Genomic DNA, 109,903 nt, shown 5'->3' with positions numbered 1-109,903 from the left:
GGTCAATTTCGTATGCCGTTGCAGTCAGGCCAACAAACACATGCAACCATGCCGGACGTCCATCGACACGCCAGCCTGTTTCATCACCAACAACTTGGGGCGAGCCACGTACGGCGTGGCGAACCTCCTCATGGGCCGATTTCAAACGTTTTGCGGTGCGAAGCATGCTTCGGCAGCTCGTACTGCGTCCGACGGTGATTTCGAAAAGCATTTCCAGCAAACGCTTTACCTTGCCGTGACTGAGCCCCAGTTCTTTGTTAAGCAATGCCATGGCGGCGTGAACGTTCGGTCCGAGCTGCACAGCTGCAGCTCCGGTCGCATCGGATGTTTGCAGTTCGTGCCGACCTTGCACCGCCGCGCCGCAACCGGTGCAGGTTCCAGCGTCGATATTGAACTGTCGATGAATGACGGTCCGAGGAATTTCAGTTTGATACTGGATTCGAGTTTCGGTCTTCGTCAGTTGATCGCATCCGCAACCAGGGCAACAGCTTGGCAGCGGCACATCGTATGCCTCGTCGATTTGCTCCGGAGCAGCACGACGATGGTGCTTGCCGTGGTCCTCTCCGCTCTTTCGGCCAGCCTTCTTTGGATCCGCCTTGCGCCCTTTACGAAATGGGGCAGCTTGGCGTTTGCCCTCGCGTTCGACCTTCTCGAGCCGTTTGGTTAGCTTTTCAACTTGTTCGACCAAGGCATCGATCACAGCTTGCTGCTGCTCAATGATTCGTTGCTGCTGCTTGCAACCTAGGCAATCGGTCGTGGTCTTGGGAACATCCATGATCTCCGAATTGTTGTCGAATCATGCAGAATTCACCAACACCAATTTTTAGCTCGGTAAACAAGTACCGTCGGATTTCATTCCACCGTATTGTTTTTTCCAGCGTCCCCAGGTCGCCACGCTAATCTCAAGTGCCTGAAAAACTTCAGCCTCGGTCTTGCCCGCCGCCATCATCGCTTCGCCTTCTTGGAGGGCCTTCACGATCTGCTCGGGTTTCCGCCGTTTTCGTTTCTTCGTCATCGAAAGTCTCCTTTGGCCGTCGTGGCCGGTAAACTTTCATAACCGATGAATCAGTTTCTTGGGAGCACGCCAATGGTGCTGGTTAACGGTTACTTTGCACATGCATGTCGAAATGTGGTCGCTTGATCGGATCAAGCCTTACGAGAAGAATCCTCGAATCAATGGCGACGCGGTTGATCCGGTCGTCTAATCCATCAACGACTTCGGTTTCCGGCAGCCGCCCCTCGTCGATCCCGACGGTGTCATTATCGTCGGCCATACCCGTTGAAAAGCCGCCAAGCAACTGAACCTCGCCGAGGTGCCAGTTCACGTTGCGACAGATTTTGAGCCGGAGGCGGTGAAGGCCTACCCCATCGCCGACAACCGCACCGGCGAGAACACCAACTCAAAGAGTTTCCGAAAACAGCTCGGTTCATTTACTTGCCTTATGTATGCGTCTCAGTTTTGAATCCGCAATCGCTAAAGCCAGCAAAATCAATCTAAAAGTAAACTTCAACCCGAGCGGACTGATCTTCATCACGAATGCCTGAATTCGGTGGTTCTAGTAAACATCTCTTGACTACAGCCCCTTCAGAGACGAACCTGAAACTAGCGGTCTATCATTCTCCGCCACTTAGCTATCAGCATGCAAAGATTACGGTTCGAAAGCGAAGTTGATCCAGAAGTCGTAATTCGATTTCTCCTGCATGACAGCGAGCCCAGTCGCATTGTAGAGTACTTGAACCTAGAGATTAGACGCGATTCATCAATTACGAATCGAGTCGAATGTGTGCTCAAGGCGAAAAAGGAGGAGACTTTGCAAGTATTCGACCGAATGCGAATATTTCCTGATCGCATCCGGCGATGCGCAGACCATCTACGATATCTCGCGGTGACGAGTGAAGACTCTAATAGATCAGCAGAACTTTTCTTGTAGCGTCTGTGAGATGTCGCCGGCGAGATATCGTCAATTGTTGTATCCTGAAAAATGATCAGGCGGCGATTTCTTCCTGCATAACTCGGTCTTTGAAGGTACGTCCTTCGATGACGTGGGCAATCTTTTCTTGGCAGTTCAGTCGCCTCCATTTCTTTGAAGCCGACTCTTCGAGCTTGAACATCATCGCCAAGCTTGCATGTCTTGAGCCGCTCCCTTTCACCTTACGGTGCCGCAGGCGAATGATGGCGAACGTCGATTCAATCGAGCTGGTTGTTTTTAGGTGACTCCAGTGTTCGGCAGGGAAGTCGTAGAAGGTGAGCAGCACTGACCGATCTTTCTTTAGGCAGTTGCACGCGTTTGGATACTGGGCTTCGTACATTTCGCAGTATACGTCAAAGGCCTTCTCTGCCACTTCTTTCGTTTCATCTTGCCAAATTTCGCGCAGATCCCCCTTCGCTTTGGGCTGAACACTTTTCGGCATTTTGTCGAGGACGCTGGCCGTCTTGTGAACCCAGCATCGCTGCTCACGAGTTGCCGTGAAGACCTTGCGAATCGCCGCCCAAAAGCCGAGAGCAACGTCGCCGATTGCAATTTTAGGATCGATCGTCAAGCCACGTTGCTTGAGACCCAGCAACAGCTCCGTCCAGCTTTGCTCGCTTTCCGGGTAGCCATCCAGCACTGCGATAAGCTCTTTTTGGCCATCAGCGGTTGCCCCCCAGCAACACCAACAAACACTGCTTTTTATTGGCATCGTCCTCGAGGCGAACCCTGGCGTGGATCCCATCGGCCCAGACGCAAACGTACTGCTTGCCCGACAAGTCACGCTTGCACCACGCATCGTATTCTTGACACCACTGCTCCTTGAACCGCACGACAACGCTCGCGCCAAATCCGGTAGCTCGTTCACCAAACAACGACTGGAGGGCTTCGACAAAGTCCCCGGTAGAAATTTCTTTGAGGTAAAGCCAGGGAATCAATTCTTCGACGGCTTTGCTCTTTCGTAGATAGGCAGGCAGAACGCTCGGAGTGAACGTGACTCGCATCTCTGGATCAGGGTGGTTGTCTCGGACACGCCCCTGAGACACCGCAATCGCACCGGCACCTGCCATGATCTCCCGTTCAGGTAGTGTGCCGTCTTGACCACCGAGCGTCGCCCCTGCTGGTCTCGACGGTTCTCGTTTTCGTCGATGAATGCCTGCACTTCGATATTGATCGCCGACCGCAGCATCCGCCCGGCTCCCTCACGAACGATTTCGTCGAGCAGGCTTTTCTGATCAAACTGAGCCCGATATCCAATCACTTCAGGATCGAGTGACTCGTCTACTGGTGCCGCAGTTCGCTGTGATTTAGTCTGGTTCATGGCGTGTCCCTCTGCCCACGCTGGGCCGTTGAAGGGTGATAACTTCAACAGGATACGCCGCCTTTTTTCTTTCTTTCAAGAACACAACTTTTGATCATATCTCGTCGCCGGCTTTAGAAATGCTTCATCGAATCAGGCGTAAACAAATTCACAGCGTCAATAATTAGCGTATTAAATTGAAGACTGCTATTTGACAGACTGGCCCAGTCAAGTTCTTGCGAGCGATTGCAGAATCTGACGGAGCTCTTCCTCGTACCTGTTTGTTCGATCACCCCAAAGAATCGCCGCTGCCAGAGAAGCTGAAGGACGTCGTCAGCCGTCGCCTCATTTTCCGTTAGTTCGCGTAGGATCGCTGCTCGCAACTCATGAATCTTTGCCTGCTCCGACTGGAATCCGTTGAGCAAGCGTTTCAGTGCATGTCCGTTCCCAACGATATCTTCATTGCTACCGTCGTACACATTCAGCGAAGATCGCTTGAACTGCCTAGCAATACCTTGCAAAACAAGTTCACACGAACAGTCCAGTATCATTTCCCTCGCGAAATCTCGGACCGATTTGTGTACGATACCGTGGATGGTTTCTCGCCCAATTCTAATTCCCCCGGCTCTTTTCGCATGCTGAACTGATCGGCACAATTCATTCCCAATGCAAATAATCTGACGAGGCATCAAACGAGTATGACGCACTACGTAGTCGGCAACCTTTTCTCTTCTATTCCGAGAACGGTTCATTATGCTTCCAACGCCGAGCCAATCGCGAAGTTCATCGCTCGATGAATGAGTGAACTTAAACCGCGTTGGGAGTGAACTAACTTTACGTGACAGGAATCTCTTAGCATCTCGAGCTTCCCAGGCTAGCGTCATAATGTCGGCACGCGAACTATAGTTAAAGTATCTCGGCTGCCGTGTAGCTGCGCGATGCACTCTTGCAGAAGATGTAGCAACTAAGTCGACGGAGTGAAACAGTGAGTCCGACTTTGATGATAGCACAAAAAACATCAACCCCTGAAGACACTCAGACCATGCCACAGGTGCATTGTCAAGAACTTCATCACTCACGTCCAATAGGATCGGGAATCGACTGCCTGATCTGAGTGCTTGCTCAACCGCCACAGTCGCGCGAGCAAACTCATCAGAATGATAGTATTCACGGAACTCATTTCTGGTCATCAAGCCCTGGCAAATATGAGTTAAAGAATCCGTTACGCAAACTGGGACACTCGTGGCTCGCGCCCGCGTAACAAACGTTCGCAATGCTTCGATATCAGATGAGCCATTGCCATTCTTTTCCCTGCCGAACAAAATGTGTGTGGCGATCGCGCGGATTGTCGCCATTCTCCAATACTTCTCCCAGTATTCAACAGTATTGGCTTGAACAGGTCGAAGAGCTCTATGGACCCCCATGACCCCTTCTGTGTCGGGGTGCAGCCCCACATCAACTATCCCGATGTTGACTGCATCTTCCGCGAACGGGTGCTGTAGCAAGGTTCGCGTTTTACCAGCACCTGGTTCACCGACTATCAGCCTCGTGATAGACGGAGGCGTGCGAATCACCGACTCATTCGATTCATCATCTAAATCTATGAACTCAGAGGTGCCGATATCACCAACACGCCGCAAGCAGGGCAATCCGAAAGGAACTTCATCATTAAAGCTCATTGACAAATCCGCTTCTGAGCTTAGTTTCTTGCTGGGGTTATTTTGGCCAGCGTTGGTGCGAGCTGAATTCTTGCTGCACGCACACATCCCTCGTAGCCTGGAAATAGCTGGGCGTGATGAATATCCATCGTGTGCAAATCTTCGATAGCGACCGCAGCCTCTTCCTGAGGTACGAGAAACTTAGTGAGCGCCGGTGAAGCAGGATCCATCGAGCGGTGGTGATCTTCCAAAGAAGCCAGCGGAATCACCGACAAAGAAAAGAGTCCGCCCTGATTTCTTATTCTTTCATCGATATGCCGGGGAACTTTTACCAGGCGAACGCCACAGTGCTCGCTCCATATTTCACTCGTCGTGTCCATTGCCCAAATGGCAACATGGGTACTTTCACAACTCATTCCCGAAATCAACAAGTCCGTGAACGCGAAATAGGAAGCGATATACGGACTACGGGACCAGTCCAGCAATCTCGTTGGAAGACCGTGGTGCTGAGCAAGTGCCATCAACCACATTTCGTCCTCGTCCGGACCAATACGACGTGAGCGAATCGATTTCGGATCGTATTCACCAACGTATCTCGTGAAGTTCTCCATCAACTCCTTCGCTAACTTAGGCCTACGCTCAAGCGGTATTGAAGAGTATGTGCGATCAAAACTCGGAGTCAAGCACCAGTCAGCCGATTGATGCCCGCGAAAGACAAACCGATCTCGTTCCATAATTGATTGGCCTGCCAAGTCCTGAACAAAGTCAGACTTGAAGTGAGGCCAACTTTCATACTGGACGATCCTTATACCGTCACTATTCTCCATATTGTGCTCCCCGCCCAGGCAATAGAGGTCGTTTCAAAACAGAAGTTAGCCCCACAGAGTCAATCAAGCATGGATGAAGCAAATAGCGAGGCTTGTCACGTGGAAGCCGGAACTCACTAAGGTTGTGTTCGGAGTAGAAGACTTCAGAAAACTGCTCTTGGGATATCGGAGCGTCGCTGTAACCTAGCAAGCGATTTTGCCACAGTACGGACATAGCATCCGAACTTTCGCCAAACTTCTCCATTGCCGCTTCCTCAGCTTCCTTCAAGTCGTTCTGAGAAAACGAGTCCTTCCCCAGCAAGCGGAGCACTCGTCGTAACTGCTCATACATATCTTCTCTGTACTCAACATTTCCTGTGTACAAATCTGAAAATTCATATTTGGTCGATTCGTTGCTCAAATTGCTGGAAAGGATTTGGTTTGTGCATATCTTCAGTTGTTCTTCACCAAATGACTTTGCCTGCTTTGAAACGACATCACGGATCTGCTGACTTGCTATATTTTTGCGCCCAGACATCTTTGCTGCAACTACTATCGCTGCAAGTGCATTGCCGAGTTGCACGATATCCCTAGGGAGCTGACGTGTATGGCGAATGAGATATGCCTCTAGACTCTCCGTGACACCTAGCGACTTGTTTTCGATCTGGTCTTTCCCTAGCCATCGTAGTAATTCGCCGCCCGACGCCATGTCCGGATTCATGCAGAGCAACTCACTAAGTCGCCCGATCTTCGTTCGCAAGAGATGACTTATTGAGTCCCACCCCCAATCGAGGACTTTGATGTGAGGCTCACCGCGATACCGATTTTGATGTTCACTGCGCAGCACCGACGAAAAGACGTGATCTCTAATGGCAATGATGACATGCAACCGTCCGCCCAATCGATCGTGACGGAGCAATCGCATGACCGCGTAGAACAGCCCTTTCTGCGCTCTCAGCCAATGCATTGGTGCATGCCCGAACTCTTCGTCAACGGAGTCAAGCAAAAAACAGCAAGGAGGTAGATGGTGGATACTCTCGGCAAGATAGTAAGTGATTGAATCCCATGCAGGTTGGTTCGCAAACCTTGTGAACTCTTCTGAATGCCGACATGAAAATAGAATGTTCTTTGCTGAAGAGTAGATCGGTTCCGGCGTACCGATTGACAAGCCAACCAGCTTGCGAAGCTCATCGAAGGCCTCTAACACCGTCCTATCCACCTGTTTTCTGAGACGCGGTGAAAACAGCACGTGCGAGAGGACGGAACGAAGAATCGCGCAACGCCAGAGAGTCATCCACTTCTCAGTAAGTATTCGTTCATCGAAAAGCGAACAAAAGCGAAGAACTGGGTCTGTTTCTGGTGGGCTTCGCCCAATGTCTGGATCAACATATATCGACTGATTTTCTTGTCGGCTTATGCCGTCATGAAGCCTTCTTAGGTAGGCGGTTTTACCGGATCCCTTCGCACCGACCAGAACTCGAACAGTCAAATCGGTGGATTCAGCGCTTATACCGGAACTGTACTTCGATTGATCGAAGTGAACGAAATCTTGGTTCAGCAGATCACTGAGGTTCGCGTGAGAACCATCGGGATTACCAAATGGAAATTCGTCGATCATAACACTATCACCCGTTGGGAACATGCCGTTGGATTGTAGCAGACTTTTGATGATGGGTGGGATGGTCATTAATCAGCAGGCCCCGGGCTGACCGTTTGAGACCACGATTTGTTGAGTGGTCCCTGGAATTTGGGAGCTGCTTGGCGAGTTTCTGCTTTGCATTACGGCCAACCCGCGCCTTGGCTACTTCGCCTTAGGGTTGCAGATGGCATTTCTTAGTTGGCAGAAAGACTTGCCGGATATTTTAACGCGTAGCCTCTCTGTCGCTCTCTTTCGAAAACGTCATTTTGACTCGTGCGGATCATGGTTCGGACGCGGAGCACTACGGAGGCAGCGTGCGATAACGGCAGCGATCGGTCAGGATGGCTTCCAAGATCGCTTGGTAACTTTGGAACACGAACGATTCGATCGCACTGCAAGTCGATGCCAGGGACTGCGGCAACTCTTCAGTTTGGCCAACACGGCCTGAAACAGAGGGCAGCAGGCTTGCTGGACTTGATCGACCACAAACGCGAACATCATCAAGATCAGAAGGACCGTACTTAAGCTCTTCTTGCGATGACCGCAGTTGTGCTCGAAGTGGTAGCCTTGGTTTTTAAGTGTGTTGAACGTCTCGTTCTCGATCCTCCATCTACAGCGGCAATCACGAGCTATTTCGAGAACCGTTTCTGCGGTCAACCGATGATCTGCTACCCAACTAAATATCGACTTGATATCGCCGTCGGCAGTCAAATCGCTCCGCCCGACATAGTTAACCAAAAGATCAGGATTGCTTTTGTTGAGCGGGACTCGCTTGGCCAATTGCGTCTCGCTCCGAGAGCCTTTCTTGTCGACCTTCGCGGTGCGAATGACGTGCAAGCGTGATTGATCGCCAGCATCAACGACTTGCTCAAACAAGTGTGCGTGGTCACCGGGCTTCGCATCAAGAATGAAGTGGTAGCCGTGTTCTTTGCAGTCTGCGATGTGCGGCGTGTTGCTTGAGAGGCCATCTTCGGTAATCGTCAACTTCAGCATCGGATGCTGCTTCTTGATCCGCTTGAGCAAGCATTTCGTGGCATTTCGCTCGCAGTCGTTCTTCGCTTCCCCATCCTGCTTGACGATCGGTTCGACTGCCATCGGGATCACCACACTGAGCTTGGGATGAATCATCGCCGCCACAACTGCTTGGTGAGCGTAGCGAGTGGTGCCGTCCTTAGACTTCTTCTCAAGGCAGTTCTCGCAACGCACATTGGACGAACCGAAGTAATCCGTTCCATCGATTGCGACGAGATAGCCATCGCCGATAAAGCGAAACTGCTCCAAGACGCCGCCACGCTGAAGTTTAGCAAACACGTCCGCGAACGCTTCATTGAGTGCGTCGACCTCGATCGGATCGAGGATGTCTCTGAATTGCGTGTCACTGGGGATCGATTTGATTCCGAAAACGTTTTTCAGCGACGGATCATCTTGCCGTTCGCCGTAGGCAAGTAACGACGGATCTTTGAGTGAAAACATTGCCAGGCCACTGGCCAGCACGTCAGGCAAAGTGAACGTAAGGTGCGATTGTTTGCGAGGGTCCTGGACCGTTTCGAAACGCTGTCGCAGCAACGCAAAAAGGGTGTCGGCAGAAAGATAGCGTCTGGTACGTGGGGAAACGGCAGGGCCGGACGTGGTGCTTTCCACATGGCTTGCGAAAACTGTCAGACACTATCATAAAATATTTCGGCGTAACCGTTCACCAGCACCATCTATTTCTGACGGATTGACTGGCTTAGCAGACGACGGCGGGCTCGGCGAGTTTTCTTGCGGTCGACGGCTTGGCGACGTTCGTCTTGGCGGTAGCTGCGCACTGACTCTGGGTGCTCGGCTTTCCATGCGTGAGGTGCCATCGCGGCCCAGCCCGTCTCGTCAGCCAGCGATCTGCGGATCACGTCGTCCAAGTACGCATGCACGTCCAGCTCATAACAAGAATGGATGGTGCCATCCATCATCCAGAAAAGCGAGTTATATTGGAACCACAGCTCTCGCGGTACAAAAGGCGGTCGCTGGGCCTCTGCCGCGATTAGCCAACTCGCGCAGCATCAAGCAACTGAGCTTTGTTCCAGTGTCGGCGCAGCGTGGTACCGACGGATTTCACTTTCATTCAGTGGCTGGTGCGTTAGCGATGGCTAATTTGATCAGCGACACGCTACTCGAAGCAGGCCGCCGCGATTGCTTGGCCGCGATGATGATGCCGGCCTGTTTGCCTTGCGTGCTCTCGCATGGATTCTGGGCTGCCGATGCACGAGGCCTTGCCGAAGAACTTGGGCCAGTGCCAAACCAAGTCACGCCACAGCGAAGCATTGATCCGGAGTTGCCCCAGAATCTTGGCAAGCGATTTCGGGACCTTCGCCGACACCCCGTCGACACTCTGCTTCGCCGTCCAACGAAGCAATTCCCAGTACGTCTCCGGGTCCACATTCAAGAATCCCCGGTCACTGCTGCGCACGCCTTCGGTATGGACTTCGGCGTCTTCAGAAAGCCTATCGGGTTTCAGTCTCAGGGGCTGAGCCAAGCGTCGCGCCGGATGCGTTTCCCTGGTGGATTTTTACGGCATTGCTTTCGCCTTTCGCGCAGTTCGTCGACTGGTGTTTCGCGGATCTCACGCCCCGCCTTTTCGGTGCTCACTGGCTTGAGATCAAACGCGGCGGATGGGATCTGCTCGCCGCGTTTTGATTTCGCCCGATCGTAAGCACTTGTGTGGGGACATTGGTCGGGACTCTCTGCAATCGCCGCACGGACCGGATTGAGATCAACGTACTGGGATCAACGTACATAGCGCAGGCCAACAAGCCTGCACCATCCACAATCCGCTGCGCTTTAAAGCGTCCTTCCCAGAACCGCCTCGTGCAGTCGTCTTGCTTGTTCGCCATCCGTGCGATCGGTTCGGACAAGGAACGCATGAACCACGACAGATCCGATAGGTGATCGCGAATCAGCTCGATCCGCTTGCCGTCACGCACCAGCCTTTTGACATCGTTTTCGTTCGGTTCGGCGAGGTGCTCTTCCAGTCGTTTGCCAGGGAAGACACGCAGCCAGCGGATCGCGACTTCTTCGTCGGTCCACTGAGCACAGACATCCGGCCTGTTGCGGAGGATCTGATGCATATGGTTGCTCATGACCGCATCGCTGAGCACATCAACGGCAAATACCGAGGCGAGCGATTCGAGACGGCGGCGGATCCATTCTTTGCGAGAGGAATAGTCCTTCCCGGAAACGGGATCGACGCCGGCGAGCACAACGCTGCTGGACATGGAATGTACAAACATCACCTGAGGTGAACTGTTCACATCGCTGAGGCGGATGCTTCACACTCTCCTAACTGGGGGTGTGAGCAGTTCACCGGGCGAGCGGATCGAGTCAAGCGTTTGATGGATGGCACCATCTATTAGATGATTAGATCGATGACGATATTTCGTTTTCTTGCAACGGTTTTTCGTTATCCACGAAATATCGTTCTCGCAGCCGAGATCGCAGAAATTCCGTAACCCCTTTGCATTTAACGCCTTGCGAAAGTTTTTGGTCGGTTGGCATCCGGCGTGCTAAGAGAAAGGCCAACGAATTAGCGAGCGACGCTAACCAATCGAACGGCTTCCTGAAGTCGATTTTCCACCAGCGGAGCAACTCGAACTGCCCGTCCTCAGCAAAAGCAACAACGAGTAGCACGCCCTCGAGAGTTTTCGTCGCATTCGAAGGAACTCAGTTTCAACGCCGAACCATCACCACCGGTATTTTTTTTTTCAATGGAGCCCATCGTGCCAACGCCAACCGACATTAAGCCGCCGTTCACTCGCCAAACAGCCATCCAAAAAGTGCAAGCAGCCGAGGATGGCTGGAACTCCCGCGACCCTGCGAAAGTTTCACTGGCCTACTCGATCGATAGCCAATGGCGAAACCGAGCCACGTTTGTCACAGGTCGCAAACAGATTATCGAGTTTCTGACCGGAAAGTGGCAGAAGGAGCGGGAGTATCGTCTGGCGAAGCAGTTGTGGGCCTACACCGACAACCGCATTGCCGTGCGTTTCCAGTATGAGTACCACGATGCCGACGGCAATTGGTTCCGGGCCTATGGGAACGAGAACTGGGAATTCGATGACGACGGACTCATGCGTCGCCGTGAAGCCAGCATCAACGACTATGCGATCGAAGAGTCCGAACGCAAATTCAATTGGCCGTTGGGACCTCGTCCGGCAGGTGATCCCGGTTTGGAGGAACTCGTCAGGTAAACACGACAAATTAGCGGACGCACTTTGCTGATTAAAAACCGAAATTGATTAGGAGTTCAACATGTCGAGTATACCACGGCCAATTCTTTCCCCTGTCGAACTGTTCGGGCACAGGCTATGCAACCGTCTGGCAGTCGCCCCGATGACCCGCGTGAGTGCCAGCGTCGACGGACTCGCGACGGATCGCATGAAACGTTACTACTGCGAGTTTGCTCGCGGTGGCTTTGCAATCGTCATCACAGAGGGGACCTATACGGACAATGATGGCAGCCAGGGCTACGACCGCCAGCCTGGTATCGCCAATCGGCGGCAAGCCAACTCCTGGGTGCCGATCGCCACTGCGATCTCCGATCACGGGAGTTTGGCCATCATGCAACTGATGCACGCGGGCGCGTTGTCGCAAAAGCGGGAACCCGGTCGCATCATCGCATCATCGCACCGTCCGCCGTTCCGCCGCTCGGCGAAATGATGCGAGAATACGAGGGCAGCGGTCCGTATCGGTTGCCTTCGGCCATGACGACGACTGACCTAGCGGAAGTTCGCAAGGGCTTTGTATCAGCGGCAAGACGCGCACGGCACGCCGGATTCCACGGAGTGGAGATTCACGCTGCAAACGGTTATCTGCTTGACCAGTTCATCACCGAATACACCAATCGCCGGAATGATGAGTACGGCGGATCAGCATCGGGACGGATTCGGTACCCGGCAGAGATAGTTGCCGCTGTTCGCGATTCATCACCCGCTGACTTCGTGGTTGGAGTGCGCGTTTCGGAGGCAAAAGTCAACGACTTCAACTATCGCTGGGGTGGAAAGTCCGTCGCCGAGACGTTTTTCGTAGCACTTGCTGAGGCTGGAGCAAGCTATATCCATGTGGCTGGCGAAGGCCGCGGTTTCCGCGAGTCGAGTTCAGACAAGCGAGAGCCGCTTTCTACGATGGCTCTCAGGATTACCGGACTGCCAGTGATCGCCAACGGTGGGCTAGCTGATCCGGATCTCGCTGATGACGTGATCCTTGACAAACACGCTGACTTGATTGCGCTCGGACGCGCCGCGCTGGCAACACCCGATTGGCCTCGAAGGATTGCCAATAGTGAACGGGTCATCGCATTCGAGAATGAGATGATTTCGCCAAGTGCATCGATCGAAAACACCGACGCGTGGTTCACTCGGAAACTTGCTGATGACGTGTATGGCTGACTCGTTGAAAAGCATCCGTATGTGAGTCCCGCATTTTTCCTTCGCATGAGACAATCGAAAGGGCCACATCGCTTTTCGCGTTGGCCCCGATGTAGGGAGACGTTGACGACAGATTCGATTTAAGCAACAGCCTGCTAAAAACAAAGTGACTACCGTGCAGGATGAGAACGGGGTGCGGTCGCGGCACCACTCAGTTCGGCGTCGAGGGAAATGAGCGATTCTTGCCAAGGTGATCCCCAGGCTGTCTTCGTCGGTGATAGCGACGTGCAGCCCGGGTATCGATAATTAATGGATGGTGCCATCCATCATCCAGAAAAGCAAGGTGTATTGGAACCACGACTCTCGAAGTGCAACAAACGGTCGCTGGCCTTCTGCCGGAAAGTCACAAAAGGTACGCGGACTCGTTTTGGTCGATTGATCGTCTTTCCGGGGCGTTGGTACAGTTTTGAGGATAACGATTACTCATTCCTTCAATCCCTTTTCCGGCTGGATTCCAAGGGCGACGCCCGAAAACCACCGGGTGAAATTGACCTTCGGCCAATCGTTGGCTTTGCATTGATGTTCCTGCGGCGTTGCCGCAGGCTACGATGATTGAGGCCTTCGGCCAAAGTTGAGCGGACCGACGATGGCCCCGAAATCGCTTGCCATGATTTTGGGGCAACTTGGAATCGATGATTCGGTGTAGCGTGACGTAGTTTGGGCCTGGCCCAAGTACTTCGACATGGCCTCGTGCATTGGTCGTTCGAACTCGATGCTAGAGCACACAAGGCAACAGGTCGCCAGTTTTCATCGCCGCCAATCGACCGCAACGGCATGCGTCGACAAGCAGGCTACGATGATTGAGCCTTCGGCCAAAGGTGAGTGGACCAACGATGGTCCCGAAATCGTTTGCCAGGATTCTGGGGTAACTTGGAATCGATGATTCGGTGTGGCGTGACGTAGTTTGGGCCTGGCCCAAGTTCTTCGACAAGACCTCGTGCTCCGGTCGTTCGAACTCGATGCTAGAGCACACAAGGCAACAGGTCGCCAGTTTTCATCACCGCCAAACGATCGCAACGGCATACTTCGACAAGTGCGGCTCTGAATTGGCTTGCCATTGGCAGCGCATCCCAAGGCACCAAACCCGGGTGGATCGCTGGGCAATCGGGATCGTGGTACACCAACCGACTTTCGGGGCATCTTTTGCAAAGGACTTTGAAATAAATATCGAGATAACCGGCGAAACCGAGACGCTGATCCAAGCAGTTCTCGCGGAACGTGCCAGCTGCGGTGATGCCAACGACTCTATCCGGATGCTCATTCGAGAAGACCAACTCACCAGAGCCTCTTTGCCGGCAGCACTGCAAGACCAAGCCGCTGCCCTGGAGAGCCTCGCAGTCGAAGGCCTCGAAAGCGGAGATTCGATCGCCATGGATTCAAAGTTCTGGGAAGAACGGCGCCGGCTGGTAAACGATGGTGGCCCCGCTGAATGAAGCGACAACTGCGCATTCAGCCTGCTCACCGAAATGCCGTTCATCGGTGTCGCCTGCGACGGATTCTTCAACTCGCCAAAAACGCAATGGCTTCGAATATGGCGACTCAAACGATTACCCAATCATCAGATTCTCTCTCGCGTCTCCGATGAAACCGTCCTCGTAGTACGAATCATCCACGCCGCACAAGACAAGAGCAATCTGACCGAGTCGAATGAGACGCACCGTTGTAAACACCGAAGAAGGATGCTTGAAACTCGTGTCGGTCTTGATGAGCAGTCCTTGCCGCGATCGGCAGTTCATTCGACGTCGTAGAGTATCCGAATCAGCGATTCTAGTTTCGCAACTTGAATCGGGAACGCGGTCCGGCATTCGTCAATCTTGCGACGCGCATGCGCCCCACAGGCTGCGAACGTGATTCGCGAGTCATTACGGAGATCGATGATAAGTTCACTTCGCCGATCACGCCAACTCGGGAAGACCGAAACGGTTTGCCGAAAAACAGCTGCCCCTCGGCGCCCCGCGCGACGATCGACTCGACGCCGATACGATCGCTGAGCTGTGGAGCGAATGCCCCGAAACGAAAAAAGCCCCGATCGAAATCGGAGCTTTGAGCGACGCGGACGGGACTCGAACCCGCAACCTCCGGATCGACAGTCCGGGGCTCTAACCAATTGAGCTACCGCGCCTTCGGTTCAAGAACAATGACGTTCTCAACCTGGGGTTTGATTTGTGGTGCAAGCGAAAAACGCGAGCGTCTTTTCAGCTTTCCCTGCACTGGACGATGCCGTGCGCAAGAAAAAAGCCCCTGAGTGTTTTGGGGGCTTTAACAGCCAGCGACGCGGACGGGACTCGAACCCGCAACCTCCGGATCGACAGTCCGGGGCTCTAACCAATTGAGCTACCGCGCCGAAGTTTGAGAGGTGAACAACTGCCACTCTCAACTTCGTAGGTGCGGGATTATATCGCTGAGGAATACCGCTGCAAGACCAAGCTTCGGCGTATTGTAAATGTTTCTTGAATGTTCCCTGTCCGTTTTTTTTCGCTGTACACCATTCACTGAAAACGCAGTTGGCGACGAAGTCGGGAAACCCCGAGAAAGACCGCCTTTTCAGAGCAGCGCCGCTAAGCACAACCTAAAGTTGCTCGCTTAGAAATCTTTTTGGGGCAACCAATTTGAACCCTCTAACTTCGCCATCCACACATGTCTGGTCTCCCTCTGCTGGTTGCATCGGTTAGCTCACTCTTCCGTGACTTCAGCAACGAATTAAGCTCGTACATCAGTCAAATGAACACGACGCACTGGGGGATTGTCGCGGGTTGTGCCGTCGCCTTCGGTTTTTTGTGCTTGAAAGGCACGAATGTGAACCGATAAGACGTTAGAGAACGTAGTACAACTAATCCCCGACAAAGCTCGGTTTGTAACTTCCCGATGGCCGCACCATGACAAGGTGAGACGATGCCCCTGTTCGAAATCGAAACGAGTTCACACATCATCATCACCTGGGCGGAACACGAACAGGCCGCCCGCGATGTCGTTTTCGATGCCTACCCCAACGACGAAGTCATTCGATTGACGAAGCGTCCACGTGATACCTGGGTGATCAGCAAAGGCGCTTTGGGATTGACGAACACGACACTGGATCCGTGCTTGGTCGCTCGCGAATGCCTCAATCGCTCCGCAGGCGACAAAGTCAACGCGATCCGGTTGTACCGAATGGAAACGGGTAGCGACTTGGAACAGGCCCGAAAGGTGATCGAGTCCAACATGGTGATGGGCTGGTAGTTCATTCTGTTTTGCCGGAAGGCTGGTAAGACAGGCCACCGACACCAGCCGCGTTTTTTCCGGACACCTCCGCCGCTAGCTGCGCACAACTGGCCCAATCCTGACCCTGGCACATCCCGGCTAGAAATGCGCCGTGAAAGGTGTCGCCACAGCCAGTCGTATCCAAAGCCTCGTCGCTCCCGATTGCGGGTTGATCGAAGCTTTTTCCCGCACTCGATACAAAGTGGCTTCCGCGTGCACCGTCCGTCACGCCTACGACTTCGCAGCGTAGATCTTCGGCCATGAAAGCTGTCAGTGCCGCCAAATTTTGCCTGACCGCGGCGCGCTTGGTGACGGCCTCGAAATGTGATTCGGCAAACTGCCGCGCAACAATCACGACGTCCGACGCTCGCATCAGCGGCACGACTTCATCGCGATAGCGATAGGCACCACCATCGAACGAGACAAGCGTGCGGTTCGCTTTTGCGACCTCAACCGCGGCATGGCAGATCTCTGGATGTCGTCCATTGAGATGAAGCACTCGGGCCTTTGCGACCGCTTCAAAAATTGCTTCCTGCCATTTGATTTTGTCACAAGCGGTACCGGGCACAAACACAATCGTGCGTTCGGCGGTTCTCGAGTCGGACCAGATTGACGCAACCGAAGTGGTTCCACCGGGCAAAACTTGCATCAAATCCGTGTTCACTGCTTCGACATTGAGGCGGCTCATGATCGCTTTTCCTGAGGAATCGTCGCCAACGCAATCGACCATTCCGGCCCGACAGCCCAGACGCGATGCCATCGCGATCGCCACCGTCACGCCACCCCCAATCCCTTCGACCAACCGCTCTGCACGGACGACTTCACCCGGCGCAGGCAGGCTTGGCACCAGACAAATACTGTCCCATACGGACACTCCAATTCCAATCAGATCCAAAGTTTCGCACTCCAACATCAGCGGCGATTTTTCTATCAGCGTACACTGAACCGCCCTTTCGATGGCACAACATGACGTTGCTGCCATCATGTTCGCTAGCCGCCCTGCCGCATGCCTGATTCGATCAACCCATTCGCACCACCGCCTGAGATCGAAACGCCGCTTGAAAAGCGCTTTCAAGACGAAAGCGATCCGCTGCAAAGCGGCAGCTGGTTCAACAGCGATTGGTCACGCGATGGGCTGAAATCCCGGATGGTGGACGATCGAAAACAGGTCTACTTCGTCTGGCTGATGGTGACCGCCTGTTTGTCGGCGGGACTTGCGGCACTCTTTCAGCCTTCGTTGTTTGTTCTGATCTTGCCAGCGGCATTTGCGCTCGCAGTCACTTGGATTGCGAACATCGGCCTTTGGGACGATCGGCGATTCTGGCGGCGATACCCTGCGTTTGCACAACCCGTCGAAGGTCGCATCACCAAACGTTCAATCTTCGTCCGCAGCCGGCACTGCGTTCTCGCCGCCCTTTTGAATCAGTCCCAGGCCAAATTTGACGATCGAAGTAACACGCTACGGTTGTTGCTACCTTTCGCAACCGAGTCGGTTCGGTTGGTTGCCAGTGACTTTACCAGGGTGCTATCCGATTCCGAATCGCTGGACTCAGAAGTGCCTTTGGAGCTTATCCGTCAAGGGCTTCGATCCAGCGAGACAATCGACGTCACCTTTCGATTGCGCGACAATGATCTGAATGATCGACCGCGTCAATTCAAGCGTTGGTCGGCCGTCGCGCTGATCCAGCTTGTCTGGACGCTACTGGTGTTTGGACAATTCTTTCCGCTCGCATGGCTCAACACTGGCAACACGGCGTCTTTGATTCGCTTCCCGGCAACCTGGATCGTGGTTTATGGCATCGGCGTCTTGCTAATCTTTGCCTGCTTCTACTCGATCATGCGGGCTGACCTAGGCGAGTTTCGATGTTCCGTTGCGTCGGATTGCGTGATTCTTTCCAGGGCTGCCTACCAAAGTTGTTACGGTTATACGAACGAAGCGCTCCGACACTTTCGCTGGACAACGGCAGGTTTAGAAGTCCGGCTGCGCCAGGGTCGTCTACTGATGCTGGTTCCTCGAAACTCGTTCAAGCGATCCGATCACGACCGACTCGCAGTTTGGTTCGATAAAGAACTTGAGCCACCCGACGAAGATTACTTCATCGGACCACTGCTGTAGCGTGGCCCGTGTCGCTGTTGGCTAAGACGCGGTGTCCGTCCCTTGATCCACGTCCTGGTGCTCGGAGGCAGCTACTTGCCGTGGTGAACTTGGCTGTGCTTCGATCAGGTTTGTCACCGAACTCGAATTGGCGACCAAGTCATCTTTACGTGTCATCGGATGAGATTGCCGCTGGTCCGTTGCACGCCGCGATTGATCGGACTGATCGCCGACCCGACGATTCTGTGTTTGCACGTGGTCACTCCACCGTCGACGACCGTGTGACTGTGCTGGCCCCGGGGCAATCAAAAACACCGTGCCGAGCCCAAAGATCAGCCCCGCCATCATGGCACCCATCGTTGTCGTCACTGTCCCCGGTCCGAGTGGATTCTCGGAGACCTGTGGGGGCCCAAGCTCCGCAACCAAACTGGTCGCCAAAGCAGCAGATCGATTGGCGCGAGCATCAGCAAGACGCTGGTCTGCGGCCGCAAGCTGTTCGGTACGCTGCGTCAACTCCGCATCGATTTCGGCATACGATGTTCGTGCGGTGGCAAGCATCTCAAGCTTTCGCGACAGATCGTTGACCCTGTTGTTCAGCTTGTCCAGTTCGACCTGCTGAAGTTTCAGCGACGGTTCCATCGCAGCAATCACAGAAACAGTCTCCTGCATGATCCGCTCACGGATTTCATGTTCCGTTGCGATCGCGGCCTTCCGTTTTGGATTCAACATCGTGTAGACGCCTGACAGTTGGCTGGATTTCAACTGGGCGTCAATCAATCCGTCTTTTAATCGCAGCAGGGACGGCTGACTGGTCAGCAAATCACCGCCACTGATCAACAATCGTTGTGGGTCTTTCGAACTGGCGACCAACAGGTCATACAGCGCTTGCATTTTTTTCAAATCCAATTCGGCAACCCGCTGTTGTTCCTTGGTTGTCTCCAGAATTCGACGCAGGTTACTGTCACCGCCGTAGGTGTCGTTCAACTTTCGAAGCTCGCCGAGATCCGCACCGAACTGAACTTCGATTTCGTGTATCTGCGATGCCACGCGATCCAAGTTGGCTTTCGCCAGATCACGGGCATGGCTCAATTCAATGATCACGCTGTCCGCACGAACGCGCCGAACGTCGCGCAAGTGTTTGGTCAGATTGTCGAACATCGCCTGACAGAAACTGATTGCCCGCTCGGGTGACTCTGCCTTGACGGCCAAGTAAACGACCTCTGTGTTGCCAAATTCAGCACCTTGCGGGGCAAGAATGTTGACGGACTTTTTAATCGCGCCGTCAACGTCCGAGATCGTCGGCCAAGTCGCCGAATCTGCACCTTCTGGTGGTCCGATTTGCCGAAGTGCGGCGGCGACAACTTCGCGATTCTGGGCCATTTCCAAAATCGTTTCCTGTGCCGCTTTCAATTCCGTCTGACTCGCGAAACGGCCCAATCGATCGACCGCACGCGTTGCTTCATCACGGACAACCAGTGGCTGACGCGCCGAATAGACGTCTTTCGAAAACAGAGCGTAGACACCGCCCAAAAAGCCGAACACGATCACGGCGCCAATCCAGAGCGGTGCGAACAACACCAGGATATTGCGAATGTGTTTCCAAGGAATAGGCGGTGCAGACATGGTCAGCCGAAGATGGGTATGCGGAACATTCGCAAAACCCTAGGAGCGCAATACCTTGCAACTCGAATCACCAGACTGCACTGTGTGGCGCGATATCAGGGAACCGAAACGAATCTGTCGATTGTTCCGGTTATCCCAACTGGCCCTCTAACCGTTATACCGCTTCGGGTGGGGACGGCTTTCGCAGGAAGAACCCGATCACGAGAGCGATACCATAGACAACCAACATGCCCATCACCGCAGGAAAGGCAACCGGATCATTGATCTTGTTGTAGATCGCTGACGAAGCGGCGACCACAGCGCCAGCGACCGCGAACAACATCAGCACGTTCCAAATCAGCATTCGTGCCCCGGTCGGCTTTTCGTCACCCAGAATACGCTTGTTGTTCATCATCAAGAAGAACGTGATGTAGGCGATCGGCAGCAACATCATGCCAAAGTTACTCGCAAAGATCGCCAACCAGAACTTGGTATCTGGGTCGGCCCAGAACTTCCACCACATCGCGCCGCTCAAACCGGCGACCAAGCAGCCGATCACAAAGGGGGCGGTGCCATCGGGCTTGCCAAGCATCTCGCGGAACGCGAATCCGTTGATCAACATCAGAATGACGATCGTCGAAAATCCCATGCCGAATACACCAAGCCCGAAAACCAAGTTGGCAAGCTTGGCCCCCAACAGTGGCTCTAGCGTCGATGACAATTGAAACGCGTCACGTTTGACTAGCGCCAAGGCCACTCGTTTCTCTTCGATCGAAAGCTCAGCGGCCTGGTTGAGCGCGACCACCTCAGGAAGTGAGCTGACCGCGGGGAACTCGATCACCGGCTGGATTCCGGCGACCGCATTGATTAGGTCCAGCGAAGATGGCGCCGGTTCATCCGAGACCGACTGTAATGCCTTCGTGACCTTTTCGGAATCATCAGGTGACAAGCTCGTGCCGACGGACTCATTCGCAGATTCGATCGCCGACTGCACGTCCGCCAGATCGCTGCCATTGGCGTCCGAATCGAACTCGACACGAGCGAGTAACGATCCTTCGACGCCTTTGAAATAAGGACTCGCGTGCATCGTACTCAGCTGATCGCTCGATAGCTCGGCATCGATTTTGTTGTGCATCGATGCCGCGGCGGCAATGACGACGCAGCTGGTCACCAAAACATAGGGGATCGCCATTCCGGTCGACAAATCGAACCGGGCGAGCCCACGGAACGGCTTGTCCCAGCCGCGAGCTAGCATCGAATATGGCAACAAGAACGTCATATTGATACCGACAGCGGTTGCTGCCGCAGCGATCATCACCGTCCGTTGCTGGTCAACCAATTTGCCGCTCCAGAACTCAGACGCAGCCGGCTCCAGCGAAGCGACGACAGGCCCCATCTCGCCTGCCGGCTGTGACCATTGTGATAGATCGGGAATGAACCCGGCCAAGATCGCTGCGAAATCGAGCTGTCCCTTGGCGGCAAGAATAATCACGACGCCGAAAAAACAGATCACAACCATCCCTACCAACGACTTCAGGACGATGTCGAACGCCTTCGCCGCACGTCCCTGCTTCGTGTTCAACAGGACGACAAAACCGGCCGCGAACAACAGGATGATCGATACAACGATTTGTGTGCTTTTGTCGTTGCCAAGTCCGCCGCCGGCAACAGCGGCTAGGTTTTTGTCGAGCGCGTCGTAGCACAGACTGAATTGCGGCATACACCAAATAATGTTGGCCATTGCCGTTGCAATCACCCAGCCCCAGCCGAGCGCCGGGTTGATTTCGCTGTTGATGGCTTCAAACGGACGACGCCCCGTCGACAGGGTCACATAACTGATCGCCGACAACATGATGACGCCCATGATGATCGCCATCAGCTGCAACCACATCATGCTGGTTCCGCCGAGCACGCCCAGAAACAGTGCCCCTGCGAGTGAGCCTCCGCCGAGGGTGATCGCGGCTTGCAACCAGCCTGGTCCCGATAATTTGATAAAAGCCTTGAGCGGTCGGCCGGATGCCTGGGCATCTAACAGGATCTGGCGATTCGCTTGGACTTTGGCATCACCGGCACTGGTTCCGGCGTCGTGAGTCTCGGGAGATTGCGACGGACGATCGGACATCGAAAAGACAAACCTGGAGGGGAAGGAGAGGCGGGAGTGCAGATTCGCAGGTCGAAATATAATCGATCGCTCTGCAAATGTGTGTCAAGAAGCTGCGTCCAGAGGGGCTAGAGAACGCATGAGCGCACACACGAACCGGCCAAACCGCAAACTTGAGCGACTGTTTTAAGCGACAAGTTGAAATTGTCCCAGCGGGGGATCGAACGCGATTCCATACGAGACCGCTTCGGCATCCGCTCTAGTCTGGCCGCGATTCATCAGAGGGCTCGCGAGTATCGCAGGCTTCACGATCCAGCATCTCAGCGATCACTCTCGCAGGAACCATTTTTGATAACTTGGCGCCACTCTCATCAGCGACCACGCCGATGTACATGCCAATGATCTGGAACGACTCCGTCTCCGCGTCTACGACGAAAGCGGGACCACCGCTGCAACCTTGGGCGACCGTGGGCGTGGAAAAAATCACGGGCTCTTTCCCCCAGCGGTTTTTGCTCGTCAGTTCCTTCGAAGCGATGTTCCCAACGATCACCAACGCTGACATCGGCGGCGCCGCTCCCAACCCTACCGGATAACCCACCGATTCAATTTGTGTCGTCCGCCGAGGAAGTCTGCCGTCGAGTACATCTCGCGGCATCGCAAGCTCAGACAACTGCAACAAATACGGCTGCCCTTTTTCACTCGCAGCCAATTTGGCGATCGCCAAGTCGGATGTCTTGTGCAGCGTCCAGGGATTCGCATCGGACGGAACCAAAAGCATCAGCGACACCCATTGTGACTTTCCTTTCGAATCGCGATACAAAACCCGGCTATTTTGATTCGTTTCTTCGCTCGCGTGCGCCGCCGTGATCAGGTACAGGTCACCCTTGTTTTCAATGAGGAATGCCGAACAAAGTTTGCCAGATTTCTGTTTCTCGGAGTCCGGCGATTGGATCGCAACCACACGGTCCCAACGTTCAATTTCATCGCCACTTTCTTCGTCGCCAGAACACACGCCGAAACAAAGCGATTGAGCAAACAAGAGCGTGACGACGCAGCGTACAGCAGTCATATCCCAGTACTTCTACTTTTTGAACCAACCTATTCCGTATTGCGGGCGTGAATGGTAGCACAAAAAAGCTGACTTCACGCGAATCAGTGCGTCACTGGCAATCCGTTTTGCCTTTGGAACCACCGCGAATACCCGATTCGTCGCAACGCTTCGTCTCCCGCTTCACTCCACAGATCACGTTCCTTTTTGAAATACCAGGGGATTGCGGGGCCTTGGTAACCATGTTCGAGAAGCACACGATACGCCTTGGCGGCGTTGCCCCGGCGACGTTCAAAGCGAACTCTTGTGAGCACAAATCGCCAATCATTGATCGGAACCACTGCCGACAATTGGTGATATGCATCTTCGTACGCTTGATTCTGCAGTTCCAAATCCGCAATCGGATTTTTGGCCAGAACTTCGGGCAGCTCGCGGTATCCGATCGCGCGAACCCGACGGTAGAGCGCATCGGCCAGCCAAGCAGAATAAATCTGCACCGCCTCGACAGCAGCCTCGCCATCATGCAACACACCTTCATCGCGTAGTGCACTCAAGCGGTTTTGACAGTGCTTCACCACCCAGTCGCATTGTTCAACGATCAAGTCAAGTGATTGCTTTCGCAATGACGGCTGATCGAGCGCCAAGAGATAGCGCCGTCGTGCGGCCAAATCGTCAAGACGATCGGCGGGCAATCGCATCGAAGCCAATACTTCATCGGGTGTGATCCCCGCTTCCACCAAACGCTGAATCTCGGCGTCCAACGTGTCGTGGTCGTAGTACCATAACCATGTTCGGGCCACTGTCTCGGCACTTGGCGGAAACTGCAACCGGATGTTTCCGATGACGGACCTACTGTCGGCAGCGTGCACCTGATGCCAAATCTCATCAACACCATCTTCGTGGAATTCGCCCACGTTAGCGCGAAAGTGAACGACCGGCATGTCAGCCTTTGTTTCGCGTTCAGGAAGTCGTTTCCAATCCAATCGGTCGGCAGATTGTGGCATCGCGGTCGTTTGAACAAAACGCGGTGCCTGAAGTTGACTACCGCCGCCAAAGTCAACACGCTGCACTAGAATCCAATCTGCTTTTGGGTATGCGTCCAAGTATTCTCCGATTGCCGAAGGTTCATTGGAACGCCACCCCGACTCGGAAAACGCCCAGATGACAAAGTCCGAGGATGCAGCGTCTGCGATAGCGCGGTCAGGATCGAAGAAAACTTGCAGCCCCGGTCCTCCGGTAGCACGACCTCCGGTAGCCTGTCCGTCGGTAGCACGACTGGGACCGTCAGTTGAAACCTTGTACCACCATGAAGCGACGCTCGATCCGTTTCCAATCAGCGACTTCGCCGCGTTACGAACAACGTCCGGAACAAGCTCTGGATCAGAATCGATCAATCGTGAAATCGCGAACTTCGGCTCACTCTGAAATGTTTGCAATCGGATCACGCCTTCGTTGTGACCTTTCGCACCAGAAAACTCCGCTTCGATCGACTTGGCCTTCTTTGGCACCCGAACCCTTGCCGTGAAACCATCACTCGCTGGCGCTGGATTTCCGAACGCGGCAGATTCATGACCTGCGTCCTCTTTCAAACGCACCTCAGAAACAAGCCGGTATTGATCCCTCGGGAAGACTTTCCGCCAACCTTCGCTTTGAGTCGAATTTGCATTTGTGGTCGCTAGCGCAATCTGCTTTTCAGACCATTGCCCGTTTTCGATTGTGATTGGAATTGGCGACATCGCAGCCAACCGACCGAGCTTCGCCTTTAATGTAGATGTCGCTTCGATCTGCGAAGGCAATGTAATCAAGATCGCTTCGCAATTCGCTTGACTCGCCGCCAGAACTGCGGGGCCAAGTTGCCCCAACAATCCAGCTTCATCCAAGTGCGGCCCCGTCAAATACACCATTTCAAACGCGAGCCCGTCACTGACCTTTTGGCTCAGGTCGACGCACTCTTTTCGAATCGCGGTTCCAATTTCCGCAACCGACAGAGTCAAACGCGTTGCCGATTGCAAATTAGTTCCTGAATCAGATTTAAGCTTGACGAGCAACGTCGTATCGCCAGATTGCCGTACGCAGCCCCCGGTTCCTTCTTCAATAGCCACTTGAAAACATTCCCCGGCGTCCAGTCGCAGATCACAATTCCAGTCAGCAGCAATCGAAACGACGCCTTTCTCACCGATCCCTGCAACGAGATCATTCGGCAACTGTGATTCGCTGATCGTTGGAAGCAGTGTTTTGAGTGACTCCGCTCGCTCAAGCTTGGCCAAAGTGCTTTGGCGTCCGTCCTGATCCGGCCGATTGGTTCCATTGGCAACGCCCAGATAAACGCGACTGGATTGATTCAGCACCCAAGAGTCCGGAAGCTGTAGCGTTCCCCCACAGGCACCGCTACAGGAACGCCTCGCGGCATCAAACGCTTGATCCGTTTTCAAGATCAGCTGGTACGTACAATGCGATTCGATCCCTGGAATCCATTCGACCACCCGCGATTGAAACAGGTCTGGCCCCTCAGGAGATTCCGCCAGATCCAGCCAACCGACCCGCGGCCCGTCCGCGAACGCTGGCACACTGCCCGAAACACCGAACGTGTTAAGAAACAAGAAACCTGCAAAGAAAGCGAGTGAGGTATCGCGAGCGTAGGAACGAGCCGGGGGCCTCGACATAGCACAAATGATGATTCGATGGAGATGCGTAATTGATGGAACCGCACCTACATCTTAACGATCGATCAACGCTTGTCTCAAACCCCAGGTCGGACCGGCGGGTTGGCTAACGATCAGTCGGAAAATGGTGTGTCTTTCGGAGACTGAGCCGGTATTCCATGGCTGTGAACGCGAATTGGATTGACGAACGTCGAGTCCTCGACGACGCGTACACCCTGTCGGCACAGGACACCAGTCCGCATCATCGCCTTCGTTATTTGCAAACCTTGTGCAAAACCGGACTCCAGCGGGAGGCCAACTTGGTTCGAAAAGCTCTCCAAACAATCAGCCACGCACAGAGAACCGTCGAACTTCGCCAGCAGACTTCGGACGTATTGATCAATCCCGATCGATACAGGAATTCCTTCGTCAACATGCAACACCATCGAATTGTTTTCCCAGCGAACCCCGTTGAACGATGACTCGTCCACCATGCGGGTTCCCTTAGCGACCGTCAAACGACTGTTCAAGATCGCCGCATCACCGCTGGGATCAAATAGCAAGTCCCTGGTTTGGAACCCTTGGCGGACAGCGTCGCCAATTTGTTGACGAATGGGCTTGGTCAATTGAGTGACGTCAAACCAATTTGCACCATTGCGTCGCCGCATAAAGATGAAGCCGCCTTGGATCGCTTTCACCTTCTTTTCAGCAAAGTACGCTTCCCATTCGGCTTGCTTTTCGAGCAATTCCTTCCGATCCGTCGTCGACTGTCGAAGCGTCGCGGCGGCATAGGTCGACGGCAATTGGCGATTAGCCGGCAACACCCAAACGTCGCAACCATTTTCTAAGAACCACCCCCTCAAACGTTCCTCAGGATCTTCATCTTCGGTTTCGACCCACTCGCAAATCGTTTGGAAGTACCCACCGTCTTCTAAGTAGTCGGGAATCGCTTGAAACATCGTCCGCACGAACCCGTCGAGCTCCAGCGGATTGAACCGATAGCTTGTAAGTGATTCGGGCGAAATGATAAATGGCGGGTTGCTTAGAATCAGATCAAACTTCTTGCCACGGACCGCACTAAGCATGTCCCCTGTCACCGCAGTCAGGTTGCGGTATCCGTTTAATGACGCGTTGAAGCGGGCATAGAATTCCGCGCGTGGATTGACGTCGGTCGAATACACGTTCTCCGCATACTCACAAGCCATCATGCCGTGCAGCGAATAGCCACCGCACAGATCGAGTACGCGTTTCACCGGTTGGCGAATCGATACCGCACTGAGGTGCAACGCCGCATCACACAGCGTCGGAACGTAGCCTTCTTTGTCTTGGCTTTCCAGCGTTTGCAAGTCTGACGCCATCAAGTAATCGCCGACCGGAATGACCAGTGAGCGTGGCGTTACCTTCAGTGAATGCTCTTCCAGCAGTCCACAGCGGCAACACAGACGTAAAAAGGATGCCGGAAGAGTCTTTCGAGCGACTGCCGAATCAAGGGTGCGCCCCAAGAAGAACAACTGAGCCAAGCAACAAAACAAATCGTCTTGATCCGCAAACGCTTCCAGCACCGAAGGCGGTGTAAGCTCTGCCGGTGGTGGCACGAGTAACCCCGATCGCTCGCGAACCGCCGATTCCGTATAGCCCGCGTTGGCAAAAACTTCGCGGATCGCCTTGGAGTCTTCAAGGTTCAGCGTTCGCGGTGTCGGAGCTTGCAACATGTCGGTTCGTTTCATCAGACTTCAGCGGTTTAAATTGCAGAGGGATTGCGATACAGCTTTCTAGGACGACTTACTTGGTCGCTCGCTTTGTCGCCACAACAAGGTATCCCGTCACCGGAACCTTGCCTTCATTACGCACGTGCTCTTCAAGAATCTGCTCGATCTCAAACCCGGATTCTGACAGCCACTGCGAGAACACGGTTTTGTCGTGTTGATAGCGTCCAGATGTTCCTAACCGGTATCCGTTGGGGGATTGATCTCGGTCGGATTCATCCATTTTTTCCATGCTGAAGATCAGCCCACCATTGGGTCGTAATGCCATCGAAGCGGCTTCGAAAGTCGATCGGAGATCACCGATGTAGATAAACACATCAGCCGCAATCGCTACGTCAAACGGCTGGCCGCAGGTCGACAGATAATCGGTCAACTCCGCCTGGACCAACTCGTCATATCCGCCACGAAGCTGCGCCTTGGCGAGCATCTCTTTGGAAAGGTCGACGCCGACAAGTTGACTTGCGACTTCGGCAAGGTGGGGCTGACAAAGTCCTGTTCCACAGCCAAGGTCAACGATGTCCGCGGTTTGCTTGCCACTTCCTTGGACAAATTCCTGAGCCAATGCGCCCAAGCGTTCTGGCACCGAATACTCGAGATCTTTGAGCACTTCATCAAACGTTGCGGCAAACTCGTCAAACGCTTCCCGCACATACTCTTTCGAAACTCGCTCCGGCATTTCGGTTTGGTCACCGCAAACGGCGAGAAAATGCTTTGCAATGGGGTCTTCCGGTGACAACACCAAGCACTCGCGATAGATCTCCGCCGCTTCATCAAGTCGATCGAGTGATCGAAGAACCATGCCCTGCCGGTGACGAATCTTTACTCGCTCAGGTGCCGCCTCGACCGCCGTGGAGAATGCGACCAACGCTTCCTCGGAACGCCCCAGTTTATGCAACGTGTCGCCAAGTGAATCCCAACCATCAGCATTTTGCGGTTCGAGCTCAGTGACTTTGCGATACGCGTGCTCGGCATACAGCAGATTGTCTGCCTGGCAAAGGACATGCCCAAGATTCAACGAGGCTTGCGAGTAGTCGGGTCGCAGCTGAATCGCGTTTTCGTAGGCACTGATCGCTTCCTCGAATCGATCGAGTTCGACCAGCATGTTGCCAAGATTGTTGTAAGTGACAGGCTGGTCGGGGTACTTCGACAATGCCAGCTCGGTACGCTTGACCGCCAACGGCAAATCGCCAAGCTGCGCCGCGATCACCCCCAAAAGCTGCAGCGAATCGGCATGATCCGGGTCGTCTTTCAAAACCGCTTGATAGAGGGATTCGGCATCGGTGAGCTCGCCTTCCCGATGCAAGTCCATCGCTTTTTGAAAGCGTTCCTCAACGTCGACTTGAATCTCACTGCTGGTCATCAAACGGTTCCTGACGGCTAGTTTTATTCGTTACCCAGAATCGATAAATCGACCTTTACCGTTGCAGGCTTCAATGTCAGAGAATCATTCGAATCAGAAAGGCGAGAAGTTGACGCCCTACCGTCACCATGCGGGTAGGGTGAAAAGAGCAGTCAAACTGCGAAGTCTAGGGCAAGCCTGAAGCGGGGAACAATTGATGGCAATCAACATCGAATCGGTATTTAGCTCCGGCGGAAAACCGATGCTGGAAATGCTGACGCACTGCGTATTTTCCATCAATAGCGACGTGCTTTTCTCGTTTCTCGTCCGCGAGTTTCAGACGCGACCGACCGCACAGGCGGCTGTCGTGTTGCACGACGTTTTCTGTGTGACCCAATCGCCGATGTGTCTGTCCGACAATACGCTGATCGTCCCCAAAGATTGGCGGTTGGCCAACGAAGTGGACCGATTCCGAAAACAAATCGAACGCGCAAACGACGAGGCGAACCTCGAATCGGAACCGTTGGCTGACGAAGCCGATGGCGACGTCGGATCGGAACAGACGGTGGAGCCAGTCACCATTGAGATTCCGCCGCGATATCTGTTTGACGCAGTCGCCAATTTCGTCAAGCGTTTGCCTGCGGGAGGCCACGCGAAGCTGCAGGGCTACTACGACAGTTCCAAGTCGCCCAGCGAGAATCTGCCCAATGGCGAACTGTCAGCCGCCCAACGAATTTTTGTCGACAATGTTTGGGTGCCACGCGTACGACCGGCGCTGATTGCGGCCGGATTTTGGCGAATGTCAACCGTCGGGTAATTCTTGTTACACCGTGATCACTGCTTTGATCACACCCGTTTCTGGTTTGGTGTACGAATCAAAGTCAGTCAAAATCGAATCCATGTCGCTGCGATGTGTGATCCAAGGGTCGGTATTGATAAGTCCCTGTTCGATCAGACCGATAATCCGCGTGAAATCACTGGGCAACGCATTCCGTGAAGACAAGATCGAAGCTTCGGGTTTGTGCATCGCTGGATGCCGGAAGCTGATCTCGTCCGTTGTGATGCCAACGTAAACCAGCGTTCCGGTCGGTGCCAAATACGACAGTGCGTGCCCCATCGAATGGCGGTTCCCCGTCGCATCCACGATCGTTTGGTAAAAATCACTATCGGTCAATTGACGCATCCGGTTCTCTTCGCTGCCATCACCAACAAACTGAATCGTGTTTTCGATACCGTAGTTGCGGCGTACAAAATCCAGTCGCTCTGGATTCATATCCATGACGCTGACCTTGGCTCCGGTAAATTTTGCAAACTCGAGCGTAGCCAACCCGATCGGCCCCATCCCGATGATTAGCGCGTGGTCAGCCGGACGTGGATTCGCCCGATCATTCGCATGGCAACCGATCGCCAGCGTTTCGACAAGTGCAAGCTGGTCATACGAAAGTTGTTTTGCTGGATGCAGTTTGTCTGCACGCACTAGAAACGATTCGCACAGGCCTCCGTCGCACATCACCCCGATAACTTTCAGATTCTGGCAACAGTTCGTCGCGCCACGCCGGCAGGGATAACAGGTTCCACAGTTCATGTAGGGCTCGACACTGCATGCGTCGCCTGCCGCAACATTGCTCACGCCTTCACCGACAGCGAGAACTTCCACACCGAGCTCATGTCCAGGAATTCGGGGGAAATCGAAGAACGGGAACTTGCCGAGATAACAACTGATATCGGTCCCACAAACGCCCATCCGATGGGTTCGTACCAGTGCTTGGCCCGGTCCTGGCTGTTCGGGTGCGTCGATTTCAATCGGTTTCAGCGTTCGGACTTCACTGATTTGGATGGCTCGCACGTTCAGGGTTGCTCCAGTTGATAGGTTTCGATGGCAGTGGAAGAAAACAGTTGTTGTTGTTCGCTGCTCGACAACTTACCGGCCAATGATTGGGCCGTGTGAAGCCATCGCGTGTAATCCGTTCGGAGCAAGCAAACCGGCCAATCACTTCCGAACATCAATCGCGCTGGGGTAAACAGCTCAAGAACGGTTTCCCAGTACGGGCGAATCAGTTCCTCGCTCCATTCGGGATCTCGCACTTCGGTCGCCACGCCACTGAATTTGCACGTGACGTTTGGAAAAGCGGCGAGTGCACTCATGTTTTCCTGCCACGGGGAATCGAACACTTGCCCCGCGATGGTGGGCTTGGCGATATGATCGATCACCATCGGTATGTTGGGATGACAACGGACAAATTCGATTGTCGCGGGAAGCTGCCGGGCATAGACCAACACGTCGTAAACTAACCCGGTGCCTTCGAGCGCATCAATACCACGGTTAAATGCATTGTTCAGGATGAATCGATCATCGGGCTCGTCTTGAACAACGTGACGGAAACCCCTCAGCTTTGAATGGGACGAGAAGCGTTCGATTTGCGATTCAATGTCTGCCGACTGAAAGTCTACCCATCCAACCACGCCGTGAACCAAGTCCAAGTCGTCGGCAAGATCCAATAGGTCTTGAGTTTCATCGAGCGTTTGTCGGGCCTGCACGGCTACAAACCCATCAACGCCATTTGCCGCCGCCAATTCGCGCAGCTCTGTCGACCAAAAATCCTGCTTCAATGCGGGCATTGCCTCACTAATCCACGGGTAATCCGCTGAGGTATAACGCCAAAGATGGTGATGGGAATCGATCAACATTTCGTCTGAACTCGATGCAACGTACTGGCTATTACCGACCCATATTCTTGCGAGTCGATCAGTAAACGTGAAGTTGGCCTCTCCGGCAAGACGCGACTGACACAGCGACTCGGCTTCAGCCGCGTTTTGTGTGTAATCGGAAGCACATGAATAATTGGTAAGGGCAGCAAACCCATACACATTTCACGGATACTTCAGTCGGCTGGCGGTTGCACCCGATGGATTGCGTACGGCGATCAGTGAGATGATGTTTGCGTTCGAAGATCGGTCACCTTCCCTTCCGATCTCTTCCCTCGAACCTTTCGAAACGCTGATGGTTGTGGCACCAAACAACGAACAATTACTGTAAGAATCTCCATGTCCGATTTTGCTGCTCCACAGGTCGATCCTGATTTAGCTGACGTCAAAATGGTCCGCAAATCGACCACTCGCAGGACTGATGCGGCACAGTCTCCGTTGGAAACGTACCTCCGTGAGATCAACGAAACCGCGCTGCTGACCGCTCAGGAAGAACTGGACCTCGCGTCGCGTATCGAACAAGGCGACGTCGAAGCCCGCGATCGGATGGTTCGTGCGAACTTGCGTTTGGTCGTGAATATCTCACGCGGCTACACCGGCAAAGGCCTTAGCCTGCAAGACTTGATTGAGGAAGGCAATCTTGGTTTGCTTCGCGCTGTCGAAGGGTTTGACCCGACCGTCGGAACCCGCTTCAGCACCTACGCCAGTTACTGGATTAAACAGTCCATCAAACGCGCGTTAATCAACAGCGCCAAAACGATCCGTATTCCGGCCTACATGGTCGAACTGCTTAGCAAGTGGCGACGTGCGACGGCGCGGCTGAGCGAAGAACTCGGACGCACACCAACCAACGAAGAAGTCGCGCGCGTTCTGGGGCTGCCCAAAAAGAAACTGCCGATCATTCGCAAAGCGATTCGAATTAGCAACAGCACCCCGCAAAGCGATCAAAGCGAATCCGGTTGGTCGCTCGGCGAAATGGTGATGGACGAGCGTCTGAAAAGCCCCGACGAGATGTTGCTCGACCACGACATCTTGCATCACGCGATGGAACTGCTTGACGACCTCGAAGAACGCGAGGCGATGGTGCTCAAACTTCGTTTCGGACTTGACGGTGCCGAGCCAAAGACGCTGAAAGAAATCGGCGCCGAACTTGGTTTGACCCGTGAACGTGTTCGCCAAATCGAAACCGAAGCCCTCCGCCGTTTGGCCGATGGCTTGACCGACCCTCGCGAACGCTTCCCCGGTTAGTTTCGCTGTCGCTCCTTCCTGCGACCGAATCCTCTCGCCAACAACACTGGCGTCCAACGAACGGATGGCGAACTCACCTCGCCATCTTCAACTCCGCTCGGTACTCAGTAGCACGTTGTATTCGATGCCTACTGAATCTGGACAAACATTGCTGGCAGCTTTCGCGATTCTGGACGTGTCTGCCGCGAAGGCGATCGAGGAGCCTCGTTTGCGATACGGCGATTCTGGTGCGACTTAAGCGTGCTGAGCTGACGTCGCAATTCCGGCCAGCGACTGCCAAGTCGATTCCACTCCGATGCCAAGGAATCGGCAGCCGTTTGAACCGATTGATCAATTGCCCGCTGCAACGAATTCGCTCGGTCGAGCTGACGGCTCAGTTCCTCTAGTCCAGCTGGAGGTTTGATCTCCAGGTTCATCTTCTTCAAGATCGGTTGCAGGGCCTTGTCCGCCAACAATTCGAGCGGTTTCAAGACGACACCAAGGATCTCGCCCGGCTTCTCCAAAATCTCGCGGATGCTGAACCGTAGCGTCTTCTTGGAAAATGGCACCTTGATCGACAACTGCTTGCCCAACGTCCGGTCCAGTTTTCCAACGGTTGTCTCCGCTGGTTTCAGCTTCTTCTCAAATTCATTCAGCGATCGCTCGAATTGGTCGTAAGCCTTCATGATGCTCGCGAATTGATTGACACGGTGGACCATCGCGGTACAGCGTCGGCTCGCTTCGTGCAACTTGCTAGTGACGTTGTGAATGGGACCGCTCACAGAACCGACTGATCGATCGAACAAGTTAGACGCACCTGGGATACGTCGGCTTTCCATCGCCAAGGCGACCAGCTCTGTCCGCCACGATTGGACGTTTGCTCGATAGGTGCGAACTTTTATCCGCGACGATGTGATGCCTTGGTCCAAGTCAGACAACTTGCGTTTCAGCGGCTTGAGCACTTGCTTCTCGCACTCGTCCGACTTCTTCCGCAGCGCATGCAACTGGGTTTGAATTCGTTGCAAGTTTTTCGACAGTGTGCGAGCGAACGTGCGGACTTTCGGAATCGAATGGTACGGCTTGAGTTGATCAACAAGTTTCTTAAGACGATCATCCATCGAACGAATCGCCCGTGCGGCGTTAATCGCATCGCCGACGCTGCTTTTAGCCGATCGGACGGTCGATTGAAGCTCCGCCAACTCGTGATCCAATTTGACGGCGTCCGATTGCAAAGTCCCTAAATCGGTTTCAACCCGCCGGCTCTGCGGCATGTCGCTGGGAATTCGTGACGCCGGCGCATTGCCCGCGGTCATAATCAGCAATGCGACAGCAAGATATTTCGCTAGTCCAGTGTTCAGGAGTTTCATCGTTAGGCTCGTGGTGGTGTGGATTCGATTTCTGATCACACACACCTGCGTGCCCAAGCCCCAGACCCCTTAACAGCTTTTTTCAGGGGTGAGAAAAAAGCGAGCAGCCGGAGCCGCTACGCCGCGGGCCCCAACCCCGACACGCCGCGTCCGCTCCGCGACAGGTGCGGCAAAGAACGATACTTTCGGCAGAGAGCACAGCGACAATGGAGAATCAACCGACCACTAAGCCGCGCCGGCTTGCTCCAGTCGTTCCATGACCTTCTTCCAGCCCAGACTCTTGGCGAGTCGGTACGCCGTCATTCCGTTGGGTGCCTCGTGCTTTGGATCAAACCCTTTTTCCAAACAGACCTCGACGCCATCGAGCGATCCCGCAAGGGCGAGCTGCTCCAAGAAGGTGTAGCCATGGTCGTCTGCCTGTCGCATCATCTCAGGGTTTTCGTCGATCGATTCGGCCAACGACGAACGCATATTGATGGACATCGGGTGTTCCATCGCTGCGACCTTTCCATAGTCCTGCGGCGTCGGTTTGGTTTTCCCAAAGCTGAAAAGACCTTTCTTTGCCGATGCGGCGTCTCCAAGGTAGTCCGGTGGTACCAGGTTGATCGTACCGACTTCTCCAAAGTCGTAGCCCCAAGCGTTGTCATGCTCCTTCCGCTCACCTTTGCTCATTCGCGAACGCAGCACGTCGACGGTGAACCCGCCATACACTTCGCCGCCAACGACGTACATCCAATCGAAAATCTGTTTTCCACGGATCTTCACCCTGTCGCCCTCTTTGACAGACTTCAGTGCCATTGGCGAATTGATCAGCGTGCCTTCGACCTCGCGTCCGTCGAAATCGATATCGATCAGCCACATGTGCTCGACCTCGGGCCCATCCGAAGGCTCCGTTCTCATTTCGGGCGGATCGCTAAACGTCCCTTTCACCGCGGCCAACTCCAATGCCGGAACGATCCGTCGCCGCTCCCACGACATCTCGCGCCAAAAGAACCGGAAACTATGGCGGGCTTTTTGAGCGGCGGCTTCCATTTGTGGATCGTCACTCGGTGAATTGAAAACAGGGCTTTCCGAAGGCGAGTTCTTAGACGTAGACATGGCGACCAACTTCGATTGAGCGATAAATGAATGTAAAACGCCAAAACAACCTGCCAATCGTACAGCAACATCACCCTCCAGTGTTGCAGAATCCCCCTTTCCCGTGCCGATTACGGCGCCACAACCAACAACAAGCACGACAAGCAGCTCAAATTCTGTCGGCACTCCGCCTATCGACGGCTTCAATCAGCTCATCGGAAAGCCACCGTTCGCTCGCTTCGCGACTTTCTAGTTCGCTCAACCGCTAGCAGAACGACTTCTAACTAAGCATCTGCATGGGGCCGCATCAAGCTGCGTCGGATTTAATGCGTACACGCATGTTAAATACGTATTGCGGTATCGATTAGCTGAACGCCTTGCCGTGCCGATCCGCTGCCAAACAGTCCGGGTGGACGCCGCTTGGCGTCGTTCAAAACCCTCAACTCCATCCACCCGATTGGATAGTTTGACACAGCATGGGCAGTACATGAGAACGTTTGCCTAAGAAATAGGCATCTAGATTCTGTTTACGATTTCTGATGCAAAACCGGTGCGCAGGGGGCCTAATCGCCCTACCTCACGCCTTTCAGAACGTCCAGAAAAAACGGACAAATAGACAAATTTAGTGCGGAATCGAAAAGCACTCTTAAAGTTGTTGAAGGGATTCTATTTCCCATTGCCACTTTGTGGCATCTGCCAACAGATAGCGGACCAAGATCGCGGACCAAAAATGGTCTGGGCATTGCGTTAGTGGTCGAGCCAGAACGCGAAGACCAATCGGATTCGGTTGGATCGCTCGCACAGTCTTTTACATTCTTCTAGAAAACTCGAAGTTCAGTAATGCCCATGTACAAAGGAACGTCCGGCAAGCGTAAGTCCGGATTCACGTTGGTCGAATTGCTTGTGGTGATCGCCATCATCGGGATCCTCGTCGGTCTGCTATTGCCCGCCGTCCAAGCGGCACGTGAAGCTGCCCGCCGCATGAGTTGCAGTAACAACATGAAGCAACTCGGTCTCGCGATGCACAACTACCACTCGGCCTTCAAACAGCTTCCCAAGCACGGTACCGGTGCCGCAGACCCCACAGCCGGGATGCAAACTTGGTCGTCCAGCCGAAGCTCTTTGATGATGCTCAGCTGCTTCGTCGCCATGACCCCCTACATCGAACAGCAAGGATTGTGGGACGAGATCAGCAATCCTTCGACTTACCAAATTCCGGACACGAACACCCCACGCAACCCGCCATGGCCAGCGATGGGTCCTGCTCCAGAAGAAACTGCTATCGGTTACCACTACCGTCCTTGGATGACCGAACTTGCAACCCTTCGCTGCCCCAGCGACCCAGGTCAAGGTCTGCCTGCGATGGGACGCAGCAACTATTCAGCCTGTCTTGGCGACTCCGGCAACTGGCTCGCGGTATACGGCGACATGGGTGACGGATTCAAACCCGACAACAACACCTCACGTCAAAGTACCGGTACCGGCCGCGGTTTCTTCAAGATCCGTGTCAAAACTCGCTTCCGCGACGTCCTAGACGGTCTGTCCAACACCATCGCTTTGGGTGAACACATCACCTCGCTGAATGACGGTGACGTTCGTGGCCAAACTGCGTACGACGTCCCAACTGCTTACGACAACCCCAAAGGTTGTGACGCATACCGCAGCCCAGAACGCCCACGTTTCTGGTCGAACGGAGATGACGGCGGGACTGCACCACCAAACTTGATGGGCGTCGGTGGCCCATGGTTCTCGGAACCTTGGGGACGCGGTTGTGCATGGGCTCACATGGGCTCGGTTGACACCGGCATGCTGACCCAAGCACCACCAAACAGCCCGACTTGCAACGGCTGGTGGCTCAAGCTGCAACCAGGCAACATGCCACCAAGTAGCCACCACCCAGGCGGATGCCATGTCGTGATGGGCGATGGTGCGGTCAAGTTCATTACCGATTCGATCGAATCGGGCGACCAAACTTCCAACAGCCCAGGATGGCACAACGACCAGTACATGTTGACTGGCCGGTTGGCTCCTGGATCGCCAAGCCCCTACGGTCTGTGGGGTGCACTCGGAACTCGTGCTTCCAGCGAAGTCATCGATTCGGAATTCTAGTCGGATTCGATGTCAATCGATTGAACTCCAATCCGCCTTCGCAGACATCCTCAATGTGTGCGGAGGCGGCTTTGCTTACTACTCAAGGTATTTCAATGAAAAACGCCACCAAGATTGCCCTACTGCTCGCAGCACTTGTTTCTGTCGTCGGTTGTTCCGATGGCGGCAGCTCGGTCATCACTCCTGACCAAGACTTTTACGAAAGAGCTGCCGAAGCGAAAGCGAACGGCCAGCCACCAGGAGCGCCACCTCAAGCCGGCAAGATCCAACCGGCTCAACCTAAGCCAGCTGCCTAGCGCACTGGCCTGAGTGATCGCCTTTCCAGCGACCACGCCGACACAAAAAATCCTCGCAGCGCGTCAAGGCAAGCTGCGAGGATTTTTTATTGGTATCGCGTCGTTACAAATTTGCTGATCTCAGCATCAATCGAGCGGAAGGATCAGTAGACGATGCTCTGGTAAACTCCAGGTCGCATCCTGATACAGACCATTTCGTCCATTTAGGAAATGGAGATTCCATACTGAAAGCGGCACGCTCGATTCGCTGACCCGTAACGTCGCCGACCGTCCGTCGTCAGCTACCGTGACCGTCTCGATCGTTGACAAGTCAGCAGAGACTTTTCCGAGATGACTCACCTGAGCGAGGCTACCAGCGTTTAAGTTGGAACCAAGCAGCAGGATTTCGTCGCCGGGCCGAACGCGAATCGGTCCGCCGGTAACCACCGGCGCCACGCCGTTGACCAATAAAACGGTCACCGACGGAACTTGAACCACTTCGCTCCGTCCCCCTGAATCGACAATCGAAATACCGCCGGAGAAGTCTTCAGGAGTGATTCCGGCAAGTCGCGAATCCATGTGCGAAAAGACGAACTTACGATTGCGAATTTCGTCAGCCGTTAGCGCTACCGAGAAGTCTCCAAACTGCAAACGAGCACCTTCATCAACTCCGTTCATAAACACGGTGAAGGAATTCCTGTTAGCGTTGCTCGACGGAATACTGACCTCGATTGTGGGGATCACTTGAACCACACGTTCGCTACCAAACAGGCCCCAACGCGTCATCCCGGTCACCGCATCGTAAGGAACGTGATATTGATCGTCTTCGAATTCACTATGGCTAACCACTTGCTTAGCGGCGGCCGACCAATTTGCCCGCTCCGCAGGAGTATCTGATTGCGGGTCGCTGAATTTCGAAAAGAAAACTCCGTCCTGGCTATCAACAATTCCTTGCGGTACGACAAGCTGCTGCCCAACATTGACACTGGGCAAATCAGGGTTTGCAGGTGTGCCGCTGGTCGCCGTTAACCCCGACAGTGCTTGATCGATCTCGCCCTCTGACACACGGAAATAAACCGTCTGCGTCCCCCAGCCATTGCTCACTTCAATCGGACCGGACGGGATTTGGGCGAGGTTGTCTCTTCCCAACCAAATGCTAGGGTCCAACCTCGGATTCCCCTCGGAACCATAAAATGATCTTGCGATCAACGAGTCCTCTGATGAACCAAAGCGAAGCAGACTTTCAAGTGGCGGATCACCCGGGATGCTAATGAAGTACTGCTCCGACGTCGAAGCCGACCAACGGTGACGGCCCCATTGAATCTCAAGACCTTCGGCGTTGAAGCGGCTGTCCGTTTCGATCTCGATCCATCCTTCCGAGTCGTGAGGGCCACCGTCAAGACTCGCGCTGTAGGTACGAACCACAACGTTAGGAACGATGGGTAGCAAATGAAGCGACCGGCCCGACCAATCGCCAAACATCATCACTGGACTACGCTCTGAAAACTCAGCCTGTACCAACACCTCACCGCTCGGTTTCAGCCCGACAGTCCTCTGGCCAAGCGAGCGACTCAATCCATCGGGCGAGAGCTCCCGACCGGGAATCGAGTAGGGCAGATCCTCCGCCGAGACACAGTCGAATAAATCATCGGGCACGCACGCAATGTCGTACTCAATTCGTTGAAGATAGTTTGCCGAGGGCAAGGATTCGTACGTTGGCTGACCGACGTTGGCGACCGGCATCGCCTGCTCGGGCCACCAGGGAACAAGCTGATCCAATGTCGCGGTGACATCGTCCTTGGTGATTTGCAAGACACCTTCGGTGACGTCTTCTGGAACAACCAGCGCCAGAACATCCAGCCCGGGTTCTTCCAATGACGGAGTAGCCTGCGGTACGACAACCGTGCCATCGATCCTGAATACCGCACCGGATAATGCGGTGCCGCTGAGCAGAATGGTTGATCCGGCGGCTGAGGAGTCACCACTTGCGGCGATAACGGTCGGGGCAACTTCAATCCTTCGAAGCTCGTCGATCGCGACGGCCTCGGCACCCAGCGGTGCTTCGACTTCGAGCGTTCCGCCGCGAAAGTCGATCGGAAGTCTTAAAAAGTACAAACCTTTATCGTTGAGTCCTCCCCAAACCCTGACGAAGTCCGACGAGCGATTTGGATTTGAATCGTCGCGCAAAATAAATGGGAGACTGACCGGTAGCGGTGCTGACGACATACCGTCGATCGCGGCAACTTGGACATACAGATTGCTGCCAGCCAAAACAGTGTTGTCCCCGAGCCCGGAGTAATCGTATTCGGCCGCGAAGTTTTCTTCGAAAGCCGCGATCCCACTGACCTGCCATGAACGCTCGCTCTGATCAGCGGTAGGAATTTCTATCCGATCGCGGCCGATACGCGTGACAATTTCAATGGAGTGATGAATGACCGGCGTCATGAGAGAATCAGTCTTGGGCTGACATGCCGCATCCAATGGCAAATCGCAACCAAGGAAAACCTGATTGTCAATCAAAAGAGAAAATGGCTCGTCTACGTCGCTATCGATACCAAGAACATCATAAGAGTCCAGCATCCGTTCGGCGAGCGCAACGTCTCCGACTAGATCCCCTAGAACTTCAATCTTGGGAGCGATCTGCAATTCAACGCCCCGCATTTGTCCGGCAATTCGAACCTCTCCGGATGTGGCAACCGCGGGGACTGTAACCACCGCCCGTGTTCCATCATCGGAGACTTCGCTGACTTGAACGTCCTCAACTCCAACGGCAGGAAAGTCGAATGTGCTATTGATCAGTTTTCTACTGCCGACTTGAAATAAGACCGTGGTGTCCGGCGTAAATTTTTCACCGATCAACTCAATCCTATCACCTGGAATGGCAGACGGAATTGATGGATCGAAAATCTCATCAACGTCAGCGACCGCTATAATTCCGTGAAGGACCGGGGCATCAGGAATCGCAGCCGGCTGAGGAACTCGCGCCGCGCACTCCCGTTGAATCACCTCTGTGGTGTTGTATCTGGACCCGAATGGTGTCGACTGCTGAAACAGCCAGTCACCTTGCAAGGACATACGACTGAGGCTTGGCGAAAATACCCCATAATGCTTCAGCGTGGTTTCGCTGCGCACGAATTCGCCTCCAGATGGATCAAAATCAAACATCGTGGGGGGCGTTCCATACGAATTCGTTTTCTCGACGGAACAACTGTTCGTCAACGCGGCTCGCAAATCGGTCGCCGACTTCGGACGGACGAACAGCCTGACCGTTTCGGCCTCTTGATCCCAGAAGATCCCCCCCTTCATTTGCGGGGAGCCCGGGTTAGAAGTGTCAGCGTCAGGCTTGATAAATTGCTCGGGGATGCTGTCGGCAGGGTCTCCTTGAGCGACCAACTGACCGTCTTTCAGCGAAATCTCTCGCCAGTACGTTCCGTCCCGCCAAAACTGAAACCAAGTGTTATGGACTGGGTGATAGACCGTCTCGGCCAAGAAATCTGCGTCAAGTGAATCGATCACGTCAGACACGCTTCCAATCAGTTCGCCACTGCCAAGATCGAGCAACAACCAAGACTGGGCAGAGTTGCCTGCGATTCGGACCACCAAGACCTCAGTCGCAGGGTCCGGCGATGGCGCGACGTATTGAACCCGATCGTAAAACGCGCCGATTGGGACAATGTGCAAGCCCGCCACGACTCCATTGGATCCCGTCGGCAGCAGATTTTCTAAATCGACCTCAACGATCGCCTCGCCGGACAAATAGTCGACTCGGCTAATCTCATCTCGGGACGCAAGCCAAAAAGAGTTCCCGTCATTTGTCAAAACCAGATGGTCGATCCCTGATTCGAACTCCGGCCGAGCCTCAAGAACTTCGATGGGCCCCGAGACTCCGTAGGGTCCCGCCAATTGTGCGGTAGCAAATCCGTGTATCCCATTGGCACCATCACGAAGGACGTTCCACTCGGCAACGTCTGCGCGAGTCAGCTGTTGGTTGAACGCCGGATCAGAAAAGTCATCGCTATTGAAAACCCGAAACTGGAATTCACCATCATCAACATTCATTCCGCCCAACGATTGAGAGTATGGGTCAAACTCCCATACCCCGGCTTCAGTTACTGGCAACGAGTCGTGACTAGGAATCACATTGACGTGAAAGAGTATTTCTCCCAGCCCGTTTCTCACATCACCTGAAACAGCATCATTGGGAACCCATAACTTCAATCCACCAGTCTGAATGTCGTATTGCACCGGCTGGCGTTGCTCTCGCTGCACCGTGACCGTTCTACCATCAACTTTCTCAACGACGTCAAACGAATAGGGAGCATGAGCCTGACTTGGTGGAATTTGGACGGTGATCAATTGCCCGGCGCGCACCGTTGGGCTTAAATCATCAAAGACTTGCCCCACGTCAGGACGTAAGTCAGCCACCTGTACCGGTGGTTCGCTCGGACCGTCGTCCTCGCCGGACCGTGGCAACGATCGTCTCAGCTGCAATGTCGTTCGATTGCCAGCTCTGTCTTCAAGCACCCCATCAATCTGCACGCTTAACGATTCGTCTTCATTCAATTCAAACTGTGCGAGAGCCAAATCGACGAGCACCAACTCTCCGGATGTTCTTGTTTGAAACGCCCGAATTGGCCCACCATCCGCATGCCCTTCAATAGGCTGCCTAATGATCAACGTCGACAGACTATCAGTCGTCACGCCACTCGGCTCTAGAATCACGAATTGCAAGTCGTCATCGTCGACCGTCAGAGATGCTGGCAGAATCAGTTCGGGACCGCGCATGTCATAGACAAAATTCAATTTTGCCAGGACCAATGCATTTTCAGAAAACGCATTGTCATGGTGTGCGACCAACTCGACGGTGAATAAGTCTGACGCATTGCCCGTCGACGAACGCAGCAACGACAAAACTTGGTTCGATGGCACTTCGAAGTACTTGCCGTCCAGGTAGCCGGCGAGATCAAGTGAGCTTTCGCTACCGAGGTTGTCTACGCCACGAAGTGAGAACGTGGCGCTGGCGAACTGGCTTGGAGCAACGATGTGCCCACGTAAAGTCACATCGTTCGTCAAACGGTCAAAGTTTGTCGCTCCGCCGGGCGCCGTATCGTTCGCAAGACGCAACGACGAAGAAACCGCATCTCGCCCCAGTTGGTTGATAACAATCAACGCATCGCGTGGCGCAACGAAACCACTGCCATCGACATCACGCTTTCGAGATTCCACCGATTCGGCGGGCGATTCCAGCCCGTACCGTCCCAGCCAGTTGATCACTTGGAGCGCGTCGGAGGGACTCACCCGCCCGTCGCCGTTAACGTCCATCGCGTCAAAGGATGCAGAGAAATCGCTTGCCAACAGATTCCTGTCAACTAGCCGCTCGAAGACAGGTCTGCGTTGCATGTCGAAAGATTGCGAGGGTGTAGTAGACAATCACCCCTTGGGCGACTGGCGAGGCCGGGTAGCCTAGTCGAGATACCTCCAACTGGCAATTCTCGCTCTCCAAAAGCATTCTCGGTAACGAGAACCCGAATGCCGCTCCCAGAACCACGAGGAGTCAGCAGATTTCTTCGCCCCGATCTACCAACGAACACTCCTCCGGAGTAAGGACGCAAGGCAAATCGCCGATGACTGGCGTGTCGTTTGCGTCATCCATTTTGCGACTTGGCAACGAGGTAATAAATGTTGCTGCCAGCGTGCACTGCTACTGCACTTCTTCGGCGCGGTTGCGAAATTGATGTCTTCGCCCCGGAGGGGCCGACATGGGTAGCTTGGGGCGGCAGCCCCAAGAAACGGCGTTAACCAAAACAGACGCCCCGGAGGGGCCGACGTTAGACGCGTTTGACTGTGACTGATCGACGGCAGCCGACCCAACGTCCCGCTGCCTGCTTCGTTCGGCCTGAATACTGACGTCGGCCCCTCCGGGGCGAACCAGATCATTCAATCAAGAATTCTCGGGGCACCCGCCCCGAGCTACCAACGGGCACTCCTCCGGAGTGAAAACGCTGGCTTGTACCCTGCGACGCAGACGAACCAATCGGTTCTTCAAGATGATGCTGCGTGTCGCGCCATCCTACCCTCGGACCGCTACGAACGCTTCTTCTTGTCAGTTTGCTTAGTGAAAGAACGGGTAACCGCCGCGGCTGCGGTGATGGTAGTAGTGCGGGCGTGGATAGGAACGCAAAACGTGCTCTTCAATGATCACTGGCGATGGCTGGTGATAGTGACGTTCCACCACAACTGGTTGCGGAGGTGCAACCACAGGAGCGGAAACGGTTGGCGCGGGGGCTGAATTGCCGAGCGACTGCAGTGAAGTGATCACATGCTCGCTGACGCCTTGTTGATGGAGCGCAATGATGTCGCTAACCGCGATGCGACCGACATAGCCGCGTTGACGCACTTGGTTGATGATAACTTGGTCACTCAAACCCGAACGCGACATGCTGACGACGTCTTGCAAGGTCACCGCGGACTGCATGGTGAGCGCCTGCTGCTGCGCAGCGGCCTGTTGCTGCTGGGCGTGGTAATACGCCGCTTGCTGACGCTGCATCTGCGCTTCTTTATCAGCCGCATTGCCAAGAATACCGCCCGCCACCGCACCGACCACACCGCCAATCGCTGCGCCAGCACCAGCTTCATCGTTGTGATCACCGATGATACCGCCAGCAATAGCGCCAGCGATTCCACCCAATGCGACACCACGTTGTTGCTTCGCTTGACCAAACGCGGTCGGCACCGAAGCAAGGCAAAGAGCAGCTGTTATGACAAACCGTTGGCAAGGTTTCATCGGAACGATCTCGAATCAAAATGGGTAACGTGAGCGGGCACGATTGCAGGAGCCTGCGAAGCTTCATTCGCTTTGCGATTTTGCGCAAGTTCGGCGACAGCCTTCAGGTACCAAGTTCGAGGGTCAGACGTCAATCGAAATAGCGATTGCAAGCATTTGCATCGCGAGGATCGATTGCACCGCCAAACGCCCCTCCTATGAGCTGATTATCGGGTCGCTGAAGCCACAGGATGAGCAGACTGTTCCTAGCCGGAAAAAACGATTCGCCACCAGGGATCGGGTTAACAATTCCTGTGATGAGGGGATTCCGCCAGTGTGCCCATCTCGACCACATCGTGAGCTAATAATTGAGTGACATACCCCCTCTCGCTGGTGAAGCAACCATGGATTCAGGATCTGGAGTTCAAGACAACGAACTTTTCGATGAATTGATCATCGAATTCGTTGATTCTTTAGAAGGCTATTTGCAACGCATGGACGATTTTGTCGCCAGCAAAGACCTCGATGCACTCGGCCGAGAAGCACACAAACTAAAAGGCTGCTCCGGTACCCTCGGCTTTCAAAAAATCCGCCTCCGAAGCGAATTACTCGAGCACCAAGTTCGTGCCGCTTTTTGGGAAGAGATCGAACCTTCGGTGGCCGGATTGTGGGAAGAGATTCGTGCGGTCAATATCGACCACATACGCGAGCGTTTCTTGCTTTCCAAAAGTTCCGGATCTGCGTCTTAGCGATCAGCTTGCCGATTAACATGTCGTTGATCCACCTCCAGCCCACGCGTAGGTGAAAATCTCGTATCTTAGCGTCAGTGCGTTCGTTCAGTGGCGTGTTTTGATCTGCCGCTTCGATCGCAGTTGCCAAACGTACTGACGAAAGAGGATGCAGATGTCAAAGCCAGTTCGCGTCGCAATGATTGGGTTGGGATTCGGTGCCGAATTCATTCCGATCTACCAAGCACACCCCAATTCAGAAGTCATCGCCCTTTGCCGACGGAATGAAGCCGAACTGAATCGATCGGCAGATCAATTTCAAATTGAGCGTCGTTACACTGACTATGACGCCGTACTGGCGGATCCCGACGTTGACTATGTGCACATCAACAGCCCGATCCCTGATCACGCCTGGATGTCACTGAAAGCACTTGATGCGGGCAAACACGTCATGTGCACCGTGCCAATGGCGACAACTATCGATGAATGCCGTCAGATTGTCGACAAAGTCAATGCGACGGGCTTGAAATACATGATGGCTGAGACGGTCGTTTACAGCCGCGAATTTCTTTACACCAAAGAACTGTTTGACAAAGGCGAACTGGGTGAGATCCAGCACCTCGCCGCTTCACACCCGCAAGACATGGACGGCTGGCCAAACTATTGGGAAGCAATGATCCCGATGCACTACGCCACACACGTTGTCAGTCCTTGCTTGGGACTAACGGATGCTCTTGCCGAGTACGTCAGTTGTTTCGGTTCAGGCCGCGTCCGTGATTCGATCGCCGAAAAGTCCGGCAACCGGTTCGCCGTTGAGTCTTGCCACATCAAGTTAAAAGACAGCGATGTGGTCGCGCATATCTGGCGTTTCCTTTACGACGTAGCCCGCCAATATCGCGAAAGCTTTGACGTCTATGGGACCAAGAAAAGCTTCGAATGGACGTTAATCGAGAACGAACCGCACGTCATCCACACGGCAAAGAAGCCTGAACCGGAGATCCCGGAAAAGATTGAGGTTCCAGACTTCGCCAGTCGATTGCCGGCCGAAATTCAGAAGTTCACCTTGCCATCTGAAATTCACGATTCCGAGCATCTCTCTTTTGTTCAAGGCGGCGGACACGGTGGTTCACACCCCCACTTGGTCCATGAGATGGTGAGTGCTGTTTTAGAAGACCGCGATCCGTGGCCAAACGCGGTGACAAGTGCCAACTGGACCTGCGTCGGCCTTTGTGCACATGAGTCGGCGCTCAAGGGCGGCGAGAAAGTCATGCTGCCAGAGTTCACGCTCCAGCGCTAACCGGTTGCTGGTATCCTTCCGTCGCCGACGACCTTGGCAAAGTAGCGTTCTTGCCCCAGTGCACTTTGCCGCCGCGGGCGATTCTGTTGACTGCTAAACCAACGTTCGATTCCGAAACGCTCTCCTCTTCTTCCTCACCTGAAAATGAACTGCCACCTCCGTCAGACAAAGTGGTTTTCGAGTTTTCTGCTGGCCGCCGCGTTCATCGTCGCAATGCCTGATGAAGTCCGATCGCAAGACAGCTTGGTACCGCCGGTGGTTGTCGAGTTGGGCTGGGAAATTGAACTGGTGCTCGCAGAGCCTGACATCGCGACGCCGGTAATGTGCGTCTTTGATTCCCAGGGGGCGTTGCTGGTGATTGAATCGCACACTCATTTTCCGCCTGAGAATTACGCGGGTCCTGACCATGACCGAATTTTGCGATTGTCGGACAGCAACCAAGACGGAACGCTTGACCGGCGAGAAGTGTTTTTCGATCAGGGCAAGTTCACGATGGGACTCGCAGTATTGGACGATGGCTGGATCGCGGTTTCCCATCGCGACGACATCATCAAAATTCGCGATACCGATGGAGACGGAAAAGCAGACGAAACCGTTACGCTGGCGACGTTAGATACCCAAGCAAACTATCCACACAATGGACTGAGTGGCTTGGCCGCCAATTCAGATGGCTGGGTGTACTTTGGACAGGGTGAAAACTTTGGCGAGGACTACACACTCGTTGCCGCAGACGGTTCAAAGCAAGTTGGCGGTGGTGAAGGAGGCAACGTCTTTCGCGTACGTACCGATGGTTCACAACTTGAGCGTGTCGCGACAGGCTTCTGGAATCCCTTCGGCATGTGCTTTGATTCAGAAAATCGCTTGTGGAGCGCTGGCAACGATCCAGACGCGATGCCACCCTGCCGCTTGATGCATGTTGTCCCGGGCGGAGACTTTGGATTCGAGTTTCAATTCGGCCGTGGCGGCACGCACCCACTGCAATCGTGGCTTGGGGAGCTGCCTGGGACGCTGCCACCAGCCGCCGGCACCGGCGAAGCACCCTGCGCAGTCGTTCCCATCGGCGATCGCCTTTGGGTAGCAAGCTGGGGCGACAATCGCATCGAAGCCTATCGCTTGACCCCAGACGGGGCGACATTGACTAGCCAAACCGAAACAATCCTGCAAGGCGATACGTTGTTTCGACCTGTTGGGATCGCTGTTGCACCCGACAAGTCCGTCTACATCACCGATTGGGTGCGCCGTGACTATTCGGTGCACCAGACGGGACGGATTTGGAGATTAAAACCGACAGCCGGACAACCTGTGACAGCGGCCCAACCGCCGTTGTCCGATGACGAAAAATCTGCGGTGGCTGCCGACGCGCAAAACAAAATCGACGAACTCCTGGAACTGGCATCCACCACCGATCGGTATCTTGCACAAGCTGCCGTCACCAAGCTTTCCTTGCTCGAAGAATTGCCAGCCGCTGTATCGTTGAATGAATTCAGTTCCCAAGCCAGCTTGGCCGTCTTGATGGCTTGGCGTTGGCGTGAGCTTTGCAATCCAAGCTCCGTTTCCGAAGCACAGCGACAAGCGTTGATCACGTGGGGACTGAGCTCAAACGATCAAGCGTGCACGTTGTTTTCGCTACGCTGGGCAGCAGAACGCAAAGAAACAGCACTGCTCTCGAAAATCGAGAACGTCCTGTCGTTACCCAAACTATCGCCGCAACTTTTCGAAGTCACTGTCGCCACGATTTCGTATGTAAAAAATGGTACGGCACGAAGCGGCGTCCGAGATCCGGCCCGAGAAACGCTACTTTACACTCTCGCAAAAAACTCAGCGCGAGCGGCAGACCTGCGTGCCCTGGCGGTTCAAGGTATCCCGGCAGCAGCGGATCATCCGACGAATCAGGAACTTTCAGAATGGCTCGCCCCCAACGTCGGCGATACCTTGCAACGTGAAATCATTCGCTTGTTAATCGATCGCTGCGTGAGTGCCGACGCGGAGCATCAAGCAGTTCGAACCTCGGCCGTACAGACACTTCAGTCAATCGCCGCCGACATGCAATTTCCCATCTCGGTTCGGGCCGATGCTGTGTCGGGACTTGCTAGTGTCGCACGCGACCATCAAAAGTTCCTTAGCAAGCTGAACGACGACCGCGCCATTCCCAACGAGATTCGCGAAGAAGCACAGCGTGTGCTTTCGAGCATCGCGGGAATCCCCAACCAAAAACGTCCCCCCGTCGAAGATCTCGATTCCTGGCTGCAGTTGGTCGGCAAAGGCGGCGACGCCGAAGCAGGGGCTCGTGTTTTTCAACGTTCGACTTGCATCAAATGCCACCTGCATGAGGGTCGCGGTGCAATGACTGGGCCAGACCTGACCAGCCTGGCGGGGCAAACACGAGAACGAATCTTGAAATCGATTCTCTATCCGAGTAGCGAAATTGGCCCGCTATATGTGCCTTGGAAAATTGTCACGGTCGATGGCGATGTCAAAATCGGCTTAAAAATGCCCACGCCTGGCGTTGGCGGCTCCATCGCGTTTCAGGCTTCCGATGGAACACCCTTTTACGTCAAACTAGAAGACATCGAATTCCACAGCTTCAGTCGTCAATCGATCATGCCGAACGGCTTGGAGCAAACAATGTCGATCGGTGAACTACGGGATCTCCTGGCGTTCCTAGCGCCAGACACAAGCGAATAGACACATCGGAACTTAAAAACGGGAATTGAATTGAAAGGCTCGGTCGCGAACGAATCCAATTCCCCGGCGGGTCCCGATTGGCTGGAACCGTTTCTTTCAGGGCTCGACGAGTTCGGATTCCTGCTCGTCGGGATTTGCCCGGTCGTGGACTCCAGCGGTTTCCATCGCTTAGTCGAATGGATTGATTCCGGCTACAACGCGTCGATGGAGTATTTTCCCGATCGATTGGAAGCGTACAGAAACCCTTGTGGGGTGATGGCTGGCGCGAAAAGTATTCTTGTCGTGGCAAGTCCGTACGCTGCTTCGCCGCGTGCCCCGTGTGAGCCTGGCCATGGACAGGTCGCCCGCTACGCTTGGTCCGGAATTGATTACCACGATACGATTCATCGCCAACTGAAATCACTCAAGCGTCTGGTCGCCGAATATTCCTCGAAAACGAACCTCCGCGGTTGCGTCGACACGGCACCGCTTTTAGAACGCGAACTTGCCGAGCTCGCCGGCCTCGGTTGGCGCGGAAAAAACACATTGCTGCTTCACCGCACCCACGGCAGCTATTTCTTTTTGGCCTGCGTACTTGTTGACGAAGTCTTGCCGTATGACGCTCCCAACGAGAAGTCTTTTTGCGGTTCATGCACCGCTTGTCTGGATGGCTGTCCGACGGATGCGTTTGTCGGTCCAGGGATCATGGACGCGCGAAAATGCATCAGCTATTTGACGATCGAGCATCGTGGACACATCCCCGAGCCGCTTCGCCCCGAGATGGGCGATTGGGTATTCGGATGCGATGTCTGCCAAGAGGTTTGTCCTTGGAACCGCAAGCCATCCCGCGATCGGCCAACCAACCAGGCATCGGATGCATTCCGTCAAGTCGACTTGTTGGAATTGTTGCGAATGGACGAAACGGAGTTTCGCGAGCAGTTCAAAAAGTCTCCGTTCTGGAGAACCAAGCTTCAAGGCATGCAGCGGAACGCCGCCATCGTGCTAGGCAATCAAGGCAATTCAGATGCTTTGGATGAGCTGCGCCGTCATGTCGATTCCGAAGACGAGGTCGTCGCGGAAGCTTGCCGTTGGGCGATCGACAAGATCACCGGCAGCCCCCGGTAGCCCTGGTGGTACGTCGAACAATTGCTGTACAATTCGCCCCGACTTGGCAGCCATTGTTCGAAGCGGTGTCCAGTTAAGTTCTGCCCGGATTGTTTCTCGCATAGGACACGGGCACCAGCAACCGAATTGACAGGGATGGGGGTCGCCTTGGGGCGACGACAGATTCATGAGCGACCTGCAGCAGAACCGCGATTTCAAGATCAAGACCAAACTTGGTGCAGACGAGTTGCTGTTGTACCGGATGGTCGTCCAAGAAGAACTCTCTCGCCCCTTCGAAATCCGGCTCGAACTGCTTTCCGAAAACCACAACGTCGATTTGGAAACGTTGCTGGGATCGGCTGCGACGGTTTCGATCGTGTTGCCCTCCGGTTCCACGCGTTTCTTCAACGGAATGTTCAACCGGATCTCATGGGCGGGAACACAGGGTCACTTGGCCAAGTACGAAGCCACCTTGGTACCTTGGCTGTGGTTTTTGTCACGGACATCGAGTTGCCAAATTTTTCAAGGAAAGACAGCCCCCGACATCATCCAAGAAGTCTTCAAGGCGAACGGCTTCACGGACTTTACCCGTTCGCTATCAAGCACCTACGATAAACGCGATTATTGTGTCCAATACCGCGAGTCGGACTTTGCCTTTGTCAGTCGACTGATGGAAAAAGAAGGCATGTATTACTTCTTCACTCATGAAGATAGCAAACATGTCCTGCAACTTTGCGACAGTGCTTCTTCGCACTCGGCGGACACTGACTACAAAAGTCTCCGCTACCATCCGCCAGACCCACAGCGGATCCGCGAAATCGAGCACATCTATCAATGGGGTGTGTCGCTCGAAGTTCAGTCAGGTAGCTACGTGCATACCGACTTTGATTTTGAACGCCCCAAGGCAGCGATGGAATCAACATCGACCGTCAGTCGTAGCCACAGCTATTCGGACTTTGAAGTTTACGACTACCCGGGCGAATACCAACAGACGGCAACTGGCAAACGATTTGCCCAGTATCGAATCGAAGCCAAGCAAGCGAATTACCAACGTGCCCGGGGCACCACCAATGCACTGGGACTTTGCACCGGAGCGCTTTTCAGCCTCGAAAACCATCAACGGGACGATCAAAACTGCGAATACCTGATCGTTAACAATCGCATCGAATTGACCAATAGCGAGTATGAAACCGGAAACGAAAATGGCGGGCTCGTGTACCAATGTGATTTCGAAACGATCAAGTCTGCGACTCCCTACCGGTCGCCAAACTGGACTCCCGAGCCCTACATCAGTGGTCCGCAAACCGCGATCGTAGTTGGTAAAAGCGGGGAAGAGATTTGGACCGACTCCTATGGCCGCGTCAAAGTTCACTTTCACTGGGATCGACTAGACAAACGCGACGAGAATAGCTCCTGTTGGGTTCGGGTCGCACAATCGTGGGCAGGCAAACGTTGGGGTTCGATTCACATTCCGCGAATCGGCCAAGAAGTCATCGTCGAGTTTTTGGAAGGCGATCCAGACCGCCCAATTATCACCGGACGTGTTTACAACGCCGACGAGATGCCGCCTTATGATTTGCCGGCCAACAGCACACAGAGCGGAATCAAAACCCAGAGTACGTCGAAAGGCAACAACCAGAATTTCAACGAACTGCGGTTCGAAGACAAGCTGGACAAGGAACAGATCTATTTCCACGCCGAGCGTGACTTCGAACGTGTCGTTGAAAACAACGACTCTCTATCGGTTGGCTTTGACAAGAAAGCTGACGGCAACCAGGACGTCAAGATCTACAACAATCAGACGGTCGAAGTCGGCTCATCGGGCTGCAAAGAAGGCAACCAAACGATCACCGTCCTCAATGACTTGACCGAAACCGTTAAAGAAGGCAATGTCAAAGTCAATATCGACAAAGGCAATCGTACAACCACGATCAAGCAAGGCGATGACACGCTCGATATCAAGGCGGGCAAACAGACCATCACGGCCGCGAAAGAGATCGTTTTGAAAGTCGGTCCCAATAGCATCAAGATCGATACGCAAAAGATCACCATCAAAGCGGTCGAAATCTCGATTCAGGCCGATACCAAAGTCGAAATCAAGGGCGCTATGCTGAACGCCGAGGCCCAAGGAGTCGCCACAATCAAGGGCGGCTTATTAAAGCTGAACTAGCTTTGTCCCGTCCGCCAACGTGCGTGCACGCCCATCACCGCTTCACACAATCTTTCCTAAACGTCGTCACATGAAATTGATCGTCCATGTCGTTTCTGGACCGGCACGCGGCCGCAAGATCCCGGTTCAATTGGGTGAGCGTGCCCGATTTGGTGCGAGCGATGCAGCGGATGTTTGTTTGCCTTCCGCTGAGATGGCTGACATCCATTTCGAGATTTGGTACCAGGATTCGTCTGCATCGATCACGTCCTACGATCCGTCCGCTCCAACGCTGGTCAACGACAAACCGATCACCCAATCGGTCTTGTCCAATGGCGATCAAATCCTTGCGGGCCAAAACCGCATGAGTGTTTCCATCGAATCGGCACGTCCGTCGGTGATCCCGGTCGAGCAGGAACCTGAAGAAGCCGTCGAAGTCGAAACACTTCCCACCTTGGCCGAGGTCGTCGCCGGGTTGGAACTTGACGAACAAGCTCCTGCCTTGATAGCGCCGGATGAATCCGCCAAATCGTACGCAAGCCGCCTTGTTGAATCCGGCTTGTTTTTCGACGCCATCAAAGTGTTCGCTCACTGTTTACCGAAACGACAAGCTGTCCAATGGGCACATCAAGCAATTAGTTCGCAGCCATCGGAGACTCGTACCCCCGAGGATCAGCAGGCGTTAGTTGCGACACAACAATGGTTGGATGATCCGAGCGAAGATAACCGCCGTGCCGCGATGGGATTGGCTGAAAAGCTGAACTATGACACGCCCAGCGCCTACGTTGCCGCTTCGGCAGCATGGAGCGAAGGGAGCATGGTTCCAGCCCAATTGGATCCGGTTGCCCCACATCCACAACTGTGCGCGAAAATGGCTGCCGGTGCGATCCAAATCCACCTTTCGCGTTGTGCTCCAGACCAAATGGAATCACAAGCACGATCGTTGCTCGCAATCGGATTTAACATTGCGGATTCAGCCGCCTCGGTAGCTTGATCGTCGCGTTTCCACCGCTAAATCGCCGCCTTGAACGGCCGGTGTTTCCGTGCGGTTTAGATCGATTTCGATTGTTGCTTCGATCGAATCGGGAAACAATTCGTCCCCTAGCTTCTTGTTGTCCTGGCCGTCCAATTGGCCGCGATCGGCGTCTCGGTATTTCAATCCCTCGATTCGGAGTTGAAGTTTGCGGGCACCCGATCCAGCTGACGAAAGGCCATCAGCATTCGTTTCAGAAGCTTCAGGCGATTCGCTTCGTTGAATGTCCGCACGATACGTTAAAGAACGCAGCAGAGCCTGCACCGAGGTGACGTCCGCAGCCTTGTTGAGCCGAACTCGAATTAGCGTTCCCGTGGAATCCGGGATCGACTCATTCTTGCCGAAGACGATCGGTACCAAGTTCTCGTGCGCTTGGTAAAGTAAATCTCCCGTCTCGCGGTTCCATCGAATCACGGACGCATCGCTAGTGCGGAATTCAATGAGTTCCTCCATCGCATTCGCAGCAGGCGATTGATTGGAATCAACAACGAATTCAGTACCTTCGAAATCGACAAGTTGACTTGGATCGCTGACGACAAATCCATCGTCAATCAATACCGCAGGTCCGCCAATTCGACAGAATAACTGTGGCGACGAAGGTGTGATTGCGACAGGTGCGATCTCACGTCCTTTCCAAATGACCGTCCGTCCTTCGGTACCCGCTGACAACAAATCGCGATCATTCGCTGAAAGATTGACAGCGACCACCGCTCGGTGCTCTTCGAGCGTCAAAAGCTCGGAAATTAAATTGTGTTCTGAATGATCGTTGCTCGACTCGTCTGCCGTGCGCGCTACGCGACTGGTATCCCACACAACAATCCGTTTGCCCTGTCCGGTCACCAAACGCCGGCGGTCATCCGAAACATCCATTGAACGCACAGCGAGTGCATCGTCTTCATTCAGTTTGGCAAGTCGCTGCAAATTTGCATCCCAGAACGCGACGTTTCGGTCGCCGTCCGAAGTGACCCACCAAACACCATCCGCACTGACAATCGCCTCCCGAATGGGGCCTGGTTCCCAGACTTGCTCAAAGCGAGCGAAGGCCCCGTCATCCATCCGATGCCAGCATTCGCCGCTGGCACTGCCGCCGAACAACACACGCCGCCCAATCGGTGAATAGGTTGCTGAATAGCAGTCTTCACCTGCGAGTTCACATCGCTCCGATTGAACCGATTCCCAGACGTTCTGTGGCGACAATTGCCAGCGCCGCCACTGGCCACGTTGGTCGAGCGAGATGAATTCGTCTGGATCACGAGGATTGAAGCGTGCCGCGACAATCGCATGACTGTGCTTACCGGACAGACCTTGTGCCGCACCGATGTTTTCCGTCCAGCGGCCATCACTGAATTGCCAGACTCGCAAGTTACCTTCGCTATCGCCTGTCACGAGTCGCTCCGAAAGTCCACTGACCGGATCGATAGAGAAGTCGATCGAGTTGACTGACGCAGACGGCCGAAAACTTCTGGCTAACTGTTGAAAAGAAGTTGCGTGGTCGACATCGGATTCCCAAAGGCGCGCCCCTTTGCCGCCAACAACCAAAAGCCTCGATTGCCCATGCTCGCGTTCGAACGAAGCCATCGCGATTTCCCCCGTTTCAGCCGTCTGGATCCATTCCAGCGACTCGCCCGGATGGTCCATATCCCAAATCGCCATTTGGTATCCCGTTCGTCGTGATCGTGATTCGCTTGTCGCCTGCTGGTCACCCGCAGGAAAAAACAAACTGACCAAAGCACGTGATCCACTGTCGATAAACTGTACCGATTGAACCGACGGACGCTGCTTCGTGTCGCCACTGTTGGCCTCCGACACACGGAGCAACTGCGTGACTTGATCCGAGTTCTCTTGCTCCGATCGCGCGATTGCAAATCGTTCCACGATCGGATCGTCGCGACCAGGAATTGGGGCATGCCCAACCAATAGATACTGGCCATCGTTTGAGACGTCCAAATCGGTGACGGGCCCAGACCAGGGAACTCCGTTACCGATGTTCCGTCTTCAGAGTTCCACTGGCGTATCGTCCCATCCTCGACTGCAGTAATCACAAAGGGCGTACCTGGCACAAATTCGATGTCAGCGATGGCAGAACCTTGGCGAGTCAATTGCCCGATCAATTCTGGCACTTTATCATCCGCGGCAAATCGGAATACAAAACATTGTCCGACCGCATCCCCGATGGCGAATCGCTCTCCCGTCGCGCTCAAAGCAACAACAGTCGCATCGGGTATTTGCCGTATCCGTTGTCGGTAACTCCGGAATTGAGAATCCGACATCAAATCAGACGTCGACGCGCTCGCGAGACTTGTTCGCGATTGACCTTCAATCAATGATTCCGCCTGGTCTTGCAAAAGCGGTACGACGTTGACCGAACGGTCATCAGCGAGCAACCATAGCTTTGCTGGCGTCAACCGATCATCGCTTCCCGTGATGACGACCGTTCGTTTCGCGTCGGGTTGGCGAACCGCGACCGCAACACCACGGTATCCAGTTCCGGGAAGGACGGTCGATTGGGTCCCACGAGCGACGTTCCAAATCCGAGTGGTATTGTCAGCTGCCGCGGTCAAAAGCTGGCTGCCGTGGTCGAAGAACCTGCCGGTTGCGGTCAGCAATGCGTGGCCTTCGCCCAACAGTTGTCCCGCCGTTCGATCGTTGGTCGACAGATCCCAGACGGCAACGGTCCCGCTGTTGAACGCAGTCGCAACCCATCGACCGTCTGCGGAGTACTTGGAATCAGCAACACCAGCCAATCCGATTTCGCTGGGATGCTTTCCAAGTCGCTGTTCGGCGACCGGGTAGAGTTCTCGTGGCAATTCGTACTGTTGCCAATCCCATCGTTTGACTCCGTCGAAGGCCCCGGAAACGACCTGCTTGCCGTTTGCCGAGAACACACAAGACTGAACCCACCGTCCGTGCCCGCGCAAAACTTTTTGCAACGTCCATTGCCTATCGGGCGCGGTCCACACGCGGATGGTATTGTCATTCGCACCGGTCAGAATACATTCGCGGCCATCGACCAATCCAACTGCTAATGTCTGAATGCTCGCGGCATGTTGCTCCGAATCGTCACCGATCTGTTGGACCTGACTCATTGCGTCTCCGTCGCCTTCGAGTCGCTCATCGAGTTTCAATTGCAGCGGTTCGGCTAATTCAGTAGACGACGACGAGACGCCCCATCGCAACAACCGACGATCATAGCCACCGGAGAAAACGGCGTTCCCATCAAGGCTGAATGCGGCGCAATACACTGGGCCGTCGTGTCCCCGAAAATCGTGGATTTTAGTCGCGTCCTGTCGTCCGTTGTCGATCGCCCAAACACGAACGCGTCCATCCTCGCAGGCCGTTACAACGCGTTTTCCATCGGGGGAGAAATTTGCATCGTAAACGTCCTTTTCCAAGTGATCTCGCATCACGGAGGCCGGCTTGCCGTCGCTAAGGTCCCAAACGATGGCTTTTCGGTCTGACGCGCAAGAAACCAATCGTTTGCCATCGCTATCGAACGCCAATCCCATCACGGCGGCCTGGTGACCTTGTAATCGCATCACAACATCGTCTGCATTAAACTTGTCCGCAGAAAAGACAGAGATCGCGAACGCGTTTTCATCGACCGCACCGGCTGCGGCTGACTTGGCAACCCCGGCAACCGCAATGGTGGATCCGTCCTTTGAAACGCAAACCGCGGTGACCGAAGCACCAAAGTCCAGCTCGGATGTTGGCGTCTCAACCGCGAGGTTTCCGTTTCGCCAGAAGTAAACCTGCCCCGTATCCGTTCCGGCGACAATGACAGAACCGTCAAGCGAACTTGCCACGGATTCGACGTGCACGTTCGAAATCAAGGTATGCATCGTTGCCGGTGCAGCGGAGTCGCGTAGTAGCCCCCACTCAAGATGCCGAAGTCGAGACATGACTTCATTGACGGGTTGTCCGCTTGCCGGATCCATCTTTTCCAAAATCCGTTTCGCCTTTTCGAAGTCGTTTCGACGTATCGACTCGGCTGCTAGTCCGATTTCGGATGCATAGGCGGCTTCCTCGGCGCGTTTCTTTTCCTGCCGGGCCGTCATTTCGGCGCCGCGAGCTTCATTCTTTGCAACCAACGCGAGCTGTTCTGCCGATTTCGCTTTTGTTTCGGCATCACGAGCTGCCTTCTCCGCTCGCCGGGCCTCTTCTGCATTCGACTGGGCGATGGTCCGTTGCTCCACCGCAACTTCTTTTTCCGATGCGAGTTTTTCAGCGCTGTCTTTGAGCTCTCCGTACGAATAGAACGTCACGACGACGACCGACAGGATCGCGATGACAGCCGTGACTGCTGCGATCTTGGAGACGGTCAACAATCGTCTACGCTGCGCGCGACGAGACTCCAACAACACCAACAACTCTCGATGGCTCGCATCATTCGCATCAAGAATCGAAATGCCCAACTCAAAGTTTTCTTGATCGAGTGCGTTCTTCGCATGGGCCAGCGTCGCGATTTTCAGCCCCTGCCGGGCCGAGTGGTTTCCGTCCCACAATCGTAGCGCTTCTTCATACGCGAAGCGGCATCGGGCAAACTCATCACTGCTTTGCGCCTCGACAGCGCTGTGATAGTGCTCTTGAGCGCTTTCGGACAGCTTGATGCTCTCTCGGTGTGATTGGTACTCCCGAATCGCATCTTGAAAGTCCTTCACTGTTTGGTAGCGATCGACTTGGTTCGTCGCCATCGCTCGACGCGCAATATCGATCAGTTCCCCCGTTTTGGCCGTTGGCACAATCTCGTTGGCAGCCGCTGCCAACAAAGCCGCACGTGTGTCCCCTGTTTTCGGGTGTGGCGGCGTACCGGAAACGATCTCGTACAACGTGGCGCCGAGCAAATAGATATCACTGACGACTCCCAGCTCCGAGGGATTGTGCGCGGCCATTTCAGGCGCCATGTAGGCGGGCGTCCCCGCAGGCCCCGTTGCAACCGACGCCCAGGGTTTATCTGGATCACGTTCAACCGCGACAGCGATCCCCCAGTCCATCACCGAGACTTCACCGAACTCACCCACCATGACATTGTGTGGTTTGATATCGCGGTGAAGGAAGTTTCGGTCGTGCGCGAACGCAATCGCGTCGCAGACCTTCATCAAGATCTCGATGTTCTCCGAAGTCGTCTTCTCACGAATCGTTTCGTTCCAGGCTCGCCCCTGAACGTGCTTCATCGAATAGAACGGCAACCCATTTGCGTCGCGTCCCAACTCATAAATTGGGACGATGTTGGGGTGTTCCAGCTGTCCGGTCACGACGACTTCAGAAATGAATTGGCTTTCACCAACACTTCCCGAACCGGCGAGCTCAGCCATCGGCACCTTGACCGCAACATTGCGGTCGAGCGACGTTTGCTTCGCAGACCAAACGCGTCCCATGCTGCCTTCGCCAATGACTTCCTTTAATTCGTAGTCACCTTGGATATCTTTGCGATCCGCTTGATCGGCCCGCAAAATCTTTCGGGTCGCAATGCTTAGCGTCGGGCATTCATTCTTGGTGCCCATTGATGGCGATGCCGAGTTCAGCGTGCTTTCCGCCGACATCATCGGCCCGCCAAACGTCGACTGCCAGGTCCGTTCGACCCGTTTACGATACTGTGGCGACAACTTCCTCGGCTGGATCAGTCCCTCACTACTCGATTCACCCACACCTGGTAAATCAGGCTCGACCGTATTGGGATTGAATCCGCCAAGTACCTCATCGGCATCGGGCATCATCGATTCCAGCAACGATGCTAGCTCGGATTTTGGAGCGTTGATCGGAGGTTTCGGCGCAGCTGCTTTCGGAGCTGGCGTAGGACTTGGCGGTGCCGGATCATCGAGAACGACTTCGGTCCCCGTGAAGAAGCACGCACAGCTCCCACAGCGACCGTTTTCTTGTTCGCGCTCACCGCATTCAGAGCCACAATAGGTACAAATGATTGTCATTGTGCTTGCCTCGCGTTCGTCAAAGTACTGCCGATGCGACGAAGTGGATGGGATGCGACGGAACGATTGGTTTGGCGTCGTTTGTGAGACAACATGTGGCTGGACAAGATCATGCCTCCGGCAACCACGAATGGGCTTTTCCCAAGACGCTCAATCGCAGTTGTCGTTTCCTTCTCAGCGTCCGTGTCTTTTTCATCATCAGTCATCTCTGTCTCGCCTGATGTTTCAATGCCAGACGAGCCAAGACCTGGCTGTGATTCCGCCGCGTCTAGCTGTTGTGATTCAATCGGCTGCCCGTCGCGGATCACAAAGTCGAGCACCAACCTCTCTGTCTGGCCTTCAATCATGTAGACACGATACCGGTCGTCCGGCAGCCGTTTGAACAGCTCCGGCAATTGGCTGATCTCGAATCCGGTCTCCGACTCGGGGTTCTCCAAATCGGGCAATCGATATTCCTGATTCTCTTTGATAATCTTGACTTCGCCTTCCGATCCGAACGTGACAAGCCGCAAAACGTAGTATCGATGGTCGGATTGTTGGGCCGTGCCAATCGAGTTGGTCAACACCAAGGCAGTCTGTGTGACAAATGTCCTCTGACGTTCAAGCACACGTGTTACGTTTGCCGCCGGCTGTACGATTGCGCTGGGTCGACTCTCCCCCGGCAACGAAACGAAGAATGGCAAAATCGGCGACGAGACTGCCAAGACAATCGTTTGTGAATCGTAGCGAGCGTCGTCAAAGACAGACGTTCCACCGCTAGTCAGGTTGATCGTTCCGTTTGCAATCTCGACGATCCCAATTTCGACGTTAATGTCAGCTGACGGGTTCGATGGGTCGGGTGCATTTTCGTAGTTATGTGCGAACACCGAACTACCGTACGCTGGCGAGATCGTCGACTGAATAATCTGCGTTCTTGGATCGCCCGGCGGCGAAGATGTCTGCGGCCCTAAGGGATCGCCTTCTTGCCAATTGATTTGGACATCGATGCCAGTCGCGTAAGGGTCAACGATTACAAAATCGATTTGCGCGATGCGATTGGAGTCTGTTAACGCGTCACCGATATCAGTGGATCCCGCAAAAGGATCCGATGCATTCACTAGCTTGCCGCTGAAGCTCCCCTGGTTGGTCGAAAACACTGCACCATCGGTGACCAGCAACCCACCTGCTGTCGTTGCCGTGATGTCGATTGTTCCTGCGGCACTCGAGATATCGCCATCATCAACGATGATCATTGAAAGTGCCTGCAAAACCACATCCCCACTTCCCCCTGCGCTTACCGCCCCAAGCACATTCATCGCATCGGCGGAAAGGACTTCGACCGATCCGCTTGCGGCTGATGCGCCACCCAAGTTGACTGCTCGACCTACACGGACAAAGACTCCTCCCACACCAGAACTGTGCGCTGTCAAGTAGCTGCTCGAAACATCAAGTGCCCCATTCCCGGACAAGTCTGCTCCTGCTGTTGCACCTATCGCACCGACCGCACTTAGAAAGACTGAACCAGCGGTCGTAATGTTTGCCGTTTGATTGTTCGATGTTTCGTTGATGTTCGCCGCCGACGATATCGCGATCGCTCCCAAATCACTCCCGACGGCATGGTCGCCAAGATCAATGTCTCCTGAGGTCGTGGTAAGAACGACAACTCCCTCGTCCCTATTTCGCAAACTTTCGTCTCCAGAAGATCCGCTTGCGATCGTAGCGGACGCGGCAGTGACGGAAACCAATGTGCGTCCACCAATCCCCAGCACTTGGCCGCTACTGGAAGTTGTAAACGAACCTCCAGAAACGAAAACTAAGTTGCCCAACACCGATTCGACAGAGGTGTCGACAGAGATATCTCCGCCCACATTGACACTCAAATCTCGAAATGTTGATGCGGTGGACTGGAAAGCGACATCTGCCGTTCCGCCGTTGTCGGATAGCGAAATCGTACCGCTGAGATTGCTAGACTGGTTGATCCCACTGACGACAAAACCTCCAGTAGAAATCAGCGACAGGTTTCCTGCCTGAATCGCATCCCATTCGGATTGCGAAAGGTTCATCCCGCCTACAACGACCCCAGTTCCGAGCCCGATTCCGGTTCCCTCCGACTCGGTAATCGTCACCGATGCGGTCCCCACATTGATCGTTCCCCCGAACGAAATGTCGTCAGCGGTGATTTGCAATTCGTTTCCGTTCGTATCGATCGCCATTCCGGTAGCGATTGTCAATAATCCATTGCCATCACCAGCATCCGTATCCGCATCGATGATTAGCGCCCCTGCAGTCGTCAGGCTTTGATTGATCGTGATACCGTCAGCAGCCTGAAGGGTAAGGGCACCGCTTCCAACTAAACCGCCTTGATCGGCGGACATCGACAGTGACCCAGCTGACTGAACCGTCACCCCTGCCGCAAAGAGGACAGCATCGACACCATCAACGGTGTTGTTGGTGTCTGCATCAAGCGACAAGTCGCCACCAGTCGTGATTAGATCAGAGTTGATCAAGATTCCATTGGCGGCCTGTACATCCAATGAGTCAAAACTGGAGCCGCTCCCTGAGAAACTGATTTGGCCATCGGAATCAAGTGTCGTAAGCCCAACAATCAAGGCGGTGTCGCTTGCCGCTACACCGCTAACATAAATGCTTCCGGAGGTTGCTAGGTCCAACGCCCCCGCCTGAATCTTTTCTAGTTCCGAACCTGAAAGGTTCAGCCCGTTGGCGACAACGGCATTCCCCAAACCAATTCCGCTCCCGTCCGAATCATTGACGTGCAACGTTCCCGTTCCGATATTGATCGCTCCAAGAAGATTTACATCGTTTGCCGTGATCGTAAGCGACTGATTTGAACTCGTGAGACTGCCTGTCGCAGAAATCGTAAATGTTCCGCTGTTGTCCCCCGAGTCGGTGTCGGCGTTGACGGTCAAGGTTCCGCCAGTTTGGAAATCGCCAACGATTTGTACGCCGTCAGCAGCACGTATTACCAAACCGCCATTGCCTTGAATCAAAGCACCGTCCAGGCGAATTTGATCCGAAGATGTAAGCTGTACCCCAAACGCGATGTTAAGCGTGCCTACACCTGAGTCATCCGCATCGGAATCCAGAACCAACGAACCCCCTGTTGTCGTCAGGTCGACATTGACATTTAAACCGTTGTCTGCCGAAGCGCTAATCGACTCCCAAACCGGCGACGTATTTAGAAACGAAATCGTTTGCCCTGCATTGAGATTTAGGCCACCAGTAATTGAAACAGGCTGAACCGCACCGTTTACTTCGATATCGCCGCTGCTGTTGATGGTGAGTCCGCCCGCGGTAATGCTTCCAAGTTCCGTGTTGGAAACATGCATCCCACCCGCAATCACGGCAGCCCCGACCCCGATTCCATCACCATTGGAATCTTCGATCGTCGTGATTGCCGTTCCCGACGACACGGTACCTTGTAAGTCCAGGTCGTTACCGATGAGGTTCAGCGCGTTGTTGTTCGTCGTTACCGATGCGGCAGAAGTGATCTGAACAGTACCATTGGAATCGGCGTCGCTATCAGCATGTAAAGTCAACGTCCCTTGAGCAGTCACGACTTGTTGAAGAATCAGATCATTGCCGGCGAGAAGCGATGCAGACCCAAACGCCGTTACTTTTCCGGAAGTTGTTGAAAATTCGAGGTCACCAGCTGAAGCGATCTGTATTCCATCAGCGATATTGACCGAATCATTTCCGTCAGCGATGCCATTGGCATCCGAATCCAAATACAAATCACCAACCGTCGTAGTGACATTCGCATCGAAATAGACACCGTCATCGGCATCAACGCGCAACTGGTTGAAGGAACTCTCGGCGGTCAAAAACTGGACGTAGCGCCCCGATACCAATCGAGTCGTGTCCGCAGTGGAAGCATTCTGTATCAGCCCGGCCACTTCAATTCGATTCGACGATTGAACGACCAATTCACTCGTGATCAGTCGATTCACCTCCGCTTGCCCCAGGATCAACATTCCTGGAATGCCGCCTGATCCAAGACGGACACCACTTCCATCAGAATCGACGAATGTGATCGATCCAGTGCCCGCATCGATGGTTCCTTGAACCGTCGCGTTGTTCGCGGTGATCACGATATTGTGATCGTTCGAATCGATGGCCCCTGTCGAGGAGACGGTGAAAGTTCCCTGACCATCGCCGGGATCACTGTCAGCATTGAACGACAAGTCTCCCAGAAGTGAACTCAAATTGCTCGAGATTACCACGCCGTCCGTTGAAGAAACATTCAAACGGTTGAACGTCGAATCGCCACCGCTAAACGTGACTCGCGAGCCGTTACCGGTGACCTGTAAATCAAAGAAGCCACTGATATTGCCGCCTTGCGTAAACGAATCGACGGTCAGATTTCCCGATGTATTAAGGATGAGATCTCCAGCGGTCAAATTGTTTGACTCGGCGGAGCTTAGATTCATGCCGCCGGTAACCGCTGCCAGCCCTAGTCCGATTCCCGTGCCATCAGAATCCGTCAGCGACAAATTGGCGGTGCCCGAATCAATGGTGCCATCAACCACGATATCGTCCGCGACAATCTGGATCAGTTGATTGTTGGACGTGATTGATCCGGTCGAAGCCACCGTCAGCGTACCGCCGTTGGCCTGGTCAGCATCAGCATCAATTGAGAGCACGCCATTTGCGATCACATCCGTATTGATCAGGATAGAATCATCGGAGCTAAATTGCGCTGCACCGGAAACCGTGACGCCGCCCGTTTGTGATGCAAGCGTCAACGACGTCGCAGCAGCCAATGTGACGCCATCAGCAATCAGGATCGAATTCGCTGTGCCGCTCGCACTATCAGCATCCCCATCCAACGACATTGCCCCTTCGGTTGTCGTCAGGTCGACGTTGATCACGATTTGATCGTCAGCTGAAACAGAAAGCGTCCCGAACGACGACGATTGATTGATAAATTGAACGTCTCCTCCAGATTCCAGATATGTCGTGCCTTGAACCGTGGCTGGTTGACTAAACGCTTCGACCTGAATCCGTGAGGGAGCACGAAACGTCAAATCTCCTGAACTGATTCGCGACATTTCGGTCGAGTCAAAAGTCAAGCCATCCGCCAACACCACACTGCCAAGTCCCAGCACATCGTTATCAGATACCTCGATAACTGTTCCAGCCGTTCCACTGTTGACAGTGCCCTGCAAATCGATGTCATCCGCAACCAATGTGACCACTTGGTTGTTGGTCGAGAGCACCACTCCTGCATCGACCGTTAAGGTTCCGATGTCGTCGCTACCGTCGACGTCCGCATCAATGCTGAGTGTTCCGATCGTTGCAGTTAGGCTTGCTTGCACTTGCACGCCGTCACTTGCGTTGACCGCGACTTCGTTAAAACTCGATGCACCGCCTGTAAATTGGATCGTCGACGAGTTTCCAATAGCGTTCAATTCTGTCGTGCCGCCTAATGTTGCCGGCTGCGACATGGAATCCACAACGATGTTGCCGGTGGTCGTCAGCACCAACCCACCGGCGGTCATATTTTGGAAATCAGAAACGGCCAAGTTGAGACCACCGACGACAGTTGCTTGGCCCAATCCAATTCCACCACCGTCACTGTCTTCGATGCTGATGGTTGCAGTTCCACTGTTAACCGCCCCGGCGATCGTCATTTCGCCAACGGTCAGATTGATCGCTTGATTGTTGGAATCAACCGTCACGCCGGCTTCGACCGTCAACGTGCCTAGCCCTGAATTGTCCCGATCGGCATCAATCGTCAACACACCCAGGGTTGAAAGCGAATCTTTGATTGTGACGCCATCATCGCCAATCAACGTCAACGTCCCTTGTCCTACGATCCCGCCACCATCAGCCTGTAGCGTCAGCAATCCACTGCTGGTAACGACAACTCCGTCAGCAAACACGAGATTGTCGTTCGTATCCGTTATCGAGTCAGCGTCGGCAACCAACGCCAAATCGCCATCAGCAGTCGAGAGGTCACTCGAGACTGAGATCTGGTCGTCAGCGTTGACTACTAGGGTACGGAAACTGGATGCCGTACCGAGGAAGCTAACATTTGTCGCTGTAATCGTCGTGGTACCGCCGACGGTACCAGACTGCGTGAAATCCTGGACGATCACATCCCCAGCAGTAATGATATTCAGCCCATTGGTGGTGAAGTCCTGCAGATCACTCGTGCTCAGGTTCATACCACCAACCAGGCTGGTTGATCCCAAACCGATATCGTCACCATCGGAGTTTTGAATCGTCGTCGAAGCTGTCCCGCTATTGAAGCTTCCTTGAATATCCAAATCGGCGGCAATGATTGTCAAAGCAGAATTGTTCGTCACGATCGCTGCACCTGCGGCGACGTGAAGTGTTCCGGCATCCAAATCAACATCGCTGTCAGCGTTCAGAACCAACGCCCCCAGCGTCGTCAGATCATCTTCGATGTTAATCCCGTCGGCAGCAATCAATGTCAACGCGCCCGTCGAATTGATTCCACCAGTTGTTGCCGCAATGGTCAGTGTTCCTGCAGATTGGACAGAAGCTCCCGCGGCAAAGGTCAAACTGTCGCCGCCGGAATTATTTGCATCGCCGTCGATCGTGAGGTCGCCAACATCTGTTGAAAGTAAGCCTGCAATGGAAATGCCATTTCCGCTTGCCTGCAATGAATTGAAAATCGCGCCGTTGTTCGTAAACGTGATTGATCCACCGGCATTCAGAGTGAGCAGTCCAGCAATTCCATTGCTATTCGCGGCAGTGATCCGATCAACCACCATCGCACCTGACGTCCGCAATTCGAGATTATTGGCAACCGTCAGCTGGAGCTCACTTCCGCTCACATCAAACCCGACGCTGGTGTCGCCAAGTCCGATTCCGGATCCATCAGAATCGACCAACAAAACGTCGCCTGCCCCGGCGTCAAGATTGCCTTGGAGCTCGATACTGTCAGCAGTAATCGCAATGTCTTGTCCGGTAGAATTCAATCCACCAAGAACACCAATTGTAAACGTCCCAATCCCATCACCAGCATCCGTATCCGCGTTGATCGCAATTACTTGTGTCGTCGAAACGGAAGCATTCAACACGACACCGTCACTGGCGTTGATCGCCAAACCGACAAAACTTGAGGCACCGTTCTGGAACGTTACGGTCGAGTTCGCACCATCCGCCGTCAGCGTTACTGTCCCGGTGATCGTCGCCGGGACGCTCACTTGGTCGGCAACGATATCCCCACTGGTGCGCAGCGTTAAATCTCCGGCGGTGAATTGTGCAAGTTCTGTATTGCCCAATCCGATCGTGCCGGGCAGCAGATTAGCGCCCACGGAAAAGCCAACTCCTGACGAGTCGCGAAGCGTCAATGCCCCCGAGCCGGCCGACACAGTGCTCTGAAAGTCCAAGTCTGCGGCAGTGATATCAATCGCCGAATTGGATGTCGCAATCGAAGACAAAGCTTGAATCGTGCCTGAACCGTTATCATCGGAATCCGCGTCGATCGTAAGCGTTCCGGCTCCGCTGAACGCGTCTTCAAGCACAATCCCGTTTGTTGCCAACAGATCGACGCCGCCAAGTCCAACGAGGCCTCCGGTTGTCGATAACAAGTGCAGGTTTGTCGCAGATTGGATCTGCACACCATCGGCAATACGAATTTGGTCGACACTATCCGCTGATGTGTTTGCATCACCATCGATTCGAATCTGCCCCAAGTCTGTCGTCAGATCTCCATGAATCAAAACCCCATCATCCGCACGCACATCGATCGCGTTAAACACCGAGTCACCCGAAAAGCTGACCGATCCGCCGCTGTTTAGCGTTAACAGCCCGCCAATAGAATTGGAGTCCGCAGCCGCGACGTTCTCGACCAAGATCGCCCCACCAGTCGTCAACGTGAGGTGATTGACAATCAAGGAAGCCAACTCCGCGCCGCTGAAGTTGATCCCGGAAGAAACGGCATCGCCGAGCCCGATTCCGTCATCATCCGAGTCGGTAATCGTCAACGTCGTGCTGGCATCGCCAAGTGTTCCGGCTAAGTCCAAGTCGTTCGCCGTAATCTGAATCATATGGGATGTCGTTGAAGTCACGACTGCTCCCGAGCCGACTGCAAACGTTCCTAGATCATCATTCGCATCCCGATCAGCATCGATTGTCAACGCTCCAATCGCTGTCAATGAATCGGTCACGGTCACACCATCATCGGCGAGCAAATCCAAGTCACCAGCCGCGAAGATCGCTCCCGTATCAGCCGCCAAAGAGATCGCACCGGCCGAAGTAAGTGTCACACCTGCGGCTATTTGTATGTCATCGTTAACATCAGCGGCGAGGTCCGCGTCTGCAATCAATGTCAGTGAACCGACCGTCGTCGTTAAATCAACGTCAACGGTGATCCGGTCATCTGCACTAGCCAACAACGTTCGAAACGTTGTTGCGGTGTTGATAAATTGAATTTCAGCCCCGGCATCCAAACTCACTGATCCGGAAATACTTGCCGGCTGACTGACATTGTCGACCGTGATTGATCCGTCTGTATTGAGTTGCAATTCGCTCGCCGTGAACCGGGACAGCTCACTATTGCTAATGTCGACACCACCGGATGCGGTATCGCCGAGTCCGATTCCATTTCCCTCTGATTCGTTGATTACCATCGCGGCGCTACCACTGCTCAGGCTGCCGTTGACGAACAACTCGTCAGCCCGAATCGTCATGGTTCCCGAGGACGAAACAATAGCACTCGCATCAACTGTGAGAGCACCTGCTGTTAAAAGCGTGTCGCTATCCGCATCAATTTGCAGCGTCCCAGTCACCGTCAGCGAAGATTCAATGGTGACCCCGGATGCTGCATGAAACGTCAGATCTCCTGAGCCGACCATTCCGCCCGAGGTCGCCGACAGTTGAATCAAACCGGCGGAACTCAGTTGTATTCCATCGGCGAAACTGATTTGGTGGCCGCCAACATCGTCAAAATCGCCGTCGATCAGAAGATCGCCACTACTGGTCGTCACATCAGCTGAAACCGCTACGCCGCCATCGGCTCGAACGTCAAGAGTTTGAAACGACGTTTCCCCTGAAAAGGTTACGGATCCTCCCGCTACCATCTGCGCTGAACTAATCGTCGCGGTATTCGCTGCCGTGACCTGCGAACTTTCAATACCGCCAGTCGAGGTCAAACGCAAGAAAGCGGTGCTGATCGCTTGCAGTTCAGCCCCCGTGAGATTCAGACCGTTAAGAACGGTTGCGGTACCAAGGGCCACTCCAGACCCATCGGAATCAACCAACAGCAAACTCCCCGTACCGGTATTGATCGTCCCCGATAGAACGACATCATTGGCAGTCAAGTTGAGCGTGTTGTTCGAAGTCGTGATTGATGCAGACGCGGCAAGAGTAAACTCACCGACTTGGTCCCCCGCATCGCTATCAGCATTGATCGTGAGATCGCCCGATGTCGTAAGCGAATCGTTGATGGAGATTCCGTCTGCGGCGACTAGCTGAACGCTTCCAGCACCTGTGATTGCATCACCATCGGCATCAAGTGTCAGGATTCCAGTCGAGCTGATTTGTACCCCATCGGCAATCAAAATCGCATCGACACCGGCGCCGTCGTCAATGAGGTCGGTATCGCCATCAATGGTCAGGTCTCCTGTATCCGTCGAAAGATTACCGTCGATTGCGACACCAGCGTTCGCATTGATTGCGAGCGAGTTGAAGACTGCACCAGCCGACTCCACCGTCACGCGACCGTCGCTATTGAGCGTGAGCGTTCCGGAGACACCGTTGCTCTGTGCCGCGGTGATCAATCCGATATCGAGATCACCACCCGTTGACAGCGTCAATGCCGAAGCGGAAATCGCTTGTAGCTCTGCTCCCGAAAGGTTCAGGCCACCAGCAATGCTTGCCGAGCCAATCGCGATTCCACTGGTAATCCCACCAGCGTCATCGATCGAAGTAGCACCTGTACTTGATACAGTTCCTTGTAAGTCAATGTCTTCGGCGGTGATCTGAATCTCGGTTGCTGACGTAACGGCTGCTCCTGCCACAACTGTCACAGTACCGATCTCGTCGCCATCATTGTCGGATCGCAACGTCATGCTACCTATTGTGGTCGTGACATTGCCGTTGAAAGTGATCCCGTCGTTGGCATCGACTACCAACGTTTCAAAACTGGATGCGGAAGCGCCGAAAACCACGGTCGATGTGGCCCCGTTTGCCAATAGCCGAGCGGATCCAGACAAGTTGGTTAACGAACTGACTCCTGCAACTTGAATACTGCTGTCGCTTTGAACGATGAAGTCGTCCGCCGTGATTAGCCCCAGTTCGGCATCCGAGATCTGCATTCCACCAGCGACTGTCGCAGACCCTAGCCCGATTGATGTCCCAGTGGAACCACGTACCATCAAATCACCCGCGCCTAGACCGACCGCGCCAACAATGACCAAGTCATTCGCCGTGATCTCGACGGACTGATCGGATGTAGACAATGTATCCGAAATCGTTGCGGTCCCGATTCCGTCATCGTCAAAATCGGCGTCGATCGTTAAAGCACCACTGCTACTAACCGCATCGCCAAGAGTTACTCCAGAATTCGCATTTAACGTCCAATCACCAGCGGCGCTGATTCCTCCTGTCGTCGCATACAAAGACAACGCACCCGCCGAATCAAGCTGGATACCATCCGCAATTTGCAGAGTACCGGACGTTGCGTTATCGAAATCCGCATCAAGATCAAGATCACCAACCTGAGTCGAAACATTGGCATTGATCGCGATACCATCGACGGCTCGAACATCCAGAGCATTGAAAGACGATTGGCTATTGAAGGTCGTACTGGTACCGGAGGAAAGCGTCACAACGCCCAATATTTGGTCACTATCGGTGCTCGCGATCGCGGCGACGGTTATTGCGCCGCCCGTCTGCAGAGTCAAACCAGTCGCAGCAATACGGCCGAGTTCGCTGGCGCCGAGAACCATTTGCCCTGATCCACTGTTCCCGCCAACGAGTATTCCTGCCGCGAAAGATTCATTGATGGACACCGCTGCGGTGCCTGCGATCAAGTCTCCTTGGAAATCAAGGTCCGCGGCAGTGATCGAAACCAAATGATCCGTTGAATTTACTGCCTGCGTCGAGCTGATCTCGACCGTCCCCACTCCATCAACGTCCGCGTCAGCGTTCATCGTGATCGCTTGATTGGAAGTCAATGACGCATCGAATGTGATTCCGTTGTTGCCAACCAATGAAAGTGTTCCGGCATTTGACGCGACCACGGACCACGCAGAATCGATTACCAAGCTGCTGACTACGGTCGTTTGCCGGTTCACAGCCAGACGATTGTCACCTGCGGTCGTCGCTTGCCCCAGTGTCAGCGTTCCGGTCGTTGCGATTGTCCCCAACGAAGTCACATCAATGTCACTGCCAACTGTCAGCGAGTCACCGCTGGATGTCGCGAGGTTGATATTGGTAGCCCCCGAACCGACAACCGCCGTCGCGTCGAATGAAAATCCGGCCGCGAGCAAATTGATTTCTCCGTTTGGTGCTGCGATCGTTACGCCAGCCGCGATCGTTAAATCGCCTGTACCATTGGAAGCAACATGAACGGAGTCTGCTTCGAGGTATAGGTCACCGCCCACTGTGATATTCGCGTTCACATCGATGTGACGTCCGGCTTGAAACGCGAGCGATGCGTTCGACAGACTGATCGCTTCGTTGACGAAGATATCGCGTGACGCTTGGATCGTAACCAATCCGGCAACGTCCGAGATCGCTGACGCCGAAATATCGAAGTTGCTGCTCGACGAATCACCACTCAAGATTTCTGAGTCACTGAGTTCGGCATCATCGCTGCCAGCGTTAACAATCGTGACAGTCATCGGGTCAAGCAACAATCTGCCCATCTGGCCACTCGGCGACGCTACATCAACACCACCGTAGAATGCCAGAGCTTCGCGTCCAGAGACTTCGACGAAGCCACCATCGCCTGAGATCTGGCCGCCACGAGCAGAAATTTGGCCGTAGTATCGCGTCCAGTCGTTCGCCCACACGATGACCTTTCCACCCTGACCTTGGTGAATCGCGTCGGCACGGATCGCAACGTTTGTCGCGACGAACGTGCGTTCGGCATTGGCAATCGTTTCCCCCTGACCTTGGTAGTCGCCACCGATCAGAATTTGACCTCCACCGGAGTGTCCCGAAGCCAACAGTGTTGCGTTGTCGAACAAGCCGACAGCTTGTCCAGTCACCCGTATTTGGCCACCAATACCGCCAACGCTTTGATCAGAGACATCGATTGTGCCTCGGATAATCGTGGTGCCGGAGTCCAAGCTATCGATACTGACAACACCACCTTCGAAGTGAAGCTGTCCTTCGTGAAGGACTCTCGCACCGACGAGGTCCAGTGAACTCCCCACGCCAGAAAGATGACTGGACTCAACCAATGTAAGCGACTGACTCGCATGAAACGCAATTGACGCCCGATCGGTTTGCAAACTACCGGCCCAGACGATTTTTCCGGAAGCCACATCGAAATTGTCTCCCGAAAATCGAAAGACGCCGTCGCCATGGACTGTGTCGGACGCATCGCCCAGGATCCGAAAATCAGCTTGCCCCCATCCTTCTCCACCGTGCAGGAATACTTCGTTGCCTGATCCTTGTTGATCAACGGTGTCGAGTGAAAAGGCTGCCGAAGGCGAATCGAATTGGTAACGCAACTGATCCGTGGACTGTGATCCTGCGTCGAGTGAAGCACCAAATGTCAGAATGTTTGAGTCTCCCAAACGCTCGGCGATTTGCAAATTCACCTCCAGATCATCCGCTTGCAGACTGACCAGGATTTCGGCGACATCCAAAGCCTGCTCGATCTGTTCAACGTTTCGAATGACCATCTCCGACGTTGTGCCATCGTGTCGCAGGGTTGCGTCAAAAGCGTTTCGACCGCTGATCGCGGCGATCAATTCGTCGAATTGCTGCTCGCCTGCCAACGACACCTGATCTGCACCGCCATGGCCATCGATTTCGAAATCGATCAAACGCCCTATCGCGTCGTGGTAGTTAATTTGCACATGATCGCTATCACCTGAACCGACGATGCGAATTTTTGCGATGTCATCAATCGACCGCGTCTCTCGACTTTGTCCGTTGACCCGCACATCGATGGTCGATTCATGAACGTCAATCTGATAGACATCGGCATGCCCATCGTCTGCGTCTTGTCCCGCATCAATGACCAACTCGGAAAGCACGCCGTCGGCGTTCAGCACACGCCGTGTCTCCAGTTGCATCACCCCCAACTCGATCGCCAAACGTTCTCGTCTTCTTTGAACATTGGCGCGACGGCCCTTGATCCAGTCCAAAAATGTGCGAGTCGGCATATTGGGATGCTCAAAGCAATCAGGAGGTGCAAATCGATACGTTCCATCCCACTGAAGCCTTCAATCGTCCGTGACACGTTGGCCAACTGAATCTGCCCGATCACTCCGTGGTTCGGTTGCTTGGCGAACGCGGATTTGGCAGCGTCCCACCGCACACGTTCCCTCGTCAGATTTTCGGATCTGGCCGCGCAGATTTGCCAACCTTTACGTCTTACCACCCCCAACCCGCTCGGAAACAATTCCTGTTAGCCGAGCTCTTCGGGTCGTGCCGATTCTGCGGTTCACAATCGCACTCTGTAAATCACAAGACTTTTTGCTTAGGCAAGTCGAATCGTATCTTGCAGCCGATGCCTCCAAAACATGGACGTGAAGATGCAATTCAATGGCGAACAACGATACGACAATGGCCGTTTTTCCGAGCGATGCCGACGTCGCGTGATACAGTTGCTGCTAGTCGTTATTGCTGGTGCTGGGACGTACCAACCCGTAACAGCTAACGACGATCCGTCATTCGCAGATCTGCTCCACAAAGATGCCGTAGGGCCCCCGGATCAATCGACACCGTTTTCGACGGCCATCGAAGTCGTGCCATCGTCCCAAAACATCATCGACGAGGTTTCGACCGGCAGCGTACCGGCTTCCAGTGCAAACGCCACCTGGTTGGACATTCGTCCTAGAGCCGTTCGTACGGAAACCCGGATCTTGGTCTCAGCGAAAGATCTGCCTGAAGACACCAGTGGACTCCCCGAAATCGACTCGACTGTTTCGGCACCGTATCTCTGCGATTGCGACTTGGGGCTCAAAGACTTCATGTGGGGAGCGAGCTTCTGCCATTACCCATTGTATTTTGAAGATCCGTACTTGGAACGTTACGGGATGGCCACCGCTTGCGTCAATCGTGCCCCCGCGGTTCAAAGCGCCGCCAATTTCGCATGGAAAACAAGTCTATTACCGGTCAGTATGGCACTCGATCCACCTTGGCAACGACAGACGAGCGGATTCCATCAGCCCTATTGGATGCGAACAATCAAAGCGATTCGTTAAACGCAGATCGAACCGCTTGATCAAAAATACTCGATAGCGTTCGTGGCGAAACACCAATTCTCGCTATGCCGCGGCCTCCGACAAGCAATGCCGACGTCTCGTCATCGACAACGATCGAGACCTTGTATGTCGGTTGCAGTGGAACGGCGGATGCCTGTGACTGTTCAACGCTCGGCACCCACTTGTCGATTGTCAATTCCGCTGGGACTTGATCCACATTGATTCGTGCAATTGTTTTCACGGTTCCACGAACAACTTCCCCTCGGGAACTCTGCAAACTCAAATCGACGCTCTGCCCAGACTCGACCAGCGCGACATCGTCCTCTCCAACATATGCGATCACCTCATATTCCTCAGGCGACGCGACAAGACAAAACAGAGTTTGTCTCGACAAAAAGCTGCCTCGATTTTCACCATCAGTCGGCCTTCCCTGCCAACTGATCAATTGCAATTGATCGGCAATCGTTTCCTTTTGCGAAGGTGCCGGAAACACGATGCCATCGCGGGGAGCGACTAGACGCAACGCTTCTTTGTCAGTCAATCGCTGACGCAATTGAGACTGGAGGTCAAGCAAGACTTGATTTGCGAGCGGTATCTGCGCGGCGATGTCTTGGCTTTCATTTCGAAGTGAGTGCAAGTTCTGCAAACGAATTTCCTGCAGCGCGATTTCGCTACGCACTTGTTCAATCTGCTTGTCCAAGTCGAGGTTTTCCAACGTTGCCAACAGCTCACCCTGTTGAACGCGTTCACCAACAGCAACGCTGGACTCCAATGTCCCTGGTACCGTCACATAAATCTGACGAGCATCCTTTGCCTGCACGACGACAGGAGCCGAGACGCGTATTGGGAACGGGACAACAATCACGGTCACAATACAGACGCCGAGCAACAGCAAAATCATCGTTAACCGCGTTGCTTTGATCTGTTGACGGAACATCGGATTCTTCAGACTCCTGCCAATTGAAACCAAGGGACGTAGCAGCAGTCCCGAAACAATCACCAACTCCATCGCATAAGCCACGACATGAAATCCGGCGGGCACGAGCGCGTGGTGGATCAACAACAGAATGGAGACCAACACCACGCCGCGATAGATCGCCGATGCCGTCGCATAAAGTCCAAGCAAACTTAGCGACACCGATTCGCCGACACGCCGTCGGATTGCGTGTACTCCGCCACGGCCGGTCAAACACCAATGCCAAATGCCGCGCAATACCAACCCTGAACGTTGCCACAAGTTAGGAACATCAACGAAGTCAGAAAAGACGAAATAGCCGTCGTAACGCAGCAACGGATTCCCATTGATCAAGATTGTGCCAACCGAACAGACCACCATTACGTTGAATAGAATCGTGTTGGCCAAGCTTGGCGAGGTAAACCACCAAAGCCAACCGCACAGAACAGCAAGCGATAGTTCTGCGAAGATTCCGGCTGAGGAAATTGCAATGCGATGCCATCGATTCCGCAACGTCCAACTATCCGTTACATCGCAATACAAACATGGTGTGAAGACGAGCAACATCACTCCGATCTCGTGGCACTTGGCTCCGAATCGGCGACAAGCCACCGCGTGGGCAAGTTCATGAATGATTTTTGTCCCCGCCAAAACCATGGCCAACAAAATCACATTCAGTGGCGAGAGGAACGCATCGATCGCTGGCAATCGCTCCGTTGCCAGGTCCCAATGGAAAGCCAACAGCATCGCGCTGATGCTGGCAGCCCCGGCAATGCCCCACGCGCAACCGGCACTGAACAGCCAACCCAACCAAGGCGTTATTCGGTCCAGCAACGCTTTCGGATCGACACCGGGGAAGCGGATTCCAAGTGGATTGGCCATAGCGGCTATCAACCGTTTCCGCCGCTGGCTCCGATGTCGCTCCAGTAGTCGGTCGCCCTGCCCATTGCGACGAGCTAACATCAAGCCGTTTTGGTGAAGTCGTTCCGCAAACGCTTGAATCGCTTCCACAGTGATCTGCCGCGCGACAAATGCGTCTTCAAAACAGGCCCTGATTTCGCGATAGGTCGCCTTGCCATCCAAATGGCGAAAGATAAAGAATTCCTCTTCGCTAAATTCGAAATAGCGAAGTGAAATTGGGTCTTTGATCACCCAGCGATTGTGCCGCTGGCGATCTTGACGATAAACCTCCAAATCGCCGCGATGGCGAAGTGCCTGGTGAGCTACGTTCATGCTATCGCACCGAAACGGCATCAATTGTCATCGTCGCGCGCAACCCGGGTCGTAAACGCCCTGCTTGGTTGTCAATCTCGGCAGTGACCTTGACCTGTTCCGTCACTGGATCATTTTCGGGACTAACAAACACCACCGTCCCGTTGAAGCGACTTTTGTTGCGATCCCATCCGATCACATCCAACTGAACTTGACGACCTAGCAATGCATCCGATGCCCGATGTGCATCGATGAAACCATCGACTCGAAGACGTTTGGTATCGACCACTCGAAAGATAGTCTCACCCGGGGTAACCCATTCGCCCGCTTGGTGAATCGACTCGACCACCATGCCATCTTGCGGGCTGACGATCTTTCGAATTTCTACGTTACGCTTGGCAAGCTCCAGCTTTGTCAAACTGAGTTTCAATTGCACCGCAGCTTTCTTCAATTCGCTATCTGCTTGCTGGACCGCAAAATCCGCCTGCTCCATCTCGGCATGAGCTTGATCCAGTTCGGAATCGGACACACTCAAATTGCTCGCCTGTTTCACGCGAAGTAACCGCTGGTATTGCCGGCTCGCATGTTCGAACTGATTCTTTGCCGCTTTAATTTTTATCTCGTCTTCCGATTCCAGTTTCGCAATTTCAACCTCTCGTTCGGAACGAGCCATCTCCAATTGCGATTCACTGTCATCGATTAACGCCAAGGTCTGACCTTTCGCGACGACGCTCCCTTCGTGAACATCAACGCGTAGCAACGAACCGACCGCACGAGCCGGAACATCAACTTGGTCCGCCAGGCGAATCAAGACTGACTCAACTGCGATCTCTTCGCCACAAGCGTGGCGACTAAAACCGGGGCAGTTGGCAAGTGTCAACAACACGAAGGCGATGGCCAGACGGCCTTTCAGTTGTACGATTCGAGTTACAGTATGATCCATGAGCGAATCGCCTCGTAGATTTCATGAAACCAAACAAATCCAATTGACCTGGTACCACAGTCGATTCGACAGCGGATACTTGCACCAGGACGCATCAGGTTCTTTGCATCGTCAGGGACCGCGACGGTCGCCCGTGTGATCAGATTGTCGTGTTGGCCAACATCTGTCCGCGTTGACAGCTCAATCAACGTTCCGACGAACACTTCCGATCGGTCGCTGGCGATCGAAAACGCAACATCACGTTGGCTGTCAGGTGATCGCATCAGTTCGACAAGGTGCCCCGCGCTGCGTTCTGGGATTTCGAGTTCGATTTCCCACGGACCAGACAAATCGGCAACTGTCAAAAGCCGTTGTCCCCGCGCGACCGGGCGATCCGCCAGCAAGTTCGCCGGATCCCATGTCAACAGTTGGCCGTCGATTGGGCTTTTGATTTGCAGCTCTGCTAGCTGACGTTTCAACAACGACATCTCCGCAGTGAGATTCTCCAATCGTTGTCGCTGTTCCTGCTCTTCTGCTGCCAAGCGAGTCCCTTCGACGGGGTTATCACGAGATCGCTCGCTTTGTACCCGCGCCGACGCAATCGCTAACAACTTCTTTTCGGTCGACTGATAGTCTCCAAGCAACTGTTGCAACTCAAGCTCCAACGCTCGATTCCTGAGTTGCACCAGCGTTTGCCCTGCGACGACTGCTTCATCGTAGGAACAAAGCAGTTCGACGACTTCGCCATCGAATGGGGCAAATACATGTCGGCGCAAACTCGGAGACGCCTTTCCCGGACTGTGGACCGAAAACGGTATCTGTACGATCCACATCACGATTATCAACGTGATTGCAACACCTGCGGCACTCAACCAACGTCCAGGCCGGTGACTGGCAAACCCTTTTGCGCGGCGAAGCATTTTGGAAAGGTGAAGCAACGGCAATGATTCATAATCGAGCGCATTGCTGAGCGCAGGGACGACCGCTTGCGAGACCGCGATAATCCGTTGCTCCAAGTCGGACTCGTCGGACGAAACCGATTCAACACTGGAATGCAAACGCAGTCGTTCGACCACCAGCATCCCCAATAGCGTTCCGCTACTTTTCGCTTCGTCCGTCGGATCGATAGCGGCTTCGTCAGCGATTATGGGGACGACATCAAACGAATGCGTGTCGGCCTCGTTGACGAAACACTCGATCGCATCATGAAACTGCGGCGGCAATGATTCGGTACTACCGCGGTAATGCAGCCAGCGTTTGGACGGTGAAACGGCATCGACCAAAGATTGCATCGCATCAACCAGTGGACTTTTGCGGTCGATCGAATCGATGCCGCTGATCGCCATCACCCGACAACGATGTCCCTGGTTCACGGCCACCGACAATCTGTCGCAACCGATCAACAAGCGACCTTCATTTGCCACGCGATATGCACAGCGCTCCAAGTCTAAACTGGAATGGATCAGCCGCACAAACCTCGCTTGCTGCTGCGACGTCGCGTGGTGTTGCTGGTGCAGTCGAATTTCCTGTCGTTGAGAAAATGACTCCATCAGCTGGCCTACGATTGCAAGCAACCTTTCGTGTCCGGCCTTGGCGTCAGCTGCGAGGTCGCCGCGCTGGGCAACTTCAACAATTGCTAGCGAATGATCCTGCAATCGACAGGGAGCTGCGATCCAACAACTCGCTTCTCCACTTTCGCTGTCGCCGGCTGGCACTTGGAGGCTCGACACCTCAACATTGCTTGCAATACGCTGCAAGAATTGGTGGTGTGCTGAGCTTTCGAATGCTGACAATGTCCCGTGTTCATTCGTTGTCGCAGCGCTGGCGACACAACGGATCTCACCGGCTTGATTAGCGACCCAGATAGCACCAGCGATCGCATCGAGTAGCTCGACGGTTCGCTGAATGGCGTTGCTTGCAAATTCTGGCAAGCTCTGCGGTAGCTGTGATAGCTCCGTCACGCCGGCAATAAACTGCTCAATCTCGGACCAGTCGTCGTTTGCCTGCGATGGAGCATCTTGAACGCGATTTGCCAATTCGGAAGACCTTCTGCGTTTCGCGGGGGCTAGTTGGGTTTGCGACGACAATGTCGAAAATGAAGTCTTTCTCAGAAACGATTTCCATTCCGAGTGACCGATTGCCGAATTACCGGATAGGTCCAGGACAGGACGTTCAAATTGCCCAATCGTTACGGAAAGACCTCGACGTTTCATGACGCGAAGATTGATCTCCATTTGGTTGATTCCAACCATCGCGTTGTTAACCTTGGTCGGTTGCGCGGCGACGGCAACTAAACCGGCTCCAGACGAACTGGCGGCACTTTTAGCCGACTCGTCGTCCAGCGATGCCAAGCCTGACACCCCAAACGCCCAAAACCCCGCAGCTTTCCAGTCGGTCAGCCATCGGACAAACGAAACGGTCGTTGACGCACTTTCCCACGGGCTCCAAAGCAATAGCCATCTCTCGAACGATGGCGGATTGACGCCTTTCTCAATTAGGGGAAGCAGCGACGCGAACTGGACTTCCCCGGAACCCTGGGACTTGACGATTGACGAAGCGATACAACTTGCGCTCGCCAACAGTACTGTTTTGCGCAGCTTGGGCGCTCGGCTGATCCAGTCGCCAAACAGCACGTCGACGATCTACGAACCGGCAATTGTTGTCACCGATCCCACCGCAGGCATCGAGGCTGCGTTAAGCGAATTCGACGCCCGCATCAAAGGCGATCTGTATTACGAAGACAACGATCGCGTCTTGAACAACGAGTTTGTCGGACAAGGCGTCAACTTTTTCAAGCAATACCTCACGCGATTCGAATCAAGCCTTAGCAAACGGACGGCCACCGGAACGACGTACACCCTTCGGCACAACTTCGACGCGGACAACAACAACTCAGACCGAAACCTGATCGAAGATCGGGCATGGGCTTGGAATGTAGAAGGCGAAGTACGTCAATCACTTTTGCAGGGACGTTCGGTTTCGTTCAATCGGATCGCCGGCCCAAACGCAACCGTCGGACTTTATAACGGCGTCGTGATTGCACGGCTGAATGCAGATACGACGGTAGCGGACTTGGAAATTTCATTGCGTGACTTTTTGAGCGACGTTGAGAACGCGTACTGGGATTTACATTTCGCCTACGAAGACCTGAAAGTCAAACAACAGGCGCGCGACCGCACACTGCACACGTATCAGTTGCTCAAAGCCCGGCAAGGCCTGCCTGGCGCCGAAGAAGACAAACTCGCCCAAGCACTCGAACAATACTATCGCTTCGAGCAAGAAGTACAGAACTCCTTGGCAGGCCGATTGGTTGTCGGCACCCGATCCTTTAACGGCAGCAGCGGTGGCACCTTCCAAGGATCCGGCGGCGTCTACGTCAACGAACGACGCCTCCGAATGATCATGGGGCTACCGATTAACGATGGTCGCTTGATTCGCACAGCAGCGGACCCGACTGTCGCGCCAATGACATACGACTGGAATATGGTTGCCGGAAATGCGATTTGCCGGCGAACCGAATTGAAACGACAACGGTTGATTGTTGATCGCAGACGCTATGAGTTGTCGGCGAGCCGGAATTTTCTGTTGCCAAGATTAGACGCGGTCGGCCGCTATCGTTACCGTGCATTGGGTGAAAGCTGGCTCGGAAGCGAGATCGTCGACAACGGCAGCCCCGTCCAAACAGACACGCATGAATTTCTAGTCGGACTCAGCCTCGATTACCCTGTCGGTGTTCGACAAGCCTCGGCGGCCGTTCGGAACGCGCAGCTAAAACTTGCCCGCGAACAGTCTTTGTTGGACGAACTGGAACGACAAGTCGTCTTTGGCATTAGCAATGCCATCTCCGAAAGCGATCGCGCCTACGCCGTTTTACGTACGGCAATCAATCGCGAGAATGCGGCGAAGAAACAATACGATCTGCTTGTCAGCGAAGCCCAAACCTCGGTTCGGCAATTCAACTACAACTCGCTGCTCGACTCCGAACAACGACTCTCGGAAGCATCGAGTGCCGCAAATCGCGCTCGAATTCAGTACCTTCTCGCGACAAAGAATATCAACTTCGAGATGGGCGCGTTGCTGGAGTACTACAACATTCATCTCGCCGGTTCACAGCACAGCAAAAAGACAAAGCCGTCAAAGAACCGCCTTCGACAATTGCTCGGCCATGTTTGGCAGCACGGCCCATTGAAATCGAAACCAAAACACTCCCCAGGCAACCCGCTCCAATCGAGCCAGCCGTTGGACATCGAAGTGATCGACGGCTCCCCTTACGAGATCGATGTCGACGAGTTTGGAGAACAAATCGACCAAATCATTTCCCAGGAGCTTCAAGAAACGACGCCGCAACTCAGTTCCCCGATCGATGGCAACGCGAATTCTCTCGAAACGCTCCCTCCACCAGCCGATGCGTCGACATCAGCTAGCCAGTAATCGCAACATCAGCGCCAGAAACAACAGAACCGCACTGCCCCAGCCGGCGAGACTAACGAGCCGGAAATAGCGGTGATTGGCGATACTTTCGCGAGACCACTCAACCTTCGATTGTTCTTCTTTTAGCTTGTCCTGCAGAACGCCTTTCACGAATGCCGGCTGCCCAGTTTCTGCACCACTTGCGGCAAAGTAACATCCGCTGAAGAAGAACGAATCGTCATCGCGCGTCTTCGTTTCCGAATCGTTTGAATCGCAACCGAACGCTTGCCCCAAGACGATTCTCAATCGCGGCTTCAGCTCATGTCGGATTCGGCAAGTCAACGAGTACAGCTTGCGATTGCCACGCTGCTGTTCCAGACCATCTTCACGGCTGAACAGCCGATAGACCCAGTCTTCGAACGCGTCGCAAAGCCGGTCGCTGTGCGTATTCAATTCGTTTGGGGTGGGACGGCTTCGCAAATCAAAACGACCACCAAGCCTTCGTGATAAAAGGTCTGCGCCCAAGCGGCGAACCAACTCGATAAATCCGGCTTCGCGTTCGAGCCCGACCAGCAAGGCAGTCACCGGAAACCGAACTCCCAGCGTTTTCTGAATCGTAGTGACATCGTTTCGAGCCGACTGAGCCACGGCGGCTAGCTGAAGCGGCCCCACTTGTGACAATTCAAACGGCAGCAGAGTTACCGCGCCGTTGACGCCACAGACCGGCCGACGAAATCGCTTCAGCAATTTGCACACATAGGCCAAGCGTTTTAACTGGTCCGAGGTATCGAGATGCTCCGGCAACGCGATCCGCTTGCTTGCGCTCACCTGAGGAACAGACATGTGAGCAGGTTTGATGGTCGCTGTCGGACGTGAATCCTGGACTCGTGATTCCTGCACTGCGGGGCCCGACGCCATTGGAACTTCACGAGACAATTGCTGAGCCGGAGCTGAGCCTTGGTCGGCGCCCGTGATTGCTGCCGCAGCCGAATGATCGATCATCAACGTTCCTTGATAATCAACGGCGGAACGAGGTGAGGCGAACGCCGGTGGCATCTGTTGCGGTGCGGGCTTCATCTGACTGACCACTTGCTTTGCAGCCGGGGCGGCGGGCATACCAAATGCTGACGATGGTCCTGCCGATGCAGCGGAACCGCCGATGGTATGTTGGCCGATCGTGCCCATGAAGGTCCCCGTACTCACGGGTGCGGACGGTGCTGTGGCCACACCAGCCGGCGCACCCGAGTCGGTCCCACTGGGCACCGCGGGCGATTGCTTTGCAACAGTCGCTGGATTCGCTGCTGGCAAAGCGGCGGATACGACATCGGCTTTTTTTGCAGGGACAACTTCCGAGGATCGGGCGAACTGACGAATTGAAACCCGGCTGGACGGTCGGCTTCGAAGACGCCCCATCAAGTCGCTCAACGAACTCGCACCCGTACAGAACAAATACAACGCGTCCGAGGTCAAGTACCATTTCAATGCATGTGAGACACCGTTGTCGCCAGGTACTCCGTGGATCAAAAGCGGTGAATCCAACGCTTCCATCAGCCCCCGCTCGTCATCTCCATCGGACGACCCCAGCACCATAAAAATCGGATAGTCACGGGCAGCGATCCCCTTTGCCTCCAATGCCGCCATTCCGGCTTCCCAGGCGCGATCGATGTCGGGGAACTCACCTTCGATCACTCGATTCCAACGCTTGATCCCGTAGTAGAGAACCACCGGAATAAGCGTGACTAACAGAATCTCGGCGATCGCATGAAACGCACGAATGCTATGCGCGACGCGCACACTGTCCGCACCGAACAGGCGAATCACCCAAACAATAGCCAACAATGTCCACAGCACGACGGACGTGAACAACGCGGCTTTCCCGGCGATCGTTTTCGGAAACAGCCAACTTAAAAATCGTCGCTTCTTTGGCGGCGTTTTCGTCTCGGTTTCGGTTGCAGCTTCGTCCGACATATCGATTGTTTTTCTGGTTTCGGGACAGCTTTAGCCGATTAAAAAGGTCAACGCCAAGAGGCCGCACAAAAGCGTCGCAAGCAGCCATGGCCACACCATCTGTCCGCGCGACCACAGTGGCAGAGCCGTCTCTATTTCTCGATCGCTTTCTTGACCAGCCGTTGCCTCGTTCCAACGTTGCCTTGCTTGACCGACGACACTCGCATACTCACTTGCCCACCCCGGGAGTTCAGCTGGCAAGCCGTGGCGGTCAATTAACATTCGGTTCAAATGCGGGTCCCGGTACAGTCCCCGAAAGCCCAGCATCACACAGACGTAAATCAGTTGCAGCGCGTCATCAAAACCGGAGTTCAGTGCTTGGTTTGCGTTGACATAGTACAAGTCATTGCAACGTCGAGATTTGAACAGACTCCATTCCAACACGTTGTCTCGCCACCAGTCCTGTCCTGACCACAGATGTGCATCGATCAACATTTCGTCAATCCAGCTTGCCAAGGCGTACTTCGCCAGGCCCCAGTCGTCTGAAACACCGTCAAGTCGCTTGTCAGCTTGCTGGAATAAACCTTCAAGCGTCCGCTTCTCTTCTGCCGGCGAGATTTCCGAACCGCCATCGATTCGCTGCATGAGCGAAAACGCATGGATCAAAATCGGATCGACAGCGTCGGCAAAACGAGGGGTCATGGAAAGGCTGCAAAATCAGTTCGGGGGAGGAGCGACTGGCGGAGCAATCAACGTTAGCTGCGGACCGCAAACAAGGCAAAGCGAAGCCGAGCGCGGTTGCCGTCCGGCAAAACCACATCCAGGTGCCTCGCTCCCGTTAGTTCGTCAAAGTTCCGCACACGCATCGCGATCGTTTGCGTCCGCCGAATCTCTGCCCAAGCCGGCGACTCGTAATCGTCTTGCGAGACTTTGTAGTACGTCCAGTATTGACGCGAAGGCAGATCTGGAATCGTCGTGTTGACGATCTCACGTTTCAGGCCACTTTGACGAATGTGAAAATAGTTCTCGACTTGTTCCGCACTGGCGAACACCCAATACCACTCCGGCGAGTGTTCGAGAAGTTCCAGCATCGTCGATTCACTCGCACCGCCACGTTCGACGCCCAAATACCATTCCCATCCTGGATCGAACCATTCCGGTCCCAGCTTGGCAACCATTGTCGATCCGTGACCGTCAAAGTTCGCTCGCAAGTACTCGTCAAACTGAGTGGCATAGATGATGCCCAAGATCTTTTCGCGGATGTCTGCGAAGATAAACCCGAGATTGTCGTGGTCATAGGGCTCGACATCGATCGCGCGACGCTGTGGACCAAAGATCGACAACCGCCCCAGGATCCGCGCAAGTTCGCTGTAGGCGTCGAATGGATGAACGCCTTGTGCCGGTGCCATCACATCAAGAGTGCAGTACGCTTCATTTAAGCGATCCAGCATGCTGACCCGGCCTGAGTCAGCCGGCTCTAAACTGTGTCGCCCCACACTCAATTGACGAACCGGTTCGCTAAGCACGTCCATATTGCCGCTCAACACATCGCGAATGCCCTGTAGGTAATGGCGACGCAAAAACGGCCAAGACTGTGTCGACAGGATCGGCGGAATGTACTGCTCGTCAATCACTGGCTGGACGTCTCGATCACTCGCGCTTCGCACCCGAGCGACAGGAATGACTTCGTAGCCAGACGTTTCTTCACCGACCAGCAACCGTAGATTCAATTTGCGAAACTCGATCGGCTGACCATTCGCTTGGCCATTCTCGTCAGCGATTTGTGATTGGACACGCGAATAGCGAGTGAAATCACTGCCGCCGTTTTGCCCGACGTTGCTTCCGCCAAGATTCAACTTTGGCACGCCAACGTAAATCATTAGCGTATTGTCACCGTCAGCATCAGCCTGGCTATCAAACGCTTGCTTCAGATCGATTTCTAACTCTTGCCCATTTTCCAATCGAACAAGAGTCCCATCGTGAAGCCGCGCGTCAAGCTCTTCAACGCGGAACCGACCACTCGCCAAAGCGTCTTTGCTGTAGCTAAACGCCCGCAATCCATAGTTGTACGGATGGTCCCAACTTTCAGACGTGTGGCAGACCTCCATCCAATGCCGATCTGCGGCTTGGAAGTGCTGCGGACGGACGAACAGTCCTTGATACCAATGAACGGGTGGATTTCTCATTCGCCCCGTAGGCCTCGAACAAGCTGGTGGTGCCGGGAAGGGAGGGTTGGGTATTGCCAAATTGACGAACTGCGCTAATCACAAGCCTGTCACGGCGATCTGGGAGGACCTGGCAAGCTGTGCAGATTCGGCAATGCAACGAAATCTTCTTTCGGCACTGCGGCCGTCTATCCCCTGACCCTCAGGGGTATTCCGTGCACATTTCGCCGCTCAGGTACCCGATAACCGAACGAACTTGCCCAGAAATCATGACCGATACCCCAAGATTGACCGATACAACGATCAAGGTTGATAGGTTGCACCCGGGTACCGCCGACTACGCACTCGTTGTTTCAGAGAATCTGTGTCCTCGCGTCGAAAACGTTCCCTTCGCTTAGCCTTGTTCACCTTAGTGACCGGCTTCTCGCTCGTGGCACGCCCGCAGCAGGCTCTTGCACAAGCGGACGATTTGATTCCCACAATCGATGCGGCCGACACGACACCTTCATGGCTCCGCTCAACACCGGGCATCGGATCAGACCGACCACGACTGGTCTTCCAGCCTGCGGTCCCGTCCCACGATGCATCCGGGTTGCCGATCCTGCACCCGCAAGTTCAAGTCGCAGAAGCTGACGACAACTTCGTCGTACCCTCGCTGTCATCGGATAGCGAAATCGAACTCTACAAACAGACATCTGCTCCGGTCGAATTCGAAGACGGTCGAGTCGATCTCGAACTGCTTTCCGAAGCACCGGAGTCCTGGGCAAGTGACTCGATTCACGACGCGGCACCGTCGCTAACCAAGCAACGACGCACACCGTTCCGCAATGCATTCGACCGACTTCGCACCAAACTCGCCATCGCTAGGTGCCGCGACTTTGGCGTCGGCGTCGAGCGACTGCCTTTTGCGATGCATGAAATGGATTCCGCACGCCCATCGAACAATGTGCGATTTCGATTCGAAGCAGGCTACAACTGGGAATACCCAGACCGCGCTGAATTCTTTTGGTCGCGAATGGGCAGCAAAGGACCGCCGCTGACCTACCCGGTTGAAAGCTCGGTGGATTACCAGGACTTGCGTGTCGCCATCGAACTTGGCGGCGCAAAGTTTTCGGCAACAACTGAACTGCCGCTACGCTTCATCAATCCGACAGAACTGAGCAATACCGGCAGCCTGGGCGACATGGCGCTCACGACCAAAACAGTCATGCTCGATGGCGAATCTCTGCTTCTCACCCAAGTTTTTCGCACCCAACTAGCAACTGGCACCGCGAAATCGGGACGTGGCAACGGCCACGTCTCAATGGAGCCCGGGTTCGTTGCCGCATACCGCTACAGCAAACGAACGCTGCTACAAAGTGAACTTAAACTCTGGTTCCCGGTCGGAGGCGAGCCAAGCTTTTCTGGCCCTGTCCTTCGATACGGCTTTGGTGTTGGCCATGTCCTCTACGACAGCGATACCTTTTCCGTGATCCCAACCTTCGAAATGGTTGGCTGGTCTGTCCTCAACGCCCAAAAAACTGGATCACTCGGCCAAGCGATCACCGTTGACGGGGAAAACATCATCAACCTCTTCCCCGGCATTCGAATTGTCCGCGACTCGGGCGGTGAATACGGCCTGTTCGAATTGGGAATTGGCGGTGGCACAACGGTCACAACCAGCCACTGGTACGAAAACATGATCCGAATGGACCTGCGTTGGTCCTTCTAAAGCCGCACAGTAGATCCCAAGTGCGGTTAGCGGCATGTCGATTTCAGAACGCCCCGCTCACTATCCCGCCGACTGCTCCGCAAAAGCTGCGATAGCAAACGCTACTTCGGCGGAGCGAAAGGCGACACCCGAAAGTGAACAGCCTATTAGCGTCCGCTGACCACATCAACTGGGATCAGGCCATCATTGGCGGGCACCGGGATCTCGACGGCACCATGCGGCATCGTCCAGGCCCCCTCAACGTCCGTCGCCTTCTTTGAGAGTCTAAACGCAATCGACTCAGTCGACGCGTCACCTGACACCCAAAACGTATGGACGGCGATTCCGAGTTTGGAATCATATCGCCGCTCAATGGACACTGGAGATACAGCGGAGTCGCCTGGCAGCTCTACCTTGACTGCACTGACATCCATGCCAGACGCACCGAAGATCAGAACGCAACGAACACCCTGGAGTTCAAACGTCTGATCAGTATCAACCAGACGCATCTCAAGGCGAATGTCCTCGCCAAACAACTGTGGCTGCTTCTGACGATCCACGAACGGCACCTCGATTGACGGCCGAGCCTTCGCAGGACGCCCGCCATCTTCAACCTCTGGCGAATTCAACTGAAGCCCGGAGCCTGCTCGGCGATCGGCCTGCGTACGCTGACTCACCCAAGCGTTGATCTTTGCAGAATTCGCCGCCGGCGGCCAATCATTGGCTTGGAACATCATTACAGGAACCGACACATTGCTTTTAAAAACACGATCGTTGAAAACGTATGCGTCACCGACGGATTTGCCGTCGCGATTAGTCGGCTGAACTTCAAACCAATAGCCATCAGGCCGCGACGTTGGTTTCCACAGACCGGCAGTGTGGCTCGACTTCCGTTGCAACGAAACCATGAAAGAGACTGCCGATCGCTGCCGCCGGGGTTGATGCAAACGCAACACCAAGTCGGCGCCCACACCATTTCGCTCGACAAGCTCGACTTGCTCCACCACGTTTTGATCAAACGGATACGAACAAAGCTCGCCAAGTTGGTTCTCCAGATAAAGCTGAATCGATTCACCACCCTCGAGAAGCAACCCTTCACTCGCCGCCGGAAAGCTTGGATCTGAATCAACCTTCACTCGATATTCTTCAGCTCCGCCCTCAGCAACCTGAACCTGAACGGACTGGCCTACAGGGACTCGAAATTCCGGCATCTCCGAACTTGATTGACTTGCGATCGAATAGCTACGCCGACGCAGCAGTTCTGCAAGCGTTTGCTTTAAATTTGTCGAACTATCGAGTACATGGAACTGCCCACCGGTTGCGTGACTGAGCTGCTCAAATTCAGCAGCGGCTCCTGCATCACGCTTTGCATCAAAACCGAGCCCGAGGATGTGAATCGGAACGCGGCGTGAACTCCATGCGGAATGCACATCCGCTTGCGACGTTGGCAAATTCGAAACATCGCCCGGCGGCGTATATTGATAGTTTTCGCCATCGGTAATCACGACGATGTGCGAATCACCACTAGTGCCCCCTTCGCTAAACTCACCCAGCGCCTGCTCCACGGCAAGATACAGCGGGGATTGGCCCCATCCATTCAGCTGGCCGAGCCTTTCTGATATTGCCGCGGTAGCGACAAGGTCAAGATGCGAAAGCGACTGAAAGACTTCAACATCTCGGCTCGGAAGAATTGAATCCGGCACCAGTCCGAAGAGATCGGGACGAGTCACAATGCGAAGCGGCGGCGTTGTACTCCACCCAACACGATGCCCAAACGCTCGCACACTTGTTCGCGAGTCGCCGCGTTCGGCAAGATCCAACAGCATGGAGGATAACGCGTCTTTTGCGACATCAATTTTCGAATCGCTAGCGCCCGCCAACTTCTCAGACATACTCGCCGACCCATCGATCACAAATGCGACTGAGATGCCTGCCGATTGCGCATTGACCGTGACCTCGCTGACCGTTGAATGTTGCGGCTTGACCTCCACTGCAACTCCACCAACACGCTGCACTTTTACCGGGGCAGCAAACTCGTGCCCCCGAACGACTGCCCGTACCGCAAGCAAGCTCAACTGCGGACTTGAATCCGGCTTCATTGAGAGCTCGAAATTCGATCCCGACGTCCCAAGCTGGTACCAATCCTGGGGAACGATTTCAGCCACGTCGACAGCGCTTCCACTTCGGAAAACCTTCACTGCGGCCAATGCGTCCGCGATCTCATTCGGCACAGCGTCCGCCGATGACAACATGACTTCGCTTCGAATCAAGTCACGGTCATCAATCTGAATCCCCGGGGACGCCTTCGTCGCCAAAGCTCCGGGGACCAGCGTTGACAACTGAGAAGAACGTGAGCGAACAACGCTGACCTCCTGATCTGCAACGTCCAACCATCGCTGCTTCTCCTGATCGCCCAGTCCTAACGTCGACGTCGCAACTAACAGTGGAACCGTATCGCAGCAAGCGTCACTCGCGGTTGCGAAAAAAGCCTTGTCCGTGCCCGCAGGTCCCCAGCAATCATCCAACGCTCGACTCGCCAGGGCGATCAACAGAAACTGCGAATCGACAGCGCGAAGCTCTACCAGACATGCAGAAGTCCCTTTCGGCATCCACAGCGACGCGGCATTCCTGAAACGCAACGTGGCTGCGAAACAATCAGCACGAAACTTCGATAGTTTATCCTTCTCGACTGCTTGGACGACCGACTCTCGCACAGCATCTACAAACCGCCCGACCGATGTCTGCTCCGCGGTCGCAACCTTCGCATCGCTATTTGAGGGGAGTGCCAGGATCTCATCGAGCGGATGACCAACCCACTTCGCCTGAATCGCCGCGTAGTCACTTGCAGCAAGGACCGACGCACCCGCTTCGCCGTCACCGGATTTGACCTTGCTCGTCGCCAATTCCGTCACGAGCTGACGCCGACGCGCTCGTAGCGCTGTCCGATCACTTACCGACAAACTAGGAATCGACAGCAAAGCATGCATTCGATCAACGGCAAGTGCATCACCCGAGTCAGCATGCTGAGCAACCAAGCCAACTGCTTCAGTCACTTGATTCCGCAAGACATCATACGATCGGCTTAGACGCTCGAACCGTCCGACAATCTGGCTATCAAGCGTTTGGGATGAGTCGCGATTCCCGATCAGCTCCGCCAATTCGGTCGATTCCTTCATCGCGTCAATCGCCTGGCTGATTGCCTGTTGGTCAGTTTCCGCAAACCGTGCATGCCGCAGAGGATTGCTCAACCATGCTGCCAACGTCGGGACAACGGATCCGATTTCGTCACAAAGTATCTGAAACTTCGCAAGCCGCTGACTCTCTTTACCAAGCTCGTCGAGCTTGCCAGCGAGCACATCTTGATGCGTGGATAAATCGCCACTGTCGATCGAGAAGGTCTTGTCTTCGACCTGCCGCCGAATCACATCGACGTCCCGAAGCGCATCTAGCAGCCGGTGATGTAATCGATGATCAACCCCGCCTTCACAAACACGCGGAACACACCAACGATCGACCTGACGGTGCAATTCGAGTGTTCTCGCGGTGGCAACGCCGCGCCCCCAAAACATCGGTGTCTGATACCGACTCAACATCCGCGCATACGCAACAGACGAATAATCACTCGGCGAAAGCTTGCCGAACGATTCGATTGCCGCGTGAAGCGACACCGGACCAGGCTGATTCGTGAATAAATCCAGTGCATCATCGATGACGCGAAGACGATCCGGCGTCTCACTGCCGAAATACCGCGCCGCCGCAAGCGAAGGCAAACGAACCGAAGAAGGCAGCGTCTGTACCGTCCCGTCAATCAGCGAACTGTGATGAAAACAATCCTGGTTGGTCGCCGCAAGCTGCTGTCGCTGCGCGATCGATTCAAAGCGTCCTTCCAGATCGGATTCGACTGTTTTTGCCAAGGCAGCATAACCTGCCCCCGATACGCTGAGCTGTTCCAACCAAATCAACTGCTGTTCCAACCGACCGAATGCGACCGGCTCCGATTGATAGGCCGCTTGGTTGCGAAGTGAATCCATCGATTTCCACAGCGCGTCCAGCTTCGTATCCGCAATGCTCGGCGCTACAGGTTCGACAGTCTGTCCTTTCGCCACGACATTCTCAAACGCGCGGTCAGAGAGCGATCTCAACAACGGAAAGCTGACTTGCGGATTTGCCGTTACCAAAGTTGGCGTTTGCAGCGACGAGCAGTTTTGCCGCGACCAGCTTGGAACTTCGCTCGCTAAATACTGCTCCAGCTCGACAAGATCGACCCATCCATCGTGATTGCGATCGGCCGCACCTGCAATCGCCAAGTGGAAGTAGTGCCCAAAGACCGACGCCCGCAAAACAGACGATCGCCGCGAGAACTCGTCATCCTTCGAGCTGAACATGACAGCGACGTTCTGCCCGATGTCGCCCGAATCGAAGCGTTTGCGAATTTGGTCTGTCGCGACGGAGACAAAGTGATTTGCCTTCAGCCCTAGACTCCAATTCACTTGCATGTGATTGCAATCCAAGATCAACAACGTCTCACGCTGTAGCTTTTGTCTCGACAGACGATCCAACACCTCTTCAAAGGGAACCCAGGTCGATCGATCGGTGGACGACGCGTCGGACGGCACAAGATAGGCTTGTTCGCCATCACTGATCCCGTGCAAGTTCACCCAGAGGATCAAGGGCTGATCAACCCACTGCATATTTGCGTGAGCCACAGATTGATCCAGCCTAGACAGGAGCTCAGTCGCACCTTGAATTGCACTGTCTTCGCCATCGAGCGAGATCGTCTGCCGATCAAGCCCTTTTAATCGCGCGATGTCCTCCGCAGCCCAACCGACCGGCGCAAGCGGCACTGAATAGGGCGCCGCCGTGAACACCAACAGCGGCGTTCGCTTGGGCGCCAGTGTCAGCAGCCACACCAAAGCAACAAACAAAAGGCTCGACAGAACAATCAAAACCGGCCAAAAGTGACGGGCAAGCCACAATCGAATCGCTGCAACTCGATGGGTGCGTTTCGCGCTTTCGCCCTGCCATTGATGCTGCGAGGACAACTCGGAAGTAGACATTGAACGTGAAGCCTATTGGGGCATTACAAAGCCGACCGGTTTTGCCTGAATCGTCCCTGGAAAGCCTTGCCGACCGAGATCCGATTCCTGGTGGCCGAGACCTGATCCAATCGCATCCCTTGTGATCCCAGGACCTTGGCTCAAAGCATCTCGCCCAACCGCTTGTTCCAACGAGGCGACCTGAGCGGAAAGACCTTGTGCGACGACCTCTAAGTCCACGCCTTCCTCTCGTTCGATCACACTTGAAAGCGATGCGTCCGCCGGTTCAGCACTACCATCGATCAACAATTGCTCCCCGGGACCTTCAATTGGAACGCCATTTTCCATTTCCGAGGGAACGCCTCCACACTTGCAAATCACCAACCGAGCATTCCTACGAATCCGTGCGGACGACTCAACAAAACAGCCGGCGTCATCTCGATCGTATGCAACCTGATACAACTTTTTGAGCAGCTTCGGTGTGCAACAGCTGTTCTCTTTGCAACTTTGACAACAGCCGCCGACCGAGCTCTGTAAGCCGCGCACCACTTCGTATCGAATCTGTTCGCTGCAATCTTCGAGCGCAGCCAACAAAGCATCTTCGGTGTCCGGGTAACATTCGCCGCACCCTTGGCTAGCGAGATAGCGAATCGCCTTCGCCTTTTGCGGTGCTTTATCTGCTTCAACCTTTGCCTTCGCTGCCGCTTGCACCGCAGGGCTAGCCCCTGGTTCCATATTGGCCGGATCGGTAATGGACTTGATCGGCGGTTTCGGCTCGAGCCCCGGGAACCGACTCCCCAGTCGGTTGCGAACACACAATGTCGCTTTCTGCGCCCCGCCGAACACAAGGTCCAATCCCAAAAACTGCGGAAGCGTGACGGGAGGTGGTGACGGAGCAGCGACCGCAACGATCGTCGCACCACCAGCCTGCGCGCTGGCGGGAGCCGGTGCGGGTGCAGCCGACGGGACGGTTGCACAACCGATCGTCGAAAGCCCTCCGACAAGAAGCATTAATTTCGAAAGGTGATCGCGGCGCAGGATCATTCGTCTCGTTGCATTCAGCCTTGGATGTTCACAATTCCGCCGCAATACTGTTGGCGGTCGAGCTGCACATCATGCCGTATCGGTCGAATCGATCATCGCGTTTAAAAGAACCGACGAAACACTGCCGGACGCACCAATTGTAACCCCTCCCACGGCAAACGCTTTGCCAGCAACTCGCCCTCTGTTTGCTATCATGGAAGATCAACATCGAGTCGTTTACGAGCGCCGCCCTCTTTGATCGAGACTTTCTTTTCGATCAAGTGGACTTGGTTTCGTACGACGCCGCGGAACATCACCGTATGTTCGCCCGGCTTCAAGCCTTTCAATTGATAGTCACCCTTCGGCGAAGTTCGCACAACAATTGGTGCACTGCCTTTGGCGGAATCCTGTGCCCCCGCGACCGCAGCCTGAGCCGCTGGCATCAGCGTGACTTCTGCGTTTGCAAGCGGAAGTTCCCGATAGCGGACCAAGCCGAACAGATCGCCCAGGCTTGCCTTCGCAGCTGCTTCGGGCGCACTCGGCGATTGAACCGTCAATTGAAATGGAATGGGCTCACTGACATTGCCCACTGCGTCTTGCGCGCGAACGAGCAACGTTTGCGGTCCTCTATCAGCCGGCAATTTCAAATCAACCGACCATTTTCGCAACGATTGCCGCACAGCGGTGAAGACGGCGTCGCCTTTGGGAAACGCTCCGGAACCATCTTGATCGAAACCAGCCTCGATGCGTTGAATTCCAGCACCTTGATCGATCCCCCAAATAGTAACCGTTCCGACTTTTCCGGCAACAAATCCGGTTGCCCCGGTGGAAGCTTCGATCGGGCCGAGCACCGGCGGGCTGGCATCAACATAGAGCGACAATGGTTTGAACGAATGCGATCTCGAATCGATCGTCATTGCGGCCGCTATGTCCAGCGAGAGATTCTCCAGCCTTGCCGAAGGCAACTCGATTTGGAAATCGGATGCCTTGACATCCAATAGGATCCTTCCATCGTTCGATGCCTTGAGCAGGCCGATCTTGACTTGGCGATCGGTCGTTAGCATCTGCGCCGTTTCTTCGTCCGGTTTGCCATCATGATTCAAATCGAATCCGATCACGATGTCATCGGTATTCGATTCAAAAGTCCCGTGCGGTGCATTGACAACAGCGGTGACTGACATCGTCTTACTTGCCGGTACGATGCCGCTCGGTGCATTTGCATGCAGCCTCAATTCGACTAGCGTCGTCTGTTCTGTGATCAATCCATTGGGTTCGCAGAGCACGTCGAAAACAAATGCACGTGGATACCCGTCAACATTCACGTTTAAACGGACTGGATCTTTGGGAGGATTGGGTAAGTCGATAAACAGTCGATCGCGTAAACGGCTTTTTGACAAAATGCCACTCAGTTTCCCGCGTACCTGTCCTTCGACACCTTCCAAGTCACAGCTCACCTCGACGGGGCCTCCCTCTGGAAGCAGACGTGACTCCAACGCGGCAATGTCGATCACAATTTGTCGCCGACTTCCGTCATAGCGAACACTTGCGTCGATGTAGCGACGTGGCCGCTGAAGCGCAATGCGAATCGGACGATAAGTGGTCCGTCCCGATTGAACATCTCGAATCGCTGCGATCATTCCGTGCTGCAACAGTTCTTGCGTGGGGGCATGCTCCGACTTTGCATCGGCTGCCGCTGCCTCTTTTGGCGTTTCCTGCGTTGTTGCACCTGCCCCAGCGAAGACGGTTTCACCGGACGACGCCACTTCATAGGTTGCCGTGAAAAGAGGTTTCCCCATCAAGTCACGCACTCGATCGATCCAATCGGAGCTTTCGAGGGACCCAAGGCTTGCGTAACACGTTAAGTCGACTTTCCGAGCCTCCGCTGATTGCCCCGTCAAACCGAAGTGAGCGTCTTGTTGTCGATTGGGAAAGGGAGTCAGTTGCAAACCGCCGAACGCCGATTCGATTTGCGCACCACCTTGCTGTACAGCTAACTCGGCGACGGGCAACTCCACACAGGCAGCTTGCCGGTTCAAGAGCAATGTGGGATCCAATTGCGATTTCGTAGCCGCACCTGCGGCAAATAAATCGAATACGATTTCGGTCGTTCCAATCGCTCGACCAACACGGTTCACCCCGACCGCCACGATCCTTTGACCGCGAGCTGGAATCGTAAAACATGCCGATGATTGCGTCCCAAATTCCGTCAAACGGTTTTCCCACTCGATCGCGTACTTGCCAGTCGTGGTTTGATCGCAGTGAGTCTCTTCAAGTTCGAGATCAATCAACTGCCTAGCGAATCCGATTGCCAAGACAGTTTCCAATGGTTGATCACCAGGATTGCTCAGTACCAGCTCTATCTGTTTCCGTCCCTCATACTGCAAGTCAACGCTTTCTGGGACTGACACATCGGGCAAAGCCACAATCTCTTTGACGAGCAGCTCTGCGGGCGATGCTGCATCTCTCTGATCTGCCAACATGGAAAACGTTTCACGTTGCCAATCACGACGCCGCTGCCAAAGCATGCTGGACTTGATTCGCTCAGGCATCGCGACAGAACTTTGATCGAGCCGCGGAAAACGCCACCCATCCCGCGGATCCAGCAACTGCATCAATAGCAGCTTCAAATTCGCTTCGCTCGATCGCGTCGATTGGCCCGAAAGGCTATCTACGATTTCGAGAGAGAACTCAACTGAATTTCGCTCGAGAGCGGACACGATTTCATTGCGACGTGATTCCTGAAGACCACTTTCAGCAAGTAATCGAAGATCGCACTGCATCGTTTCGACAAGACGAAGTAAATCGCTGGAAACATCACTGGTCACGACAGATTTTACGATGGCGACATAATCAACGTACAGAGTGGCAGCCTGCAGTAACACGTCCGGCTCGAAAGTCGCTTCGTCCTTCGGTGTGATCGCTTGCCGGATTTCCAGATTTGCCAGTTCATATTTTCGCAGCTCTGAACGCGAAACCTTCTGAATCAACGCGTACAACTGCGATCGAGTTCCCGATGACAAATACGGAGATCGCAAGAGCGTGGCGGCATCTCCGGCGGCTTCGGCGGTCTCAGGACTTTCAAGGATGCGATCCGCCATTGATTGACCGAACAGCTGCTGCACGCGATCGAGCTGTGTAGCGACCAAATTCATCTCTGACTGAACTTGTTTGGAATCGACGTTTCCGAGATTTCCAATCGTTGCCCCAAGTTTATGATTCGCGTCAATCAGGTCCTTCAATGCGAGATAGGATTCGCTACGCGTTGGGGGTGAACTCAGCTGCGAAAACTGATGAAGGTAGAAACCCAATCGACGAATCGACTTGTAGAAAGCTTGCTGAGCATGCCAAGCCAATTGATACCGGTCCATCGCTTCGGCGTATCGTTGCCGTGCTGAAGCAAACAGTTTTTCCGCTCGGGAATCCCAATGCTCGTTATTCCGTGTCCGCAACAGTTCCGTCGCAAACAGCCGTTCCGCGTCGGCTTGCTCGATTGATTGGCGACACCAGCTTCCAAACTTTAGGTCGAGAGCTGCGGCCCGTTCCCCATCAAAACATGCCAACGCAGCGGCTTGCACCATGCTCCAGGACAAGTCAGTGTCAGCCAACAGTTGTTGTAACAGCTGAAACTCTTTTCGTTGCTCGTACTCTGTTTTCCAATTTGCCTTGACCCACTTGTCGACCGCCTTCCGATCTGTTTGCTCAAGCGCCTCGTACAAAGCCTGCAAATTAGCCGTCGACGATTTGCCGAGCAAATTGTCAATCTGTAAGGCCAACTCAACCGAACGGGGCGAAATGCGTTCGAGATCGGACCGCACGGCCAACGACAGCGGTGGGTTGATAACCGTCTCCGCAAGCTTTGTTTGATCGATCGGATTTGGCTCCGCCGACTTGGCCTTGGCAAGGAATTCATTGAAGAATTTAACAGCACTCGATTGCTGATCAATTGATCCACGCATCAATTGCGTTTCAGCTAGAAGTAGTTCTCGTTCAAGCTGTTTCAAAAGATGTGGACGTTCAATCAGCCGATGATCGGGCGAACTGATCGATGTCATCGCATCCCATGCAGACGCCAAAAGCAATTGCTTCGCCCGTTCATCGAGCGTTTTCTGCTCTGCAATGACTTGGCCAGCAGCCGTGTTTGTTTCTGTCTGCTTTTGCGTTGCAACAGATTTTATGGGAACAGCCCGAACGTCGGCCGTGGACCATGGCTGAGATTGCGACGACGCGGAAATCCCACAGATCACCGGATTGCGTGCTTTGTTAAGTTCACCACCGCCCCAAAAGAGCTGCGGCGACTGGGTTTGTTGTTGACCAGACGCAAACTCCACCCACTTCTTCACATTCGCCGTCGTAAACGTTGTCCATTCGGAAAGTGACAACTGCTGATCACCATTGACGTCTGCGACGGCATGGGTTGCCCCCGCCAAGAACATTCCAAACACGCTGCGTTGTGGGCCATCTTCGACGTGCGAACCTTCTTGTGGTCCGTGAGAACAATAGACCCAAAGATTTGGATCGTTCAACGACTGGACCGCATTTCGAAGCTGTTCGATGAATCGATTCTCGATGATTCCCAGACGCGGATCGGAAGCGATCGCCCCATCAAAAATCACGACGATCTTCGTGCCCGCCTTCGATCGTTGAATTTGTTGTAAAACGTCATCGATTGCCCAGCGGCCAATACTTGGCTTGCGAACCTCAAAATCGCTCAGCAAGAGAGCTGGTCCATCTTCGCCACTGACGCCGTGTACGGCCAGACACATGACCAGCGTATCAGTCGGCCGAAACTGGGCCTTCTCCAATCGCTCACCAAGGTCTTCCACCGCGTTCGTCGACTTCCACATCGGAGTCCAATCCGAGGTGCTCCAGTTCTCGTTCGTCGCAAGAGCGTCAAAGTCTTGCTGAGCATACGGAACAATGGGCACATCACTCAAACCAAGATTGTCAGCACGGATCGTGATCAAATGGGTTTGAGCGGCAAAGAACGGACGCAACACCAACCAGGCAAACGCCCCCAGCATGGTGAGGACACCTAATGCGATGGCGACTCGCCCCAAGTCACGACTGACCTTTGCTCGGCCGCGTTTAGGCGCATGCTGTTGCCAAGTAGATTGTGATGGTGAGGTTTGGTGCATCGATCGGCGATGTTTACAGACAACGACACCCGGCAGAAAAATAGCTGAGTGTCGCGCTGATATCACGAGGGAGGTGGCAGTACGCCCTTTCGTCTTCGTCGATGAATGACAACGTCAGCTTGGATTTGAATGTAGATCCATTACTTAGGCAATTTGCACGGGCTGACTTTAAGTTTTGTAGCAGTCGTGCGCTGTACCGTCGAATCCGGCAACTCTTGGTCACCGATCAACTCTCGGCAATCCCCCCGAGGGATCGGTAACCAAAACACGCCATAGGTTCAACTGAAACTCGCACATTTGACTGAAGAATTACCAACTTCTTGCCGGACCTCTCGTGGGGTAACCACTACAGGCAGCACAGACGGTCTAGCCGATCCGGCACCCCACCGAGCCCCCAAAGTCTTCGTGCCAGATCGATGCGTATACACAGGGAGTGTTTTACAGTTCCGAAGACCCTAGTTACGAGTTTCCGTCGACCAACTTGATCTCGAAGAAGACATCTTGATCGGTTTCACGCCGGAAACGATTCCACCGTTCGGTAACTTCGAACAGCAACACTAGCGATTTGCAAATGGATCTCTCGGATCTCGATTCATTACTTCAACCTCTAACCGACGACGAGCCCTGCGGCCCGGACTTGGAGTATGACCCTGAATTTGGCGAAATGGATCGCGCCGCGCAGGGCAAACCCGAGCAGCAGTACGGCGACACGATCGTCGCGGCGGAAGAGCCGGAGTGGAAGGAAGTTAAGAAGCTCGCCGAGTCGCTGCTGTCACGAACCAAAGACATGCGCGTCGTCGTTTTCCTGGCACGCGCCAGCTTAAATCAACAAGGCTTCGTGGCGTTTGAACAATGCCTTCGTTTGCTTCGTGGATATATCGAAAACTTCTGGGATAGCGTTCATCCCGAACTGGATGCCGACGACGACAACGATCCGACCTACCGAACAAACACACTCGTCACACTTTGCGATGACGACACGATGCTGCGAGAACTTCGCGAAGCACCGATTGTGTCATCGCGTGCCGTCGGTCGGTTCAGTTTACGTGACATCGAGAAATCGACCGAACCTACCGAGAAGCCCGTCGTCGTGAAAACCGACGATGAAGACGATTGGTCGAGTTCAAAAGCAGAGGAACCTGCGGAAACAGCCAAAGGGCCAACTCCGGCAACCATCGATGCGGCGTTCACAGATGCCGACATCGAAGACGTACAAGCCACCGAAGAAGCCACGCGACTAGCCGCAGAACACCTTGCCGAAATCGAAAAGCAAGTGACCGAGAAAGTCGGGGTGAACTTCGCAGTCAGCCTCGCGCCGGCTCGCAATCTTTTGACCGAGATGAACGGCATCATCACCAAACAGTTGCGACGACGCGGCGTCGGTGTTGAAGAAGTTTCTGCGGCAAGCTCCGATGCAACGGATGTCGATGCTGTTGTCGCTGATGGCGGACCCGACAACAACGGCACCGCAGTGACACAAATTGTCAGCCAAGCCGGATACGTTGGCGGAAAAATCGCAACTCGCCAACAAGCAGTCAAGGCGCTAGAAGATGTGTGCGATTACTACGAACTGAACGAGCCATCAAGTCCGTTGCCGCTCTTGATTCGACGCGCACAGCGACTTTCTTCGGCAAGCTTTCTTGACATCCTTCGCGATGTCGCCCCCGACGCCGTCGCCCAAGCCGAGGCGCTTAGCGGTGCGGTGGCGTCCAACGGTTCGTCAACCGATTCGAGCTCCGACTCTGAATCTTCCAGCGACGACAGTTGGTAACCATTCACTTTCAAAAGTTCCGGCGTCTTACCAGCGCCGTTTACATTCCCGTAGGAGTCACTCATGGCTACAGGTAGCGCCCAGAAGTTTATCGCGAGGAATCGAGCTCCTCGGGTACAGATCGAATACGACGTTGAAGTTTACGGTGCAGAGAAAAAGGTCCAACTCCCATTCGTGATGGGTGTCTTGGCTGACCTATCCGGCAAACCGGAAGAACCGCTCGCCCCAGTCTCCGAGCGAAAGGCATTGGAAATCGATGTCGATAACTTTGACGACCGCCTGAAATCGATGAAACCACGCGTCGCGTTTCAAGTGCCCAACACACTGACGGGCGAAGGCAACATGGCGGTGGACTTGACGTTCGAAAGCATGGACGATTTTTCGCCCGCCGCGATCGCACGCAAAGTCGACTCGCTTAGCAAATTGCTACAAGCACGCGAACAACTTGCCAACCTGTTGACTTACATGGACGGAAAAGACGGCGCCGAGGCGCTGCTCAATAAAGTCCTGCAAGACCCCGCACTACTGCAGTCGCTCGGCTCGGCGCCGAATGCTGACGCGGATTCGGCCGAAACACCAGCTACCGAGGAGTAATCGAATCATGAGCACCGCAGACGCTTCCTCACAGAACGAAGCCCAAACCGTTACCGCGGACGAGTTTTCGTCACTCCTAGAAAAAGAGTTTCGCCCCAAGAGCGATCAGGCCAAAGAGGCGGTCGAAACCGCCGTCAAAACATTGGCCGAGCAAGCCTTGGCTCAAACGGCACTCATCTCCGATGACGCCCTCAAATCCATCGAAGCGATCATCGCACAGATCGATTCGAAATTGAGCGAACAGATCAACCTGATCTTGCACCACGACGACTATCAAAAGCTCGAAGGTGCTTGGCGCGGTCTGCATCACATGGTCAACAATACCGAGACCGATGAGATGCTAAAAATCCGTGTCATGAACGTCACCAAGAAAGAGTTGCACAAGACTCTGAAAAAGTTCAAAGGCACCGCTTGGGATCAAAGCCCGATCTTCAAGAAGATGTACGAAGAAGAGTACGGCCAATTCGGTGGCCAGCCCTATGGTTGCTTGGTCGGCGATTATCACTTCGATCACAGTCCACCAGACGTCGAACTGCTCAGCGAAATGGCAAAGGTCTCTGCCGCTTGCCACGCACCGTTTATCGCCGGTGTCGCACCGTCGGTCATGCAAATGGATAGCTGGCAAGAGCTGACCAACCCACGCGACCTCACAAAAATCTTCCAAACCCCCGAGTACGCTCCGTGGCGTTCGCTTCGTGAATCGGAAGATTCCAAGTACATCGGCTTGGCAATGCCGAAGTTCTTGGCTCGCTTGCCATACGGTGCTGCGACCGATCCGGTCGACGAATTCGCTTTCGAAGAAGACACCGAAGCGGCAAATAGCGAAAACTATTGCTGGGCCAATGCCGCTTACGCGATGGCTACGAATATCACCCGCTCGTTCAAGATGTACGGCTGGTGCTCGCGTATCCGCGGGATCGAATCGGGCGGTGCGGTCGAGAACCTGCCCTGCCACACGTTCCCCACAGACGATGGCGGCGTGGACATGAAGTGCCCGACGGAAATCGCGATCAGCGACCGTCGCGAAGCCGAACTCGCCAAAAACGGGTTCATGCCACTGATCCACAAAAAGAACTCGGACTTTGCAGCCTTCATCGGCGCCCAGTCGCTGCACGCACCAGCCGTGTACGACGACCCCGATGCAACGGCGAACGCAAACCTGAGTGCACGCTTGCCTTACTTGTTCGCAACTTGCCGATTCGCTCACTACTTGAAGTGCATCGTCCGCGACAAAATCGGCAGCTTCAAAGAACGCAAGGATATGCAAGCCTGGCTTCAAGACTGGATTAACCAGTACGTCGACGGAAACCCAGGAACTTCTAGCGAAGACACGAAAGCACGTAAGCCACTGGCTGCCGCCGAAGTTGTCGTCGAAGAAGTCGAAGGCAACCCCGGCTACTACACCAGCAAGTTCTTCCTGCGTCCACACTATCAATTGGAAGGTCTGTCGGTCTCACTCCGACTCGTCTCCAAGCTGCCTTCGGCGAAGGGTGGCGGTTGATCGCTCGATATCAACACGACTGCTAATTCTCGTCGCAAGGCTGAGGTCTTGCGGTTTTTTACTGAACCTCAAAACAAAATACACATAGGAATACGACCATGGCTGTTGATATGTTCTTGGACATCAAGGGAGAGATCGAAGGCGAATCCCAAGATGCAACTCACCAAAATGAAATTGACTTGCTCGCTTGGAGCTGGGGCATGTCACAAAGCGGCTCGTTTCACGTCGGTGGCGGTGGCGGAGCTGGCAAAGCAAACTTTCAAGACATCAGCGTGACCAAATGGATCGACAATTCGTCGCCCATCCTGATGATCTACTGTGCCAACGGAGATCACTTCCCAAGTGCAAAACTGACCGTCCGTAAGGCCGGCAAAAAGCCTTTGGAATACTTGGTCATCGACATGAAAGATGTTCTGATCACGAGCGTCTCGACTGGCGGTTCAGGTGGTGAAGATCGCTTGACCGAAAATGTCACACTGAACTTCCGCCAAGTCAAAGTGAGCTACAAGGCTCAGAAGAAAGACGGTAGCGGCGGCCCAGAGAAATTGTTCGCTTGGGACATCGCTGCAAATAAGCAACTGTAAGCGTTGCTAAAGTGAATTTGATGCCGGGTTTTCTGAGTGACATCCGACCCGGCCATGGAATCGCGATGATGTGGCATTCGCACCGCCACATCGTCGTCTTTTCCTCCGCCAACTCAGCCCCCTGATCAGTAACCGATCTCGCTGACTTGGCGGAGAAAAAGACGACCCAATTCTCTCTACAAACGATGACGATTTGAACCGAGAGCACGGGGGTGCTCCGCGAGTCAGCATTGCGAACTCTTTCGCAAGCGGATGATCAAATCGCCGATCCTACCTCGGAAACGCTTCAATGCTGGCTGAAGAATTACTCCGCGAAGGCAAACTGGACGAAGCTTTCGCCGAACTGAAGGCGAAGGTTCAGAAAGATCCTTCCGAAGGCAAATACCGCGTCTTCTTGTTCCAAATGTTGTGCGTCCTCGGTAAATGGGAGAGCGCGCTCAACCAACTGGAAATCTGCGGCCAACTGGATGCCGGAAACCTCGCAATGGTTCAAGCTTATCGCGAAGCCATTCGTTGCGAAGTCTTCCGCCATCGTGTCTTCGCCGGTGAAACGTCGCCGCTCATCCTCGGTGAACCGGATCGATGGCTCGCACTGTTGATCGAATCATTGAAGCTATCGGCAAAAGGCAATCTTTCCCAAGCACAGCAGCTACGCGGCGAAGCGTTTGAACTCGCGCCAACGACAACTGGCAATCTATATCTTCGCAACGAACAACACAGCCCGTTCGAATGGGTTGCCGACGCCGATCCTCGTTTGGGCCCCGTGCTCGAAGTCTTGATGAATGGCCAGTACTACTGGGTTCCATTCAATCGAATCGCACAAATCGACTTGGAAGCACCCACGGACCTACGTGACTTCGTTTGGATTCCCGCACACTTTGTCTTTCAAGGTGGCGGTGAAGTCTATGGCATGATTCCAACACGATACCCTGGTTCCCAGGATAACGCCGAACCGGCAATCCGACTCGCTCGGCAAACCGCTTGGCAGCAAGTCGCCGGTAGCGACGACGATTTCTATCTGGGGACTGGCCAACGCATGCTTGCGACCGACCAAGACGAGTTTGCCTTGCTGGAAATACAAAAGCTCAGCTTTGACGAGATTCCGGTCGCTACCGGGAGCAACTCCGAAGACGAATCGGTTCTACCAGCGGTTGAGTAATGGCTGACCTCACTGCACAAGAAAGACTGTTTCCGTCGCTGCTTGATCGACTGACCGACGACGATCCGCACGAACTGCTTGAAACGCGTGACAAGCGGATTTTTTCCGTTCATCGATTGCGTGCCGCAGTCTTGCGCGACCTCGCCTGGCTGCTCAATACTTGCCATCTGGCTGCAGCGGAAGACCTCTCGAATTACCAGCACGTCCAAAAATCAGTCATTAACTACGGCATCCCTGATCTGACTGGGAAGACCGTCTCTGGACTCCATGTCGACGATATCCAAGTGGCGTTGCGTCAAGCGATCCTTGACTTCGAACCGCGGATCATTGCAAAAACCCTTGAAGTTCGCGGCAAAAAAGACCCCGAGAATCCGCTGACAAGCTCTCTGACCTTCGAGATCGAAGGCGAACTCTGGGCTCGACCGTTTCCCGAACGCTTGTACCTCCGATCTGAATTGGATCTGGAAACTGGCGACGTCAACATTCACGAAGTGTAGGCAACACCGAAATGGATCCGCGACTGCTGACGTATTACAACCAAGAACTACAATTCGTTCGTGAATCGGGCGCCGAGTTCGCCGAGGAATATCCCAAGATCGCCAGCCGACTGGGAATCGACGTTTTCGAATGTGCTGACCCCTACGTCGAACGCCTTTTCGAAGGCTTCGCGTTACTAGCGGCGCGCATTCAGCTAAAACTCGACGCGGAGTTCCCGCGTTTCACCCAGCATCTGCTGGAAATGGTATGCCCGCATTATTTGGCGCCGATGCCGTCGATGGCGATCGTGGAATTGAACCCCGATCTGACCGAAGGAGCCCTCGCCGAAGGATTCCAGATCCCTCGGGGCACAGTGCTACAAAGTCTGCTTGGGAAAGGCGAACAGACCCGTTGCACGTTTCGCACGGCACACCCGGTCACGCTTTGGCCGCTTCAATTGACCGAAGCGAACTACTACTCACGCGACGTCGCGGCTCTTAGCCTTCCGGACGATCCGACCGTCAAGGCGGCTCTCGTCATCCGGTTGGATTCCACGGCCGGGCTAAAGATCAATCAACTTTCGCTGGAAACACTGCCGCTCTTTGTCCGCGGTGCTTCCGACGTGCCAATGCGGCTCTATGAACAGCTCATGTCTAACGCGGTCGGCATCGCCGTCCGGCCGGCCAACGGCACGTCAGCATGGACCGTTTATCGTGGTAAAGACAAAGTCACCGGTTTAGGATTCGAAGACGAAAACTCGCTATTGCCGTATGGTCCACGCTCGTTCAAGGGTTACCGGCTACTACAAGAATACTTTTCGTTCCCGCATCGCTACATGTTTGCTAACTTGCGGGACCTTGGCGAAAGCTTTCGATCCTGCGACGACAACGCGATCGAAATCGCAATTCTTCTGAATCGGCGTGATTCACGACTTTCAAATCGTGTCGACGAAACACACTTCGCGTTGTATTGCACGCCGGCAATCAACCTCTTCGAAAAACGCGCCGACCGAATCCACCTCAGCGAACGATTCTCGCAATATCAAGTCATGCCGGACCGTACGCGGCCAGTTGATTTTGAAGTCTATTCCGTGACGGATGTGCGAGGCTATGGCAACAGCAACGATCGGGAGCAAGAGTTTCGCCCGTTCTATCAGATCAATGATTCAGATGCCGAACAAAACAAGCGGGCGTACTACACACTCCATCGGCGACCACGCGTCTTGTCTGCGAAACACCGCCAGTACGGTCCACGCTCAAGCTACGTCGGCAGCGAAACGTTTCTTTCGCTCGTTGACGCCAACGAGGCACCGTTTTCACATGAACTGAAACAGCTCGGAATTGACACGCTTTGCACCAATCGTGACCTGCCCTTGCAAATGCCAGTCGGTGTGGGTGAAACAGATTTCACGCTCGAAATCAGCGCACCTGTCAAAGCGGTCCGCTGTCTGGTCGGACCGACAAAGCCAGAACCATCAAGAAGCTACGAGAACGGGCAAACGACCTGGCGTCTGATCAGCCACCTTTCGCTGAACTACCTCTCACTGATCGACGAAGACGGCAGCGCAAACGCATTGCGTGAATTGTTGTCGCTGTATTCCGACATCAACAACGTCTTGGTATCAAAACAGATTGACGCCGTTCGCTCGGTGCGGTCAGCCCCGGTGACTCGGCCAATCGCATCTGACGGACCGCTCTGCTTCGCCAGGGGCATGGAAGTCACGGTCACGCTGGACGAAACCGGATTTGAAGGAACCGGTGCATTTCTGTTAGCAGCTGTACTCAACGAGTTCTTTGCAAAGTACGTATCAATCAACTCATTTACCGAGACGGTCTTTCGAACGACTGATCGCGGTGAGGTAATGCGATGGCCCGCGAGGATCGGACGGCGTCACACGCTTTAGATGCGGCGCTACAAAAGATGATCGACAATCCGTATCGCTTTGATTTTTATCATGCGATGCGAATGCTTGAGTGCGTCTTTCCAGACGCGCCTCGGTACGGACATGCCGTTAGGCTATCCGACGACAATGTCCGCTTAAGCCAAGAACCATCACTGCAATTCGCGCCGGCGTCACTGTCGTCCTTTCGCAAGGATTCCAAAGACGACTTCCATCGCCTTGCCGTTCGCTTCTTTGGACTATGTGGTCCGAACGGCGCACTTCCATTGCACGTGACGGAATACGTCCGCGACCGAATTCGCCACAACGACGACACTGCGTTCGCAGCATTTCTTGACGTCTTTCATCATCGCATGCTTTCGCTGTTCTACCGGGCGCATGCCGATGCACAGCCGACTGCACACTTCGATCGCCCGGAGAGCGACCGTTTCTCGGTCTTCGTCGGTTCGCTGATGGGGCTTGGAATGCCGTCACTGCACAACCGTGATGACTTTCCCGATTTAGCAAAGCTGTTCTATGCAGGCCGGTTCGGTTGTCAAACCAAGTCACCGGAAGCACTCGCAGACATGATTGGCGATTTCTTCAATTTGCCATGCGAGATCAAAGAGTTTGTCGGTGAATGGACAGCCATCCCTGACCACTACCAATTCCAACTCGGTGCCCACGACGATGCTTCAATGCTTGGTGTCGCGACAACCGTTGGACCGTCTGTTTGGAATTGCCAACAATCGTTTCGGGTCCAACTCGGTCCCGTCAACTGGCAAGAATTTGTCAACATGCTTCCCGGTGGACGCAGCCTCGACCGCTTGTCGGCGCTGGTCAAAAACTTCATCGGCGAGGAACTCGCGTGGGACCTAAGATTGATCCTACACAAAGACGAAACCCCATCGTGGCAACTCGGGCAAGCTCAACTCGGTGAAACCATCTGGATGGATAACGAAGGGGTCCAACACGATCCCGATGACTTGTTAATCACCCTTTAATCCGAACCATCGCGAACGCGAAGGAATATACCGTGACCGACATCAGCCGCACCTCCTTGTTCGGAAAGCTCAACAGCGTTGGATACAAATCCATCGAGAGCGCCACCGTGTTTTGCAAAATGCGAGGCAATCCTTATGTCGAACTGGTTCATTGGCTGAACCAGATCCTGCAACTGGAAAACTCCGACCTTCATTGCATCGTCAAGCAGTTCAACATCAACCCGTCTCGTTTGGTCAAGGACCTGACCGACGCGCTGGAAAAGCTGCCTCGTGGGTCAACTTCGATCTCCGACCTCTCGTCACATATCGAAGAAGCAGTCGAGCGTGGTTGGGTCTACGGCACACTGATGTTCGGTGAAACGCAAGTTCGCACCGGGCACTTGATGGTCGGAATTCTGAAAACGCGATCATTGAAAAACGCATTGCTTTCGATTTCTCAAGAATTCGACAAAGTCAAAATCGATACGCTGACTGATCGGTTTGATGAAGTCGTCGGCGGTTCTCCAGAAGCAAACCTCAGCGCAACCGATGGCTTCCAAATCGGTGGCGGTGCAGAACCGGGTGAAGCCAGTGGCGCGATTTCTCCCGCGGCAATGGGAAAACAAGACGCGCTCAAGCAATTTACCGTGGACCTGACGGAGAATGCCCGTCAAGGCAAGATCGATCCCATCGTTGGTCGCGACGAAGAGATCCGCCAAATCATCGACATCTTGATGCGTCGCCGTCAAAACAACCCGATTTTGACCGGTGAAGCCGGCGTCGGCAAAACCGCCGTCGTCGAAGGCTTCGCGCTGAAAATCGCTTCTGGCGACGTCCCACCTCCGCTGCGCGACGTGACGCTACGCACCCTGGATGTCGGGTTGCTACAAGCTGGCGCGAGCATGAAGGGCGAGTTCGAAAACCGCCTGAAACAAGTGATTGAAGAAGTCCAGTCTTCAGAAAAACCAATCATTCTGTTTATCGACGAAGCGCATACACTCGTTGGGGCCGGCGGTGCCGCTGGAACCGGCGATGCTGCAAACTTGCTAAAGCCTGCCCTGGCGCGTGGAACTCTGCGGACTTTGGCGGCAACCACTTGGGCCGAGTACAAAAAGCACATCGAAAAAGACCCCGCGCTCACGCGACGTTTCCAAGTCGTCCAAGTTGAAGAGCCCAGCGAAGAACGCGCGATTCTGATGATGCGTGGAATGACGTCTACTCTCGAAAAACACCACAAAGTGAAAGTGCTCGACGAGGCACTCGAAGCCGCCGTACGACTTTCCCACCGGTACATCCCCGCTCGACAATTGCCGGATAAGTGCGTCAGCTTGCTGGACACCGCGGCCGCTCGTGTCGCGATCAGCCAGCACGCCGTCCCCGCCGAAGTCGATGACTCACGCAAACGCATCGAAGCACTCAACACGGTCCTGCGGATCATCGCGGACGAAAACTTGGTCGGCGTCGACACTGCGGATCGCCAATCCATCGCCGAAGCAGAACTAAAAGAAGAGCAAGAGCGTTTGAACGGGCTGGAAGCTCGCTGGAACGAAGAGAAAGATCTTGTCGAAAAGATTTTGGATATCCGCGCGAAACTTCGAGGACACAGCGGTACTGTCGAAGGCACCAACAGTCCGCTTGAAAAAGCGGCCGACGCGGAAGCCAAGAATGTGACCGTTCAAACGGGCGAACCGGCAAACGAAAGTTCGACGGATGTCGCCGCAGAACAATCACAACGCCCCGTCCTACTGGACGAACTCAAGTCGCTACAAACCAAGCTGTTGGAGTTGCAAGGCGAACACCCGCTCATTTTGCCAACCGTTGACGAACAAGCGGTCGCGTCGGTGGTCGAAGACTGGACGGGAATTCCAGTCGGACGGATGGTCAAAGACGAAGTCGCGACTGTCTTGAACCTGGCCAATATCCTGAACGATCGGATCATCGGCCAACGGCATGCATTGGAGATGATCGCACGGCGCATTCAAACGTCGCGTGCAAGCTTGGACAATCCCAATAAGCCAATTGGTGTGTTCATGCTGGCCGGACCTTCAGGGGTTGGTAAAACCGAAACAGCCCTGGCACTCGCCGAAGCCCTCTATGGTGGCGAGCAAAACGTGATCACGATCAACATGAGTGAGTTTCAAGAAGCTCACACGGTCAGCACTCTCAAAGGGGCCCCTCCCGGATACGTCGGCTATGGCGAAGGCGGAGTCTTGACGGAAGCCGTTCGTCGTCGTCCCTATAGCGTGGTGCTGCTTGATGAAGTCGAAAAGGCGCACCACGACGTTCACGAAATCTTTTTCCAAGTGTTTGACAAGGGCTGGATGGAAGACGGCGAAGGCCGCGTGATCGACTTTAAAAATACGCTGATCCTGCTAACAACCAACGCAGGCACCGATCTGGTAATGAACCTGTGCAAAGATCCCGAGTTGCTGCCGGAGCCTGAGGGCCTCGCCAAGGCACTCCGACCTGAATTGCTGAAGGTCTTTCCGCCAGCGCTCTTGGGCCGAATCGTGACGATTCCGTATTATCCGCTGAGCGACGAAATGATCGGCGAGATCACACGCTTGCAATTACGCCGGATCGAATCTCGCATTCAACGAAACCACGCCATCCCGTTTACCTACGATGATGCCGTTGTCGAATTGATTGCCAGCCGTTGTACGGAATTGGAAAGCGGTGGTCGAATGATTGACGCAATCTTGACCAACACCGTCCTGCCGAACATCAGTAGCGAATTCCTGACACGAATGATGGACGGCAAACCGATCGATCGCGTGCACGTCCAAATCGATGGCGGCGAATTCGCGTATGCCTTCGATTGATCGACTGCCCAGATGAAATCTGGCGTCGGTGACGAAGTCCCAAAAACGTCTCGCCACGTACCAAGTCCGCTTGGTACAGACGATTCCTGTGCGATAGACTGCCGCTACCGGAACTTTTGACTCGCTTCAGGAATTTGCGTTCATGGGACAGCCCGCCGCCAGATTGGGTGACATGGTCAAGCAAGATGCG

Annotated in this window: 61 protein-coding genes, 2 tRNA genes and 2 pseudogenes; 28 read left to right on the top strand and 37 right to left on the bottom strand. The window is 54.3% G+C overall.

Going from position 1 to position 109,903, the window contains the following annotated elements:
* The 10 genes and pseudogenes from CGZ80_RS10670 to CGZ80_RS10620 form a co-directional block, all read right to left on the bottom strand.
* Positions 1–775 (bottom strand): transposase (locus tag CGZ80_RS10670; protein ID WP_143543855.1); only part of this gene is annotated, 775 nt, incomplete at its 3' end.
* A gap of 48 nt (positions 776–823) precedes the next feature.
* Positions 824–1,015 carry a transposase gene (locus tag CGZ80_RS10665; RefSeq protein ID WP_094414143.1) on the bottom strand — a complete coding sequence of 64 codons (192 nt, stop codon included), beginning with the start codon at positions 1,013–1,015 and terminating at the stop codon, positions 824–826.
* 82 nt (positions 1,016–1,097) lie between these two features.
* On the bottom strand, positions 1,098–1,325 hold the full coding sequence (locus CGZ80_RS27925) for a hypothetical protein (RefSeq protein WP_158222648.1): 228 nt from the start codon (positions 1,323–1,325) through the stop codon (positions 1,098–1,100).
* A 661-nt stretch (positions 1,326–1,986) separates the two neighbouring features.
* Positions 1,987–3,291 (bottom strand): annotated as a pseudogene (locus CGZ80_RS10650) (IS256 family transposase).
* Between the two features lie 113 nt (positions 3,292–3,404).
* Positions 3,405–4,949, bottom strand: coding sequence for a hypothetical protein (locus CGZ80_RS10645; protein ID WP_094414139.1), 1,545 nt, complete (start codon positions 4,947–4,949; stop codon positions 3,405–3,407).
* Between the two features lie 20 nt (positions 4,950–4,969).
* A complete protein-coding gene (locus CGZ80_RS10640) occupies positions 4,970–5,662 on the bottom strand; it encodes an FRG domain-containing protein (protein WP_233148355.1) in 693 nt (230 codons plus the stop codon).
* Between the two features lie 82 nt (positions 5,663–5,744).
* Positions 5,745–7,421, bottom strand: coding sequence for a P-loop ATPase, Sll1717 family (locus tag CGZ80_RS10635; protein ID WP_143543854.1), 1,677 nt, complete (start codon positions 7,419–7,421; stop codon positions 5,745–5,747).
* Between the two features lie 288 nt (positions 7,422–7,709).
* Positions 7,710–9,014 carry a transposase gene (locus tag CGZ80_RS10630; RefSeq protein WP_094414133.1) on the bottom strand — a complete coding sequence of 435 codons (1,305 nt, stop codon included), beginning with the start codon at positions 9,012–9,014 and terminating at the stop codon, positions 7,710–7,712.
* Positions 9,015–9,079: 65 nt separating this feature from the next.
* The gene (locus CGZ80_RS10625) at positions 9,080–9,322 is read right to left on the bottom strand and encodes a hypothetical protein (protein WP_094414131.1); all 243 of its coding nucleotides are present in this window, start codon (positions 9,320–9,322) and stop codon (positions 9,080–9,082) included.
* A gap of 197 nt (positions 9,323–9,519) precedes the next feature.
* Positions 9,520–10,682: pseudogene (locus tag CGZ80_RS10620) on the bottom strand (hypothetical protein).
* Positions 10,683–11,125: 443 nt separating this feature from the next.
* On the opposite strand from CGZ80_RS10620, the gene CGZ80_RS10610 reads away from it, so the two are divergent.
* The 4 genes from CGZ80_RS10610 to CGZ80_RS10590 all read left to right on the top strand — a co-directional run bounded on the left by CGZ80_RS10610 (position 11,126) and on the right by CGZ80_RS10590 (position 14,265).
* Positions 11,126–11,596 carry a DUF1348 family protein gene (locus CGZ80_RS10610; RefSeq protein ID WP_094414151.1) on the top strand — a complete coding sequence of 157 codons (471 nt, stop codon included), beginning with the start codon at positions 11,126–11,128 and terminating at the stop codon, positions 11,594–11,596.
* A 61-nt stretch (positions 11,597–11,657) separates the two neighbouring features.
* Positions 11,658–12,065 carry a hypothetical protein gene (locus CGZ80_RS28965; protein ID WP_198953668.1) on the top strand — a complete coding sequence of 136 codons (408 nt, stop codon included), beginning with the start codon at positions 11,658–11,660 and terminating at the stop codon, positions 12,063–12,065.
* Positions 12,062–12,793, top strand: coding sequence for a hypothetical protein (locus tag CGZ80_RS28255; RefSeq protein WP_198953667.1), 732 nt, complete (start codon positions 12,062–12,064; stop codon positions 12,791–12,793). Before CGZ80_RS28965 ends, CGZ80_RS28255 begins: the two co-directional genes overlap by 4 nt.
* A gap of 998 nt (positions 12,794–13,791) precedes the next feature.
* Positions 13,792–14,265 (top strand): hypothetical protein, encoded by a 474-nt coding sequence (locus tag CGZ80_RS10590; RefSeq protein ID WP_143543851.1) that lies wholly within the window; start codon positions 13,792–13,794, stop codon positions 14,263–14,265.
* Between the two features lie 615 nt (positions 14,266–14,880).
* Here CGZ80_RS10590 and CGZ80_RS10575 read toward each other — a convergent pair.
* Positions 14,881–14,954 (bottom strand) — tRNA-Asp (locus tag CGZ80_RS10575).
* A 148-nt stretch (positions 14,955–15,102) separates the two neighbouring features.
* Positions 15,103–15,176: transfer RNA gene (locus CGZ80_RS10570), tRNA-Asp, on the bottom strand.
* A gap of 548 nt (positions 15,177–15,724) precedes the next feature.
* Here CGZ80_RS10570 and CGZ80_RS10565 point away from each other — a divergent pair.
* Positions 15,725–16,051, top strand: coding sequence for a DUF6793 family protein (locus CGZ80_RS10565; protein WP_094414117.1), 327 nt, complete (start codon positions 15,725–15,727; stop codon positions 16,049–16,051).
* A gap of 1 nt (position 16,052) precedes the next feature.
* On the opposite strand, the gene CGZ80_RS10560 is transcribed toward CGZ80_RS10565, so the two are convergent.
* A complete protein-coding gene (locus CGZ80_RS10560) occupies positions 16,053–16,985 on the bottom strand; it encodes a carbohydrate kinase family protein (protein WP_158222646.1) in 933 nt (310 codons plus the stop codon).
* A gap of 93 nt (positions 16,986–17,078) precedes the next feature.
* Between CGZ80_RS10560 and CGZ80_RS10555 the strand changes: the two genes are divergently transcribed.
* Entirely contained in the window at positions 17,079–18,188 is a 1,110-nt protein-coding gene (locus CGZ80_RS10555; protein WP_094414113.1) for a hypothetical protein, read from the top strand.
* Positions 18,189–18,209: 21 nt separating this feature from the next.
* On the opposite strand, the gene CGZ80_RS10550 is transcribed toward CGZ80_RS10555, so the two are convergent.
* The 6 genes from CGZ80_RS10550 to CGZ80_RS10525 all read right to left on the bottom strand — a co-directional run bounded on the left by CGZ80_RS10550 (position 18,210) and on the right by CGZ80_RS10525 (position 28,686).
* Positions 18,210–19,790 (bottom strand): hypothetical protein, encoded by a 1,581-nt coding sequence (locus CGZ80_RS10550; RefSeq protein WP_094414111.1) that lies wholly within the window; start codon positions 19,788–19,790, stop codon positions 18,210–18,212.
* A gap of 154 nt (positions 19,791–19,944) precedes the next feature.
* Entirely contained in the window at positions 19,945–21,891 is a 1,947-nt protein-coding gene (locus CGZ80_RS28595; RefSeq protein ID WP_233148353.1) for a divalent metal cation transporter, read from the bottom strand.
* Positions 21,892–22,129: 238 nt separating this feature from the next.
* Positions 22,130–22,939, bottom strand: coding sequence for a serine protease (locus tag CGZ80_RS10540; protein ID WP_094414109.1), 810 nt, complete (start codon positions 22,937–22,939; stop codon positions 22,130–22,132).
* Positions 22,940–23,022: 83 nt separating this feature from the next.
* Positions 23,023–25,581 (bottom strand): hypothetical protein, encoded by a 2,559-nt coding sequence (locus CGZ80_RS10535; protein ID WP_094414107.1) that lies wholly within the window; start codon positions 25,579–25,581, stop codon positions 23,023–23,025.
* Positions 25,582–25,694: 113 nt separating this feature from the next.
* Positions 25,695–27,287 carry a methyltransferase gene (locus tag CGZ80_RS10530; RefSeq protein ID WP_094414105.1) on the bottom strand — a complete coding sequence of 531 codons (1,593 nt, stop codon included), beginning with the start codon at positions 27,285–27,287 and terminating at the stop codon, positions 25,695–25,697.
* 55 nt (positions 27,288–27,342) lie between these two features.
* A complete protein-coding gene (locus CGZ80_RS10525; RefSeq protein ID WP_143543850.1) occupies positions 27,343–28,686 on the bottom strand; it encodes a tetratricopeptide repeat protein in 1,344 nt (447 codons plus the stop codon).
* Between the two features lie 196 nt (positions 28,687–28,882).
* Between CGZ80_RS10525 and CGZ80_RS10520 the strand changes: the two genes are divergently transcribed.
* The gene (locus CGZ80_RS10520) at positions 28,883–29,482 is read left to right on the top strand and encodes a hypothetical protein (protein ID WP_094414101.1); all 600 of its coding nucleotides are present in this window, start codon (positions 28,883–28,885) and stop codon (positions 29,480–29,482) included.
* 6 nt (positions 29,483–29,488) lie between these two features.
* Here CGZ80_RS10520 and CGZ80_RS10515 read toward each other — a convergent pair whose 3' ends face one another.
* Positions 29,489–30,511, bottom strand: coding sequence for a zinc-binding alcohol dehydrogenase family protein (locus CGZ80_RS10515; protein ID WP_094414099.1), 1,023 nt, complete (start codon positions 30,509–30,511; stop codon positions 29,489–29,491).
* 2 nt (positions 30,512–30,513) lie between these two features.
* Entirely contained in the window at positions 30,514–31,353 is an 840-nt protein-coding gene (locus CGZ80_RS10510) for an amidohydrolase family protein (protein ID WP_094414098.1), read from the bottom strand.
* 408 nt (positions 31,354–31,761) lie between these two features.
* On the opposite strand from CGZ80_RS10510, the gene CGZ80_RS10500 reads away from it, so the two are divergent.
* On the top strand, positions 31,762–32,619 hold the full coding sequence (locus CGZ80_RS10500; protein WP_409994541.1) for an RNA polymerase sigma factor RpoD/SigA: 858 nt from the start codon (positions 31,762–31,764) through the stop codon (positions 32,617–32,619).
* A gap of 128 nt (positions 32,620–32,747) precedes the next feature.
* On the opposite strand, the gene CGZ80_RS10495 is transcribed toward CGZ80_RS10500, so the two are convergent.
* Entirely contained in the window at positions 32,748–33,965 is a 1,218-nt protein-coding gene (locus CGZ80_RS10495) for a hypothetical protein (RefSeq protein ID WP_094414092.1), read from the bottom strand.
* A gap of 225 nt (positions 33,966–34,190) precedes the next feature.
* The gene (locus CGZ80_RS10490; protein ID WP_409994540.1) at positions 34,191–35,063 is read right to left on the bottom strand and encodes a DUF2314 domain-containing protein; all 873 of its coding nucleotides are present in this window, start codon (positions 35,061–35,063) and stop codon (positions 34,191–34,193) included.
* 819 nt (positions 35,064–35,882) lie between these two features.
* Between CGZ80_RS10490 and CGZ80_RS10485 the strand changes: the two genes are divergently transcribed.
* A complete protein-coding gene (locus CGZ80_RS10485; RefSeq protein WP_233148352.1) occupies positions 35,883–37,151 on the top strand; it encodes a DUF1559 domain-containing protein in 1,269 nt (422 codons plus the stop codon).
* A gap of 95 nt (positions 37,152–37,246) precedes the next feature.
* A complete protein-coding gene (locus CGZ80_RS10480) occupies positions 37,247–37,447 on the top strand; it encodes a hypothetical protein (RefSeq protein ID WP_143543849.1) in 201 nt (66 codons plus the stop codon).
* Positions 37,448–37,573: 126 nt separating this feature from the next.
* Here the strand turns inward: CGZ80_RS10480 and CGZ80_RS10475 are convergent, their stop codons facing one another.
* Positions 37,574–42,826 carry a dockerin type I domain-containing protein gene (locus tag CGZ80_RS10475; protein ID WP_143543848.1) on the bottom strand — a complete coding sequence of 1,751 codons (5,253 nt, stop codon included), beginning with the start codon at positions 42,824–42,826 and terminating at the stop codon, positions 37,574–37,576.
* A gap of 712 nt (positions 42,827–43,538) precedes the next feature.
* Complete coding sequence (locus CGZ80_RS10470; protein WP_094414085.1) at positions 43,539–44,210, bottom strand: glycine zipper domain-containing protein; 672 nt, start codon at positions 44,208–44,210, stop codon at positions 43,539–43,541.
* A gap of 383 nt (positions 44,211–44,593) precedes the next feature.
* Between CGZ80_RS10470 and CGZ80_RS10465 the strand changes: the two genes are divergently transcribed.
* The 6 genes from CGZ80_RS10465 to CGZ80_RS10440 all read left to right on the top strand — a co-directional run bounded on the left by CGZ80_RS10465 (position 44,594) and on the right by CGZ80_RS10440 (position 53,125).
* Positions 44,594–44,938 carry an Hpt domain-containing protein gene (locus CGZ80_RS10465; RefSeq protein ID WP_094414083.1) on the top strand — a complete coding sequence of 115 codons (345 nt, stop codon included), beginning with the start codon at positions 44,594–44,596 and terminating at the stop codon, positions 44,936–44,938.
* A 154-nt stretch (positions 44,939–45,092) separates the two neighbouring features.
* On the top strand, positions 45,093–46,214 hold the full coding sequence (locus CGZ80_RS10460; RefSeq protein WP_094414147.1) for a Gfo/Idh/MocA family protein: 1,122 nt from the start codon (positions 45,093–45,095) through the stop codon (positions 46,212–46,214).
* A 144-nt stretch (positions 46,215–46,358) separates the two neighbouring features.
* On the top strand, positions 46,359–48,899 hold the full coding sequence (locus CGZ80_RS10455) for a PVC-type heme-binding CxxCH protein (protein WP_094414081.1): 2,541 nt from the start codon (positions 46,359–46,361) through the stop codon (positions 48,897–48,899).
* Positions 48,900–48,929: 30 nt separating this feature from the next.
* Positions 48,930–50,003, top strand: coding sequence for a tRNA epoxyqueuosine(34) reductase QueG (gene queG / locus CGZ80_RS10450; protein WP_233148351.1), 1,074 nt, complete (start codon positions 48,930–48,932; stop codon positions 50,001–50,003).
* A 166-nt stretch (positions 50,004–50,169) separates the two neighbouring features.
* Complete coding sequence (locus CGZ80_RS10445; protein WP_094414079.1) at positions 50,170–52,152, top strand: type VI secretion system Vgr family protein; 1,983 nt, start codon at positions 50,170–50,172, stop codon at positions 52,150–52,152.
* Positions 52,153–52,222: 70 nt separating this feature from the next.
* Positions 52,223–53,125, top strand: coding sequence for an FHA domain-containing protein (locus CGZ80_RS10440; RefSeq protein ID WP_094414077.1), 903 nt, complete (start codon positions 52,223–52,225; stop codon positions 53,123–53,125).
* Here CGZ80_RS10440 and CGZ80_RS27585 read toward each other — a convergent pair.
* From CGZ80_RS27585 to CGZ80_RS10430, 3 genes are all read right to left on the bottom strand, one after another.
* Positions 53,105–54,550 (bottom strand): WD40 repeat domain-containing protein, encoded by a 1,446-nt coding sequence (locus CGZ80_RS27585; protein ID WP_143543847.1) that lies wholly within the window; start codon positions 54,548–54,550, stop codon positions 53,105–53,107. The genes CGZ80_RS10440 and CGZ80_RS27585 overlap by 21 nt on opposite strands.
* An 80-nt stretch (positions 54,551–54,630) precedes the next feature.
* On the bottom strand, positions 54,631–59,088 hold the full coding sequence (locus CGZ80_RS10435) for a WD40 repeat domain-containing serine/threonine protein kinase (protein ID WP_094414075.1): 4,458 nt from the start codon (positions 59,086–59,088) through the stop codon (positions 54,631–54,633).
* Positions 59,085–72,314, bottom strand: a complete 13,230-nt coding sequence (locus CGZ80_RS10430) for a beta strand repeat-containing protein (protein WP_143543846.1) — start codon at positions 72,312–72,314, stop codon at positions 59,085–59,087. Before CGZ80_RS10430 ends, CGZ80_RS10435 begins: the two co-directional genes overlap by 4 nt.
* A 450-nt stretch (positions 72,315–72,764) precedes the next feature.
* Between CGZ80_RS10430 and CGZ80_RS10425 the strand changes: the two genes are divergently transcribed.
* Positions 72,765–73,448 carry a hypothetical protein gene (locus tag CGZ80_RS10425; RefSeq protein WP_094414071.1) on the top strand — a complete coding sequence of 228 codons (684 nt, stop codon included), beginning with the start codon at positions 72,765–72,767 and terminating at the stop codon, positions 73,446–73,448.
* On the opposite strand, the gene CGZ80_RS10420 is transcribed toward CGZ80_RS10425, so the two are convergent.
* From CGZ80_RS10420 to CGZ80_RS10410, 3 genes are read right to left on the bottom strand one after another with little or no spacing between them, the layout of a single operon-like run.
* Positions 73,432–75,636, bottom strand: a complete 2,205-nt coding sequence (locus CGZ80_RS10420; RefSeq protein WP_094414069.1) for a site-2 protease family protein — start codon at positions 75,634–75,636, stop codon at positions 73,432–73,434. The two genes, CGZ80_RS10425 and CGZ80_RS10420, sit on opposite strands and share 17 nt — an antisense overlap.
* 1 nt (position 75,637) lies before the next feature.
* The gene (locus CGZ80_RS10415) at positions 75,638–76,558 is read right to left on the bottom strand and encodes an efflux RND transporter periplasmic adaptor subunit (protein WP_094414067.1); all 921 of its coding nucleotides are present in this window, start codon (positions 76,556–76,558) and stop codon (positions 75,638–75,640) included.
* The gene (locus tag CGZ80_RS10410) at positions 76,543–78,750 is read right to left on the bottom strand and encodes an efflux RND transporter periplasmic adaptor subunit (RefSeq protein WP_094414065.1); all 2,208 of its coding nucleotides are present in this window, start codon (positions 78,748–78,750) and stop codon (positions 76,543–76,545) included. The genes CGZ80_RS10415 and CGZ80_RS10410 overlap by 16 nt, the downstream gene beginning before the upstream one ends.
* Between CGZ80_RS10410 and CGZ80_RS10405 the strand changes: the two genes are divergently transcribed.
* Entirely contained in the window at positions 78,749–80,968 is a 2,220-nt protein-coding gene (locus tag CGZ80_RS10405) for a TolC family protein (RefSeq protein WP_094414063.1), read from the top strand. The genes CGZ80_RS10410 and CGZ80_RS10405 overlap by 2 nt on opposite strands.
* Here the strand turns inward: CGZ80_RS10405 and CGZ80_RS10400 are convergent.
* The 3 genes from CGZ80_RS10400 to tssK are packed head-to-tail and all read right to left on the bottom strand — an operon-like array spanning position 80,954 to position 85,080.
* The gene (locus CGZ80_RS10400; protein ID WP_094414062.1) at positions 80,954–82,915 is read right to left on the bottom strand and encodes a type VI secretion protein IcmF/TssM N-terminal domain-containing protein; all 1,962 of its coding nucleotides are present in this window, start codon (positions 82,913–82,915) and stop codon (positions 80,954–80,956) included. The genes CGZ80_RS10405 and CGZ80_RS10400 overlap by 15 nt on opposite strands.
* 30 nt (positions 82,916–82,945) lie before the next feature.
* On the bottom strand, positions 82,946–83,596 hold the full coding sequence (locus tag CGZ80_RS10395; RefSeq protein WP_094414060.1) for a DotU family type IV/VI secretion system protein: 651 nt from the start codon (positions 83,594–83,596) through the stop codon (positions 82,946–82,948).
* Positions 83,597–83,649: 53 nt separating this feature from the next.
* Positions 83,650–85,080 (bottom strand): type VI secretion system baseplate subunit TssK, encoded by a 1,431-nt coding sequence (gene tssK / locus CGZ80_RS10390; RefSeq protein ID WP_094414058.1) that lies wholly within the window; start codon positions 85,078–85,080, stop codon positions 83,650–83,652.
* 409 nt (positions 85,081–85,489) lie between these two features.
* Between tssK and CGZ80_RS10385 the strand changes: the two genes are divergently transcribed.
* A complete protein-coding gene (locus CGZ80_RS10385; protein WP_143543843.1) occupies positions 85,490–86,770 on the top strand; it encodes a hypothetical protein in 1,281 nt (426 codons plus the stop codon).
* A gap of 146 nt (positions 86,771–86,916) precedes the next feature.
* On the opposite strand, the gene CGZ80_RS10380 is transcribed toward CGZ80_RS10385, so the two are convergent.
* The 3 genes from CGZ80_RS10380 to CGZ80_RS10370 form a co-directional block, all read right to left on the bottom strand.
* A complete protein-coding gene (locus CGZ80_RS10380) occupies positions 86,917–91,806 on the bottom strand; it encodes a hypothetical protein (protein ID WP_094414054.1) in 4,890 nt (1,629 codons plus the stop codon).
* Between the two features lie 12 nt (positions 91,807–91,818).
* Positions 91,819–92,796: a hypothetical protein gene (locus tag CGZ80_RS10375; protein ID WP_143543842.1), complete on the bottom strand. Its 978-nt coding sequence runs from the start codon at positions 92,794–92,796 to the stop codon at positions 91,819–91,821.
* Positions 92,797–93,020: 224 nt separating this feature from the next.
* Positions 93,021–97,943: a hypothetical protein gene (locus CGZ80_RS10370; RefSeq protein ID WP_143543841.1), complete on the bottom strand. Its 4,923-nt coding sequence runs from the start codon at positions 97,941–97,943 to the stop codon at positions 93,021–93,023.
* Between the two features lie 571 nt (positions 97,944–98,514).
* On the opposite strand from CGZ80_RS10370, the gene tssA reads away from it, so the two are divergent.
* The 9 genes from tssA (at position 98,515) to tssH (ending at position 109,713) form a co-directional block, all read left to right on the top strand.
* Entirely contained in the window at positions 98,515–99,714 is a 1,200-nt protein-coding gene (gene tssA, locus CGZ80_RS10365) for a type VI secretion system protein TssA (RefSeq protein WP_094414048.1), read from the top strand.
* Between the two features lie 63 nt (positions 99,715–99,777).
* Positions 99,778–100,308 carry a type VI secretion system contractile sheath small subunit gene (gene tssB, locus CGZ80_RS10360; protein ID WP_094414046.1) on the top strand — a complete coding sequence of 177 codons (531 nt, stop codon included), beginning with the start codon at positions 99,778–99,780 and terminating at the stop codon, positions 100,306–100,308.
* A 7-nt stretch (positions 100,309–100,315) separates the two neighbouring features.
* On the top strand, positions 100,316–101,809 hold the full coding sequence (gene tssC / locus CGZ80_RS10355) for a type VI secretion system contractile sheath large subunit (protein WP_094414044.1): 1,494 nt from the start codon (positions 100,316–100,318) through the stop codon (positions 101,807–101,809).
* A 98-nt stretch (positions 101,810–101,907) separates the two neighbouring features.
* Positions 101,908–102,393: an Hcp family type VI secretion system effector gene (locus CGZ80_RS10350; RefSeq protein ID WP_094414042.1), complete on the top strand. Its 486-nt coding sequence runs from the start codon at positions 101,908–101,910 to the stop codon at positions 102,391–102,393.
* A gap of 289 nt (positions 102,394–102,682) precedes the next feature.
* Positions 102,683–103,552 carry a type VI secretion system accessory protein TagJ gene (locus CGZ80_RS10345; RefSeq protein WP_094414040.1) on the top strand — a complete coding sequence of 290 codons (870 nt, stop codon included), beginning with the start codon at positions 102,683–102,685 and terminating at the stop codon, positions 103,550–103,552.
* A complete protein-coding gene (tssE, locus tag CGZ80_RS10340) occupies positions 103,552–104,049 on the top strand; it encodes a type VI secretion system baseplate subunit TssE (protein ID WP_094414038.1) in 498 nt (165 codons plus the stop codon). Before CGZ80_RS10345 ends, tssE begins: the two co-directional genes overlap by 1 nt.
* A gap of 11 nt (positions 104,050–104,060) precedes the next feature.
* Positions 104,061–105,932: a type VI secretion system baseplate subunit TssF gene (tssF, locus tag CGZ80_RS10335; protein ID WP_094414036.1), complete on the top strand. Its 1,872-nt coding sequence runs from the start codon at positions 104,061–104,063 to the stop codon at positions 105,930–105,932.
* Positions 105,896–106,912, top strand: a complete 1,017-nt coding sequence (gene tssG / locus CGZ80_RS10330) for a type VI secretion system baseplate subunit TssG (protein WP_094414034.1) — start codon at positions 105,896–105,898, stop codon at positions 106,910–106,912. Before tssF ends, tssG begins: the two co-directional genes overlap by 37 nt.
* A gap of 32 nt (positions 106,913–106,944) precedes the next feature.
* Positions 106,945–109,713 (top strand): type VI secretion system ATPase TssH, encoded by a 2,769-nt coding sequence (tssH, locus tag CGZ80_RS10325; protein ID WP_094414032.1) that lies wholly within the window; start codon positions 106,945–106,947, stop codon positions 109,711–109,713.
* Positions 109,714–109,903 lie beyond the last annotated feature (190 nt).

Origin of the sequence: Rhodopirellula sp. MGV (assembly GCF_002251265.1) — a bacterium.
GTDB classification, from domain to species: Bacteria; Planctomycetota; Planctomycetia; order Pirellulales; family Pirellulaceae; genus Stieleria; species Stieleria baltica_A.
The sequence above is the reverse complement of the archived record's forward strand: the minus strand, read 5'-3'. Positions and strand labels throughout refer to the sequence as shown.

What these genes read in the sequence shown, in the direction of transcription:
- CGZ80_RS10665 (WP_094414143.1), bottom strand. Translation starts at nt 1,015, where the DNA reads ATGACGAAGAAACGAAAACGGCGGAAACCCGAGCAGATCGTGAAGGCC.
- CGZ80_RS10645 (WP_094414139.1), bottom strand. Translation starts at nt 4,949, where the DNA reads ATGAGCTTTAATGATGAAGTTCCTTTCGGATTGCCCTGCTTGCGGCGT.
- CGZ80_RS10640 (WP_233148355.1), bottom strand. Translation starts at nt 5,662, where the DNA reads ATGGAACGAGATCGGTTTGTCTTTCGCGGGCATCAATCGGCTGACTGG.
- CGZ80_RS10635 (WP_143543854.1), bottom strand. Translation starts at nt 7,421, where the DNA reads ATGACCATCCCACCCATCATCAAAAGTCTGCTACAATCCAACGGCATG.
- CGZ80_RS10625 (WP_094414131.1), bottom strand. Translation starts at nt 9,322, where the DNA reads ATGATGGATGGCACCATCCATTCTTGTTATGAGCTGGACGTGCATGCG.
- CGZ80_RS28965 (WP_198953668.1), top strand. Translation starts at nt 11,658, where the DNA reads ATGTCGAGTATACCACGGCCAATTCTTTCCCCTGTCGAACTGTTCGGG.
- CGZ80_RS28255 (WP_198953667.1), top strand. Translation starts at nt 12,062, where the DNA reads ATGATGCGAGAATACGAGGGCAGCGGTCCGTATCGGTTGCCTTCGGCC.
- CGZ80_RS10590 (WP_143543851.1), top strand. Translation starts at nt 13,792, where the DNA reads ATGCTAGAGCACACAAGGCAACAGGTCGCCAGTTTTCATCACCGCCAA.
- CGZ80_RS10565 (WP_094414117.1), top strand. Translation starts at nt 15,725, where the DNA reads ATGCCCCTGTTCGAAATCGAAACGAGTTCACACATCATCATCACCTGG.
- CGZ80_RS10560 (WP_158222646.1), bottom strand. Translation starts at nt 16,985, where the DNA reads ATGTTGGAGTGCGAAACTTTGGATCTGATTGGAATTGGAGTGTCCGTA.
- CGZ80_RS10555 (WP_094414113.1), top strand. Translation starts at nt 17,079, where the DNA reads ATGCCTGATTCGATCAACCCATTCGCACCACCGCCTGAGATCGAAACG.
- CGZ80_RS10550 (WP_094414111.1), bottom strand. Translation starts at nt 19,790, where the DNA reads ATGTCTGCACCGCCTATTCCTTGGAAACACATTCGCAATATCCTGGTG.
- CGZ80_RS28595 (WP_233148353.1), bottom strand. Translation starts at nt 21,891, where the DNA reads ATGTCCGATCGTCCGTCGCAATCTCCCGAGACTCACGACGCCGGAACC.
- CGZ80_RS10540 (WP_094414109.1), bottom strand. Translation starts at nt 22,939, where the DNA reads ATGACTGCTGTACGCTGCGTCGTCACGCTCTTGTTTGCTCAATCGCTT.
- CGZ80_RS10535 (WP_094414107.1), bottom strand. Translation starts at nt 25,581, where the DNA reads ATGTCGAGGCCCCCGGCTCGTTCCTACGCTCGCGATACCTCACTCGCT.
- CGZ80_RS10530 (WP_094414105.1), bottom strand. Translation starts at nt 27,287, where the DNA reads ATGAAACGAACCGACATGTTGCAAGCTCCGACACCGCGAACGCTGAAC.
- CGZ80_RS10525 (WP_143543850.1), bottom strand. Translation starts at nt 28,686, where the DNA reads ATGACCAGCAGTGAGATTCAAGTCGACGTTGAGGAACGCTTTCAAAAA.
- CGZ80_RS10520 (WP_094414101.1), top strand. Translation starts at nt 28,883, where the DNA reads ATGGCAATCAACATCGAATCGGTATTTAGCTCCGGCGGAAAACCGATG.
- CGZ80_RS10510 (WP_094414098.1), bottom strand. Translation starts at nt 31,353, where the DNA reads ATGTTGATCGATTCCCATCACCATCTTTGGCGTTATACCTCAGCGGAT.
- CGZ80_RS10500 (WP_409994541.1), top strand. Translation starts at nt 31,762, where the DNA reads ATGGTCCGCAAATCGACCACTCGCAGGACTGATGCGGCACAGTCTCCG.
- CGZ80_RS10495 (WP_094414092.1), bottom strand. Translation starts at nt 33,965, where the DNA reads ATGAAACTCCTGAACACTGGACTAGCGAAATATCTTGCTGTCGCATTG.
- CGZ80_RS10490 (WP_409994540.1), bottom strand. Translation starts at nt 35,063, where the DNA reads ATGTCTACGTCTAAGAACTCGCCTTCGGAAAGCCCTGTTTTCAATTCA.
- CGZ80_RS10485 (WP_233148352.1), top strand. Translation starts at nt 35,883, where the DNA reads ATGCCCATGTACAAAGGAACGTCCGGCAAGCGTAAGTCCGGATTCACG.
- CGZ80_RS10480 (WP_143543849.1), top strand. Translation starts at nt 37,247, where the DNA reads ATGAAAAACGCCACCAAGATTGCCCTACTGCTCGCAGCACTTGTTTCT.
- CGZ80_RS10475 (WP_143543848.1), bottom strand. Translation starts at nt 42,826, where the DNA reads ATGCAACGCAGACCTGTCTTCGAGCGGCTAGTTGACAGGAATCTGTTG.
- CGZ80_RS10470 (WP_094414085.1), bottom strand. Translation starts at nt 44,210, where the DNA reads ATGAAACCTTGCCAACGGTTTGTCATAACAGCTGCTCTTTGCCTTGCT.
- CGZ80_RS10465 (WP_094414083.1), top strand. Translation starts at nt 44,594, where the DNA reads ATGGATTCAGGATCTGGAGTTCAAGACAACGAACTTTTCGATGAATTG.
- CGZ80_RS10460 (WP_094414147.1), top strand. Translation starts at nt 45,093, where the DNA reads ATGTCAAAGCCAGTTCGCGTCGCAATGATTGGGTTGGGATTCGGTGCC.
- CGZ80_RS10455 (WP_094414081.1), top strand. Translation starts at nt 46,359, where the DNA reads ATGAACTGCCACCTCCGTCAGACAAAGTGGTTTTCGAGTTTTCTGCTG.
- CGZ80_RS10445 (WP_094414079.1), top strand. Translation starts at nt 50,170, where the DNA reads ATGAGCGACCTGCAGCAGAACCGCGATTTCAAGATCAAGACCAAACTT.
- CGZ80_RS10440 (WP_094414077.1), top strand. Translation starts at nt 52,223, where the DNA reads ATGAAATTGATCGTCCATGTCGTTTCTGGACCGGCACGCGGCCGCAAG.
- CGZ80_RS10435 (WP_094414075.1), bottom strand. Translation starts at nt 59,088, where the DNA reads ATGACAATCATTTGTACCTATTGTGGCTCTGAATGCGGTGAGCGCGAA.
- CGZ80_RS10430 (WP_143543846.1), bottom strand. Translation starts at nt 72,314, where the DNA reads ATGCAACTGGAGACACGGCGTGTGCTGAACGCCGACGGCGTGCTTTCC.
- CGZ80_RS10425 (WP_094414071.1), top strand. Translation starts at nt 72,765, where the DNA reads ATGGACGTGAAGATGCAATTCAATGGCGAACAACGATACGACAATGGC.
- CGZ80_RS10420 (WP_094414069.1), bottom strand. Translation starts at nt 75,636, where the DNA reads ATGAACGTAGCTCACCAGGCACTTCGCCATCGCGGCGATTTGGAGGTT.
- CGZ80_RS10415 (WP_094414067.1), bottom strand. Translation starts at nt 76,558, where the DNA reads ATGGATCATACTGTAACTCGAATCGTACAACTGAAAGGCCGTCTGGCC.
- CGZ80_RS10405 (WP_094414063.1), top strand. Translation starts at nt 78,749, where the DNA reads ATGACGCGAAGATTGATCTCCATTTGGTTGATTCCAACCATCGCGTTG.
- CGZ80_RS10410 (WP_094414065.1), bottom strand. Translation starts at nt 78,750, where the DNA reads ATGAAACGTCGAGGTCTTTCCGTAACGATTGGGCAATTTGAACGTCCT.
- CGZ80_RS10400 (WP_094414062.1), bottom strand. Translation starts at nt 82,915, where the DNA reads ATGTCGGACGAAGCTGCAACCGAAACCGAGACGAAAACGCCGCCAAAG.
- CGZ80_RS10395 (WP_094414060.1), bottom strand. Translation starts at nt 83,596, where the DNA reads ATGACCCCTCGTTTTGCCGACGCTGTCGATCCGATTTTGATCCATGCG.
- tssK (WP_094414058.1), bottom strand. Translation starts at nt 85,080, where the DNA reads ATGAGAAATCCACCCGTTCATTGGTATCAAGGACTGTTCGTCCGTCCG.
- CGZ80_RS10380 (WP_094414054.1), bottom strand. Translation starts at nt 91,806, where the DNA reads ATGTCTACTTCCGAGTTGTCCTCGCAGCATCAATGGCAGGGCGAAAGC.
- CGZ80_RS10375 (WP_143543842.1), bottom strand. Translation starts at nt 92,796, where the DNA reads ATGCTTCTTGTCGGAGGGCTTTCGACGATCGGTTGTGCAACCGTCCCG.
- CGZ80_RS10370 (WP_143543841.1), bottom strand. Translation starts at nt 97,943, where the DNA reads ATGCACCAAACCTCACCATCACAATCTACTTGGCAACAGCATGCGCCT.
- tssA (WP_094414048.1), top strand. Translation starts at nt 98,515, where the DNA reads ATGGATCTCTCGGATCTCGATTCATTACTTCAACCTCTAACCGACGAC.
- tssB (WP_094414046.1), top strand. Translation starts at nt 99,778, where the DNA reads ATGGCTACAGGTAGCGCCCAGAAGTTTATCGCGAGGAATCGAGCTCCT.
- tssC (WP_094414044.1), top strand. Translation starts at nt 100,316, where the DNA reads ATGAGCACCGCAGACGCTTCCTCACAGAACGAAGCCCAAACCGTTACC.
- CGZ80_RS10350 (WP_094414042.1), top strand. Translation starts at nt 101,908, where the DNA reads ATGGCTGTTGATATGTTCTTGGACATCAAGGGAGAGATCGAAGGCGAA.
- CGZ80_RS10345 (WP_094414040.1), top strand. Translation starts at nt 102,683, where the DNA reads ATGCTGGCTGAAGAATTACTCCGCGAAGGCAAACTGGACGAAGCTTTC.
- tssE (WP_094414038.1), top strand. Translation starts at nt 103,552, where the DNA reads ATGGCTGACCTCACTGCACAAGAAAGACTGTTTCCGTCGCTGCTTGAT.
- tssF (WP_094414036.1), top strand. Translation starts at nt 104,061, where the DNA reads ATGGATCCGCGACTGCTGACGTATTACAACCAAGAACTACAATTCGTT.
- tssG (WP_094414034.1), top strand. Translation starts at nt 105,896, where the DNA reads ATGGCCCGCGAGGATCGGACGGCGTCACACGCTTTAGATGCGGCGCTA.